The organism is Streptosporangium canum (genome assembly GCF_900113865.1).
Lineage (GTDB): Bacteria > Actinomycetota > Actinomycetes > Streptosporangiales > Streptosporangiaceae > Streptosporangium > Streptosporangium canum.
The window spans coordinates 1-88,653 of sequence record NZ_FOQY01000035.1 but is presented as its reverse complement, the minus strand read 5'-3'; the positions used below and the strand labels follow the sequence as shown (position 1 = coordinate 88,653).

The following is an 88,653-nucleotide window of genomic DNA, read 5'->3' as shown; positions in this document are numbered from 1 at the left end:
AAACTATCATTCGGTCCATGTCACCGTGATGGGAACCGAACCCCGATATCCGCAGAGGCCGGACCGTCGTCCACAGCCTTCACGCCCACGTGGTCTTCACGCCTATCTGCGGGGCGGGCACTTTTGGTCCCCGCCCTCCTTCGCCCTGCTTCGCCGCTTCATGCGGCGGCGCCCCGCCGCCGATCATCGAGGAGTACCTCGAGAACCAGAAACGGCCGGGCTGAGCAGCTCACGTGAACCAACTGTCACGGCACCGCTCGGGCCTGGAGGCCCTCCCGCGCTGTCGTTTCCTCCCGGGCGTAAACGCCCGGGGTTCCACGCCAGATCACGCTGAAAGGCGGGTCCGCCCCGGAGTCGCCGCGGCGGCGGGACCGGGCTCTCGACGGGACGGACCATGTGACCACCCGTCTCGCTCTCCGGTTCCGGGCGCTGGCGCGCCACCCGGCCGGCGGCATCCGGCCGCCCAGTTGATCGATGGGCGACCCGACAGATGATCTCACCCTTAATCAGGAAGGCAAAAAACCCCTCCCGGTGATAAAGACGCCAAATCGGACATTATTGGATGCTTCGCCCTTAATGATTTTTTTCGGACATCCAGCAGGCGCCGGCCCCCGGCGCCCGCCTCCGCTGGAGACGCGCCACGACCACATAGGCTGATGTGATGGACAAGGTGGTCAAGAGCGACGCCGAATGGCGCGTCCAGCTCTCTCCCGAGGAGTTTCACGTTCTCCGCCAGGCGGGCACCGAGCGCCCCTTCACTGGAGAATACGTCGACACCAAGACCGAAGGCGTCTACAGCTGCCGGGCCTGCGGGGCCGAGCTGTTCCGGTCGGACACCAAGTTCGAGAGCCACTGCGGCTGGCCGAGCTTCTACGAGCCGTCGGAGTCGGAGGCGGTGACCCTGATCGAGGACCGCTCGCTCGGCATGGCCCGCGTCGAGGTCCGCTGCGCGGCCTGCGACTCCCATCTCGGCCACGTCTTCCACGGCGAGGGCTACGCGACGCCCACCGACGACCGCTACTGCATCAACTCCGTCTCACTCAGGCTGGAGCCCACCGACTGACCACCGGCCCCGCCGGGCCCGCGGCGAGGGCCCGGCGGAGCCGGACATCCCTTCCGCGCCCACCGGCCCGGACATGCCACATTTGGCATCCCGGACGGTGCGGGCGGGCAAAGGCGGGGTAGAGCGAAATCACGCAGAGTATGCGGACACCTCCGTAACGTGATCTTCCTCGAGGAGCCGCCGTGCACATCCGGCACAAGTGGGAGGTCATAGAGATCATCGGCCGGGTGGTCACCCAGCGCTGCAAGGTCTGCGGCAAGACCCGGGTCCGGGTGACCTGATCGGGCGGAACGCCCCGCCGCCCCGCTATCCGCCGGGCTCGGGATGGGTGACGCGGCAGTCGGAGTCGTCGGGCCCGAGGATGTTGGCGAGCACGGGATTGCCGTTCTCCCCGAACTTCGCCTGGACGAAGACCACCGGGCTGGACACACCGAGCTCTCCGACGAGATAGTTCACGCCCGTCTCACACAGCTTCAGTGCCTGCTTCGAGTTGTCCGCCGACTCTGGAAGATCCGTATATATCCGTAGATAGCCGCCGACTATGCGGATGTCCTTGACGCGCTTGGTCGCCTTGTGGCTCTCGAAGTAGGCGAACGCCTTCTTGTCGCTGTGCTTGGACAGCCCGGCGGCCTCGGTCTCGTCCGCCGCCCGCTTCTTCGCGTCGGGCCGGGCTGCCATCACCGGGCCTCCACCGGCGGCGGCCTCCAGCGGCGCCGCCGGGGCCACCCCCGCCGCCGCCTGCGACTGCGCCTGGGACTGCGGGGCCGGCCGCAGCAGGGACCCGCCCAGCGCCAGCACCGCGACCGCCAGCGCGGTCACCCCCACCGAGACCTCAAGAATCCGTGAGCGGATCTTCCTCCTGCGGCGCGCGTCCGCGCGCCCGGTGGACCGTGCCAGGTCTTCGCCTCTTTTCACCCTTGGCCTCACATAGACAGGTGATTTTCCCTGAGTATGGCAAACCACGGGATGATATCGGACGTTTCGCGGAATTCATCTGGCCGTCGTCGCCCCCGGAGCACCACACGTCCCGGGGACACCAGGCGTACCCGGGACGACGGCGCGCCAACCGGCTCCGGGGCACCCGGCCCGCGGCGACGGGCCGGGACCGTGCGGCCTCCGCGCCCGGGCTACGGCAGGGCGGCGATCAGCTCGCTGACCGGCTTGCGGATCCCCGTGAAGAAGGGGGTCTCCTCCCGGGTGTGCCTGCGGGCCTCGGCGGCGCGCAGGGTGCGCATCAGGTCGACGATGCGGTGCAGTTCGTCGGCCTCGAAGGCCAGCATCCACTCGTAGTCGTTCAGGGAGAAGCAGGCGACGGTGTTGGCCCGGACGTCAGGGTAGTCGCGGGCCATCTTGCCGTGCTCGGCGAGCATCCGGCGGCGGTCGGCGTCGTCCAGGAGGTACCACTCCAGGGAGCGGACGAACGGGTAGACGCTGACGTAACGGCGCGCCTCCTCATCTGCCAGGAAGGCCGGGATGTGCGACTTGTTGAACTCGGCCGGGCGGTGCAGCGCCATCGCCGACCAGACCGGCTCGGTCAGCAGCCCGAGGTCGGTGCGGCGGAAACGGGCGTAGGTCTCCTGAAGGTCCTCGGCGGTCGGCGCGTGCCACCAGAACATGAAGTCGGCGTCGGCCCGGAACCCGGTCACGTCGTAGAGGCCGCGGGTGACCACGTCCTTCTCCGCCATCTGGGCCAGCAGGTCCTCGACCTCGTCGGCCACGCCCTCACGGTTGCCCGGGCAGCGCTCGGTCAGCCTGAAGACCGACCACATCGTGTAGCGGATCACCTGGTTCAGGTCGCGCGCCTTGGGCCGCGGGTTCCCGTCCGTCGTCCTCACCTCTTCGTCAGTTCCGTCGACGCCGTCAGCTCGTCAGCGAGTCGGCTCTCTTCTGCCATTCTCCCGTGGGGTCCAGGTGGTCCAGAATCCGGGCCGCCGCGGTGCGGGCGGTGGAGACGCAGGCCGGGATGCCGACGCCGTCGTAGGCCGCGCCGCACAGGGCCAGGCCCGGCTGGGCCGCGACGGCGGCGCGGATGCGGGCGACCCGGTCGAGGTGACCCACGTCGTACTGCGGCAGGGAGCCGCCCCAGCGGGTCACCCGGGAGTCGCGCGGCAGCCCGCGCACTCCCATGACCTCGACCATCTCGGCCATCGCCAGCGCGACCAGCTCGGCGTCGTCGCGCTGGAGCACCGCCTCCTCCCCGAGGCGGCCGATCGAGCACCGCAGCAGGATCAGGTTGGGGTCGGCCTCGGCCAGGTGCGGCCATTTGACCGAGCTGAACGTGGCGGCCTTGATCGGCCGCCCGTCGACGGGCGGCACCAGGTAGCCGCTGCCGGTCGGCGGCTGGGGGAACGCCTCTCGCGGGTAGGCGAGGGTGACGATGGCCATGCTGGCGTAGTCGATCCTGGCCAGCTCGGCGGCGGCCAGCGGCGCCTCACCGGCGAGCAGGCGGCTCGCCGACGGCCCCGGGGTGGCGACGATCACCGCGTCGGCCTCGATGACCTCGGGCTCGGGCACCGGTCCGGCCACCAGCTGCCAGCCGCTCCCGGTCCGGCGCATCTCCCGGACCATGACGCCGGTCCTGATCTCCGCACCGGAGGCCGCGGCCACGGCCTCGGGCAGGCTGCCCATCCCCCGCCGCAGGGTGGTGAAGACGGGCCCGGCGTCCTTGGGCGCCTCGGCGGCGATCGCCCGGGTGGCGGCGAGCAGCGACCGCTCGGACCGGGCCGCGATGGCGATCCTCGGCATCGTCGCGTCCAGCGAGAGCCTGTCGGCCTGGCCGGCGTAGACGCCGCCGAGCAGCGGCTCGATCAGGCGCTCGACCACCTCGCTGCCCATCCGGGCGCGGATGTAGGCGGCCACCGACACGTCGGTGCCGACGAGCGTGGCGGGCAGGATCTGGTCCAGGGGCACGCGGGCGAGGCCGCCGGGGCTGAGAACGCCGGATCTGGCCAGCGAGGTCAGGTCGGACGGGACGCCCATGACATGCCCCTTGGGCATGGGCCGCAGCGCCCCCCGGGACAGGATGGCCGCCTGGGTGGCGCCGGGATGCCGTAACTCCTCGCCCAGACCGACCATCCGGGCCAGGTCCTTGCCCTCGGGCCGCCGCGCGAGCATCGCCTCGGCCCCGGCGTCCGCCGAGACCCCCGCGACCTCGGTGGCCAGAAGCTTGCCACCGACCCGCCGGGCGCCGTCCAGCACGGTCACCCGGACATCTTCGCCGCCCTGTCGCAGGTACCACGCGGCGGCCAGCCCCGCGATCCCGCCGCCGACGACCACCACATGGCACCGGTTGCCTTCCATGACTCCTGACCGTACCGTCCCCCATGGGCGCCCGTGCGACCCGCCACCCTGTGTCCCGCGGGCCCGGGGAACGTGACGTCATCGTGACTCCCCCCGCCAAACCCCACCGGCGGACAGCCCGTCAATAAAGGCATGAGCAGATTCCGGTACGGCCGGCGCCTCGCGGTCCCGCTGGCGGGTTTGGCGTTGTTGGTGTCCGCCTGCGGAGGCACGGGCGGATTCGCGACCTCCGATTCCGCCCCCGCTCCGGCGGCCGACATGCGGACGAAGAGCCAGGCAGGGGGGGCCGACGCGGGCGAGAGCGCCGCGCGGCCCGAGAAGCCGCGGGCGCGGACCGAACAGGTGAAGGTGGTCCCGCAGGACCGGGCGATCATCTACACGGCGGAGATGACGGTCCGGGCCAAGGACGTCACCGGGGCGGCCGACCGGGCACGGCAGATCGTCACCGCCGCCGGCGGCCATCTGGCCATGGAGAAGTCGGACGCCTACTCCGGTGGCGAGGGCTCCGCGATGCTGGTCTTCAAGATCCCGCCCGGGGGCTATCCCGGCGTGCTGGAGCGCCTGGGCAAGGAACTCGGCACGCGCGAGTCGCTCCAGCAGAACACCGAGGACGTCACCGAGCAGGTGGCCGACGTGGAGAGCCGGCTGAGGTCGGCGAAGTCGGCGCTCGACTCGCTGCGCGCGCTGCTGAAGAAGGCCGACACGATCGGCGAGGTGCTGGACGTCGAGCGGGAGATCTCCGGCCGCGAGTCCGATCTGGAGGCGCTGCAGGCCAGGCAGAAGTCGCTCGCCTCGCAGACGAGCCTGGCGACGCTGACGCTGAACCTGGTGGGCCCGGCGACGGTGATCCCCGAGGAGGAGGACGAGCCGTCCGGTTTCCTCGGTGGCCTGCGATCGGGCTGGGAGAGCTTCGTCACGGCCCTCAAGATCGGGCTGACGGTCCTGGGCGTCCTGCTCCCCTGGCTGATCGTGATCGTCCCGCTCTGGCTGCTGGTGGCCTTCCTGCTCCGCCGGAGCAGGAGGAACGGCGCCCGGAGGGCGCCGTCGCAGCCGCTCGCGGCCGCTCCCGGCGGACCGGCGGGGAGCCCCGGCGGCCAGGGATCCCCGTGGGTCTTCGACGGCCCCGAGCGGGATCAGACTCCCGGCCGGGCACGACCTTCCGAGCAGGGACGGGCTCCCGAGGAACCCGGGCCGGCACAGCCTTCCGAACGGGATCAGACTCCCGACGGACCCGGCCGGGCACGACCTTCCGAGCAGGGACGGGCGCCCGAGGGACCCGGCCGGGGGACGGGCCCGGATCCGGCCGAGGGGCCGTAGGGCCGCCGCGTTCCCGGCGCGGGACGTCAGCGGGCCGAGGTCCTGTGCACGAAGTCCGTGAGGCGGGCGAGCTGGTCGGGGTCGGCGCCGGGCGGCACGCCGTGGCCGAGGTTGAAGATGTGCCCTTCGGCCTTGGCCCCGCGGGCGAGGATGTCACCCGCGCGGCGCTCGACGACCTCCCAGGGGGCGAACAGCGTCGCCGGGTCCAGGTTGCCCTGCAGCGCCTTGCCCGGCCCGACCCGCCGGGCGGCCTCGTCGAGCGGGACCCGCCAGTCGACGCCGACCACGTCGGCCCCGGCCTCGCCGAGCAGGGCGAGCAGCTCTCCGGTGCCGACGCCGAAATGGATGCGGGGGACGTCCAGGTCGGCCAGGCCGGCGAAGATGCGGCTGGTGTGGGGGAGGACGAACTCGCGGTAGTCCTCGGGGGCGACGGCGCCGACCCAGGAGTCGAAGAGCTGGACGGCCGAGGCTCCGGCGGCGATCTGGATGCGCAGGAATTCGAGGGTGATCGCGGTCAGCCGCTCCATCATGGCGTGCCACAGGCGCGGCTCGCCGTACATCATGGCCTTGGTGTGGTCGTGGTTCTTGGAGGGGCCGCCCTCGATGAGATACGAGGCCAGGGTGAACGGCGCGCCCGCGAAGCCGATGAGCGGGGTCGGGCCCAGCTCGCCGGTCAGCGCGCGCACGGCCTCGGTGACGTAGGAGACGTCGCCGGGCTCGAGCGGGCGCAGCGTCTCGATCGCGGCGGCGTCCCTGATCGGCTCGGCCACCACCGGGCCGACGCCGGGCTTGATGTCCAGGTCGATCCCGATCGCCTTGAGCGGCACCACGATGTCGCTGAAGAAGATGGCCGCGTCGACGCCGTAGCGGCGGACCGGCTGCATCGTGATCTCCACGATGAGCTCGGGGGTGGCGCACGCGGTGAGCATCGGCACCTCTCCGCGCACGGCCCGGTATTCGGGCAGCGAGCGACCGGCCTGGCGCATGAACCACACGGGCGTGCGGGAGACGGGCAGGCGGCGGCAGGCGCGCAGGAACGGAGAGTCGGCAAGCTCGGGAGTCACCCTCCCAGGGTGCCATGCCAGGGGCGCGGTCCGCTCACCAAGGCCATTAGCTGGGGTTCTCGGTACGAAATCACCGGTTATTCAATGAGATCACTGCCAACAACGCCCAGACAGTTTCAAGTCATGATGACGATCGGGTTCTGCCGGTTTCGAGTGCTTCGTCCGCCAGAAACCGATGTAGGTAGGCATCCGATGCCGTGGGGCGGCGCGGAGCGATCATGTTTCCGGGTACAGTTCCTCCCATTGATGAACCTGGCGCAGCCCCCGGCTGGTCCAAATGTTCGTCAAGTCACCGCGCGGCATCGATTCCGGCACCACTTTCGGGACACGCCGAGCACGTTGCGCGGAATTGTCGGCGCGACGTGCCAACGTCGGACCACGACCCGACGAAAGGCCCGTGCGATGTCCACGATGTGGAGTTCACCCGAACGCCGCGGTGAGCACTGTGCTTCCTGTGCCACCGAGCGGGTTTTCGAGCAGCCCCCCTGTTCCGACGGCCACGGGCCGGGCCTGTGCCCGGAGTGGGCCTGCGCCGAGTGCGGTCACGCGCTGTTCCTCGGGGTCCCCGACGGCGAGGGCGCGCCCGCCCTCCGCCGGTCGATGGCAGTGGCTTGATTGGCTCCAATGGCTCCTACACACACCCCAGTGGTCCCAATGCGCTCAGTTCCGACCTACTCTTCCGATATGACCCTCGGTGACGCACCGCCCGCTCCCGCCGCTTTCCGGCGGGCGGCGGCCACTCTGCGCCCTGCCGAGGTCAGACCGGAGATCGAGCTGGAGGACATCCCGGCGCCCCAGCGCCTGGCCCCCTACTCGGCGGCCATCGGCGCGTCGGTCTATCGCGACGACGACGAGCTGGCGGTCGGCCGCCTCATCATGCTCTTCGACCCGGACGGCCAGCGCGGCTGGGACGGGCCGTTCCGTCTGGTCGCCTACGTCCGGGCGGACATGGAGCCGGAGATCACCGAGGATCCGCTGCTCGGTCCCGTCGCGTGGAGCTGGCTCACCGAGTCGCTCGACGCGCACGGCGCCGGTTACGCCGCCGCCGGGGGGACCGTCACCCGGGCGGTCTCCGAGGGCTTCGGCAACAAGGCCGAGGACCCGGTGACCACGGAGCTGGAGCTGCGCGCCTCCTGGTCTCCGCTGGAGGAGGATCTTTCCGGCCATGTCGCCGCCTGGTGCGATCTGATGTGCCTTGCGGCGGGTATACCACCCCTGCCACCCGACGTGGCGACCCTGCCGCCACGACGTCGCGAAGATCCGGAGCCCTTCCGAACGTGACCGACGAGACAACCATCGTTCCGCTGCTGGAGCCGCGAGAGGGAATCCCGCCCGTCATCGAGGATCCCGCGGGCCTCGCACGTGTCGTGCGCGCCTTCGCCGAGGGCACCGGCCCGGTCGCCGTGGACGCCGAGCGGGCCTCCGGTTACCGCTACAGCGGCCGCGCCTACCTGGTGCAGCTGCGCCGCGCGGGGGCGGGAAGCGCGCTGATCGACCCGACCTACTGCCCGGACCTGTCGGAGCTCGACACGGCGCTGGCCGACGCGGAGGTCGTGCTGCACGCGGCCTCCCAGGACCTTCCGTGCCTGGCGGAGCTGGGCTTCCGTCCCCGGGAGCTGTTCGACACCGAGCTGGCCGGGAGGCTGCTCGGCTACGAGCGGGTCGGGCTCGGCCTGATGGTGGAGAACGTCCTCGGGCTGAAGCTGGAGAAGGGCCACTCCGCCGCCGACTGGTCCACCCGCCCGCTGCCGGAAGACTGGCTGCGCTACGCGGCGCTCGACGTCGAGGTCCTGGTCGAGCTGCGGGACATCCTCCACGAGGAGTTGAAGACCAGCGGGAAGCTGGCCTGGGCGCAGGAGGAGTTCGCCTCGGTGCTGGCGTACAAGTCACCCGCGCCGCGCTCGGATCCGTGGCGGCGCACCTCCGGGATCCACAAGGTCCGCTCGCTGCGCGGGCTGGCCGTGGTCCGGGAGCTGTGGACGCTCCGCGACGAGTTCGCCCGCGAGTCGGACCTCGCCCCCGGCCGAGTCCTGCCCGACTCGGCGATCGTCACCGCCGCCCTGGAGCTTCCCCGCACCACCAAGGCGCTCACCGAGATCCCCCCGTTCACCGGCCGCAGCGCCCGCCGGCACCTGCGTGACTGGCTGGCCGCGATCGGCAGGGGCCGCGCGCTGCCGGACTCGGAGCTGCCGCAGCCCAGCACCCCGGGTGACGGGCCGCCGCCCGCCAACCGGTGGATGGATCGCGACCCGGTCGCCGCCCGGCGGCTGGCCGCCGCCAGAGCCGTGGTGGCCGCGCTCGCCGACGAGCACCACATGCCGACGGAGAACCTGGTCCAGCCCGACGCCGTGCGCCGCCTGACCTGGGAGCCGCCCTCGGTGATCGACGAGGAGAGCGTCTCGGCCCGGCTGCGCGAGCTGGGCGCCCGGGAGTGGCAGATCGGCCTGACCGCCCATCCGATGGCCAAGGCGCTGATCCGGCTGGAGACCAAGGGCGAGATTTAATACATCTGCCCGAAAAGTCGCTTTACCTGCAATCTGTCCCTTAAGTTCTCACGGCGGACATCCCGGGCGAGCCGCGGTCCATCCGTCTCCACGCTGAGACGGCGATCCGGATCGCCCCGAATGGGCGGCGCCCGCGTGCCGCCGCGCCTTTCCGCGCCGCACTTCCAGCACCAATTCCCCCAATTTTCACACCTTTCATGCTTTATGTACGGCATGCAGGCTTATGTCCATTTTCGACGGGCGATCATCTGACCCCGAATGACTTTCCCGGCCTCCGCCCGCACCCGGACGCGGCACCCCGGCGCCCTTGCGGTCTCCCGCCGGCCAGTTCGCCCCGGCAAGGTGATCGCGCCTCATGGTCGGCCGTCTCGCCGGCACCGTTACCCGACTCCTCACGGCCGGGCCGCCCGGACCGCTTCCGGTAAGCGCTTGCCGAGGATGCGGCGGCTGCCGTACGGTTGTCTGGAAAGCGCTTTCCCTAGGAGGCTCGAGAAGATGTCCCCGCGAAGCATCGGCGTCGTGATGAACGGTGTCACCGGCCGTATGGGCTACCGCCAGCACCTGGTCCGATCGGTCCTGGCGATCAACGAGCAGGGCGGCGTGACGCTGTCCGACGGCAGCCGGGTCACGCTCAAGCCGGTGCTGGTGGGCCGGAGCCCGGAGAAACTCGCCAGGCTCGCCGCCGAGCACGGCATCGCCGACTGGACCACCGACCTGGACGCCGCCCTGGCCGACGACGGCAACCTCGTCTACTTCGACGCCCAGGTCACCCAGGCCCGGGTGAAGTCCGTGCTGAAGGCGATCGACGCGGGCAAGCACATCTACGCCGAGAAGCCGACCGCGGAGACCTACGAGGAGGCGCTGGCGCTGGCCGAGGCCGCGACCGCCAGAGGCGTGAAGAACGGCGTCGTGCAGGACAAGCTCTTCCTGCCGGGACTGCTCAAGCTCAAGCGCCTGATCGACGGCGGCTTCTTCGGCCGGATCCTGTCGGTGCGCGGCGAGTTCGGCTACTGGGTCTTCGAGGGGGACTGGCAGGCCGCGCAGCGCCCGTCGTGGAACTACCGCGCCGAGGACGGCGGCGGCATCGTGCTGGACATGTTCCCGCACTGGGCCTACGTGCTGGAGAACCTGTTCGGCCGGGTCCGGTCGGTCTACGCCCAGGCCGTCACCCACATCCCCGAGCGGGTGGACGAGGAGGGCAGGACCTACCCGGCCACCGCCGACGACGCCGCCTACGGCGTGTTCGAGCTTGAGAACGGCATCGTGGCCCAGATCAACTCCTCCTGGAGCGTCAGGGTGAACCGGGACGAACTGGTGGAGTTCCAGGTGGACGGCACGCACGGCAGCGCGGTCGCGGGCCTGCGCGACTGCCGCGTCCAGCACCGCGCCACCACCCCCAAGCCGGTCTGGAACCCCGACCTCCCCGTCACCGCGCGCTTCCGCGACGGCTGGCAGGAGGTGCCCGACAACGCCGACTTCGACAACGGCTTCAAGATCCAGTGGGAGATGTTCGTCCGCCACGTGATCGAGGACGCGCCGTTCCCGCACGACTTCGCCTCCGGCGCGCGCGGCGTCCGCCTCGCCGAGCTGGGTCTGCGCTCCTCCGCCGAGGGCCGCCGCCTGCCGGTGGAGCCCTGATGCGGATCGCACTGCCCGGCGGGGAGCACACCCTGCGCGAGCCGGTCACCTGGGCCAAGCCCCCGGGTCCCGCGAAGAGCCGCACCGTCTACGCCGCCGCCCACGTCGTCGCCGACCCGCTCGGCGACAACACCCCCGGCTCCCCCGCCGCCGTCGACTGGGACGCCACACTGCGCTTCCGCCGCCACCTGTGGTCCCACGGCCTGCGGGTCGCCGACGCCATGGACACCGCGCAGCGCAACATGGGCCTGGACTGGGCGGCCACCCGCGAGCTCATCGGGCGCAGCGCCGCCGAGGCGGCGGCCTTCGGCGACCCGGCCGCGCTGGTGGCCTGCGGCGCGGGCACCGACCACGCGCCGCGGGCCGGGACGCTGGACGAGATCGTGGCCGCCTACACCGAGCAGATCGAGACCGTGCGGAACGCCGGCGCCGGCGTCATCGTCATGGCCAGCCGCCGGCTCGCCGGGATCGCGCGCGGCCCCGAGGACTACCACACGGTCTACGGCAAGCTGCTCTCCCAGGTCGACCGGCCGGTGATCCTGCACTGGCTCGGCGAGATGTTCGACCCGCATCTCGCGGGCTACTGGGGCTCGGCGGACGTGGCCGAGGCCACCGCGTCGTTCCTGGCGCTGGTCGGCGAGCACGCGCCGATGGTGGACGGGGTCAAGGTCTCGCTGCTGGACGCCGAGCACGAGATCGGGCTGCGCGCGGCGCTGCCCGAGGGCGTCAGGCTGTACACCGGCGACGACTTCAACTACCCCTCACTGATCAAGTCGGGCAGCCACGCGCTGCTGGGCATCTTCGACGCGATCGCCCCGGCGGCGGCCGCGGCCCTGCACGCGCTCGACGCGGGCGACCTCGAAGGCTACGACGAGATCATGGAACCGACGGCCGTCCTCTCCCGGAAGATCTTCGAGACGCCGACCTACCACTACAAGACCGGCATCGTCTTCCTGGCCTGGCTCAACGGCCACCAGGACGCCTTCTGCATGGTCAACGGCGCCCAGGCGGCCCGCTCGCTCCCCCACCTGAGCGAGGTGTTCCGCCTGGCCGACCGGGCCGGGCTGCTGGCCGACCCCGAGCTGGCGGTCTCCCGGATGAGGTCCCTGCTGGCGGTGCACGGCCTGTGAGCGGGCAGACCGGAGGCGGACGGGCCGTGCCCCGTTTCGCGCTGAACCAGTGGACGACCAGGCGATGGTCGGTGGCCGAGGCCGTCGACGGATGCGTACGGCACGGCGTCGAGGCCATCGGCCTGTGGCGGCAGAACGTCGCCGAGCAGGGGCTGGAGGAGACCGTCAAACTGGTCGGGGACGCCGGGCTGCGGGTGTCGTCCCTGTGCCGGGGCGGCTTCCTGACCTCGGGGGACGCGCTCGACGACAACCGCAGGGCGATCGACGAGGCCGCCGCCCTGCAGGCCGCCTGCCTGGTCATGGTGGTCGGCGGCCTGCCGGGCGTGGTCCCCGGCGAGCCCCTGGGCGCGATCTCGCGGGATCTGGCGGGCGCCCGGGAGCGGGTCGCCGAGGCGCTGGCCGCCCTCGCCCCGTACGCCGGTGAGCGCGGGGTCAGGCTGGCCCTGGAGCCGCTCCACCCGATGTACTGCGCCGACCGGGCGGTGCTGTCCACCCTCGGCCAGGCCCTGGACCTCGCGGAGCCGTACCCGGTGGAGCAGGTCGGCGTCGTCGTCGACACCTTCCACGTCTGGTGGGACCCGCAGGTCCTCCGGCAGATCGCCAGGGCCGGGGAGCGGATCGCGAGCTACCAGGTGTGCGACTTCCTGTCCCCTCTCCCGGCCGACGTGCTGCTCGGCCGGGGGGTGATGGGCGACGGCGTGATCGACTTCGCCCCCCTGACCACGGCCGTGGCCGAGGCGGGCTACACCGGGGACATCGAGGTGGAGATCTTCAACGCCGACGTGTGGGCCGCCGATCCCGACGAGGTGCTGCCCAGGATCATGGCCAGGTTCGGCGAGCTCGTCGGAGGCTGACACGCGGGGCCGGACCTGCGGCGGAAGGCCCGTTCCGCCGCGGGACGGAGGTGTCCATCCGGTCCCGATGACGGCTTCACGCCGGAGCGGTGGGCGGGTAACCGTACGGTGGGGGTATGACGACCGCAGAGAGCGAAGCGAGTCCCGCCATACAGCGGCCGCCGGAGCATGTGACGGCTGTGTTCGAAGCGATAAGGGAGTGGGAGGCCGCCAATCCGGAGTCGGCCCCCTCAGGGCAGGGAGAGGCCATTCTGTGGGCTCTCGGCAAGCGTGACCAGGCGCCGATCAGCGGTCGCCCGGCGTCGGGAGCCTTGCCCACTCTCGCCGAAGCACGTGCGGAGATCGATGCCGCCGAACGGGTTCCGCGCGAGGGCCGGGTCGTTCCGGCCGACGGGGTCATCAGTGCCCTGAACTGGTTGATCGGCGCGAAGGACGGAGTGCCGATGCCCGGCCGCCGTTCCTCCACGGGCTGGGGACATCTGGTCGGCGGCCGCGGGGTGATCCTCCGCACCGACGCCGAGATCGACCGGGTCGCCGAGCTCGCCCGGGCGGGCCTGCGGAGCATGCCGGGCGAGCGGGAGAAGGCATGGTGCTCCGGAACGGTCGCCGTGTGTGAATGGCTGCTCGGTCACCGCTCGAAGTCCCCCGTCCGGAACACCCCCCGTCCCATTCACGGGCCGACCGGACTCAACCTCGGAATGGAGGAGAGCGCCGCCGAGGACGTGTCCCGGCAGCTCGGCCGGGGGCGCCAGCATCCTCCCGCCTACGGCGACGGGGTCATCTGGACGATCCGCTGGCTACGCGGGCAGATCACCGTCCCGCCCATGAACGAGCAGGGACAGCCGACGCTCAGCAACCGCTGACCGCCTCCTACGACGCGAACGGCCCGGACACCCGCGGGGTGGCCGGGCCGTTCGTCGCGCCGGGGGACGGCCTCAGGCGGGCCCGCGCGTGCTCTCCCGCAGGACCACCTCACCGGCCACGGACTCGGCCCGGATCTCCTCGGCGGCGTCGAGGGCCAGCTCCAGCGCGCGGGCGCCCATGTCGGCGAGCGGCAGCCGTACCGTGGAGAGGGCCGGGACCAGGTCCCGCAGGGTGACGATGTCGTCGAAGCCCGCCACGGAGATGTCGTGCGGCACCCGGATCCCCCGGTCCCTGAAGGCCGCCAGCGCGCCCACCGCCATCACGTCGTTGACCGCGAACACGCACGTGGCGCCGGAGACCTCGGCCGCCGCCGCGTAGCCGCCGTCCCGGTCGAAGGAGCCGTGCACGATCTGCGGGGCGGGCAGGCCGAGCCCGGCGAGCACCCCGGCGAACCCCGTCGCCCTGTCGCGGGCCGTGATCAGCCCGGCGGGACCGGCCAGCACCGCGAAGCGGCGGTGCCCCAGTCCGGTGAGGGCCCGGGCCAGCGCGGCGGCGCCCTCGCGGTTGCCCGGCACCACCGTGTCGGCCCCGAGCAGGTCCTGGCCGACGCAGGCCACCCGGCCGCCGGTCTCCCGGTAGCGGTCGAGCTCCTCCCGGAGCCTGCGGGTCACGTGGGGGTCGGCGATCCGGGATCCGGCGAGCAGCACGGCGCGGACCCGCTGCGCGTTCAGGGCCGAGACGTAGGAGATCTCCCGCTCGGGGTCGCGGCGCGTGGTGCCGACCATGACCACGAGTCCCTTGCTGTCCGCCACCCGCATGGCCCCGTCGGCGAGCGCGGCGAAGTAGGGGTCGGTGAGGTCGTGGACCACCAGCCCGATCACGTTGCCGGCCCCGCGGGCCAGCGTCTGGGCGGCCACGTTGGTGCGGTAGCCGAGCTGGGCCGCGGCCAGCTCCACCTTGGCGCGCAGGGACGCCCCCACCTGCCGGGTGCTTCCGTTGAGCACCCTCGACGCCGTGGCGAGCGAGACGCCCGCCTGCCGCGCGACATCCTCAAGCGTGACCATCGGCGACCTCCAGGAAAGCGTTTTCAAGTCTGCCAGAGACGCCCTCCTCCCGCATCCCGGCCGCACGGGCCCCCTGATCGCACGAGGTGTTGTTACCGACCAGTAGCATAGGGGGGAAGCTACCCAGCAACGAGGAGCGAACCCCGTGCCTTCCTCTCGTGACGTCGTATTCGTCGACGGCGTGCGCACGCCGTTCGGCAGGTCGGGCCCCAAGGGGCTGTATGCCGAGACGCGCGCCGACGACCTGGTGATCCGCGTCATCCGCGAGCTGATCCGGCGTAATCCCAACCTGCCGCCGGAGCGCGTCGACGAGGTGGCCATCGCGGCCACCACGCAGATCGGCGACCAGGGCCTGACCATCGGCCGCTCCGCCGCGGTGCTGGCCGGGCTGCCCAAGAGCGTCCCCGGCTACTCGATCGACCGCATGTGCGCCGGCGCCATGACCGCGGTGACCTCGGTCGCCGGAGGCATCGCCTTCGGCGCCTACGACGTCGCCATCGCCGGCGGCGTCGAGCACATGGGCCGCCACCCGATGGGTGAGGGCGTGGACCCCAACCCCCGGTTCCTGGCCGAGCAGCTCGTGGACGGCTCCGCCCTGGTCATGGGCATGACCGCGGAGAACCTGCACGACCGCTACCCGTCCATCACCAAGGAGCGCGCGGACGCCTTCGCCCTAGCCTCCCAGGAGAAGGTCGCCAAGGCCTACGCCGACGGCCGGATCCAGCCCGACCTGGTCCCGATGGCCACCCGGTCGGCGGAGAAGGGCTGGGGCCTGGCCACCGCCGACGAGGGGCCCCGCCCCGCGACCACCCTTGAGGGGCTCGCCACGCTGAAGACCCCCTTCCGCCCGCACGGCCGGGTCACCGCGGGCAACGCCTCCGGGATCAACGACGGCGCGACCGGCTGCATCGTGGCCGCCTCCGACGTCGCCGAGGAGCTCGGCCTCACGCCGAAGATGCGCCTGGTCTCCTACGCCTTCGCGGGCGTGGACCCCGAGGTCATGGGCGTCGGCCCGATCCCGTCCACCGAGCGGGCGCTCCGCCTGGCCGGGCTCTCGATCTCCGACATCGGCCTGTTCGAGATCAACGAGGCCTTCGCCGTACAGGTGCTGGCGTTCCTGGAGCACTTCGGCATCGCCGACGACGACGCGCGCGTCAACCCCTACGGCGGCGCGATCGCCTTCGGTCACCCGCTGGCCTCCTCCGGCGTGCGGCTGATGACCCAGCTCGCGCGCGAGTTCGGCGAGCGCCCCGACGTCCGGTACGGCGTGACCACGATGTGCGTCGGCATGGGCATGGGCGGAACGGTCATCTGGGAGAACCTGGGCTGGGAAGGTAAGAAGTGACGGACATCAAGGAACTCTTCGCCGACGAGGTCGTCACCAGGGCGATCGTCCGCGACGTGGAGCTGCCGTACGGCGCGGGCACGATGGCCCTGATCACGCTGGACAACGGCTTCGACCACACCAAGCCGTCCACGTTCGGCCCCGGAGGCCTCACCTCGCTGAACGAGGCCCTGGACTCGGTGGCCGGCCGCGGCGACCTGGCGGCCGTGGGCGTCATCGGCAAGCCGTTCGTCTTCGCGGTGGGCGCCGACCTCAAGGGCGCCGCGACGGTCTCCGAGCGGGACCAGGCGCTGCGGATCGGCAGGCTGGGCCACGAGGTTTTCCGCCGCCTCGGCGAGCTGGAGGTGCCGTCGTTCGCGTTCGTGAACGGCGCGGCGATGGGCGGCGGCCTGGAGGTCGCCCTCCACTGCACCTACCGGACCATCTCCTCCGGCGTGCCCGCGGTGGCCCTGCCCGAGTGTTTCCTGGGCCTGGTGCCCGGCTGGGGCGGCACCCAGCTGCTGCCCCGCCTGATCGGCCCGGCCGCGGCCATCAAGCTGATCATCGAGAACCCGCTCTCGCAGAACCGCATGATCAAGGGCCGCGACGCCTTCGCGGCCGGCGTCGCCGACGCGATGTTCGAGCCCGCCGACTTCCTGGAGGAGTCGCTGCGCTGGGCGGCCCGGGTGCTGCGCGGCGAGGTGACCGTCTCCCGGACCGACCATACCGCCGAGGACTGGTCCAAGACCGTCGCCGACGCCCGCTTCCTGGTCGACATGAAGCTGCACGGCGCCTCCCCCGCCCCCTACCGGGCGCTGGACCTGATCGAGCTGGCCCGCACCGCCTCGCGCGACGAGGGCTTCGACGCCGAGGACCAGGCCCTGGCCGACCTCCTCATGGGCGACGAGCTCCGCGCCGGCCTCTACTCCTTCGACCTGGTGCAGCGCCGGGCCAAGAAGCCCGCCGGCGCCCCCGACAAGGCCCTGGCCCGCAAGGTCACCAAGGTCGGCGTCGTCGGCGCGGGCCTGATGGCCTCCCAGATGGCGCTGCTGTTCGCGCGCCGCCTGGAGGTCCCGGTCGTGCTGACCGACCTGGACCAGGCCCGGCTGGACAAGGGCGTCGGCTACGTCCACGCCGAGATCGACAAGCTCCTCGGCAAGGGCCGCGTCTCCGGCGACCAGGCCAACCGGCTCAAGGCCCTGGTGACCGGTTCGCTGACCAAGGACGCGTTCGCCGACGCCGACTTCGTCATCGAGGCGGTCTTCGAGGACCTGAAGGTCAAGCAGAAGGTGTTCGCCGAGGTGGAGGAGGTCGTCTCCGCCGAGTGCGTGCTGGCCACCAACACCTCCTCGCTGCCGCTCACCGAGATGGCCTCCTCGCTGCGGCACCCCGAGCGGGTCGTGGGCTTCCACTTCTTCAACCCGGTGGCCGTGATGCCGCTGCTGGAGATCATCCGGGGCGCCGGGACCGACGACGCGACGCTGGCCACGGCCTTCTCGGTCGGCCGGTCGCTGAAGAAGTCGTCCGTGCTGGTCAAGGACGCGCCCGCGTTCGTGGTCAACCGGATCCTGACCCGGTTCATGGGCGAGGTCATCGGCGCCGTCGACGAGGGCACTCCCCTGGAGGTCGCCGACCACGCGCTGGACGGGCTCGGCCTGCCGATGACCCCGTTCACCCTGCTCCAGCTCGTCGGCCCGGCCGTCGCGCTGCACGTCGCCGAGACCATGCACGCCGCCTTCCCGGCCCGCTACGGCGTCTCGGACAACCTCGCCAGGCTGGTCGCGGCGGGCAAGCCCGGCGTCTACGCCCCGGACTTCTCACTGGACGCCGAGGCGGTGGCCCTCTTCTCCGGCGGGACCTCCCCGTCGACCGCCGAGGAGGTACGGCTGCGCGCGCTGCGGGCGCTCGCGGAGGAGATCCGCCTCATGCTCGACGAGGGCGTGGTCGCGGCCGCCCAGGACATCGACCTGTGCATGATCCTCGGCGCGGGCTGGCCGTTCCACCTGGGCGGCATCGCCCCGTACCTGGACCGGACCGGGATCGCCGAGCCGCGCTTCCTGCCGCCGGGCGCGGCCTCCGTCCCCGCCTAGCGTCGCCTCCCGTCCCGGCCTTCCCTGACGGCCGTCCCCGCCCCGCGCGCGCTCCGGCCCGCGGGCCGACGGGGCGCGGGGGCGCGGGGCGGGGAACCGGGCGCATCTTCCCCGCGCCCGGCTCCCCGCCCCGGCCGGTCGCGCCGGCCCGCCGCAGGGGATGCCGGGCCGGAGACCGGGCGGATTCTTTTACCGGAAGAGGACCTGGGCATTACCCGGCCGGGGAATCACCCCTCATGTGAGAACCGTCAAGATCGTCTCCGCGGCGGCGGTGTTCGCCCTCGCGACCGCGCTGCCCCCCGCCGCCTCGCCCGCCTCGGACCGGTCGCCCGTCCCCGGGGGCGGCTCGGCCCTGACACTCACCCTCTCCGTGGCCGACGGCACGAACTCCGGCGTCTTCCTCACATGCGACCGGGAGGGCGGCAGCCATCCCGACCCCTTCACGGCCTGCGGCCTGATCCGCAGGGTCGGCGGCGACCTGTCGAAGCTCGCCTACGACATCGACATGATCTGCCCCGAGGAGTATCTCCCGCACACCGTGCGGGCCCTCGGCACCTGGGAGGGCAGGCCTGTCTGGTTCGGCAGGACCTACGACAACCGCTGCGAGATGACCGCCCTCACCGGCCCTCTCTTCCACATCTGAGCCTCCGGCCGCGCGGCCCTGGTCCGGGATCTGAGCCCTCCGCCCGCGCGGGCCCGACCTGGGGGCCACCCGTGGCCTGAACGGCCGCTACCGGCTGTCCAGGGGCCGCCGTGACACCCGGCTGTGGCGGTAGCCGTAGGTGACGTAGACGACGACGCCGACGATCATCCACACGACGAACCTGACCCAGGTCTCCACCGGCAGGTTGAGCATCAGGTAGAGGCAGGCCAGCACCGACAGGATCGGCACCAGCGGGACCAGCGGGGTGCGGAAGGAGCGCGGGAGGTCGGGGCGGGTGCGCCGGAGGATGACCACCGCGATCGAGACGATCACGAACGCGAAGAGCGTGCCGATGTTGACCAGCTCGGCGATCGTCGACAGCGGCACCAGTCCCGCCAGGATCGCGACGATGACACCCACCATGATGGTGATCCGGTACGGCGTGCCGAACTTCGGGTGGACCTTGGCCAGACCGGCCGGCAGCAGGTGGTCCCGGGACATCGCGAACATCACCCGCGACTGGCCCATCATGAGGATCATCACGACGGTGGTGAGACCGGCCAGCGCGCCGATGCTGATGAGCGTCGCCGCCCAGGTCTGGCCGACCGCCTTGAACGCGTCCGCCAGCGGCGCGGCCTCGCTGAGCTGCGAGTAGGGCTGCATGCCGACGACGACCAGGGAGACCGCGACGTAGAGGATGGTGCAGATGACCAGCGAGGCGATGATGCCGATCGGCAGATCACGACGTGGGTTGCGGGTCTCCTCGGCCGCGGTGGCGACCACGTCGAAGCCGATGTAGGCGAAGAACACGATCGCGGCGGCGCTGAAGATGCCCAGCACGCCGAAGGCGACGGGGCTGATCCCGAACAGCACCTGGATCAGTGGCGCCGCGAGGCCCTCCACCGCGGGGGTGGGCTTGGACGGCGGGATGAACGGGCTGTAGTTGACCGCATTGATGAAGAACAGCCCTGCCACGATGACGAGCAGGACGACCGCGAGCTTGACGGTGACGATGACCAGGTTGAACCGGGAGGAGAGCTTGACCCCGGAGACCAGGATGACGGTGAGCAACAGCACGATCAGTGCCGCGGGCAGGTTGAAGGTCGCTCCCTCGCCGGCGATCGCGGCGGGCAGGGTGATCCCCATGGAGGACAGCAGCGAGGTGAGGTAGCCCGACCAGCCGACCGCGACCACCGCGGCGGCGAGCATCAACTCGAGTGTCAGGTCCCAGCCGATGATCCAGGCGGGGAACTCGCCGAGCGTGGCGAAGGCGAAGGTGTAGGCCGATCCGGCCACCGGCACGGTGGAGGCGAACTCGGCGTAGCAGAGCGCGGCCAGCGCGCAGACGATCCCGGCGGCCACGAACGACAGCGCGACCGCGGGCCCCGCCAGATCCCTGGCGACCCGGCCGGTGAGCACGAAGATACCGGTACCGATGATGACGCCGATGCCGAAGACGGTCAGGTCAAGGGCGGAGAGGTCCTTGCGCAGCCGGTGCTCGGGCTCCTCGGTGTCCTGGATCGACTGCTCTATCGATTTGACGCGGAAAACCTCCACGGAACCCCTCCTGACTTTCCGAAGTCGCTATCCCCCACAGGTCAGGTCATGCCCACCTGATCAACGGCTGAACGGCGAACTAGGGGTTCTTTAGGGGAAAGTCCCGATGTCTTCCGCTCTCCCCCGCGACACCATCGAGTCATGCTCTTGGACATGCTGGGCCAGTTGGACCCATATCTGATCGGCGCGGCGCTGCTGGCGGTGCTCGCGCTGGACGGTTCCCTGCTGATCGGGGCCGTGCTCCCCGGGGACGCGGCGATCGTCGTGGCGGGGACCGCGCTGACAGGCCCCGCCGAGATCGCGGTGGCGGCGGTCGCCGGGGTGATCGGGTGCTGTCTGGGTGCCACCGGCGGCTGGCTGATCGGCCGCCGGTACGGCTCGCGCGTCCGCCACAGCAGGGCCGGCAAGTGGATCGGCGAGCACCGCTGGGCCCGGGCCGAGCGGTTGACCACCGGCGAGGGCGGCGGCCCCGCCCTCGCCGCCTCCTTCTTCCTCCCGGTGGTCAACGCGCTGACCCCGGTCCTCGCCGGAACCCTCGGCGTGCCGTACAGCCGGTTCATCCGCTGGACGCTGGCCGGCAGCATGGCATGGGTGAGCACCTATCTGGTGCTCGGCTCGCTCGCGGGGGAGTTCGTCCGGCAGAACGAGCACCTGATGGTGCCGGTCGCCGGATGCGTCGCCCTCCTGGCCGCGGGCCTCGCCGTGATCGGCCGGCGGGCCCGCGCGGACAGGAGGGCACGGGTCAGCGAGCCGGGTGGCTCTCCAGCGCCGCAGACCGTTTCGCCACCGCTTCAGTGATCTCACGGGCGATGTCCTGCGAGGTCAGGCCGATCTCGCTGAGGATCTTCGCCCGCTTCGCGTGGTCCAGGAAGCGCTGCGGGATGCCGTAGGTGCGGACCGGGACGTCCACGTCGGCGTCGCGCAGCATCCGGGCGACCGCGTCGCCGACACCGCCCACCCGGCCGCTGTCCTCGACCACCACGACCAGCTTGTGCGCGCCGGCGGCCGGCACCAGGGCCTCGTCCAGCGGCTTGACCCAGCGCGGGTCCACCACGGTGGTCGAGATCCCCTGGGCGTCGAGCAGGGCGGCGGCCTCCAGGCACATCTCGGCCATCGGGCCGACGGACACGATCAGCACGTCGGGGTCGCCCGCGTCGGGGTCGCCCGCCCGCAGCACGTCCATCCCGCCGAGCTGCCCGACCGCCTCGATCTCGGCGGTCACCGGCCCCTTGGGGTAGCGGATCACGGTGGGGCCGTCGTCGACCCGCACGGCCTCCGCCAGCAACTCGCGCAGGCGCGGCTCGTCGCGCGGGACGGCGATGGACAGGCCCGGGACGACCTGGAGGATCGACAGGTCCCACATGCCGTTGTGGCTGGCGCCGTCGTCGCCGGTGACGCCCGCCCGGTCGAGCACGACCGTGACCGGCAGCCTGTGCAGGGCGACGTCCATGAGGAGCTGGTCGAAGGCCCGGTTGAGGAAGGTGGAGTAGAGGGCGACCACCGGGTGGAGCCCGCCGAGGGCCAGGCCCGCGGCGCTGGTCAGGGCGTGCTGCTCGGCGATGCCGACGTCGTAGAGACGGTCGGGGTAGGCCTCGGAGAAGGGGATCAGGCCGGTCGGGCCGAGCATCGCGGCGGTGATCGCCACGATGTCCTGCCGCTCGGCGCCGAGCCGTACGATCTCCTGGCTGAAGACGTTGGTCCAGCCGTGCGGCTTGGGCTTCTCCTCGCCGGTCAGCGGGTCGAAGGGGGTGGGCGAGTGGAAGCAGTCCTCGTCGTGGTTCTCCGCGAAGGAGTAGCCGAAGCCCTTCTTGGTGAGCACGTGCACGATGACCGGGCGGCGGAAGCCGCGGGCCTTGCGCAGCGCGGCCTCCACGGCCTGCTCGTCGTGGCCGTCGACCAGCCCGATGTATTTCAGGCCGAGGTCCTCGAACATGACCTGCGGGGCCAGGACGTCCTTGATGCCCTTCTTCACACCGTGCAGCGCGTCGTAGACCGGGGGGCCGACCACGGGGACCTTCGCCAGGTTGTCCTTGACGAACTCCAGCACGTCCTCGTAGCGCTGGGTGGCGCGCAGCGAGGCCAGGTGCGAGGCGAGGCCGCCGATGGTCGGCGAGTAGGAGCGGCCGTTGTCGTTGACGACCATGATCAGCGGCAGGTCCCGGTGCGCGGCGATGTTGTTGAGCGCCTCCCAGGCCATGCCGCCGGTGAGCGCTCCGTCGCCGATCACCGCGACGACCGTCCGGTCGCTCTCGCGGCGCACCTTGTAGGCCTTGGCCAGGCCGTCGGCGTATGACAGCGCGGTGGAGGCGTGGGAGTTCTCGACGATGTCGTGCTCGGACTCGGTCTGGCTCGGGTAGCCCGACAGGCCGCCCTCCTGGCGGAGCGTGTCGAACAGCCCCGCGCGGCCGGTGAGCATCTTGTGGACGTAGGCCTGGTGGCCGGTGTCCCAGAGGATGCGGTCGCGCGGCGAGTCGAAGACCCGGTGCAGCGCGATCGTCAGCTCGACCACGCCGAGGTTGGGTCCCAGATGGCCGCCGGTGCGGGCGGTGGCGCTGACCAGCAGGTCCCGGATCTCGGCGGCGAGCCGCGGCAGCTCGGCCGCTCCGAGCAGTTTCAGATCCCGTGGCCCCTTGACCGACTCCAGAAGACTGCCAGGCCGTCCGGTCCGCTCACTCACGGAATCATCTCCTCTGTCCAGTCAGCATCAGACCGAGTCTAGTTCGCGTGACGGGCACTGCCTCCAAGGAAGGGGATTCTGCACGTTTTATTCACACTTGCAATAGCCTTTGCCTCACCATGAGCACTCTCCCCTTTAGGCAACTATCGTCACTCATCGTCGCTTCCTTGGCTTTCTCCCTGGTCACGGGCGTCGGTGCCGCGAACGCCGCCACTCCCTCGACCGCCAAGGCCTCCGTCGCGGAGACCGCCAAGGCCTCCGTCACGAAGGAGCAGGCTCCCCCGCGCGGCCGCACCGCCGCCACGGCCAACCCCCTCTACCGGACGGGCACGCTGCCCGACCTGCGGTGCACGACCGGACAGATCCGCGCGGGGAGCGCGGCTTCCTACAAGATCTTCATGACCCGCGTCAACCGCTGCCTGAACCTGATGTGGAAGACCCAGTTCAGGAAGGCGAAGCTGCCCTTCGCCCAGCCCAAGCTCCGCTTCGTCACCTCCAAGGTGAGCAGCCCCTGTGGCCGCTGGCCCAGCGGCGCGGGCGGCTACTACTGCTCCAGCAACCGCACCATGTACATCGGAGTCACCCGCGCGGTGCTGAAGAACCCGTACGGGCCGAACCACGCCCAGTTCATGGCCCATGAGTACGCGCACCACGTGCAGCAGCTCGCCGGCATCATGAACTACTACGGCCAGAGCGTCTGGCGGGCCAGGTCCTCCACCAAGCTCGCCTTCTCCCGCCGTCTCGAACTGCAGGCCGACTGCCTGGGCTCCGCCTTCCTGCGGCAGGTCGCCGACGATCTGCCGGTCGACCAGGAGCAGTGGGACGCGATGGTCCGGTGGGTGGACGAGAACGGTCACAAGAGCTGGCCGACCAACGACCACGGCAAGGGCCGCAGCCAGGCCTACTGGATGGAGCGCGGTTTCAACGCGGGCTCCCCGTCCGCGTGCAACACCTGGACCGCGTCCCCCCGTAGCGTCGCCTGACCCTCCCGCAGCGACCCCCGACCCCTTCCAGCCGAGAATGCGGCCGTGCCTTCCGCACGGCCGCATTCCGCTTTACCCTCAGTTTCCCCTCTACTAGGGTTCGGGATCATGCGTACCCCCCTTATCGCCGTGCTTTCCGGCGTGCTCGCGAGCCTGCTGTTCGCCGGCACCGCCGGCGCAGGCGTCGCGGAGCAGGCCGGGCCGGCGCCCACGGGCAAGACGGCCCTGACCGGCAACCCGATCTACAAGAGCGGGAAGCTCGACCTCAAGAAGTGCGAGGAGCAGCCCGTCCGCCCCGACGACCTCGACTCCTCGCGGGTCTACCTCGAATTCCTGATGGACTGCCTCAACGAGAGCTGGGAGTACCAGCTCACCAAGGCGAAGCTGCCGTTCTCCAGGCCCAGGCTCGAAACGATCTCCCGGATCGGCCGCCCCACCGGCTGCGGCGACTTCCCCGAGGGGGCCCAGGCCGTCTACTGCCCGATCAACAAGAAGATCACCTTCTTCCTCAGCCCGTCGATCCTCTCCCAGCCGACCGAGCTGTTCCTGTTCCAGGTGATGGCCCACGAGTACGGCCACCACGTGCAGCAGCTCTCCGGGATCATGGGCGCGGTCGACAGCCGGACGTACAAGAGCGACAAGGACTTCCTGCCCGTGCTCCGCCAGGTCGAGCTCCAGGCCGAGTGCCTCAGCGGCGCCTTCATCGGCAGCGTCTGGCAGTCCCTGGGCCGCCGCCAGTCCGACTTCACCTACGTCCTGCGCGCCGCCTACGACACCGCCAGCCACGGCAAGGCCGTCAACATCGCCTACTGGCTGAAGCGCGGCTTCGACCAGGAGGGCCCCGGCGCCTGCAACACCTTCTCCGCTCCCAAGTCCAAGGTCGCCTGACCACTCCCCCTCTCCACGACCACCCGTCGCCGTCCCACAGCCGCGCGACGGGTGGTCGTCTCTTTCCACCCGGAGGGTGAGTTCTTCACTCCCGGGAAGAGAACGCCGGCCGTTCCGGGCCGGACACGAGTGGCGACAGGGACTTGACTCTGCGTAATGTGGTGACACGACCTGTGTGCCCTCCGCGCCGTAACACCAGGTCCGGTCCCCCCATTGCCCGACGGCGAGGAGAAGAACGCGTTGGACACGACAGACGTGCGCATCCAGGTCCTGGAGACCGATGTGGCCGTGCTCAACATACGCACCGAGGAGAACAGGGCAATGACTTCGGCGATGTTCGAAGCGCTCAACGACCTGCGCACGGTGACGGCCGACCTCCGGACGGAGGTCACCGGCCTCCGGACGGAGGTCACCGGCCTCCGGACGGAGGTCACCGGCCTCCGGACGGTCACCGACGGACTGCGCAAGGGGCAGGACGAGCTCCAGTCGAGCGTCGCCGAGCTCCGCCAGGGGCAGGACGAGCTCCGGTCGGGCGTCGCCGAGCTACGCCAGGGGCAGGACGAGCTCCGGTCGAGTGTCGCCGAGCTCCGTATGACCACCGTGGCCCTCCGGATCGGACAGGACGAGCTCCGCGGGGACGTGGCCTCGGTCAAGCGCTCCGCCGGAAACCTCGAGTCGTCCATGAAACGGGCCGAGGGTGATGTTGCCGACCTCAAGGCCGGTCACATCGAGCTTCGCCACCTGGTGGCCGGTCTGATCAAGTGACGCGCGACGGCCGTCGGCACTCCTCGGGTGAGGGGTGTCGGCGGTCGTCCGTATCCGGCGTCGCGCACCGGAGCCGCACGAGAGGTCAGGAACCCGCCCGGGCGAGGACTTCGAGAGGGTCGGCGAGGACCTGGGCGAAGGCGAGCTCGGCGGCGCCGACGAGGGTGGCGTCATCGCCGAGGGCCGACGTACGCAGGCGGAGGCTGTCGCGCGAGGGGGGCAGGGCGTCGACGGCCAGACGGCTGCGGACCTGCGCGGCGGAGCCGAGGTAGACCTCCCGGAGCATGCCGCCGAAGACGACCATCTCGGGGTTGAAGACGTTGACGAGGTTGGCGACGCCCAGGCCCAGCCAGTCGCCGACACGGCTCAGCGCCGCCTGCGCGACGATGTCGCCGCGGTCGGCGGCGTCGACCACGGCACGGACGGCGTCCCTGCCCATCTGGGCGCCGAACCTGCCGGCGGCCTCCAGCACGGCCCGCTCCCCCACCTCCGCCTCCAGGCAGCCGAGCGAGCCGCAGCCGCAGGGGCGGCCCTTGGGATTGACGATCATGTGCCCGATCTCGCCGCCGAAGCCCTCGTGACCGCCGAGGAGCTGGCCGTTGACGATCACTCCGCCGCCGATGCCCACGTCCCCGTGGAGGTAGACGAGGTCGCGGCAGCCGACGCCGACCCCCCGGGTGTGCTCGGCGAGAGCGGCGAGGTTGGCGTCGTTGCCCACCGTCACCGGCAGGCCGAAGGCCAGCCTGCGGGCCATCTCCTCGGCGAACGGCACGTCCACCGAGCCCATGTTCGGCCCGAACCTGATGACCCCGTCGCTGCGGCTCACCCCGCCGGCGAAGGCGGCCGCCACCCCGACGCACACCGTGTCCGGCCTGGTCTTGCGGTGCATCTGCCGGGCGAACCCGGCGAGCGGCCCGACGATCTCGTCCAGCGAGAACGGGCCGCGCCGCCGTACCGCCTCGCGCCGGTCCAGGATCGTGCCGCCGAGGCCGACCCGGGCGGCGACCAGCCGGTCGACGCCCACGTCGAGGGCGAACACGTAGACCCGCGCCGACTCCGGGCGGACCACGAGGGACGGGCGTCCGGCGCGGCCGGTCTCCCTGGGCAACTCCTCCCGGACCAGGCCCGCGGCGGTCAGGTCGGCGGTGAGGGCCATGATGGTGCTGCGGTTGAGTCCCATCCGGCTGGTGAGTTCCGCGCGTGAGGTGGGGCCGCCGAGGTGCACATGGCGGAGGAGGGCGCCGAGGTTGTGGCGCCGGATCTCCTCCTGGGAGGGGCCAGCCCGCATCGCGTGGGTTTCCTTCGGGGGGTCGGGGTCGCTGATCACCTTAGACCAGTGGCGGCCGCCCGCTTGCGGGACAGTGCGTCCACCCCTGCGGCCAGCAGCAGCACCGATCCGGTGACCATGAACTTCACACCGGAGCTGTAGCCCATCAGGCCCATGCCGTTCTCGATGACCGCGACCACGGTACCGCCGAGGATCGCGTCCAGCACCCGGCCCTTGCCGCCGAACAGGCTGGTCCCGCCGATGACGGCGGCGCCCACCGCGTACAGCAGCACGTTGCTGCCGCCGGTGTTGGGGTCGACCGAGCTGGCCCGGGATGCCGCGATGATGCCGCCGACGGCGGCCATGGAGGAGCAGATCACGAATGCGCTGATCTTCATCCGGTCGACGTTGATGCCCGCCCGCCGCGCGGCCTCGGCGTTGCCGCCGACCGCGTAGAGGTGGCGTCCGAACGCGGTACGGCGGAGCACGAACGTCCAGATCAGCAGGAGTACCACGATGACCGGCACCACGATCGGCACGCCCGCGAGCGAGACGACCGCCGCGTTGCGGCTGCGCTCCACGTTGAGGAAGTAGACCGCGAGCCCGCCGAGCAGGGCCAGGGCCCCCACCCGGACCGCGATCAGCGAGATCGGGTCGGACGCCAGGCCCCGGACGGCCCGCTTGCGTGCCCGCAGCAGCTGCAGCCCCGCGTAGGCGACGACGCCGGCCACCAGCAGCCCCCAGCCCAGCGCGGGCGGGAGGTTCTTGTTGGCGACGGCGAGGATCGTCTCGTCGCGGATGGCGATGATGGTGCCACCCTTGATCAGCAGGAGGACGAGCCCCTGGAAGGCCAGGAAGGCGGCGAGCGTCACCACGAAGGAGGGGATGCCGAGTTTGGTGACGATGGAGCCGAGCGTGGCGCCGATCACCACACCGGCCAGGATGGCCGCGCCCACCGCCACGTACCAGGGCAGGCCCTGGTTGGTGAGCAGGATCGCGAGGATCGAGGCGCAGACACCGCTGGCGAAGCCCGCCGACAGGTCGATCTCCCCCAGGAGCAGCACGAAGACCAGGCCCATGGCGATCACGGTGACCGCGGCGCCCTGGGTGAGCAGGTTGGCGAAGTTGCCCGCGGTGAGGAAGGAGGGGCGCAGGACGGCGAAGACCGTGCAGAGCACGACGAGGCCGAACACGGCGGGCAGCGCGCCCATGTCGCCACCGCGGACCCGCTCGGCGTAGCCGCGGACGTTGGCGCTGATCGAGGGCGCCTCGGCCTTGCGTGCGGGGGAAATCGTGGCGCTCATACCGTGACTCCGTTGGTGAGGCCGAGGTCCCCGCTCCGGCCAGAGGTGATCAGTTCGACGACCTGCGCGTGGGTGACCTCGGCGGTCTTCACCTGGGCCGCCATCCGGCCGAGGTAGAGGGCTGCGATCCGGTCGGACACGGCGAACACGTCGTTCATGTTGTGTGAGATCAGCACGACGGCCAGGCCCTGGTCGGCGAGGCGGCGGACCAGCTCCAGCACCTGTGCCGTCTGGGCCACGCCGAGCGCGGCGGTGGGCTCGTCGAGGATGACGACCTTGCTGTTCCAGAGCACGGCCTTGGCGATGGCCACGGTCTGCCGCTGGCCGCCGGAGAGGCTGGCGACGTGCTGGCGGATGGACTTGACGGTCCTGACCGACAGGCTCTCCAGGGTCCTGGCCGCCATCTCCTCCATCGTGTCCTCGTCGAGGACGATGCCGCGCCTGTGCTCGCGGCCGAGGAACATGTTCTGGACGATGTCGAGGTTGTCGCAGAGCGCGAGGTCCTGGTAGACGATCTCGATGCCCAGGTCCGCGGCGTCACGCGGGCTGTGGATCTGGACGGGCTTGCCGTCGAAGAGATACTCGCCCGAGTCGATCGGGTGGATGCCGCCGACGCACTTGACGAGGGTGGACTTGCCCGCGCCGTTGTCGCCGACCAGCGCGGTCACCTCCCCGGGGTAGACGGAGAAGGCGACGTCGTGGAGAACCTGCACGGGACCGAAGCTCTTGTCGATCCCGCGGAGTTCCAGAACGGGGGTCATGTGGGGCTCCTCGGGTACGGGGGCACGGCCGGCGGGATCCGCCGGCCGTGCCCCCGGCGCGTTACTGGATTCCGGCCTCGGCGCACTTGGCGGCGAACTCGCCGATGCACAGCTCGTCCTTGGTCACGAACCCGTCGGCCACGACGTCCTTGACGCTGTCGAAGAAGATGGCCTGCGGGTCGAGCAGGACCGCCGGCACGTCCGCGCCGCTCTCGGTGTCCTTCACCGAGCCGGAGGCCGCGGGCTTCTCACCCTTGGCCAGGGCGATGGCGAGCGCGGCCCCCGCGTCGGCCTCCTTCTTGATCGCCTTGTAGACCGTCATGCACTGGTCGCCGGCGAGGATGTTCTGCAGACCCTGCACGGTGGCGTCCTGGCCGGTGACCGGGACCTTGCCGTTGAGGCTGTTCTTCTTCAGCACGGCGATGGCGGCGTTGCCCAGGCCGTCGTTGGCGGCCAGCACACCGGCGATCTTCGGCTGCTCGGTGAGCATCTGCTCGAAGATCGTGCCCGCCTGCGCGTTGTCCCAGTCCGGCACGGACTGGTCCGGCCCCTTGACGTACTCCTTGGCGTCGTACTTGAGCTTGAGCACGCCGTCGTAGCCGTTCTTGAACAGCGTGGCGTTGTTGTCGGTGGGCGAGCCGTTGAGCTCGGCCACGATCGGCTTGTCGGCCTTCTTGTCGGTCAGGCACTTCACCAGGCCCTCACCCTGCAGGGTGCCGACCTTGGTGTTGTCGAAGCTGACGTAGTAGGAGGCGCCGCCGTTGAGGGTGAGGCGGTCGTAGTCGATGGTGGCCACCCCCTGGGCCTTGGCCTTGTCGAGCACGGCCTTGCCGGTGCCGCTGTCCAGGTTGACGATCATCAGCACGGTCGCGCCATTGGTGATCATCTGGTCGGCGATGGTCTGGAACTGGGTCTTGTCACCCTGGGCGTTCTGGATGTCGTAGGCGACGCCCGCGGCCTTGAACGCCTCCTCCAGGTACTTGCGGTCGGCGGTCTCCCAGCGGGCGGAGGACTTGCTGTCGGGAAGGATGACGCCGACCTTGCCGGCGACCTTGCTCTCAGCGGGAGTGGCGCCGCTCTGGGCGGTGCTGGTGTCGCCGCTCTCGCCCCCGCAGGCGGTGAGACCGAGGGTCATCGCCGCAGCGGCGGCGGTCAGGCTGAGGATCCCCTTGCGCATGATGCACGGGTCCTTTCTTCGAAAAGTGGGGGGTCTGAGGGTTGGAGCATGGCGAATTCGCGGGCACGGCTTGCCGGGTCTCGGTGTGCCGTTCCGTTGAATGTTGTTTGCGGCAACGTATTCCGCGCTGGCCAGGAACGCCAGACCCTCCACCGCTAAAGTTTGTTGTGGCCGGTAACAATCCAGAAACGCGGACTTAACCGGCGGCGCTCTGCACGTGCAACTCGCCGAGATGGCTGTCACTTGACCGCGGTTGCCGTCACCGATCCGGGCCCCCCGCTCGGGCCGCCGCCACCACCGGCAAAGTAACCCTGTGCGACTGGCGTGACGCTACGTGGTTCGCAGAAATACTCAGTTCCGACAGACCATGCCACGCCGCCGGGCCGGCATCCGTCCGTAGCCGGCGCCTACCGGATTCTCGCCGGCGGCGATCCAGTTCAGGCTGCGGATTGAGCACCTCGTGAGCTCTCACCGGTTGACCGGTGCCGACGGTTCCAGGTGCAGCCGGACGCCCCTCTGCCGCGAGACCCTGTTGGTCAGGGTGTGCAGCGCGGAGGCGAACGCTCTGCCGTGCGGGGTTCTGAAGAAAAGGTAATTATTCTAGGCACCTGCTAATGTTCATTGGCATGTACTGGAGGTTGAGGTGAGTGATCCCGCGCCGACGGGAGACGATCTGGTGCGGGTGCTGGCCACCTTGTCCAGCCCGCACCGGCTGCGCGTCATCGCGGCCCTCGCAGGCGGCCGGAATTACGTGAGCCGACTGGCGCGTGAGCTCGGCATCAGCAGGGCGCTGCTCCAGGTCCACCTGAAGAAGCTGGAGGCCGCCGGTCTGGTTTCCTCGCAGCTGGAGCTGTCGGAAGAAGGAAAGGCAATGAAGTACTACGAGCTACGCAGGTTCTCGGTCCATCTGACGCCGGAGCTCATCCTGGACGCCGTACGGACGCTGACCACCGAGAAGGGCTCGGAGCGATGAACGAGCACGAGTGGCAGGAGGTCATCGGCACCATCGGCATGTTCGCCCTGATCACCGCCGTAATCGTCACGATCATCTGGCAATTCGCCATCTCCTGGCGGGCCAAGGCTCAGCTGGCACGCGAGGCGGAGTACAAGAAGATCGCCGAGACCGCCGCCGCCTCCCAGCAGGACATCGGACGGCAGCTCGCCGAGATCAATGACCGGCTCTCGGCGCTGCGCGACCGTACCGACGCCATTGAGCTGGTGCTCAAGGACGTGGAGTAGCCCCCGAGACACGGTTCCGGGCCGCCGAGCTGCAACTCGACGGCCCGGGAGCGGGGAGACGAACCACCTCGCCGGCAGGCGAGCTCCACAGGAACACTCCACCAAGAACGAGGAGAGCAGTTCATGCTGCCCGAAAGCAAATCGACCCCTCGCGCCGGCATGCCGCCCGGCCCCCCGATGGCCAGGACCGGGGTGATCGCGGCCGTCGCGGGCTGGTCGGTCCGGCACCGCACCCTGGCCATCGCCGGCTGGGTCGCGTTGGTCCTGGCCGCCGTGCTGTCCAGCGCGCTGGTCTCCGGTGACAACGCGCGGGCCGTCGACCCCGGCGAGGCAGGCCGCGCCCAGCAGATGGTGAACGCCCAGCGCAGCGACGACTCGGTGCGGGAGAACGTGCTGATCCAGTCGCGTGATGGCACAGGCCGCTTCTCCGACGACCCGAAGCTGCGCGCCGCCGCGAAAGACCTGGTGACCCTGCTGCGCCGGACACCGGAGGCGGTCCGGGACATCGGCTCGCCGCTGGCGGCGCACGGCGAGCGCTGGGTGTCGCGCGACAGTCGTTCCGGGCTGGTCACCTTCGAGGTGGCCGGTCCAGACGAACGGTTCGACGACAACTACGCCGCTGCCATCGCAGCCGTGGAGCAGGCCCAGCGGCGCCATCCCGGGGTGCGCTTCAGCCAAGCAGGCGACCGCAGCCTGTCCGGTGCGGTCGACGAGGGCATCAAGAACGACCTCGGGCGCGCCGAGACGACGTCCCTGCCACTGACCATCGTGATCCTGCTGGCCGTGTTCGGCTCGCTGATCGCCGCCGGGATCCCGCTACTGCTATCGGCGACCGTCGTGGCGGCCACGTTCGGACTGCTGGGGTTCATCGGGCAGTGGGTGCCGTTCAACGGCGCCGCCTCGGCCATCGTGCTGCTGATCGGCATGGCCGTCGGCATCGACTACTCGCTGTTCTATCTGCGCCGGGTCCGGGAGGAACGCGCCGCGGGCCATGACGTGCGCGAGGCGCTGCGGCGTACCGTCGAGACATCGGGGCACGCGATCGTGGCCTCCGGATTGACCGTGATGCTCTGCCTGGTCGGGCTGCTGTTCACCGGCGTGGACGTCTTCAAGGGCCTGACCGCCGGCACGGTCCTGGTCGTCGGCCTGGCCGTGCTCGGCTCGCTGACGGTGCTGCCCGCGCTGCTGGCCGTTCTGGGGCACCGGGTGGACTGGGTCCGCATCCCCTGGCTGGGCCGGCGCAGGATCGCGGCCGGCGAGTCCCGCATCTGGGGGCAGGTGGCCCGCGCCGTGGTCGCCAGGCCGGTGCTGAGCGGGGCCGCCATGAGCATGGTGCTGCTGGTGCTGGCGCTGCCCGTGCTCGGCATCCGGCTCCAGGACGCGGCCGTGACTGCCAGCTTGCCGCCCGGCATCTCCCCGGCGGTGGACGCCGCGACCGCGATGCAGCGCGAATTTCCCGGCGCGGCGACGGCTGCCCGCGTGGTCCTCGCACGCGGGGACGGCGGCTCGGCCGACACTCAGCAGGTGCGCGCCGCGATCGAAGGGCTGCACCGGCAGGCAGCCTTCAGCGGCGGTCTGCTGCTCGAACCGATCACCGCCGTCCCGGTCGGCCACGCGATGGTGGTGCGAGTACCGCTGGCCGGGGCCGTCACCGACCCGGTGGCCGATCGGGCGCTGGCCATGCTGCGCGGGCGGGCGCTGCCCGCGACGTTCGGGCAGGTGACCGGCGTCTCCTACGCCGTGACGGGCAAGACCGCCACGCCCCATGACTTCGCCGTGCAGGTGAACGATCGGACCCCGATCGTGGTCGCCTTCGTCCTCGCCCTGGCGTTCGTGCTCCTCGCCGTGACGTTTCGGTCGTGGACGATCCCGCTGATGTCGATCCTGCTCAACCTGCTGTCCGTCGGCGCCTCGTGCGGGGTATTGGTCTGGGTCTTCCAGGACGGCCATCTGGAGTCGCTGCTGGGATTCGGTTCCTATGGCGGGGTGGTGAGCTGGCTGCCGCTGTTCATGTTCGTCATCCTGTTCGGGCTGAGCATGGACTACCACATCTTCATCCTCAGCCGCATCAAGGAACGCCGACTCGGCGGAGCCTCCGCGCGCGAGGCGATCGTCGGCGGCATCGCTGCCAGTGCCGGGGTCGTCAGCGGCGCGGCGTTCATCATGATCGGCGTCTTCACGGTCTTCGTGACGCTGTCCGCCATCGAGTACAAGATGCTGGGACTGGGCATGGCGGTTGCCATCCTCATCGACGCGACCGTGGTCCGCGGCGTGCTGCTGCCGGCCGCGATGGCACTGCTCGGGGAGCGGGTCTGGATGCGGAACCGCCCGGCGGGATGATGTCCCGCCGGGCGGCTCTTGTCCGGGGTGTTCCCCCTTTTTGCGGGCGAGGCTCGCGTGCGGCCCCGCCCCCCTGCCTCAGCTCTTGGCGAGCAGGGAGCGCAGGACGTACTGCATGATGCCGCCGTGGCGGTAGTAGTCCGCCTCTCCGGGGGTGTCGATGCGCACGACCGCCTGGAACTCCTTGCCGTCGGCCCTGACCGTCACGGTCTGCGGGACGCCGCCCTTGTTGAGCTCCTCGACCCCGACGAAGTCGAAGGTCTCCTCGCCGGTCAGGCCCAGCGACTCGGCCGTCTCGCCCTCGGGGAACTGCAGCGGCAGCACGCCCATGCCGATCAGGTTCGAGCGGTGGATGCGCTCGTAGGACTCGGCGATCACGGCGCGGACGCCGAGCAGCGCGGTGCCCTTGGCGGCCCAGTCACGAGAGGAGCCGGAGCCGTACTCCTTGCCCGCCAGGACGACGAGCGGGATACCCGCCGCCTGGTAGTTGGCGGAGGCGTCGTAGATGAAGGACTGCGGGCCGCCCTCAAGGGTGAAGTCACGGGTGTAGCCGCCCTCCACGCCGTTGAGCAGCAGGTTCTTCAACCGGATGTTGGCGAAGGTGCCGCGGATCATCACCTCGTGGTTGCCCCGGCGGGAGCCGTAGGAGTTGAAGTCCTTGACCGCGACGCCGTTCTCGCGCAGGTACTCCGCCGCCGGGGTGCCGGGCTTGATGGAGCCGGCCGGGGAGATGTGGTCGGTGGTGACCGAGTCGCCCAGCTTGGCGAGCACCCGGGCGCCGGAGATGTCGGTCACCGGCTCCGGGGAGGCGGGCATGCCGTCGAAGTAGGGGGCCTTGCGGACGTAGGTCGAGGCCGGGTCCCACTCGAAGGTGTCGCCGGTCGGGATCGGCAGCGAGCGCCAGGTCTCGTCGCCCTTGAACACGTCGGCGTAGTCGTGCAGGAACATGTCCTGGTCGATGGAGGAGGCGACGGCCGCCGAGATGTCCTCCGCCGAGGGCCAGATGTCGGCGAGGAACACCGGCTCGCCGTCGGTGCCGGTGCCCAGCGGCTCGGTGTTCAGGTCGAGGTCCATGGTGCCCGCGAGGGCGTAGGCGACGACCAGCGGCGGCGAGGCCAGGTAGTTCATCTTGACGTCGGGGTTGATCCGGCCCTCGAAGTTGCGGTTGCCGGACAGCACCGCGGTGACCGCGAGGTCGTTGGCCTGGATGGCGGCGGAGATCTCCTCCTGCAGCGGGCCGGAGTTGCCGATGCAGGTGGTGCAGCCGTAGCCGACCAGGTTGAAACCGAGCTTGTCGAGGTACGGCTGGAGGCCGGAGCGCTCGAAGTAGCCGGTGACGACCTGCGAGCCCGGGGCGAGGGAGGTCTTGACCCACGGCTTGCGGGTCAGGCCCTTGTCGACCGCGTTCTTGGCGAGCAGCGCGGCGCCCATCATGACGAACGGGTTGGAGGTGTTGGTGCAGCTGGTGATGGCCGCGATGGTCACCACGCCGTGGTCGATCTCGAAGCTCGTGCCGTCGGACAGCGTGACCTGGACCGGCCTGCGCGGGCGGTCGCCGTTGAGGCCGGGGGCGTGCGGCTTGTCGCCGTTGCCCTCGTGGGAGACCGCGGGCGAGTCGGAGGCGGGGAACGACTCGTCGGACGCCTCGTCGACCGGGCCCTGGACGCTCGGGGCGTAGTCCTTGACGGCCGCGCGCCAGGCGCTCTTGGCGTCCGACAGCGCGATGCGGTCCTGCGGGCGCTTGGGGCCGGCGATGGACGGGACGACCGTGGCCAGGTCCAGCTCGATGTATTCGGAGAAGACCGGCTCCTCGGCCTCCGGGTCCAGCCACAGGCCCTGGGCCTTGGCGTAGGCCTCGACCAGCGCGACCTGCTCGGCAGAGCGGCCGGTCAGCGTGAGGTAGTCGATCGTCTGGCCGTCGATCGGGAAGATCGCGCAGGTGGAGCCGAACTCGGGGCTCATGTTGCCGATCGTGGCGCGGTTGGCCAGCGGCACGCTGGAGACGCCCTCGCCGTAGAACTCCACGAACTTGCCGACGACGCCGTGCTTGCGCAGCATCTCGGTGATCGTGAGGACCAGGTCGGTGGCGGTGGCCCCGGCGGGGAGCTTGCCGGTCAGCTTGAAGCCGACCACGCGCGGGATCAGCATGGAGATCGGCTGGCCGAGCATCGCGGCCTCGGCCTCGATGCCGCCGACACCCCAGCCGAGAACGCCGATGCCGTTCTCCATGGTGGTGTGGGAGTCGGTGCCGACGCAGGTGTCGGGGTAGGCCTTGCCGTCACGGATCATCACCACGCGGGCCAGGTGCTCGATGTTCACCTGGTGCACGATGCCGGTGCCCGGCGGGACGACCTTGAACTCGTCGAAGGCGGTCTGGCCCCAGCGCAGGAACTGGTAGCGCTCGCGGTTGCGCTCGTACTCCCTGTCGACGTTGCGCTGGAAGGAGTCCGGCCCGCCGAAGAAGTCGACGATGACGGAGTGGTCGATGACCATCTCGGCCGGGGCGAGCGGGTTGATCCTGGCGGGGTCGCCGCCGAGGTCGCGGACGGCCTCACGCATCGTGGCCAGGTCCACCACGCACGGGACGCCGGTGAAGTCCTGCATGATCACGCGGGCCGGGGTGAACTGGATCTCCACACTCGGCGCGGCGCTGGGGTCCCACTGGCCCAGTGCCCGGATGTGGTCGGCGGTGATGTTCGCGCCGTCCTCGGTACGGAGCAGGTTCTCCAGAAGGATCTTCAGGCTGTACGGGAGGCGTCCCGACCCCTCGACGGCGTCCAGCCGGTAGATCTCGTATCCCGCGTCACCGACGCGGAGCGTGTCACGGCTGCCGAAGCTGTTCGCGGACACGGTTCGCCTCCCTCATCACCCAGTTGTCCGGCGCGCCAACCAAAAAAGGCGCAATTGAATCCTGCCGCACCGCCGGAGTGCCCAAGTCAGTTAGGTATGCCTAACCCGGAACCCGTCGGCTGCAGCGGATGTCTCGACATCAAGATATCGTCATAGATATCTCGACATCAAGTTACCCGCCAGTATGCTCAGAGTGGGGCGAGGCGGAAGTAGAGCAGCCCGAGAACGACGACGGAAAGCACCGGGGCCAGAAACTTCTGCTCGAAGGCGCGGCCGGTCTTGATCCCGATCTTCCACGGCAGCAGCCATCGCTGCCGCATCGGCCACAGCACCGGGCAGCCCTTCTCCGTGCAGCAGTCCCCGATGACGTGGGTCAGGCACCCGACCGCGACCGCCAGCCCCAGCCAGGCGTAACCCACGTTGTCGCTGCGGAACACCGCGAACAGCCCGACCGTCAGGCCGATGTTGACCATCGCCGAGGCGAACTTCTTGCCCGGGATGCCGATCCCGATCGACCGCAGCGCCAGGCCGATGAGCAGCACGACCAGGATGTCACGGCCGATCGGATAGGTACTGGCCAGGTAGTGGGCGCCGAATCCGGCGCCCACGGCGAACAGCAGCGAGTGGGTGGCGTTGCGGTGACCGCCGCTCAGCCACGCGACGGCCTTGCTCAGCCCCCAGGTGACCGGGCCGAAGGTCTGGGCGATCGTCGCGCTGGGATGGTCGAGGTCGGGAAGCATCGCGGCCCCGGAACAGATCAGCGCCCCGGCGACGAACTCGGCCGGGGTGAGCGCGTTCACCATGACGCCGGTCTCCATGAACCGGGTGGACTCGGTGAGCAGCGGCAGGGCCGCCAGCGTCGGCGCCACCCCCAGCCAGGCGATCGCTCCCGTCAGCGCGTGTGTATGCCCCATCATCGGCCGAACACCCCTATCAAGATCACGCTAAGCGACTCTACGGCAAAGCCCGCCCCAAGAAGAGGACCGTGCCATTTTGCGTCATCGGCGCGTCGAGCCAGTGAGACCAATCCGATACATGAGTGCTGTTCACCTTTTTTGGATTTTGAGGTTACCTGAGCGTAACAAGCGCTTGTCTCGATGTCCCCATCCCTTCGCGAGAGGTAACCCCCCATGCCCCTCCGCCTGCCCGGACTCGTCATGGCCGCGCTCGTCGCGGTCACCGGAGCCGTCCTCGCCGCCCCGGCGGCGCATGCCGTACAGAACGACGCCAGGCCGCTCCCCGCAGCACTGGAGAGCGTCCGCAGGGCCGAGGCCGTCAAGCTCTACGGCGACGAGGCCATCCGGCCCATGGATCAGCGCAAGACCGGGCTCGTCTCGCTGGGCGACAGCGAGATCTCCGGTGAGGGCGCCTTCGACCGTTCTCTCTACGAGCAGGGAACGGACGGCCCCGACAACTGGTGCCACCGGTCGAAGAAGGCCGCGATCCACGTCACCGGGATCCCTGCCGACGCGACCTTCAACCTCGCCTGCTCCGGCGGGCAGACCAACGACATCACCATCGGCGGGACCCACCAGTACAACGAGCTCAACCAGGGCGACAACCTGGCGATCAAGGCCCGCAACACGCGCATCAAGATGATCACGGTGGTGGTCGGGGCCAACGACACCGGAGGTCCGGAGTTCGGGCCGACCATGACCGGGTGCGTGGAGGACCGGGTCCTGTTCAGGGGAAACTGCTGGCCCAGGCACTCGGCCGGCTGGGCGGGCCGGATCGACTTCATCGTGCCCCGGGTGGAGAAGGCCCTGCGCGACATCCGGCAGATCATGACGGAGGCGGGCTACGCCACCGCGGACTACCAGCTCGTCGCCATGAGCTATCCCGGCCCCGCCAGCCCGGACGTGGAGGACAACCCGAACTTCCCCGGCTGGTACAACGGCGGCTGCCTCGGCTACCTCTCCGACCTGGCCTTCGCCCGCAACAAGGCGGTGCCGATCTTCGAGCAGGGCATCCGCAGGGCGGCGGGCCTGGCCGGCGCGCGCTACCTGGACGCCAGCAGGCTCTTCCACGGCCGCGAGGTCTGCATGGACGGCCCCTGGGTGACCGGGCTGCACGCGGTGAACGGCGACCTGTTCAACCCCCGGGCGACCCAGCAGTCCTTCCACCCCAACTCCGCCGGGCACGCCGCCTTCGGCGCCTGCCTGGGGCGCTTCTACGCGGCGGACACCACCCAGGCCACCTGCATGCTCCCCGCCGGCACCCTCACCCCGGCGCTCTACCCCGGCCTGCCCGAGTTCAGGCAGCTCAGGAACGGCGCGACCGGCGACTGCCTGGACGTGGACGGCAACTCCACCCGCAACGGCCGCAAGCTGCTCGGCTGGGCCTGCGAGGGCACGCGCAACCAGGCCTTCTGGTACGACCCGGCGCGCAAGTCCCTGCACACCGAGCTCTCCCACGACCGCTGCGCGGACATCGACGGCGGCCGGCTCACCGCGGGCACCGCGATCCAGGTGTGGGACTGCAACGGCAGCGCCGCCCAGCGCTGGACCCATGACGGCGCGCGCCTGCACGCCGCCGACGCCCCCGCGCTGTGCGCCACGCTCGCCGGCGGCGCCCCCGGCGCCAGGCTGACGCTCGCCGCCTGCGACTCCGGCGACTCCCGGCAGGTCCTCACCTGGGAGGCGAAGAAGGCGCTGACCTACACCGAGCTCAGGTCCGGCGGCAAGTGCCTGGACGTGCCCGGCAACTCCCCGGCGAGCGGGGCGAACCTGGTGCTCTACGCCTGCGACGGCAACGCCGACCAGTTCTGGGCGCACAACCCGGTCTCCGGGCAGCTGCACAACCTGGCCGCCCCCGGCTTCTGCGTGGACCTGGAGGGGGGCACGGTCGCGGCCGGCCAGCCGATCCAGGTGGCGAACTGCTCCTCGGCGGTCGGGCAGTACTCGGCGTCGATGCGGTGGAACCTGACCGGCGGGACGTTCCTGTCGCGCAAGGACACCGGATGGGCGATCGCCCCGTCCGGGACCTCGGACGGCTCGGCGATCGTGCTCCAGCGGGCCGCGGGACAGAAGTGGAGCGCCGGCGCGGGCCGCGCGCCCGACCCGTGGAAGTTCCTCACGGCCGACGTCTACTGAGAGACAGGCGATCCGCCGGAGATTCTCCGGCGGATCGCCCGCACATCCCGGAAACGACAGACGGGACCGTTCCGCACCGAAAGCACCCCCCAGCCCTTCCGGCACGGAACGAATCCCGTCTATGTCCTTTGTAACGTGCAGGTCTCAATGGTTGTTCCGAAATCAGCCGAGAATTTCGTGATCTAGCTCACTTCTCCGCTGGGCGCCCTCGATATCACCGTGAGTGACGGTCATCAGGAACGGCACGACGGGCAGGGCGGCGACCACCGCGAAGATCGCGAAAGCCCCGGTCAGACCCACGATCTCGGCCAGCAGCCCGGCCAGACCGGCCCCGATCGGGAGCATCCCCCAGCTCAGCAGGCGGGCGGCGGAGCCGTAGCGGCCGAGCAGCCGGTGCGGGACGATCATCTGGGCCAGGGTGCGGCTGTTCACCGTCCAGAGCGTGCCGCCCATGCCGCCGACGAAGGCGGCCGCGCCGACCGCCCAGACGTCGGGGAACACCGCTGGGACGATCATCATGACGACCGTGCCGACCAGGTCGGCGAAGAGCGCCCAGCGCACGCCCAGCAGGCGGTTGACCGTGGTGACGAGCACGGCGCCGAGCAGCCCTCCCAGGCCGATCGAGCTGAGCAGCAGGCCGTACCCCGCCGGGTCGAGGTCGAGCAGCCGGAGGGCGTAGGAGGGCAGCAGGGCCAGCCACGCGCTCCAGCAGGCCACCAGCGCCGAGATGGTCAGCGACATCGTGCGGAGCAGGCGGTGACGCCAGAGGAAGGCCAGCCCCTCGACCATCTCCGCCCGGACGCTCCCCGGCCGGCGGGCCCGCCCGGAGTCCCGCTCCTCGGCGGCGCTCACCCGGAACCGGCCGGCCAGCAGCGCGAGCAGCACCGCCCCGAGGGCGAAGGCGGCGGCCGAGGAGCCCAGGGCCAGCGCGGCGCCGAAGCCGACCAGCAGGCCCCCGATGGCCGGGCCGGCGAACTCGTTGGCGACGGTCTCGGCGCCGGCGATCCAGGCGTTGACCCGGCCGAGCCGCTCCCTCGGCACGGCCGCCGGGACCAGGGCGCCGACCGCGGAGTCCGCCACCACCTCGGCCAGGCCGATGGCGGCGCCCGCGAGATAGAGCAGCGGCAGCGACAGGGCGTCGCCGGCGAGGGCCGCCAGCAGGCCCAGCGCGACCACGAGCCTGATCAGGTTGGCCGCGGCCGCCAGCCGCCTGCGGTCGTTGCGGTCGACGAACACCCCGACGTGGAGCGAGGCCAGCAGCCACGGCAGCGTCAGGGTGAGCCCCACCCCGGCGACCAGGCCCGGGGAGTCGGTGAGCCCGACCGCGAGCAGCGGAAGGACGATCTTGGCCACCCCGTCGGCGAGGTTGGTCGCCACGGTGAAACCGATGAGCGCCCTCTCGTTCCGCCGCACCGTTCCGCCCACCCGCTCCGCCTGGACCGTCATACGTAACCACCTAACACGTTTAGGGGGTCACACTGTATCCGCTGGGACGACCAGACGGAAGAGGCGGACGGCTCATCAGGGCTCGGACCAGCCAAAACCCCCATATCACCTCATAGACTTGTCGTTAGAATGTTCTCGATATATCTTTGAAGCATCGAGAGCGGTCGAAAGACGATCGCGATACGAGGAGGAATCATGACTTCCGCACATACGATGGGCGGCGACTGGGGCCGGGCCGTCCCGCACGAGCTCCGGCGCGAGATGAAGCGCGCCGCAAGGGAGGCCTGGCGGACCATGGCCGCCGGCTGGCAGCAGGGCGAGTCCCACCACGGCGGGCCCGGCCCGCACGGCTGGGCCCCCCATGAGCACCGGCACCGGGGGCACCGCGGCGGCCCGTTCGGCGGCGGCGCCTTCCCTTGGGACTTCGGCAGGGGCGGTCCAGGACGCGGCGGCCCGTTCGGCGGGCGTCCGCCGTTCGGCCGGGGGCGCAAGGCGAAGCGGGGTGACGTCCGCGCGGCGATCCTCGCGCTGCTTACCGAGGAGCCGCGCAACGGCTACCAGATCATCCAGGAGATCGACCGGCGCAGCGAGGGCGGCTGGAAGCCCAGCCCGGGCGCGGTCTACCCGGCACTGCAGCAGCTCACCGACGAGGGCCTGGTCCTGTCGGAGGAGAACGACGGCCGCAAGTCCTTCCGCCTCACCGAGGCGGGCCGGGCCTACGTGGCCGAGCACGCCGACGAGGTGCGCGCCCCCTGGGAGGAGATGACGCCCGACGTCGACGACAGCACCTGGGAGATGATGAACCTGGCCCGCCAGTCGGGGTTCGCCATGCTCCAGATCCTGCAGACCGGCAGCGACGCGCAGATCCGCCAGGCCAGGCAGATTTTGACCGAGACGCGCCGCAAGCTGTACCAGATCCTGGCCGACGGCGACTCCGGCGAGGAGTGAGCGGCCCGATGACGTCCCGGGACGACCTCCGTATCGGAGACGCCGAACGCGACGCGGCGGTGACGGCCCTGCGTGAGCACTACGCGCAGGGCCGCCTGACCCACGAGGAGCTCGACGAGCGCATCGAGCTGACCCTGTCCGCGCGCACCGGCCGCGAGCTGGCGCTGACCTCGGCCGATCTGCCCGACCTGGACGGCCCCCGCCCCGAGGACCGCGACGGCCCCGCGCTCGGATGGGAGCACCGCGACCACGGCTGGGCCGGAGCGTGGCACGGGCATCACGGCCGCGGCCCGCGCCGGGGCGGCCACCACCCCGCCGCCTGGCACCGGCACCGGGCGGGCCGCCGGGGTGGGCCGCCGGTCGCCCCGTTCCTGATCCTGATGCTGGTCATCGGGGTGGCGACCACGGGGTTCTGGGTGCTCAAGTTCGTCTTCCTCGCCTGGCTGGCGATGGCCGTGGCGGGCATGCTCCACCGCAGGCGGTGGCAGCGCGTCCGGGCCGGAGGCGGCCCCCGCCACTGAGCACCGGCCCGGCCGGCACGGGGACCCGCGCCGGGCACGGACCCGGCCGGCGGCACGGCCCTGACACGTGGCCCGTCCGGGGGCGCGGGGGAGGCACGGAACCCGCCGGGGACTCCGCCGGGTTCACAGGGTTCACGGGAGGCACCGGCACGGTCCTAGCCCATCTCCTCCAGCCTGCGCCCCTTGGTCTCCCTCACCTTGAACAGCACGAAGACGAAGGACAGCACGGCGAAGAAGGCGTAGCCCACGTAGGCCCCGGACAGGCTCCACGCCGCCAGGGACGGGAACGAGACGGTGATCAGCCAGTTGGCCACCCACTGGGCCGCGGCGGCCACCGACAGCGCGGCGGCCCTGATCCTGTTGGGGAACATCTCGCCGAGCAGCACCCAGACGACGACCCCCCACGACAGCGCGAAGAACAGCACGAAGACGTGTGCGGCGACCAGGGCGACGGTGCCCTGCGACCCCGGCAGCCGGACGGTGTCGCCGGTGTGGACTCCCGCGCTGAAGGCCCACGCGGCCGTGGCGAGCGCGACCGCCATGCCCGCGGAACCGATCAGCAGCAGCGGCTTGCGGCCGATCCGGTCGACCAGCGCGATGGCGATGAAGGTGCCGACGATGTTGATGATCGAGGTGGAGAAGCTGATCAGCAGCGAGTCGCTCTGGTTGATGCCGACCGACTGCCACAGCGACGCGGAGTAGTAGAAGATGACGTTGATGCCGACGAACTGCTGGAAGACCGAGAGCAGGATGCCGATCCAGACGATCGGCAGCAGCCCCAGCGCCGGGCCGCGCAGGTCCCGCATCCGGGGCGGGCGCTCGCTGCGCAGCAGGTTGTAGATCTCCGTCACCCGCGCGTCCAGGTCGACCTTGTCGCCTTCGACCTCCCTGAGCACCTGGCGCGCCAGGTCCGTCTTCCCCACCGCGATGAGGAAGCGCGGCGACTCGGGAATGATCGTCGAGAAGAGCAGGTACAGCAGGGCGGGGATCAGGCAGGCGCCGAGCATCCACTGCCAGGCCTGCAGCCCGAACAGCACGTTGTTGACGTTGCCTCCGGCCGTCTGCGCGATCGCGTAGTTGACGAGCTGGGAGACCGCGATGCCCAGCACGATCGCGAGCTGCTGGAAGGATCCCAGGCGTCCCCGGTAGGCCGGCGGGGCGACCTCGGCGATGTAGGCGGGCCCGATCACCGAGGCCATGCCGATCCCGACGCCGGCGAGCACCCGCCAGAAGGCCAGGTCCCAGATCGCGAACGGCAGCGCCTGACCGATGGAGCTGACCGCGAACAGGAGCGCGGCCACCTGCATGGTCCTGGTGCGCCCCCAGCGGTCGGCTATGCTTCCGGCGATCCACGCGCCGACCGCCGAGCCCAGCAGCGCGATGGCCACCACGATGCCGATCTGGACAGGGCCGACGCCGAAGTGCTTCTGGATTCCGGTGACGGCGCCGTTGATGACCGCGCTGTCGTAGCCGAAGAGGAACCCGCCCAGTGCCGCCGCGGCGGTGATGAAGACGACATGCCCGAGATGCTCACTGGAAGTGCCCGAAGAGGCGGTACCGACCATGACCGTCCTTTCCCCCGAAGAACGTAGGTATCCCTGGATCGGCACAGGAGATCGCACCCGATCCGGTTCGGGGGGCTGTTCATGTCATGAGCTGCGAAAACATAATTCGACTTAATGAAGAGTGTCTCACAGCGTCTCGCTGTGGATCAGCGCGGCTCTCGTCACAGGCCCCGCGTCCGGGCGTCACGCGCCGCGCGTGATCGCCAGGCGCCGCGCGCGGCCGTCGCGGGCTCCCGGGCGCGACAGGCGGCCCGGGACGGCGAGACGCCCGGCACCTCGGGAAGAGCCGGGAAGCCCCTGGGAAGAGGTGCGGGCATCCGCCCGGCGGACTCGTGTCTCCTACCAGCGCAGGACCGCGGCGACCCCGTCGAAGTCGGTGAGGGCCTCGGAGGCCTTCTGGTCCAGGACGACCACCTCGGCGTCGATGTCCAGAGCGCGCTCGATCATGCGCTCCCCCATCCTGGACTCCTGCACGAGCGACTGCGCCGTCTCCCCCTGCGGCACCTGGCCGGGCGGGCAGAGCCACCCGCCGGCGGTACGGCTGCCGCTCCACTCACGGGATTCGGCCAGCAGGAGCTGAGCCACCCGGCTCTCGTTGAGCCCGGTGAGCGTCTCCTCCAGGCCGAGTGACCCGCGCCCGCCGGACAGGGCGGCGTCCTTGACCCGCTCCGCCAGCTCGACGCCGCGCCGGGTCCGGGCGGCCAGCAGCTGGGGTTCCGCATACTCGGCGATCTTCGCCGGGGGCAGCGAGTCCACCACCGCGTCGATCTGGATGACGTCGCCGTTCAGCTCCGCCGCCACGACCTCGGTCAGCTGGACGTCGCCGATCAGCACGACCGTGGTCCAGCCCCGGCTCTCGGCCTGCTCGGCGATGTCCGGCACGGTGGCACGCAGCAGCCTGGTGAGGTTGTCCTCGACCCGGCGCTCGAACCTGTCCCGGTGCGCCGCGCCCTGCCGGGCGAGCTCTGAGGCGGCGGGGCCGCGCATCTGCCGCCAGTCCTCGGCGCTGACGTCGAAGTACGTCCTGTCGGCGTCCTCGGCCATGCCGTACCGGTAGTCGATCATGCGTAGTCCGTCCCGGGAGACGAGCGCGATCCCGGCCGGCGGCGCGGTCTCGACCGTGTTGACCAGCGGGCGGACGTAGGCGGTCGACTCCAGCACGATCTGGTCGGCGACCGGCAGCTGGAAGGAGAAGGTCCACACCTCGTCACTGCCGATCGGGGCGTACAGCACCCGCCCCAGCCCGGACTCGGTCGGGTTGAGCAGCAGCCCGAGATCCTGGTCGAGCCCTTCCAGCCTTTTGAGGACGGCCGTCCGCCGCGCCCGGTCCTCGTCGGCCATGACCTGTTCCCGCAGCTCGGTGAGCTGGTTGCCGAACCGGATCCGCCAGGCGGGCCGGACCGCCGCCTCCTCCCGGGGGTCGGCGGTCACGTAGAACGACAGAACCCCCTGGTCGTCGTGGATGGCGACGACTTCCCGCAGAGCCGCACGATCGAATCTCACGACGTTCCCCCCTGATGGTCCGGCCTCCAACGATATGGACCTGTATGGGGGGAGCGATCGTCCCAATCGGGAAAATGCCTTCCTGCTTCACCTGTCTTTACCCGGAGGTCACAGACGCGGGTCCACCGGCTCGGATTCCAGTGCGAGAACGGCGAAGACCGCCTCGTGCACCCGCCACAGCGGCTCGCCGTCGGCCAGCCTGGACAGCGCCTCCAGCCCGAGGGCATGCTCCCGCAGGGCGAGGGAGCGCTTGCGGCCCAGGAACCGGTGGCGCAGGACCTCCAGGCTCTCGGTGTAGTCGGGGCCGTAGATGATCCGCAGGTACTCCCGCCCGCGCACCTTGATCCCCGGCTGTACCCGGCCCTCGGGCACGGCCGCGCCCGGTCCGCCGCCCCGCCCGTCCGCTCCCTCGCGGCCCGGCCACTCCAGCGGCTTGACCACCATGCCCTCCCCGCCCTCGGCGGTCAGCGCCGACCACCAGGCGGTCGCGGCGTCCCTGGACTCCTGCGAGGCCAGGTCGACGGACACGTGCCGGGTGGGCGCGATCAGCGGATCGGCGAGCCGGGAGAGCACGTCCAGGTGCCAGGAGTGCGGCTCCCGCGCGGCGGTCGCCCGGCCCTCGCAGGCGAGGACCTGGAACGGCGCCAGCCGTACGCCGTCCAGGCCGGAGACCGGCCAGCAGTAACGCGCGTACGCGTCCCGGAACCGGGCAGCGTTGGTCAGGCGGCGGCGGGTGCGGTCCAGCAGATCGCCCACATCCAGCCCGCGCCCCGCCGCCGCCTCCAGGACGGCGACCGCCTCCGGCAGCGCGGTGCGGGCCGCGGCCCCGACCGACGCGTACTGGCTGCGGATCAGCCCCTCCGCCTTGGCCGACCAGGGCAGCAGCTCGCAGTCGAGTGCGAGCCAGTCCGACCCCAGCTCGTCCATGAGAGGGGCGCAGGCCCGCCTGAGCCGGTCCACCAGCTCGGTGGTGTCGGCGAAGAACGGCCTGCCCGTGCGGGTGTAGACCGCTCCGGCGGTGCCGTCGGCGACCCCGAACCGCTCCGCCGCCACCTGCGGGCTCCTGGCCAGTACGGCCACCGCCCGCGAGCCCATGTGCTTCTCCTCGCACACGACCCGGGTGATCCCGGCGGCCGCGAACTCCTCGAACGCCTCAGCCGGGTGCTCCAGGTAGCCGTCGAGCCTGGAGGTCTCCGGCGGCGCCATCGTCGGGGGAAGGTAGACCAGCCAGCGCGGATCGACCGCGAACCGGCTCATGATCTCCAGCGCCGCGGCCGAGTTCTCCTCCCGGACCTTGATCCGGCCGCCGCCGTGGCGTACCTCGATGTGCTGGGTGCCCCGGACGTCCTCGATGGAGAGCACACCGGGGTCGCGGTGGCCCGGGGCGGCGAACGGCCTGACCGACTCGTACCAGACCTTCTCGGCGGGCACCGAGACGATCTCCTTGGCCGGGTAGCGCAGCGCGGTCAGCCGCCCGCCGAACACGACCCCGGTGTCCAGGCAGATCGTGTTGTTGATCCACTCGGTCTCGGGGACGGGGGTGTGACCGTAGACGACCATGGCCCGGCCCCGGTACTCCCGCGCCCAGGGGTAGCGCACCGGCAGGCCGTACTCGTCGGTCTCACCGGTGGTGTCGCCGTACAGCGCGAAGGAGCGCACCCGGCCCGAGGCGCGGCCGTGGTAGGCCTCCTTCAGCCCGGCGTGCGCGACGACGAGCCTGCCGCCGTCGAGCTGGTAGTGGCTGATCAGCCCGTCCATGAAGGCCAGGGCGGCCGTCCGGAACTCCTCGGGCTCGGCGGCGAGCTGGTCCAGCGACTCCTGCAGCCCGTGGGCGACCCTGACCTTGCGGCCGTTGAGCGCGCGGGCCAGCTTCTGCTCGTGGTTGCCCGACACGCACAGCGCGGTCCCGGCCGCGACCATGCCCATGACCAGCCGGAGCACGCCCGGCGAGTCCGGGCCCCGGTCCACCAGGTCGCCGACGAACACCGCCGTCCTGCCCTCGGGGTGGGTCGCGCCCGTGGCGCCGGGTTCGATCTCCCAGCCCAGGGTGCGCAGCAGCGTCTCCAGCTCGGCGCGGCATCCGTGCACGTCGCCGATGATGTCGAACGGCCCGGTCAGCTCACGCCTGTCGGACCACGCCTTCTCCCGGACGACCGTGGCGGCCTCGATCTCGTCGGTCCCCCGCAGCACGTGGACCCGGCGGAAGCCGTCCCGGGAGATCTTCGCCATGGACCGCCGCAGGTCCTTGCGCTGCCGCCGGATCACATGGGGCCCGAAGTCCCGGTCGGGCCTGGCCTCGTTCCGCTCGATCGCCACCTCCTCCGGCACGTCCATGACGATCGCGTCGACCAGCACGTTGTGGGACTTGGCGAGCTCGATCAGCTTCTTGCGCGCGTCCCACTGGACGTTGGTGGCGTCCACGACCGTGAGCAGGCCCCGCCGCAGCCGGGTGCCGACGATGTAGTCGAGCACGTCGAAGGCGTCGGGGGTGGCGGCCTGGTCGTTCTCGTCGTCGGCCACCAGGCCCCGGCAGAAGTCCGAGGAGACCACCTGGGTCGGTGTGAAGTGCTTGCGGGCGAAGGTCGACTTGCCGCTCCCCGACACTCCGACGAGCACGACCAGCGACATCTCCGGCACAGCGATCTCAGTCATCTCCGCCTCCCGCGTTCGCGGCGCTTCCCCTGCCGAACAGGGCCATCTGGGTGGGCGGCCCCAGCTCGGGGTCGTCGTCGCCGACCGGCCGGAAGGCGACGTGGTAGCCGTACTCGCGGCAGACCCCCGCCGCCCACGCCTGGAACTGCGCCCGCGTCCACTCGAAGCGGTGGTCGGGGTGGCGCATGCCCTCCAGGAAGTCGTAGCGCACGTTGTACTCGGCGTTGGGGGTCGTCACGATCACGTGCCCCGGCCGGGCGGCGCCGAAGACGACCCGCTCCAGCGCGTTCAGCCGCGGCGGGTCGACGTGCTCGACGACCTCCATGAGAACGGCGGCGTCGTATCCGGCGAACCGGTCGTCGGTGTAGGTCAGCGCCCCCTGGAACAGCCGCAGCCGTTCCCGCCGGCGGTCGGGCATCCGGTCGAGCCTCAACCGCCTGGCGGCGATCGCCAGCGCCTGCGCCGACACGTCCACCCCGGCCACCTTGGTGAACTCCGGCCTGTCCAGCAGCGCCCCGACCAGCTGCCCGGACCCGCACCCCAGGTCGATGACGCTGTGCGCCCCGGACTCCGCCAGCGCCCCGAGCACCGCCTCCCGGCGCAGGACGTTCAGAGGCCGCTTGGGCGCGGCGTCCCGCTCCCCCGGCGCCTCCCCCGCGGACACCGCCGGAAGCTCGCCTGCGGGCACCGCCGGAAGCTCACCCGCCGGCTCCGATGAGGGAGCGTCCGCCGTCGGCCCGGGGTCGGCCGCGGGATCCTCCTCGACGGGAGGTTCGAGGTCCTCCTCCACGTCGTCCCCGAGCTCGGCCAGACGGGCGAAGGCGGTGCGGGCGAGGGCCCGGCGGCGGCCGAGGTAGCGGCGGGTGATCAGGCTCCTGTCGGGGTGGGCGGCCAGCCAGGACTCACCCGCCCGGATCAGCTTGTCCACCTCGTCGGAGGCGATCCAGTAGTGCTTGGCGTCGTCGAGCACCGGCAGCAGCACGTAGAGGTGGTTGAGCGCGTCGGCCAGCCGTACCTCGCCGCGCAGCGACAGCCGTACGTAACGGGAGTCGCCCCACTCGGGGAACCCCTCGTCCAGCGGTACGGCCTGGGCCTCGACCGTCCAGCCCAGCGGTTCGAAGAACCGGTGGGCCATCTCGGGACCGCCCCGGCAGGGCAGCACGGGCAGCGTGATCTCCAGCGGGATGGGGCCGGCGGCCAGTTCCGGACGGCTGTCGCAGCGGCCGGTGCGGGCCGTGCGGAACACGTCCGCCAGCGCCACGGCCAGCAGCGACGACGCGGCGTAGGGCCGGTCGTTGACGTACTGCCCCAGCGCGTAGTCGGGGGTGGACCGGCCGCGCGAGCGCACCAGGCGGACCGGGTCGACGTCGAGCATCAGCGCCGCCGTGCAGCGCTCCTCGCCCGCCTCCGGGTAGAAGACGCGGGCCGTGCCGTACGACTGGCCGAACTCCTGAACCCGGTCCGGGTGTTTGTGCAGCAGGAATCCGAGGTCGGTGGCGGGCCGTACGGTCGTGGAGATCGTGAGCAACACCCGGCTCAGTCTGCCCGATATCCGATCATGTGCGCCATCGGTTAGACGACGCCGGGAGCCTGCCGGCTCCGGCGTCGTCGACGTGGGCGTCCACGGCCTACACGTGGGGCAGGACCTCGGCGGCGATGAGCTCCAGGTGGTCCAGGTCCGACAGGTCCATCACCTGGAGGTAGATCCGTTCGGCGCCCAGCTCGGCGAACCGGCCGATCTTGTCGACCACCTCGGCGGGGGTGCCCGCCAGGCCGCTCGCGCGGAGCGCGGCGAGGTCCTGTCCGGCCGCCTCGGCCCGGCGCGCGATCTCGGCGTCATCGGCGCCGACGGCGACGCTCTGGGCCGCCGAGAGCACGATCCGCGAACGTCCCTCCGCCTCGCACGCCTGCCGGATCCGGCCGTAGGCCAGCCCGGTGTCGTCCAGGGTGTGGAAGGGCAGGTTGTACTCGTCGGCGAACCGCGCGGCCAGCCGGGGGGTGCGCTTGGCCCCGAACCCGCCGACGATGATCGGCGGCCTGGGGCTCTGCACGGGCTTGGGCAGGGCGGGCGAGTCCGCCAGCCGGTAGTGGGCGCCCTCGAACGAGAACGTCTCGCCCGCAGGCGTGGCCCAGAGGCCGGTGAGGATCTCCAGCTGCTCCTCGAACCGGCCGAACCGCTCGCCCACGGGCGGGAACGGGATCCCGTACGCGGTGTGCTCGGCGTCGAACCAGCCGGTGCCCAGGCCCAGCTCGACCCGGCCCCCGCTCATCTGGTCCACCTGGGCCACGCTGATCGCCAGCGACCCCGGCAACCGGAAGGTGACCGGGGTGACCAGGGTGCCGAGCCTGATCGTGGAGGTCTCCCTGGCCAGAGCCGCGAGGGTCACCCAGGCGTCGGTGGGGCCGGGACCGGGGTCGCCCGGCCCGATCCGCATGTAGTGGTCGGAACGGAAGAAGGCGTCGAAACCCAGACGCTCGGCGGCCTGCGCGACCGCCAGCAGCTCGTCGTAGGTGGCACCCTGCTGCGGTTCGGTGAAGATCCTCAACTTCATGAATCCCATTATCCGGGCACTCCGGACGGCATCCACAGAAAGCCCGCGCGGTGTCGCGACCGCTTGCTAACGTTCAGACTTTCGGTCGGCTCGGTAACGGACCGAACACTCCCCGCGACCACTCGATGTCGTCCGGAAGGTGAATCCCATGTCGGTGGCGACAGACCGCTCCGCCGCCCGCCGGACCCGCGAGCCGGGCACCCCGCCCCGATCCCTGGTCGCGCTCGCGTCGGTCGCGCTCGTCGCCGGCACCGGCCTCGCCATCTGGGTGCTGCCCGCCGAGACCGGCGGCTGGGCGCGGGCCGGCCAGGCGCCCCACGTCAGGGTCGGCCCTCCCCGTCTGGCCACCCGGCCCGCGGCCGACCAGGCGCCCGGACCGGCGCCGCCCTCCCCCGCCGGCGTCCGCCCGTCGGGTTTCGTGACGTTCGTGGACACCGTCCGCGATCCGCTCTACAACCTGACCAGGGCCGCCCGGCGGAGCAACGTCCGCTGGTTCACCCTCGGGCACCTCACCGCCGGGCAGCACGACTGCACGCCCGGGTGGGGCGGCGGGCAGGAGCAGGACGGCAATCCGGTCGCCGACCGCCTGGGGCGCCTGCGCGCGGCCGGCGGCGACGCCGGTCTCGCCTTCGGCGGTCCGGTCGGCCGTGAGCTGGCCGCCGCCTGCACCGACCTCGGCCGCCTCACCGCCGCCTACCGCCGGACGGTCGGTGCCTTCGGCGCCACCTACATCGACTTCGAGGTCCAGGATCCGGGTGACGACGGGGCCGTCCTGCGCCGCGCCGGCGCGATCACGGCCCTCCAGCGTGAGGCCGCCGCGCGGGGCCGTCCGCTCACCGTGAGCTTCACCCTGCCCGCGACCGGGACCGGCCTGGCCCCCGGCGACGAGGCGATGCTCCGCTCCACCCGGCAGGCGGGCGCCGAGATCACCGCCGTCAACCTCCTCACCCCGATCCGGCGCGCCCCCTCCGGCCGGGCGGACCTGCGGCCCGTCGCCTCGGCCGTCCGCGCCGCCCACGTCCAGGTCGCCCGCTCCCTGGGCGTGCCCACCGCCTGGCACCGGATCGCCCTCACCCCCGTCCTGGCCGGCTCCGGGGACCTCACCGCGTCCGACGCCCGCAAGCTCGTCGCCTTCACCACCCGCAACGGGCTGGCCTGGCTGTCCACCCGGGGCGCCGCCCCCACCTCCGACGTCGCCCGGCTGCTGGCGGCCATTGCCCGCTAGACAGGCGCCTCAAGCGGGGTTATAACTGGGCTATAACCCTTCACTAACCCCATTGGGGGCCCAATGCCGAAGATCAACGTCTATCTGCCCGACGAACTGGCCGAAGCGGTCAAGGAGGCGGGCGTGCCGGTCTCGGCCGTCTGCCAGCGCGCCCTGGAGCAGGCCGTACGGCGGGTCACCGCCATCCGGGAGACGGCGCTGGGCTCCCCCGACCTCGACGACCCGACGGCCCGCTTGACGCATTTCACCGATCGGACCCGCACCGCGGTCAAGCTCGCGGTGGAGCAGGCACGCGCCGAGGGGGCCGCCGAGGTCGGCACCGAGCACCTGCTGAGCGGCATGCTGGCCGAAGGCGGCAACCTGGCCCTGCACATCCTGCGCGCCATGGAGATCGACCCCGAGCAGGTACGGCGTGAGCTGGACCGGCTGGCCCCCGCGGAGCCGCCCGCCGGGCCGGACGGCTCCCCGCTCCGGTTCGGCGGACCCGCGGCGGGAGCCCTGGAGCTGGCCGTCACCGACGCGACCGGCATGGGGCACAACTACATCGGCTGCGAGCATCTCCTTCTCGGGCTGATCGGCGAACCCGACGGAGCCGCCGGTCAGCTCCTGCGGGGTCTCGGCGCCGAGCCGCGGCTGACCCGCCGCGCCGTCACGGCCGCCCTGGCCGGCTACGTCCACCTCCGGGCGCAGGGCCAGGCCGGAGCCGCCGCGGCGGCTCCGGCCACCCCGGCCGCCGCCCTGTCCACCGCCATCCGCCAGGAGCTGCAGCCGATCCTCCAGCGGCTGGAACGGCTGGAGGAACGGCTCGGCGGCGACGAGGGGTAGCACCGGCCGGAGGCCGGGTCGGCTACCTGGTCAGCAGGGCCACGCACTCCACGTGGTGGGTCATCGGGAAGGCGTCGAAGGCGCGCAGGTCGGCGAGGCTGTAGCCGTGCTCGGCGAGCCAGGCGATGTCACGGGCGAGGGTGGCCGGGTCGCAGGAGACGTAGACGATGCGGCCGGCCTGGAGGGCGGCGACGCGGTCGACGACGTCGCGTCCCAGACCCGCCCGGGGCGGGTCGACGACGACCAGGTCGGCGCGCTCGATGCCGAAGCGGTCGAGGGCGTTCTCGACACGGCCCCGGGCGAAGCGGGCCTGGGGCAGGTCGCGGAGGTTGCGTTCGGCGTCGCGCACGGCCACGGCCTCGGACTCGACGCCGAACACGGCGCCCTCGGGACCGACGGCCTCCGCCAGGCCCGCGGCGAACAGGCCGACACCGCAGTAGAGGTCCAGGGCCCACTCCCCCGGCTGCGGGGCGGCGAACTCCAGGACCGTGGCGACCAGCGTGGCCGCGGCGCCCGGGTGGACCTGCCAGAAACCGCTCCCGGTGACCTGGAAGTCCCGGTCGCCGACGCGCTCGGTGAGATGGTTGCGGCCGTGGACCACGCGGGTGCGGCCCTTGCCCTCGTCGACGAAGACGGCCACGCTCGTGTCGAGGTCGGGCACGGCCACCGTACGGCGGGGCCGGGGGGCGACCACGACGGCCTGCTCCCCGGTGCTGGAGGCGATGACCTCGACCGAGGAGGCGTTGCGCCAGTTCATGACCTCGGCGCCGACGTTCTCCACCTCCGGATGGGCGATCAGGCAGGCGTCCACCGGCTCGATGTCGTGGGAGCGGTGACGGCGCAGGCCGAGGACGCCCTCACGGTCGACGGCGAACTGCACGCGGGTGCGCCAGCCGAGGCCGTCGGGGGCGCCGGGCACCTCCTCGACGACGCCCTTCCACTCGATCCCGGCCAGCCGCCTGAGCTGCTCGGCGACCACGTCGGTCTTCAACAGGCGCTGGGCGTCGAGGGAGGCGTGCTGCCAGTCGCAGCCTCCGCAGCGGCCGGGCCCGGCGAACGGGCACGGCGGGGTCACCCGGTCGGCGGAGGGCTCCAGGATCTCGACGGCGTCGGCCCGCAGGAAGCGGCTGGTCTCCTCGGTGATCTCCGCGAGGACGCGCTCGCCGGGGAGCGCGTGCCGTACGAAGACCACCCGGCCGTCGTGGCGGGCGACACACCAGCCGCCGTGCGCGACCGGTCCCACCGTCAGTTCAACCGCCATGCCATGCCCCCACAGTCCGTCGTCGTCGAGCCTCCCTGTCGTCAGGAGTACATACGAAAGGTTATGCCTTGCCGTCCTCGCCCCGGGCCATCTCGTCACGGGCCACCGCGTCGCGGGCGGACTCCTCCACGGCGGCCTCCTCCTCCCGGAGCGCCTCGTCGTGGCGCGCCTCCTCCGCGGGCGCCTCACGCTGCCGGCGGCGGACGGCGTTGGGGGCGTAGCGCTCGGGGCGGCCCTTGAGACGGTCGGAGGAGTGGAGCTGCCAGGGCACGCTGGTGACCATCACTCCGGGCTGGAAGAGCAGCCGGCCCTTGAGCCGCAGCGCGCTCTGGTTGTGCAGCAGGTGCTCCCACCAGTGGCCGACGACGTACTCGGGGATGTAGACGGTCACCACGTCGCGGGGCGAGCGGCGGCGCAGCGACTTGACGTACTCCAGGATCGGCCGGGTGATCTCGCGGTAGGGCGAGTCGAGCATCTTCAGCGGCACCGGGATGCCCCGCCGCTCCCACTCCTCCTGCAGGGCGCGGGCCTCCTCGCCCTCCACGCCCACGGTGAGCGCCTCCAGGGTCGAGGGCCGGGTGGCGCGGGCGTAGGCGAGGGCGCGCAGGGTCGGCTTGTGGATCTTGGAGACCAGGACGACGGCGTGGTTGCGGGCCGGCAGCATCGACTCGTCGATCTGGGAGTCCTCGGAGACGGCGAGCTCGCGGGCCACCTTCTCGTAGTGGCGGTGGATTGCCTTCATCATCAGGAAAAGCAGCGGCATGGCCACGCAGACGATCCACGCGCCGTGGGTGAACTTGGTGAGCAGCACGACCACCAGCACCACGCCGGTCATGACGCCGCCGAAGAAGTTGATGACCCGCGAACGTCTCATCTGCTGGCGGACCGAGGAGTCGGTCTCGGTCTTCAGATGCCGGGTCCAGTGCCGGACCATGCCGATCTGGCTCAGCGTGAACGACACGAAGACGCCCACGATGTAGAGGTTGAGCAGGCGGCTGACGTCGGCGTCGAAGCCCCACAGCAGCAGGCAGGCGGCGGCGGCCAGGAAGATGATGCCGTTGGAGAAGGCCAGCCGGTCACCCCGGGTGTGCAGCTGGCGGGGGAGGAAGCGGTCCTGGGCCAGGATGGAGCCGAGCACCGGGAAACCGTTGAAGGCGGTGTTGGCCGCGAGGAACAGGATCAGCGCGGTGACCGCGGCGATGGCGAAGAAGAACAGCGAGCCGGAGCCGAAGACCGCCTCGGCGACCTGGGCGATGATCGGCTGCTGGTAGTAGCCGGGTCCCGCGGGCCTGCCGTCGATGAGCACGTCGTAGGCGGCCCTGGCGGGGTCGGCGAGCTTGACGCCGGAGGCCAGGCCGAGCGAGATGATGCCGACGAACATGACGACCGAGACCAGGCCCATCATCAGCAGCGTGGTCGCGGCGTTCTTGCTCTTGGGCTTGCGGAAGGCGGGCACGCCGTTGCTGATCGCCTCCACGCCGGTGAGCGCGGCGCAGCCGGAGGAGAACGCCCGCAGGATGAGGAAGGCCGCCGCGAAGGACGTCATGTTGGCCTGCTCGGCGAGGATCTCGTAGCCGGCGGTGGGGGCGCGCAGCTCGTCGCCGAGCACGAGCAGCCGGAAGCCGCCCCACACGATCAGGCCGATGACCGCGAACATGAAGGCGTAGGTGGGGATCGCGAAGGCCCCGCCGGACTCGCGGATGCCGCGGAGGTTGACCAGCGTCAGCAGGACGACGATGGCGATCGCGACCAGTGGCTTGTGCTCGGCGACGTAGGGGATCGTGGCGCCGACGTAGTCGACGCCGTTGGCCACCGACACCGCGACGGTGAGGACGTAGTCGACCATCAGGGCACTGGCGACGGTGAGGCCGGCGTTCTGGCCGAGGTTGACGGTGGCCACCTCGTAGTCGCCGCCGCCGCTGGGATAGGCGTGCACGTTCTGCCGGTAGGACGCCACGACCGTGAGCATCACGACGACGACGGCGATGGCGACCCACGGGGCGAAGCTGTAGAACGAGAGCCCGGCGATGGAGAGGATGACGAGGATCTCCTGCGGGGCGTAGGCCACCGAGGAGAGCGCGTCGCTCGCGAAAACCGGCAGGGCGATGCGCTTGGGGAGCAGTTGCTCATGCAACTGCGTGCTGCGCAGCGCCCGCCCGATGAACAGGCGCTTGACGAGGTCCGTCACCTTTGACACGTCTGCCGATGCTAGTCCCCATCCGTCCGCCCCGCTGACACGGCACTCCCTGAGCGGGCCATACTGACTAAGTACATCGGGAACAAGATCCGCCTCAACGCGACCGGCGGGGGAGCATGCATATCGTGATCATGGGATGTGGCCGAGTGGGTTCGACCCTGGCGCACATCCTTGAGGACAGCGGCCACTCGGTCGCGATCATCGACCGGGATCCGCAGGCCTTTCGCCGCCTGCGGGCCGGTTTCCGCGGTCGCCGGGTCACCGGGATCGGCTTCGACCGGGACGTCCTGGAAGAGGCCGGGATCGAGTCGGCGGGCGCCTACGTGGCGGTGAGCAGCGGCGACAACTCCAACATCATCTCCGCCCGGGTCGCACGCGAGACGTTCGGCGTGGACAACGTGGTTGCCCGCATCTACGACTCCCGGCGTGCCGAGGTCTACCAGCGGCTGGGCATCCCCACCGTCGCCACGGTCCGCTGGACCGCCGACCAGATCCTGCGCAGGGTGCTGCCCGAGGGGGCCGAGCCGCTGTGGCGCGACCCGACCGGGTCCGTCGTGCTGGCCGAGGTGGCCTACCACCCCGGCTGGATCGGCACCAGGAGCAAGGACCTGGAGGAGGCCGCGGGCACGCGCATGGCGTTCGTCAACCGGATGGGCGAGACCCTGCTGCCCAAGAGCGACTCCGTGGTGCAGGAAGGCGACATCCTGCACGTCATGGCGGTCGAAAGTGACATGGACCGCATCAACAAGGTGCTGTCCGGTGCGCCGGAGGAGGGCCACTGATGCGCGTCACCATCGCGGGTGCCGGAGCCGTCGGCAGGTCGATCGCCGCCGAGCTCCTGGAGAACGGCCACGAGGTCCTGCTCATCGACATCGACCCCAAGGCCATCAAGATCGACACCGTGCCGCGCGCGGAGTGGCTGCTCGCCGACGCCTGCGAGATCTCCTCCCTGGACGAGGCGGCCCTGGCCGACTGCCACGTGGTCGTCGCCGCCAGCGGCGACGACAAGGTCAACCTCGTCGTGTCGCTGCTGGCCAAGACGGAGTACGGCGTGCCGCGCGTGGTCGCCAGGATCAACCACCCCAAGAACGAGTGGCTGTTCAACGAGTCGTGGGGCGTGGACGTGGCCGTCTCGACCCCCCGCCTGCTGAGCGCGCTGGTCGAGGAGGCGGTGAGCGTCGGCGACCTGGTCCGGCTGATGACCTTCCGTCAGGGGCAGGCCAACCTGGTGGAGCTCACCCTGCCCGAGGACGCGCCGGTCGTCGGGCAGCGCGCCGGTTCGGTGCCGTGGCCGACCGACACCGCCCTGGTCGCGATCCTCCGCGAGGGGCGGGTGCTGGTGCCCACCGCCGACGACCCGCTGGAGGCCGGAGACGAGCTGATGTTCGTGGCCAGCCAGGAGGTCGAGGAGGAGCTGGCCCAGCTCCTGTCCGCGCACCGGTCCATCCACTGAGACGGGCGCCGGTCCCGTACGGCATGCCGTACGGGACCGGCGCCCGTCCCGGATCCGGCGTCCGCTTCAGGATCCAGCGTCCGTTTCAGGGAATGGCGGGCGGCCGGACCGGGGTCCGGCCTCTGGTCAGCAGCCACACCATGGCGGCGAGGCCCGCGACCTGGAGCGGCCAGCCCATCACGATCTTCAGGATGCCCAGCTCGGCGACCGCGTCGTTCCCGCCGATCAGATAGACGGGCAACTGCACGGCCACCCGGATCACGCACGGGACCATCAGCATCCAGGTGAGCCTGGAGCAGAGCCGCACGACGGCCGGGTCCTTGCGCCAGCCCGTCGGGTCGCCGGTGACGGATCCGATCAGGAAGCCCACCAGGGGCCACCGGGTGACGATCGACAGCAGCATCACCACCGAGTAGCCGGCGTTGTAGAGGATGCCGGGCAGGTAGACGTCACGGGCGTCGCCGGTGCGAGAGGCGAAGAACGCGCCGATGCCGATGCCGATCAGACTGTTGATCACGAACTGCGGCGACGAGCGCTGCAGCAGCCGCACCACCAGCAGCACCACCGCCGCCGAGATGCTGACGACCAGGGACATCCTCAGGTCGGAGGTGCCGATCCACATCCCGGTGAAGGTGATCGTGGGCACGGCTGCCTCGATGATGCCGCGCACTCCTCCGAAGGCCTTGGCGAGCTGAACGCGCATCGCCGCCTCCACCGTGTCGTGCGCGACGGTCTCATCGGTGGTGGTCATGTTCTCGCTCACCGTTCTGTGGTCGTCAATGGCTCACGCACCGCCCGCCGGACGTAGCTCGTATCGAGGATTGAACATCACCTTGCGCCCATCCTGCACACTGACGAGCCCTTCGGCCAGCACCATCCTGCCCGGTTCGATTCCGGCGATCCTCCGACGGCCCAGCCAGATCAGGTCGATCACATCCGAACCGTCATAGAGCTCCGCCTCAAGCGCGGGCGCGCCCCCACGAGGCCGCAAGGTCACGGTCCGTAGCGTACCGGTAACGCAGAATCGGCGGCGCCCGCCGCACGAGACGATGGGGGTGGCGCCATGACGATCGAGGTCCTGCTGGAGTTCGCTGGCCTCCAACTCGGCCTGACTCGTCGTCAGCCGACGGAAAAAGCCCCGAAATCCGCCCTGTTTATGCGGTTCCTGAGAACCCACGACCTCTCCTTCACATACGTGTTGAATCAGCGTACGCGATCCCCCACGTCAGCGAAGCTCGGCTATCTCCGGACCGCGCTTGAAGGGGTTGAGGTCGGGCACGTCGCCTCCGGCGGCCTGCTGCTCCATGGCCTGCCTGGCCTCCGGCGGCAGCCGCAGCTCGATCGCCTCCTTGGGGGCCATCGGCTCGTCGCCGCGGACCACCACGATGTCGCGGATCACGCCCTCCAGCGTCGCGGCCGCCTCGGCGTCCAGCGCGGCACGCCCGCTGATCACCGCCCGGAGGAACCAGCGCGGGCCGTCGACACCGATGTAGCGGACCGGCTGGGCGACCCCGTCCGCCGGGACCTGGGCCGCCAGCTCGACGCCGAACGGCCCCTCCCGCTCCTCGGCGGTGCCGCCGGCGCCCTTGACGCCCTCGGCGAGCTCGTCCCGCACCTCGTCCCAGATGCCGTTGCGCTTGGGCGCCGCGAACGCGTGCACCTGGAGGGCGCTCTCACCGACCATGATGACCGCACCGACGATGTGGTCACCGGCCAGGTTGAGCTGCACCTCGAAACCGGGGTCGACCGGCAGGCGCATACCGCCCAGATCGACCCGCTCCCGCTCAGAACAGGGCTCACCCGAGTCCCACGGACCGGACTCACGGGCCTGCACCTGCTCGACCTTCTCGACCTCCTCGGCCACGGCCGGGGACTCCTCGCGACGGCGACGTCCGAACACTTTCCTCACGCTCCTTGAAGATTCGCTGGTCGCTCACCACTCCTCGCTCACTTCGCGGCCGGCTCGTCCCTCTCCGTCCGCTCCGCTCGCTCCGTCGGGTTCGCTCCCTGTCATCGGCCGGTGGAGCCGAACCCGCCGGCGCCTCGCGCCGATCCGGGCAGCCGGTCCACCTCGTGGAACACCGCATTCTCCACCCGCTGGATCACGAGCTGCGCGATGCGATCCCCCCTGCGCAGCCGTAGCGCGTCCTTGATGTCGGTGTTGAGCAGCGTCACTTTGATCTCGCCCCGGTAGCCCGCGTCCACGGTGCCGGGCGCGTTCACGAGCGTCACACCGTGCTTGGCGGCCAGGCCGGAACGCGGGTGGACGAACGCGGCATAGCCATCGGGCAGGGCGATCGCCACCCCGGTGCCCACCGTGACCCGCTCGCCGGGGAGCAGTTCGACGTCCTCGGCGGCGTGGAGATCCGCGCCCGCGTCGCCCGGATGGGCGTAGGAGGGCAACGGCAGCTCGGCGTCGAGCCGGTGGATCAGCACCTCGACGTTGTCGGTCACGGATTCACCTCGTACTCGTGATGTTCGTCGATGATGGCCTGGGCATCACCGTGCTTGGCGAAGTGTTCCATGCCGACCTCGACGAAGAGCGCGGCGGCGCGCACGGCGACCGGGCCGTCCGGGGAGCCGATCCGCCCCTCAGCCTCAAGGTACGCCTTCCGGCCGGACATCCCGGTGCACCAGGCGCGCAGATGCAGGGTGGTGCCGACCGGGACCGGCGCCAGATAGTCGGTCTCCAGCCGCCCGGTGACGTAGGGGCGCTGGAAGAGCCAGATGGACATGCCGATGACCTCGTCCATCGCCGCGGCCAGCACGCCGCCGTGAGCCAGGCCCGGCGCACCCTGGTGCGCCTCCCCCACGGTGAACTCGGCGACCACCGTGGTCCCGTCAGGCGAGGTGGCCGTCAGGTGCAGGCCGGTCGGATGCTGGTCGCCGCAGCCGAAGCAGCGGCTGTAGTGCGGGCCGAGCGGGGTGCCGGGCGCGGGCGCGCCGGGGAGCGCCTGGGGCCGGGCCGCTCCCGGGGGAGGGGTTGTCACGGTGGAACGGGTCACGGAGCAGAACGTTACCCCTTGGGCTGCGGTGATCCCTCATTCACGGGCACGAAGGGCTCGGCGACCCCGGCAGGCCGGCCCCGCCCCTGCGACTCGTCCCGCCCCGGCGACCGGCCCGGCTCCGACGGCTGGTCCGGCTCCGGCGACCCGTCCCGCTCCGACGACCCGTCCCGCTCCGGCGAGTGGCCCTGATCCGATGACCGGCCCGGCTCCGGCGTCGGGTCGGGCTCCGACGACCCGTCCCGCTCCGACGACCCGTCCCGCTCCGGCGAGTGGCCCTGATCCGATGACCGGCCCGGCTCCGGCGACCCGTCCCGCTCCGACGACCCGTCCCGCTCCGGCGGCTCAGGCGGTTCGGGCGGCTCGGGTACGGCGGGCAGCGCCCTCGGCGGATCGCTGCTGAGCTCGGGCAGAGCCCGGTAGATCACGGCGGCGACGGGCACCGCCACCGCGGCCCCGGCGATGCCCGCCAGGATGCCGCCCACGGCCAGCACCAGGATGATGGCCAGCGGGTGGAAGCTCAGCGCCCGGCCGACGATCAGCGGCTGGAGCACGTGGTTCTCCAGCTGCTGCTCCACCACCAGGATGCCCAGGAAGATCAGGGCGTAGATCGGGCCCTTGGCGCCGAGGGTGACCAGGGTCGCGACCGCGCCGGCGAAGAAGATGCCGACGATGGGGATGAAGCTGGCCAGGAAGATCAGCACCGCCAGCGGCGCCCAGAGCGGCACGCCCATCCCGGCGAGCACGATGCCCATGATCACGCCGTGCACGCCGGCCACCGCCACCGTGCCCTGGACGTAGTGCGAGAGCGTCACCCAGGCGGCCCGCCCGGCCCGGTCCACGCGGGGCGCGGTCCCCCCGAAGGCCCGCAGGAACCACGCCCAGATCCGGTCGCCGTCCTTGAGCAGGAAGAACGTGACGAACAGCAGCAGCACGATGGAGGCCAGCACCTCCAGCGCCACGGTGGCGCCGGTGAGCACCGTCTGGGTGATCTGGTTGCGCTGCGTGGTGACCTGAACGGCGATCTCGTCGATCCACGTGCTGAGCTGGCTGGGCTTCAGGTGCAGCGGCCCGGTGTAGAGCCAGTCCTCCACGGTCTTGGAGGTCGCCCGGACCTGGTCGACGAGTCCGGGGAACTCGTCGTTGGCCCGCACCCCGATGAACCAGCCGATGCCGCCCAGCACCGCGAGCGCGATGAGCAGGGTGACCCACGTGGCGTAGATCGGCCGCATGCCCATCGCCCGGAGCCTGCGGGTGACCGGGAACAGCAGCGCGGTGAGTAACAGCGCGATGGCCACGGGCAGGACCACGATGCGCAGCATCGCGATGAACTGCGCGAAGTAGAAGACGGCCCAGCCGATGATGATCAGGCACAGGCTCCACGCGGCCAGGCGGAGCAGCGTGCGCGGCACCAACTGCGTCAGACGTTCCCGATCGGAGATCACGCTTTCCAGACTGTCACGCCGCGGCCGACAGTGCGCGGGGTTATCGGCCGGATACGAAAAGGAGGGGCCGGGATGACCGGCCCCTCCCCGCGTCGTGCGGTCCGGATCAGCGCTCCTGCGGCGGCCGGGAGATCACCCTGTCGTCGAGGTAGCAGTCACAGTTACCGCAGCCTGGAGTCATGCCCTGTCCTCCCCTCACCTGTCGTGCTCCGACCGTACGGCAGGACCACCCGACCGGGAGGACAGACTTGTGTGGGATCAGGCCAGGGCGACCTCCACCAGCAGGTCGCCCTCGCCGGGCCGGAGCACGAACTCCTCGATGACGCCCGCGCCGCACAGGTCGTCCTGCGCCTGCCGTACGAGATCGGCCTGGGCGCCGGTGACGGTCAGCCGGGAGACCTCGCCGCGCATCGACAGTTTGGCGTCGGACTTGGCCTTGCGCACCCGGCCGAGGACCGTGGCCACCACCGGGAGCAGCTCCGCCTCCCCGCCCCGCTCGGAGGGCGTGGGCCAGGACGCCCGGTGCACCGATCCCTCGCGCCACCAGGACCAGACCTCCTCGGTGACGAACGGCAGGAAGGGGGCGAACAGCCGGAGCATGACGTCCAGCGCCTCGCGCAGCGCCGCGTGGGCCGAGCGAGCCGCCGCGCCGCCGTCGTAGGCCCTGGCCTTGACCAGCTCCAGGTAGTCGTCGCAGAACTCCCAGAAGAACCGCTCGGTCCGCTCCAGCGCGCGGGTGTAGTCGTAGGCCTCGAACGCCTCGGTGGCCTCGCCGACCACCTGCGACAGCCGGGCCAGCATCGACAGGTCGATCGGCTCGGTGACCTCGCCGCCGTCCTCCCCCAGGCTCAGGACGAACCTGGAGGCGTTCAGGATCTTGATCGCCAGACGGCGGCCGATCTTGATCTGGCCGGTGTCGAAGGCGGTGTCGGTGCCCGGACGGCCGTGGGCCGCCCAGTAGCGGACCGCGTCCGAGCCGTACTGCTCCAGCAGGCCGAGCGGGGTGACGACGTTCCCCACGGACTTGGACATCTTCTTGCGGTCCGGGTCGAGGATCCATCCGGAGATGGCGGCGTTGCGCCAGGGCAGGGTGCCCCGCTCCAGGTGCGCCCGGACCACCGTCGAGAACAGCCAGGTCCGGATGATCTCGTGGGCCTGCGGGCGCAGGTCCATGGGGAAGACCCGCTCGAACAGGTCCTCGTCCCGCTCCCAGCCGCCCGCGATCTGCGGGCTCAGCGAGGAGGTGGCCCAGGTGTCCATGACGTCCGGGTCACCGGCGAAGCCTCCCGGCTTGCCCCGCTGGTCCTCGGTGTAGCCGGGCGGCACGTCGCTGGAGGGGTCGATGGGCAGCGTGGACTCCTCCGGCACGATCGGCGAGGAGCGGTCGGGCTCGCCCGCGCCGTCCAGCGGGTACCACACCGGGATGGGCACGCCGAAGAACCGCTGCCGGGAGATCAGCCAGTCGCCCGCCAGGCCCTCCACCCAGTTGTCGTAGCGGACCTTCATGTGGGGCGGATGCCAGGACAGCTCCTCGCCGCGCGCCAGGAGCGCGTCCCTGAGCCCGTGGTCGCGCCCGCCGTTGCGGACGTACCACTGGCGGGTGGTGACGATCTCCAGGGGCCGGTCGCCCTTCTCGTAGAACTTCACCGCGCGCTTGACCGGCCGCGGCTCGCCCTCCATGTCGCCGGATCCGCGCAGCAGCTCCACGATCCGCTCGCGGGCGCCGTGCAGGGTCCTGCCCGCCAGCTCGGCGTACGGCTCCGCCGGGACGCCCTCGGGCGCCTCGGGGAGCATCCGGCCGTCCCAGCCGACGACCGCGCGGGTGGGCAGGTTCAGCTCACGCCACCAGGTGACGTCGGTGATGTCGCCGAAGGTGCAGATCATCGCTATGCCGGAGCCCTTGTCGGGCTCCGCCAGGTGATGGGCCAGCACCGGCACCTCGACGCCGAACAGCGGCGTGCGCACCGTGGTGCCGAACAGCGGCCGGTAGCGCTCGTCGTCGGGGTGGGCCACCAGCGCCACGCAGGCGGGCATCAGCTCGGGACGGGTCGTCTCGATCCAGACGCGGTCGCCGAACCCCCTGGCCCGCTGCTCCTCGGAGAGGGTGAAACCGAGCCGGTGGAAGGCGCCGGGCCACTCCCGGTCCTCCAGCTCGGCCTGGGCGACGGCCGTACGGAAGGTGACGTCCCACAGCGTGGGGGCCTCCGCCACGTAGGCCTCGCCGCGGGCCAGGTTGCGCAGGAACGCGCGCTGGGAGGCGGCCCGCGCGCCGCCGTCGATGGTGGCGTAGGTCAGCGACCAGTCCACCGACAGGCCCAGCCGGCGCCAGAGCTCCTCGAACGCCTTCTCGTCCTCGATCGTGAGCCGCTCGCACAGCTCGATGAAGTTACGGCGCGAGACGGGGATCTGCCGTTTGGCGTCGGGCCTGGCCGGTGGCTCGAACCGCGGGTCGTAGGGGATGGAGGGGTCGCAGCGCACGCCGAAGTGGTTCTGCACCCGGCGCTCGGTGGGCAGGCCGTTGTCGTCCCAGCCCATGGGGTAGAAGACCTCGCGACCGCGCATGCGCTGGAAGCGGGCGATCGTGTCGGTGTGGGTGTAGGAGAAGACGTGGCCGACGTGCAGGGACCCGGAGACGGTCGGCGGCGGGGTGTCGATCGAGTAGATCTCGTCCCGCGTGCGCGACCTGTCGAAACGGTAGGTGCCCTCGGTCTCCCAGCGGGCTGCGCATACGGCTTCCAGCCCGTCGAGAGTCGGTTTCTCGGGCATGGGCGCATGGCGCGGTCGCTGTTGTGTCATGCCTCCCTATGGTATTGCTTCACGCGGTGCGACGCTGTTGGAGACTAGTGTTCCTGTGCGGAGCGAAAAAAAGGGGAGGACCCATATGGCCGACAAGACCGAGAAGCAGGACATGGCATGGCGGGCCATCGGCGGCCTGGTGGGCCTGGCCACCGCCTGGGGCGCCAGGAAGGTCATCGGGTTCGCCTGGGAGAAGACGACCGGCAGGAAGCCGCCGGCGGACAACGAGTCGCTGGACATCAGCCTCGGCGAGGCGATCGGCTACGCCGTGGTGATGGGCGTGGGCATGCAGGTCGCCCAGATCGTGGTGGCCCGCACCGCCAAGAAGCGCTACAACGCCTGGAAGGCCGTGAAGAACACGGCCAAGGAGGTCGCCTCCTGACGGCGGGCAGTGCGAGGGAGCCCCGGGGTCTCAGGACTCCAGGGCCGCGAGAAACTCCTTCGCCCAGCGGTCCACGTCGTAGGTCGCCACCCGTCTGCGCAGCGAGCGCATCCGGCGGGACAGATCGTGCGGCGTGGCCCGCATCGCGGTCAGCATCATCCGCTTGAGCCCGTCGATGTCGTAGGGGTTCACCATGAACGCCTGCCGCAGTTCGTCGGCCGCCCCGGCGAACTCGCTGAGCACCAGCGCGCCACGCAGGTCGTTGTGGCAGGCGATGTACTCCTTGGCGACCAGGTTCATCCCGTCGCGCAGCGGCGTCACCACCATCACGTCCGCCGCCAGGTAGAGCGACGCCAGCTCGTCGCGGCCGTAGGACTGGTGCATGTACTGCACCGGTTGCAGGCCGAGCTCGCCCTGCTCGCCGTTGATCCGGCCGACCTGCAGCTCGATGGAGTCGCGCAGCCGCATGTATTCCTCGACCCGTTCCCGGCTCGGCGTGGCGATCTGCACGAACGCCGCCTCCCCGGCCTTGATCGAGCCCTCGCAGAGCAGCTCCTCGAACGCCTTCAGCCGCTGGCCGATGCCCTTGGTGTAGTCGAGCCGGTCCACGCCGAGCAGCATGCACTCGGGGTCGCCCAGCTCCGCGCGGATCTCCTTGGCCCGCTCGATGATGTGCGGCTCGCGGACCAGGGAGTCCAGCTCGCCGAAGTCCACCGAGATGGGGAAGGCCCCGGCGCGCACGACCCGGTCCTCCACGTAGATCTCGTGCTTGTGGTGCTGGAAGCCGAGCAGGCGGCGGCAGAGCCTGATGAAGTTGGAGGCGCCTCCGGGGCGCTGGAACCCGACGAGGTCGGCGCCGAGCAGGCCCTCGACGATCTCCCGCCGCCACGGGAGCTGCGAGAACAGCTCGACCGGCGGGAAGGGGATGTGCAGGAAGAAGCCGATGCGCAGGTCGGGGCGGAGCTTGCGCAGCATGGCCGGGACCAGCTGGAGCTGGTAGTCCTGGATCCACACGACGGCGTTCTCCGCGGCCGCCTCTGCGGCGGCCCGGGCGAAGCGCTCGTTGACCACCCGGTAGGCCTCCCAGGTGACGCGCGAGTAGACCGGCGGGGCGACCACGTCGTGGTAGAGCGGCCAGAGCGTGGTGTTGGAGAAGCCCTCGTAGTAGAGCTCCACCTCCGACTCCGACAGCGGCACGGGGATGAGGTGCATGCCGTCGTGGTCAAAGGGTTCGAGCCGCTCGTCGGGGGCCCCGTGCCAGCCGATCCAGGCGCCCTCCCGGCGCTGGAGGACGGGGGCGATCGCGGTGACGAGGCCGCCGGGGCTGCGCCGCCACATGTCCTCGCCCATCCGGTCGACGGGAAGGCGGTTAGCCACGATCAGAAATGAACTGCGGCCCTGCACAGATTCCTCCAGATAGTCGTCTTACCCATAACGACTACCCAATTCGGGCGTTTCTATGACTTTCCACTTGAATTCCCCGATGAGCCCGCAGATCCGCCCGGACGATGTCGGCGAGCTTCCTGGTGGCGGCGCGGTTGAGCACCCCTCCGGCCACGGCGCCGGTGAGGAAGGGGCCCAGCGTGGTCAGATGGCGGCCGAGGGTGCGCATCAGCCGGTTGCGCAGGGCGGTCTTGGTGGCCGCGCCCAGGGCGACGGTGACCGAGCCGGGGGACATGGGATCGACCCCGCGCTGCCTGGACCAGGCGGTCACGTAGACCACCGCCCGCTGGGAGCCGGTGCCGGGCACCGCTATGCCGTAGACCTCGTGGAGCTCGGCGATGAGCTTGACCTCGATCGCGGCGACCACGAGGGTCTCCGCCACGAGCTGGGCGGGGGCCGACAGCAGCAGGGGCGGGGCGGCGAACTCGGCGGCGGCCAGGGCTCCCCCGATGGCGCCGACCGTCATGGTGGCCTTGGACGCGGTCCGCGCGAGGTCGTCGGCCAGCGGCTCGGCGGTGAGCCCGTGGTGGTGCTCGGAGAGGGTGGCGAGGTCGCGGATGGGGATGCGGGGCGCCACGGCCATGAACACGTCGGCCAGCCAGCGGCCCCGGCCCGTCCCGGAGGCCTTGGCCTTCCTGGCGCCGTCGGCCAGAGTGGTGGTCAGGCGGCCGAGCAGCCGTCGCCGCTCGGCGCCCTCCATGTCGCCAGGCTCTGCGAGCCTGCCGACGATCTCGGCCACTTCGTTCTCCGGTGTGCCGGCCGACTCCTCGGCCGTGGAGTCGTCCGGCTCGGCACCGGTCTGTTTGTTCTCTGACGGCATGTCTCGGAACCTCCTCAAGGCTTGTCCTTGGGCCCTACCCTTCCATCGGAGGGCACACATCGGACAGGCCATCGGAACGATCGTCAGGCCGCGCACTCCCGGCAGATCTGCTGGCCGTTCCTTTCGACGGCGAGCTGGCTGCGGTGATGCACCAAGAAGCAGCGCGCGCAGGTGAACTCGTCGGCCTGACGAGGAATCACCCGGAGCGAAAGCTCCTCGTTGGACAAGTCGGCACCCGGCAGTTCGAGCGACTCGGCGAGATCCGTCTCGTCGATGTCGATACTGCCCGAGGACTTGTCGGTACGGCGTGCCTGCAGTTCCTGAAGACTGTCCTCGTTGAGGTCGTCATCGGTCTTGCGTGGGCTGTCGTAATCGGTAGCCATCGGTCTGCTCCATCCCCCTCATCTATCTGTCTGCGCCGGCTCGCGCGTGTGTAACGTCCGAGAGGCCCAAGTTGTGCCCAATCCGACAGAGAGATTCCTGCTCGGTACCCCGCCGGAATGGTCGCTGAACCTCCCCACACGTGAGGGACCTCCCGCCAATGGGCATGGTTAGCCAAATATGGCGTAAACCACAGCATTGGCGACATGAACCACCGTGTTCGACGGCACATCCAACCACATGTACGGCGTGAACGAGACGCCCCCCGCCGGATCAACGTGATCGGAGTCTCACGGTCACCACGAGACCTCCTCCGTCCCTGGGGACGGCGGTCACGTTGCCTCCGTGAGCGCGCACGACCGCACGGACGATGGACAGCCCGAGCCCCGCTCCCCTGGCCGATTCGACCCGGTCGGCGTTGAGCCGCCGAAACGGCTCGAACAAGCTGTTCACCTCGTACGCGGGCACGTGCGGCCCGGTGTTGGCCACCTGAACAACCAGGGCCCCCTCCACCATTCCCGTACGCACCCAGAGACGTCCGGCTTCGGGGAGGTTGTGTTTTATCGCGTTCTCCACCAGGTTCGCCACGCAGCGCTCCAGCAGGACCGGATCGCCTTCCGTCTGGGCGCTGCGGAGCTCGGCGGTCATGGTGACCCCGGCCTCCTCGGCACGCGAGGTCAGCTGCTCCACGGCGGTCTCGGCGACGTCCTTCACATCCACCGGCTTGCGCACGCTCAGCTCGCGCTCGCTGCGGGCCAGCAGCAGCAGACCCTCGATCAGGTGCTCGTTGCGGGCGTTGACCTCCAGGAGCGTACGGCCCAGCGCCTTGAGATCCCCCGACGCCTCGGGGTCCCCCAGCGCGATCTCCAGGACCGTCCGGTTGATCGTCAACGGGGTGCGCAGCTCGTGCGAGGCGTTGGCCACGAACCTCCGCTGTGTGTCGAACGCCACATTGAGCCTGGTCAGCATGGCGTCGAAGGTGTCGGCCAGCTCCTTGAGCTCGTCGTTGGGCCCCTTGAGGCCGATCCGCTCGTGGGCGAGCGTGGTGCCGGAGAGCTTGCGGGCCGTCGTGGTCATCTGCTGGATCGGCTTGAGCGCCCGGTCGGCGACGAGGTAGCCGATGATGACCGCCAGGATGCCCACGCCCGCCAAGGCCAGCAGCGAGCGCCTGAGCAGGGCTTTACGCGCCTCGTCGATCGCGAGATGCCGGAACCCGGTCCATTCCTGCTGGAACTTCTGCTGGTAGGCGAACGGCGCGTCCGGCAGGCTGATGGGCGGCCAGGCATCGTTGATGGACCAGCCCACCAGCATGTAGATCACGAACAGCAGGAGCATCCCGGCCACGAAGAACAGCAGGCCGTAGGTGATGGTGAGCCGCCACCGGATGCTGACCCGGTCCATGAGCGCTCGCACCCGGTCCAGGACCGAGGGCTGTTGCGGGGAGGCGCCTTTCGGGGGCGGCCCGTCCCACACCGGCGGGCCGGTCGGCGGCGGCGGCTGGGGCCGCGCCGGAGCGGCGAAGGCAGGCTGGGCGCCCTTCCTCGCCTCCCTCTCGGAGTGCGGGCTGATCATCGGATGGGTGGGCACCGACTCGCGCGGCCCGTCCGCCGGAGCGGACACGGGCCGTTCCTCTCCCCCGCCTGCTGGAAAACTCACAACTTGTATCCGACTCCGGGCACCGTCTCGATCACCTGAGGCTCGCCCAGCTTCTTCCTCAGGGTCATCATGGTGACCCGCACCACGTTGGTGAACGGGTCGATGTTCTCGTCCCACGCCTTGTCCAGCAGGTCCTCCTGGCTGACGACGGCGCCCTCGGCGCGCATCAGCTCCTCAAGGACCGCGAACTCCTTCTTGGTGAGCGCGATCTCCTCGCCGTCCCTGCTGACCAGCCGCTTGCCCGGATCCAGCCGGACCCCGGACCGCTCCAGCACCGGCGGCAGCGCCGGAGCGGAACGGCGGCCGAGCGCCCGCACCCGCGCCACGAGCTCGATGAACACGAAGGGTTTGGCCAGGTAGTCGTCGGCGCCCAGGCCCAGCCCCTCCACCTTGTCGTCCACGTCACCCGAGGCGGTCAGCATCAGGATCCGCGACGCGGTCCGCTCGGCCACCAGGCGGCGGCAGACCTCGTCCCCGTGGACCACGGGCAGGTCCCGGTCCAGAACGATCACGTCGTAGTCGATGTAACCGGTCCGTTCCAGCGCGCCGCCGCCGTCGTAGGCCACATCCACGGCCATGGCCTCACGCCGAAGCCCCGTCGCGATCGCGTCGGCGAGCACCCGCTCGTCCTCAACCACAAGCACCCGCACGGCCTCTGGTACCTCCCGTGAAATATGGAAAGAGCCGCTGGAACGGCTACCCATTGTCGCCACACCCTCCGTAAGCCGGCGGTAAGGCCACTGCCACGATAGACACCGTCCGTGATGTGTGACACATCCAGGTTTAGCCGATGCCGATTGCTGGGTACAGCCCGAAGCCAGTCCTCCCAGCCCTACCCTTCATCCCCCGTTGAGAAAGAAGGTGAAATGGGCGAGTTCACGACCACGATCGGACACCGCCTCGACCAGGCCTACAAGAATCTGCAGGAGGCCAGGTCCGCCGGCGACGACTACCTCGCCGACACCTTCACCGCCGAGATCGAGGACCTCCGTCGTCTGGCCACAGACAACGGCATCTCCCTCTAGCGCTGACGCGAGGAGGCCCCGGCGTCACGCCGGGGCCTCCTCGCGTCAGGTGTCCCTGACATTCTCCCATCGGGCGTCCCCGGCGTCCGGGAGGCCCGCTCCGGGCCTCCCGGCTCGGGGACGCGCTTTCAGGCGTCGCGCTCGGGGTCCAGGGGCGCCAGCAGGTCGTGCAGCTCCTCGAACAGGCCCGGTGCCGCGCACAGCGTGAGCTCCGGACTGGCCGGCCTGCCGTTCAGCCCGCCCAGCCTGGCCCCTGCCTCGGTGGCGACGAGGCCGCCGGCCGCGTAGTCCCAGACCTGAGGGCCCCGCTCGTAGTAGCCGTCCACCCGGCCGGCCGCCACCGAGCACAGGTCCGCGGCGGCCGAGCCGGCCCGGCGGATGTCGCGCACGCGCGGCACCACGTGGGTGAGCACCTCCGCCTGCACCCTCCGCCGTCCCGTCTCGTAGCCGAACCCGGTGGCGATCAGGGCCCGGTTCAGCGGCACGCCGGTGTTGCAGCGCAGCCGCTCCCCCGACAGCCACGCGCCCTCGCCCCTGGCCGCGGTGAAGACCTCGCCGCGGGGCACGACGTTGACCACCCCGGCGATGACCTCGCCGTCGACCTCGACCGCGATGCTGACCGCCCAGTCCGGCAGGCCGTACAGGAAGTTGACCGTGCCGTCGATCGGGTCCACGATCCAGCGGACGCGGCCGTCGCCGGTCGATCCGCCCTCCTCGCCGAGGATCGCGTCATCCGGCCTGACCGCCTTGATCCTGGCGCGGATCAGCTCCTCGGAGGCCTTGTCCAGCGCGGTCACCACGTCGGTGGGGCTGGACTTGGTGGCCAGCACCTCGGGCCGGGCCGGGCGTTTGGCCAGGAGCATCTCCCCGGCCTCCCGGGCGATCTCCTCGGCCAGGTGGGCGAAGGTGCCTAGGGTCTCCATCGTCCCGCCCTCCTCGTTGTCCCACGCTCCGCCGGGCTCACGAGAGCGACTCCGGCCGCTTCCACTCCCGGCCGAGAACGTGCTGGTCCAGGAAGGCGAGGACGGTCTCGTACCAGACCACGGCGTTGCCGGGCTTGAGCACCCAGTGGTTCTCGTCGGGGAAGTACAGGAACTTCGACTCCACGCCCGAGCGCTGCAGGTCCCACCACAGGCGCAGGCCCTCGCCGATCGGCACCCGGTAGTCCTTGTCGCCGTGGATGACCAGCATCGGCGTGGAGATCTCCGCCAGGGACAGGTGCGGGGAGAGGCCGGCGTACAGCTCGCCGCCCGGGGTGCCGAACTCGCGCTGCCAGTACATGGGCGCGTCGGTGGTGCCGGCGAACTGGTCCAGGTGCCAGAGCGAGGCGTGGGTGACGATCGCCTTGAACCGGTCGGTGTGCCCGGCGACCCAGTTGGCCATGTAGCCGCCGAACGAGCCGCCCATGGCCGCGGTCCTGGTGGCGTCGACCTCCGGCAGCTCCAGCGCGGCGTCGGTGATCGACATCAGGTCGGCGTGGGTGCGCGGGCCCCAGTTGGCCCAGCCGCGCCGGATCATCTCCGAGCCGTAGCCGGTGGACAGGCACGGGTCGGGCAGCAGTACGGCGTAGCCGTGCTGTGCCATGATCCACGGGTTCCACCGCCAGGACCAGTCGTTCCAGCTCGACAGCGGGCCACCGTGGATCCACAGCAGGAACGGCGCCGGGTTCTCCGCGGAGGCCCCCTCGGGCAGCACCAGCCAGCCCCGGACCGTCGCGCCGTCGTCGGCGGTCGCGGTCACCTCGGTCAGGGTTCCGGGCAGCTCCAGCTCGGGGGCCGGGGAGGCCAGCTCCTCGACCGTGCCGCCGGCGGTGACGCGGACCGGTCCCGCGGCGCGGTCCACGGCGCTGCGCAGCGCGTAGACGGCGCCGTCGGGCGCGACGTTGAGCGACAGGTAGGCGGCGTCGTCCCCGGTGAGCCGTACCGGCTCGGAGCCGTCGGCCGGGACCTGGAAGATCGGGCGGCGGCCCTGGTGGTCGGCGGCCACGTACAGGGAGCGCGAGTCGGGGGCCCAGGCGATGTCCGACGGCCACAGCCCGCCGCCCGCGGCGTGCCCCTCGCCGGTGGCCAGGTCCACGATCCACAAGGTGGTCTCGGGGATCCGCGAGGTGTCGGCCTGGACACTGCGCACGCACGCGACCAGGCGGCCGTCGGGAGAGACCTTGACGGGGCCGTCGAAGTCGTAGCCGTCCTGCTCGGCCAGGATCCGCTGGGCTCCGGCGTCGGCCGTCGCGATCGCCACCAGCCGGGAGCGGATCTCGCCCGCCGGCAGCGGCACCACCCAGCTCGTCACGACCGTCCCGCCGTCGGGGGTCACGTCGTAGGAGGCGTTGGTCAGCGCCTTGCCCGGCTGCGGGGTGAGGTCCCTGACCTCGGTCAGCCGGTCGTCGCCGAGGATCCCGGCGAACAGCCTGGGCTCGCCGGGGCCGAGGTCGTGATCCCAGTAGCGCACCAGGGAGCTCTCGTGCAGGATCGCGCTGATCCCGGTCTCCTTGCGGGCCTTGCGCCGCTCGTCCTCGGTGGCCTCGTCACCGGGCAGGACGTCGGAGCCGAAGACCACGCTCCGGCCGCCGGCGGCGAATCCGGCCACGCCGCCGGGCCTGGAGGCGATCTGCCTGGCCTCGCCGCCGGCCGCGGGCAGCAGCCAGAGCGCCGGGGTCTCCTCGTCGGCGTCCTTGACGGTCGGGTCGGGACGGCGCGAGCCGAAGAGCAGGTCGCCGTCCGCGGTGAACTCCGCTCCGGCCTCGCCCTTGACGGATCTGGTCAGCCGGTACGGCCTGCGCCCGTCGAGGGGGATCTCCCACAGCGAGGTCCCGTAGGACTTGCCGTCGGGGTTCAGTGCCTGCACCACGCTGACCAGGCGGGTTCCATCGGGGGAGAGCCGCAGGGATGCCACCCGCGGTACGCCGACATAATCGCGAATGTCATTGAAAGGGGTCACCATCCGAACCTACCCCGGACATCGTCCCCCATCGCGCATCCTGACAGACACCTCTGTCCGGGCAGCAGGGGGTGACCATGCGAGAGAATGCCCCGGCATGCGGTTTGATGAATGCCATGGGGACTTACGACGCGTTGCTCGTCGTCTCGTTCGGGGGGCCGGAGAAGCCTGACGACGTGATGCCGTTTCTGGAGAACGTGGTGCGGGGCCGGGGGATCCCGCGTGAGCGGCTGCTGGAGGTCGAGGCGCACTACCAGCGTTTCGGCGGGATGAGCCCGATCAACCAGCAGTGCCGCGACCTGATCGCCGCGGTCGAGCCGACCATCGACCTGCCGGTCTACTGGGGGAACCGCAACTGGCACCCCTACCTGGAGGACACGCTCCGCCGGATGGCCGCCGACGGCGTCCGCCGGGCGGCGGCCTTCGTCACCGCCGCCTACAGCTCGTACTCGGCCTGCCGTCAGTACATCGACGACATCTCCCTGGCCAGAGCCGCGGTCGAGGGCGCGCCGGAGATCGTCAAGCTCCGGCACTACTTCGACCATCCCGGCTTCGTCGCGGCCATGGTGGACCACACCCGCGCGGCCCTGGAGGAGCTGCCGGCCGAGCACAGGGCCGCCGCGCGCCTGGTCTTCACCGCGCACAGCATCCCCGTCTCGATGGCGGAGACGTCCGGGCCGGGCGGCGGGGCGTACGAGGCGCAGCTACGCCGGACGGCCTCGCTGATCGCCGCCGAGCTGGGCGGCGACCGGCCGTGGGACCTGGTCTGGCAGAGCCGCAGCGGCGCCCCGCACATCCCGTGGCTGGAGCCCGACGTCTGCGACCATCTGGCCGGGATCGACGCCCCCGCGGTGGTGCTGGTGCCGATCGGGTTCGTCTCCGACCACATGGAGGTCGTCTACGACCTCGACGTGGAGGCCGCGGAGCTGGCCGGGCAGATGGGCCTGCCGCTGGCCAGGGCCGCCACCGCGGGCACCCACCCCCGGTTCGTCGCGATGATCGGCGAGCTGCTGGCCGAGCCGGAGCCGGCCGCCTGCGCGGCCACCTGCTGCCCCGCCCCGGCCCGCCGTACCGCCCAGGCGCCGGGGGCGGGCCGTCACGGGTAGGCGCGCGCGTAGCCCTGGGAGATGGACATGACCTTGCTGACATACGACCAGGAGTGGTTGTAGAACCAGATGGCCTTCTCCAGCTTCTTGCCGCCCTGCCCGGCGCCGTTGGCGCACAGGTAGTTGGCCGCCGAGGGGACGGCGTCGTACGGGCTCCAGATGTCGGCGACGCCGTCGCCGTCGCCGTCGACGCCGTAGGCCTTCCAGGTGGCGGGCATGAACTGCATGGGGCCCTGCGCGCCCGCCGAGGACGGCCCGTTGTTGCGCCCGTGCGAGCTCTCCACCTGGCCGATCGCGGCCAGCACCGTCCATGACAGGCCCGGGCAGACGGCGGCCGACCTGCGGTACAGATCCAGGTAGCTGCCGGGCCGTCCGACCGCCACCCGCCGGGCCGCCCGCGGCTGCTTGGCCTTGGCCGTGGCCTTGGCGGTGGTCTTGGCGGTGGTCTTGGCGGTGGTCTTGGCGGTGGCGCTCTTGTTCCCGGCGGCCCGCGCCGTACGGCCGCCGCCCACCGTGACCACCTGCGCGCCCGAGCCGAGCAGCCTGCGCACCCCGGCGTTCAGGGCGGTCGCCGCCTTCTCCGGGCCGTGCACCAGCAGTGCCACGCCCGGCAGCAGCCCGAGCCGCCGACCGGTCTCCATGCCGACCAGGCCGTCCACGCCGGGCAGGCCGAACGAGGCGGACGCCGCGACCCGGAGGCGGGGGCCGCCGTCCACCTGGTACTCCGATCCGAGGACCAGCCCGAAGCGGCGCACCGCCGAGCTGTCGGCGACGAGCTCCCCCTGGGTCAGCGCGCTCCACACCCTGGGCTGTTCGGCCACGGCCTTCGGCGCCCAGGCCCGGAAGCGCGCCGGGTCGACCGCGAGCAGGTTGAGCCCGGCCCCGGAGATCCTGATCGCTCCGCCGTCGAAGGAGTCGATCTTCTCGACGTGCTTGAGCTGGGAGATGTCCTCCTTGGTCTGCTGGGGCAGGCCCGCCTGGGAGATCACCAGCAGCCGGGGCGGGGTCAGGGTGATCCCGGGACCGCCGGTGGCCGAGGTCACCGGGGCCGCGGAGGGCGCGGGGGTCGGTCCGACCGTCGGAGGGCCGGCCAGCGGGACGAGCCCGGCCAGGTCGGGGAGGTCGGACTCGGCGGCGGTGGCCGTGAGGGAGCCCGCGGGACGGGTGGCGAGGAACACCGCGCCGACGACGACCGCGAGCGCGGCCACGATGGCCAGCATCGTGACGAACGCCCACAACCGGGGAAGATGCGACACCGCGCTCACGTTAGCTCCAAGAAGCCATGATGTGTGCCATCGCGCGGAAAATGGCTTGCCGAGCAGAGGTTCGACCCGAAATCGTCGGTACGATCTACGCTTGAAACGCGCGAGGGGGAGTTGTCAGTGGTCGGGCCGTACCGGGGACTGTTCAGCGCGCCCGGCGTCAAAGGTTTCGTGATCGCCGGATTCGTCGGGCGGATGCCGATGTCGATGCTCGGCCTCGGCATCATCCTGCTCATCGAGGCCCTCACCGACTCCTTCGCCATGGCGGGCGCGGTCGCGGCCACCGTCAACGTCTCCTACGCCGTCGCCGCGCCCCTGACCGGACGTCTGGTGGACAGGTTCGGCCAGGCCAGGGTAATCGTCCCGCTCACCATGGCACACGGCACCGCGCTGACGGGCCTGATGCTCTGCGCGCAGTTCGGGGCGCCCGCGTGGAGCCTGTTCGCCGCCGGCGTCGTGGCCGGCGCGAGCGTGGTGTCGCTCGGCTCGCTCGTGCGGGCCCGCTGGTCCCACCTGCTCGCGGGGTCGGCCAGGCTGCACGCGGCGTTCTCCTTCGAGTCGGTCGCCGACGAGGTCGTCTTCGTCGCCGGGCCGGCGCTGGTCACCGCCCTGGCTACCATGATCAACCCCTACGCCGGCCTGATCGTCGCCCTGACCTGCACGATCGCGGGCACCCTCGCCTTCGCGATGCAGCGCGGCACCGAGCCGCCGGTCAACCGGGGCGAGAGGCACTCCGGCAGCCCGATCACCATCCCCGGGGTAGCCCTGCTGTCGTGCGTCTTCCTCGCGATGGGCGCGGTCTTCGGCTCGGTCGACCTGATCACGGTGGCCTTCGCCGAGGAGCACGGGGCCAAGGCCGCCGCGGGACTGCTGCTGGCCTCGTTCGCGGGCGGCAGCCTGGTCTCCGGGCTCTGGTACGGCGCGCGGCAGTGGAAGCTCTCGCTGCGCGGCCGGTTCGTCCGCGCTCTCGGGGTGTTCGCGGTCGGCCTGACCCCGATCGCCCTGATCGGCGACGTCAGGGTCATGGCTCCGGCGCTGTTCCTCGCCGGGCTGGCCATCTCCCCCACGATCATCACCGGCTACACGCTGATCGAGCGGCTGGTCCCGGCCCGCCTGCTCACCGAGGGCATGTCGTGGGTGTCCACCTCGGTCGGCTTCGGCGTGGCGCTCGGGGCCTGGGCGGGCGGCCGCCTCACCGACGCGTTCGGCGCCTCCGACGCCTACGGTTTCTCCTTCGCCTGCGCCATACTCGCTGTGATCATCGGCATCGGCGGCTCCGCCTGGCTGCGGACCCCTGTTCCGCAACAGCAATCATGAGTATTGTTCACATTCGCGGGAGAAGCGAGGGTGGACCGGTAGCCACCGCATGACCATGCGTGCTTCTTGACGCCGACAGGCAAGGAGCATGCATGAGCGAGGTCTTCCGCAACTGGGCCGGCAACCAGTCCGTCACTCCGGCGGAGGTCCGTACCCCCTCGTCGGCGGAGGAGGTGGCGCGGGCCGTACGGGAGGCCGCCGCGTCGGGGCGCCGGGTGCGCATGGTCGGCACCGGGCACTCCTTCACCGGGGTCGCGCTGACCGACGGCCTGCTGCTGCGGCCGCACGCGCTGACCGGCATCCGGGAGACCGGCGACGGCTGGGTGACGGCGGCGGCCGGGACGCCCCTGCGCGTGCTGAACGAGGAGCTCCACCGGATGGGCCTGGCCCTGGCGAACATGGGCGACATCACCGCCCAGACCCTGGCCGGAGCCATCCAGACCGGCACCCACGGCACCGGCCGGGACGTCGGCGGGCTGGCCGACCAGGTGACGGGGCTGGAGCTGGTGCTCGCCGACGGCGAGGTCGTCACGGTCTCCCGCGGCGGCACGGGGAAGATCCGTGACGGGGTGAGCGAGCAGGACCTGTTCGACGCGGCCCGGGTCGGCCTGGGCGCGCTCGGCGTGTTGACCGCGGTGACCTTCCGGGTGGAGCCGTCGTTCCTGCTGCGCAGCAGCCGGCAGCCGATGCCGCTGACCGAGATCCTCGACTCGCTCGACGCGATCACCTCGGACAACGAGCACCTGGACTTCTTCTGGCTGCCGCACACCGACACCTGCCTGACCAAGCGGAACAACCGCAGCCCGGGACCGGCCGACCCGCCGAGCGCGTTCAGGCACTGGCTGGACAACACGTTCCTGGAGAACACCCTGTTCGGCGCCTTGTGCGGGGTCGGCGGGCGCTTCCCCGGCGCGATCCCCCGGCTCAACGCGATCTCGGCGGCGGCGCTGTCGGCCTCGACCCACACCGACACCTCGTACAAGATCTTCACAAGCGTGCGGGACGTGCGTTTCCTGGAGATGGAGTACGCCGTCCCGCGCGAGCTCCTGGGCCAGGCCCTCCGCGAGACCCGCGACCTCGTGGAACGGCGGGACTGGAAGATCACCTTCCCGATCGAGGTGCGGGTCACCCCGGCCAGTGACGCCTGGCTGTCCACCGCCTACGGCCGGGAGACGGCCTACGTCGCCTGCCACATCTACCGGCCCACACCGAACCCGGCCTACTTCGAGGGCGTCGAGGAGATCATGACCAGGCTGGGCGGCCGTCCCCACTGGGGCAAACTCCACACCCGCGACGCGGGCTACCTGGCCACGGTCTATCCCCGGTTCGGCGACTTCCGGGCCCTGCGGGACCGGCTGGACCCGGACCGCGTGTTCGCCAACGACTACCTGGACACCGTCCTGGGCTGATCCCGCCGCGCCTCACTGGCCGTCGTCAGGGCCCTGCTGGTCGGGCACGTCACTCGGGAGACCGCCCTGCTCGGGGGCGACCGTCTCGCTCGGGGGCGACGGGACGCCCGGCTTCTCACCGGGCCCCGACGACGGGTCGACCGGGGTGGGACCGGACGTCGGGGCCGAGGTCGGGTCCTGGGTGGGCGTCGGAGGAGGGGTGGACTCCGAGGTGGGCTCCGTCGTCGGCTGCCGCGTCGGCCCGGAGTCCGCGGTCGAGGCCGGTCCGGGAGTCCTCTCCGCCGTCGTCGAGGGGGCCGGACTGGCCGGCCTGGACGTCTTGACCCGCTCGGGGCCCTTCCTCCGCTCCCCCGCGCCCGGGTTGAGGCTGGTGCCCGAGCTCTTCTCACCCTTGAGCGTGCTCGACACGGGCTGCCCGGTGAGCCCCTCGAACCCCAGGATGACCCCCATGCTCACCACGAACGTCACCGCCGCCGTCACCGCCAGCATCCAGACCTTGACGCGGGGGCCGCGGGTGATGATCCTGGGCATCTCGGCGGTGGCCGGGTTCACGTCCACCACGACGAGGTCGTCGAGGCTGTTGACACTCTCCGCCGGGGTGCCGCCGACGGCCGGGAACACCGAGGTCGGAGCGTCCGGGTCCACCGGGGCGGGCCCGCCGGCCTTTCCTGCCGGGACCTCCTCCCGTACGGTGGCCTGCACGGCCGTCGCCAGCTCTCCCTTGCCCTCCACCTTCTTGGGCGGATCGTCGTCGGTCTCGTTCGTCACCAGGAGGGTGAGCTGGCTGCCGGTGCGCTTGAGGTAGTGGGTGTAGACGGCCCCGCCGACCGTGCTGCCCACGCTCATCACGGCCGCACCGATCACCGTCCCGGCGACCCCCAGGTACGAAGCGGCCACCGCGGCCGTCATCGTGGCCAGAGCGCCTCCCACGATCTGCGGCACGCTCAGATCGAACCTCTGCTGGCCGCCCATTCCCCGAATCAGTCCCTTCTCACAAGCTTTCGGTAAAGGGGTGCGTAAAGGCTCCCTCCGAAGAATGACGCATCCGCGTGTCCTGTTGTTCCTGTGACCTGTGCGACAGGCAGATTCGCAGACGCCCCGCGCCGCCCAACCCCGAGGGAGTACGCCGGAGATGACATTCTCCCGCCGTTCGCACCAATCACCGCTCCACGCCACACCGGCCGCCGTGACCGCCGGCCGCGGTGACGGCACGGACCCCGCCGGCTCGCCTCCGCGCGCCTGCGGGGTCCCGGCCCGCCGCCCGGAGACCGGCGGGCAGGCCTCGACGTCATCTCCCGGCTCTTGCCCCAAGTCCACGACGGCACCGGGAGTTATTCGGGAGAATCCGTCGAGGACCCTGAACGTGCTGCTCCACACCGGTACCCGTAAGTAGATGAATGGAGCAAATGTGACCGGCGTCACATCGCTGCGAGCCCCATCCAGGAAGGCGATGTTCGGACATGCCGGGTACGGTGCTGGCAGGCAACCGGCACACGCGAGAGACTCAAGGGTCCGGGGGAAGATTGAGCACGACGACGAAGGGACTCGCATGCAGGAGCTCCGACTCGTCGCGGTGAGTGAGGACGGGACCTATCTCGTGCTGGCGACAGCCGGCCGGGGCACCCGGTTCACGCTGCCCGTCGACGACCGGCTCCGTGCTGCCGTCCGCGGCAACTTCTCCCGTCTCGGCCAGTACGAGATCGAAGTGGAGAGTCCGTTGCGCCCCAAGGAGATCCAGGCCCGGATCCGTGCCGGCGAGACCGCGGAGGAGATCGCCGCCACGGCGGGCATCCCGGTCGAGCGCGTGCGTTGGTTCGAGGGCCCCGTGCTCCAGGAACGTGAGTACATGGCTCAGCAGGCGCAGCGCTGCGCCGTGCGGCTGCCGGGCGACTCCGCTCCCGGTCCCACCCTCGGCGACCTGGTCGCCGAGCGGCTGACCCGTCGCGGCGTGCCCGCCGACGAGATCGACTGGGACTCCGCCAAGCGCGACGACAACCTGTGGCGGATCAAGCTCGGTTTCGTTTGGAACGGTCACAGCCGCAACGCGGAATGGATCTTCGATCCGCGCCGGCGCCACATCACACCGCACGACGACGAGGCCATGCGCCTGTCCGCCGGGGAGTACGTCGAACCGGTGGAGGATTCCATCGTCACGCCGTTCGTGCCGCGCGTGGCCAAGCTCGCTCCGGTGCCGCCGCTGGCGCCCGAGCCGCTGAACCAGCCGCCGGTGTCGTTCCCCTCGGTGGTGCGCAACGAGCCGCCGGCCCCGGCCAGGCCCGCCTACCCCCAGCCCGAGCCCCCGGCCGCCTACGAGCAGCCGCCGATGCCGCCCATCCCGCCCGGATACGAGGCGCCCAGGCCCTCGGTGCCGCCGCTGCGCGCTCCGGACCCGGTCGGCTACACACCGGCCAGGGCCCCCGAGCCCGCCATGCGTGAGCAGGTCAAGGCCCCCGAGCCCGCCGCGCGTGAGCAGGTCAAGGCCCCCGAGCCGGTCATGCCCGTCGCACCGGCCGACGCGCCGGAGCAGGAGAGGGCGTCCGAGCCGGCACCGGCCGTGCCCGAGCCCGCCGCGCGCGAGCAGTTCCGTTCCCCCGAGCCCGAGCCCGTCACGCCGGTGGCGGCCGCCGAGCCCGAGCCGGTCGTCGTGAAGGTTCCCGAGATCGTCCCCGCCGAGGCCGGCCCTGAGCCTGCCGAGCCCCTCCGGGAGCGGCCCGCTCCCGGACCGGAGCCCGAGCCCGAGAGGGCCGAGGCGCAGGAGCCCCCGGCTCCCGAGCCCGTGGCCGAGAAGGACCCGGTCCAGGAGCCCTCGATAGCCGTCCCGGCGGCGCGCGTCAGCGTCGACGAGCGGCCCGCCCAGGCCGAGCCGGTCAAGGAAGGGCCGCGGCAGGCCGACAGGGCGGGGGCGCAGGAGAGCGAGGCGGGCAAGCCCGCGGCGGAGAAGCCCTCGGAGCCCTCGAAGCCCGTCGAGCCGCCGAAACCCGCGGAGCCGCCGAAGCCCGCACCGGCGCCCGCCCGGCCCGCGAAGAAGGCCCGTGGGCGGCGCGCGTCCGTGCCGACCTGGGACGAGATCATGTTCGGCGCCCGCCGCCAGGACTGACCGCACCGCTGAGAGCGGGGGCGACCGGACAACCGGTCGCCCCCGCTTCGCCGTACGGGAAGGTCAGGGCCGTTCGGCGGTCTCGGTCGCGACGAACGGGGCGAGCCAGCCGGGTGTGACCTCGGCGGCGAAGGCCACGCCCGCGGCCTCGCCGACGTCGATCGCCTCGTAGCCTCCGGTGCCCGCGCCCACCCCGGCGACCACGGTCAGCAGGCCGGCACGCCGCTGGAACCACGTCTGCCGCAGGGTCCAGCCGACCACGGCCCGCTCCTCCACCACGGCCTGGGAGCGGCGCAGCGACCCCGACCGGACCGACAGGCGGGCCCCGTCGTAGGTGTGGCCGAGGGACCGGTAGCGGTCCAGGCCGAGCGGGACGCCCAGCAGCGCGAGGACGAGAGCGGGCGCCGCGAGCCCCCACCAGATCGGGGACCACGCCACGGCGAGCACCGCCGCGCAGGCGGCGACCACCAGCCACGGGAAGATCGCCCGGAACAGCCGGCGCCGGCGCGCCGCCACCGGATGGGCCCGCAGGCCGGTGGCGATCGGGCCGATCGCCTCACCCACCACGTCCAGCACGATGGCGCGCGGCGCCACGGGCATCAGCTGGCCCCGGGTCTCGGAGTCGCCGAGACCGGTCACGATCGCCCAGGCGCGCGCGAACCCCGCCCAGCGTTCGGCCGGCCCCTCCACCAGCTCGAACCCGCGCACCCTGCGCCGCTCCAGCGACACGCTCCGGCGAGTGAGGAGGCCCCGCTCGGCGACGAGGTATCCCTCCCTGGCACGCAGGGTGAAGTCCCAGTTGAACACGGCGTACATGACCGTGCCGACGACCGGCATGGCGAGCACCAGCAGCACCAGCGCGCCGACCAGGAGAGCGGGGTGCCTCCAGAGCCACTCCCCCGCGCCCACCACGGTCCGCCCGTCGATCCTGAACTCCGAGCCCCACTGGAACGCCAGGCCCACGGCACCGGCCACCAGCGCGAACGGCGTCAGCAGGTAGGCCCCCGACAGAGGACCGTAGGCGAGCCACTTGCGCGGCACCACGAAGAACACCCGCTCGGGGGTCGTCTCACCGACCTCGTGCCGGGCCTCGCGGGGAGCCGCGGCCCCCGGCGGCCCGGCGGACGGGCCGGCCGCCGGCGCCGCCGCGAGGTCCGGCCCGGCGGACGCCCGCGCCGTCTCCTGCGCCTGGGCGCGCCGCGCCATCCGGGCACGGGCGTGCCACAGGAGCACGGCCTTGAGCCGCTCGGCCTCCTCGACGGTCACCCCGTCGAGCTCGCCCTCCTGCTTCTCGTCGCCGCTCGCCCCGGTGTCGACCCTCAGCACGGCGATGCCGAGCAGCCGGTGCAGGGGCGGATTGCTGACGTCGACACCCCTGATCCGCTCCAGCGGGATCGTCCGCACCGACCTGCTGATCAGGGCCCGGGTGAGCTCCAGCCGGTCGCCGGCGATCCGGTAGGTGAAGGTCACCCAGCGGACGGCGGCGAAGACGACCGAGCCGACGACGCCGAAAGCCGCCCACCCGAACGAGCCCGGCGAGAACCCGCCGATGAACAGGACACCGGCCAGCGGCAGGAAGAGCGAGGGCAGCATCCGGATCGGATCCGTCAGCAGCACTTTGGGACTGAGTCGCAGCGCCGGTCCGGTCGGCGGCGGGCCGTATCCCTGGCCGGCCACCGGCGGCCCACCCTCCGGTACGGCCTGCGGGCCTGGCGGGAAGCCTCCGGGGGCCGCCGCGAGACGGGGGTCCCCCTGGACGTCCGGCTGTCCGGGAGGGCTCTGGTGCTCGTGAGAGCTCTGGTGCTCGTGAGGGCTTCGGCGCTCCGAAGGGCCCGGATACTCGGGAGGGCTCCAGTGCTCCGGAGAGCTCCGGGGCTCCGGGGGGCTCTGATACTCGGGAGGCTCGGTCACGTGGCGTCGTCCCTCAGCTCTTCGGCCCGCCGGGCGAGCTCCTCGGCCAGGACGGCGGCGACCTCGTAGTCGAGACCCTTGATCGTCGACGATCCCGCGTGGGAGGCGGTGCGGATCTCGACCGTGGCCAGCCCCAGCGTCCGCTCCAGCGTGCCCTGCGTCTTGTCCACCGTCTGGATCCGGCTGACCGGGACGAACGCCCACTCCCTGCTGATCCATCCGGAACGGGCGTAGACCACGTCCCCGCTGAACTCCCACCGGTGCACGGCGTAGCGCCAGAACGGCTCGACGATCGCGCCCGGCACGACGAGCACCGCCACCACGACCGGCAGCCACCAGATGCCGTCCACCAGCCAGAGCGGCAGCCAGGACCACCGGTCGGCGTCGATCCACCGGGCCAGGAAGAACGATCCGCCGACCAGGACGACGGACCAGAAGACCTGTTCCAGCAGCCACAGCGTGACGGCCTTGCGGGCGACCCGGTTGGCGGGGGCGCGCAACGGGACACGACCGCCGCCGGGGGGACGCCCGCCGCCCGCCCGGTCCGCCGCCGCGGCGCCGCTCGTGGCATCCCTGTACTCATCGGCTCGGTCGCTCACGCTGTCAAGCCTAAAGGGTCGTGTCCGGGCGGGCGGACCGCCGTGTCAGCGATCTGTCAGCGGGCTCCGGGCCGAGGCGGCCGGGGATCAGAGAAGTGTCAGTGGGACGGTGCACCCTGGGGACCGATCACTAGGGAGAGGTGCCGATCATGCGATATGCCATTCAGGCCGAGGGCCTGGTGAAGCGCTACGGGGAGACCCGCGCGCTGGACGGGGTCGATCTTCTCGTGCCCCAGGGACGTCTGCTCGGCGTCCTGGGGCCGAACGGGGCGGGCAAGACCACCGCCGTACGGATCCTGGCCACGCTGCTCCGGCCCGACGGGGGCACGGCCTCCGTCGGCGGGTTCGACGTGGCGAGGCAGGCCCACCAGGTACGGTCGCTGATCGGACTCACGGGCCAGTACGCCGGGGTCGACGAGACGCTCACCGGGGTGGAGAACCTGGTGATGATCGGCCGCCTGCTCGAACTGTCGCGGGCCGACGCCAGAGCCAGGGCGGCCGAGCTGCTGGAGCGGTTCGAGCTGACCCATGCCGGGGGCCGGGCGGCGAAGACCTATTCGGGGGGCATGCGCCGCCGTCTCGACCTGGCCGCCAGCCTGGTCGGGCGGCCCCAGGTGCTGTTCCTCGACGAGCCGACCACCGGTCTCGACCCGCGCAGCCGTACCGAGCTGTGGAGCGTGGTGCGCGACCTCATGGCCGACGGGGTGACGGTGCTGCTCACCACCCAGTATCTGGAGGAGGCCGACCAGCTCGCCGACGACATCGTGGTGTTCGACCACGGCAGGGTGATCGCGTCGGGCACCTCCGACGAGCTGAAGGCGACCACCGGGGCCCAGGTCCTGGAGGTCCGGCCGCTCCGGCCGGACCATCTCGACCTGGTCGTCCAGGTCGTCGCCGACGTCATCGCCGAGGTCCCCACCGTGACCGGTGGGAAGGCCGTGGCCTCGGTGCGCGACCCCGCGGTGGTGCCGGCGATCGTGAGGCGGCTGGACGACCTCGGGGTCGTCGCCTCCGAGCTCTCGCTGCGCAAGTCCAGCCTCGACGAGGTTTTCCTGGCCCTGACCGGCCATCCCGCCGAGGACAGGCAGGCCGACGCCAAGGAAGAGGTGTTCGCGTGACCACGATGACCGTACCGGCCCCGGCTCCGGCCAAGCGGGTCGGCCTGTCGGCGGGGTTCCGCCAGACGATGACGCTCACCTGGCGCAGCCTGGTGCAGATCAAGCACAACCCCATGGAGCTGCTCGACCTGAGCGTGCAGCCGGTGATGTTCCTGCTGCTGTTCACCTACGTGTTCGGCGGCGCCATCGCCGGCAGCACCGAGGACTACCTGCAGTTCGCGCTGCCCGGCCTGGTCGTGCAGAACGCGCTGTTCGCCACATTGACCACGGCGATCGGCCTCAACACCGACATCACCAAGGGCGTCTTCGACCGGCTGCGCAGCCTGCCGATCGCCCGCACCGCGCCACTGGCGGGCCGGATCATCGCCGACACCGCCAAGCAGCTCTGGGCGCTGTTCCTGTTCCTCGGGATCGGCACGATCCTGGGCTTCCGGATCCAGACCGGGGTGGCCGGCGTGCTGGGCGCGGTGGCCCTGCTGCTGGCCTTCGCACTGGCGATGTCCTGGATGTCGGTGCTCATCGGCCTCAAGGCGAAGGACCCGGAGAAGGTGCAGATCTTCGCGTTCTCCCTGATGATGCCGCTGACGTTCACCAGCAACGCGTTCGTGCCGACCGACACGATGCCCGGCTGGCTGCAGGTCTGGGTGGACGTCAACCCGGTGACGCAACTCGCCGACGCCGTCCGCGGGCTGCTGATCGGCGGCGAGGTGGCCGGGCCGGCGATCAGCTCGCTGCTCTGGGCCGCCGCGCTGGCGGTGGTCTTCGCCCCGCTGGCGATCCGCGCATTCCGCAGCCGGACCTAGTCTGTCGGGAACGCGGAGACCGCGGCCGGCGGACGGGCCGTGGCGGGAACGCGCCGTTGAGAACCGAGGTGGTCGAGTGCTGGTGGTCCATGGTGCCTGGGTGGACGGGCGGCTGGGGGTCTGGGCGGAGGACACCGCCCGGGCCCCCGCGCCGGCCTCCCGTGCCGCGCTCCGCCCCCATCCTTTCGCCGCCCCCGCGGCCGTCCTGGCCGCGGCCCTCGGCGTGGCCGTCCCCGGCGGAGCCCCGGCGAAGGCGGCTCCCCGGCGGGGCTCCGCGGAGACCGGGGAGGGCGAGCTGACCATCCTGCTCCCCGGCTCGACCGGCGGCCCGCTGCCCTCGCCCGAGTCCGGGCTGGCGAGCTCGGCGCGGAGCCCGAAGATCTCCGCCTGGCGCGTCCCCGCGCTGCTGCTCCGCCCGGTCGACGCCCTCTCCCTGCTCGCCTCCCTGTCCGCCCCGGACGCGGGAGCGGGCCCGTCCGGGCTCGACTCCGATGACGTGCCCGGGAGTGCGGCGGAGCTCGGGTGGGGTCCCGCCCTCTCCCTCCGCTACTTCGCCGTGGTCGCCGAGCACGCGCGCGGCCTGGTGCGGCGCGGCCGGATCCTGCCCCGGCTCGTCGTGGAGGGCGACGGCCACGCGGCCCGCTGGCGGCCCGTGCTCACCGGCGCCGACGCGACGGTGCTGCGCGACCTCGCCGCCGCGATGCCGCCGGTCTGCAGGGCGGTGGCCGAGGAGCGCCCGTCGGCGGACGTGCTGCGCGCGGCGCTGGACGGTCTGGTGGACGGCGTGGCGCGCCTGTCGCTGCCCGACCGCCTCATCCTCGGCAACCGGCCGAGGACCAAGGCGCCCCTGCCCGACCGCTGGCTGTACGCGCTGACCGGCGAGGACGCCGCGCTTCCCGCCGCCAGGCCCGACGAGGCGGCGGCGCTGTCCGGCGCACTCGACGGGTGGTCCGCCTCGGCGCACGAGCTGGACGGGCCGGTCCGTGCCTGCTTCCGGCTCATCGAGCCCGCCGGGGAGGGCGCCTCCTGGAAGGTGGAGTTCGGTCTCGTCCCCCGCGTCTCCCCGACCGGCTCCGGGGAGGCGGACGGGGAGGGCGCCTACCTGTCCGCCGACCGGATCAGAGCCGGTGAGAGGGCTCCCTGGCTGCCCGAGCGGCCCGAGGAGGTCCTCCGTGCCGACCTGAGGCGGGCCGTCCGCCTCCACCCCGACCTCTACAGCGCGCTGCGCGACCCCGAGCCGTCCGGCCTGACCGTGGAGACGGCCTGGGCCTTCTCCTTCCTCCGCAACGGCGCGCCCATGCTGAGAGCCGCCGGTTACGGCGTGCGGCTGCCGGCCTGGGCGGGCCGCCAGGGCCTGGGGCTGAAGCTGACCACGCGCGCGGTCTCCGGGGATGAGGGGTTCGGCCTGGACCGGCGGGTGAGCTTCCGGCTGGACGTGGCCATCGGCGACCACACGATCACCGGGGAGGAGCTGGCCGGACTGGCCGCGCTGAGGATCCCCCTGGTCCAGGTCAAGGGGCAGTGGATCGAGCTGGACGACCAGCAGCTCAAGGCGGCTCTGAAGGTCGTCGAGCAGCGGGGCGGCGGCGAGCGGACCGTGAGCGAGGTGATCCGCGAGGTCGTCGACGGCGGCGACGAGGAGCTGCCGCTGGTCGCGGTGGACGCCGACGGCCTGCTCGGCGACCTCCTCTCCGGCGAGGCCGAGCGCCGGCTCACCCCGGTCGGCGTGCCACGGACCCTGGAGGGGACGCTCCGCCCCTACCAGGAGCGCGGCCTGTCGTGGCTGAGCTTCCTGTCGGATCTGGGGCTGGGCGGCATCCTCGCCGACGACATGGGGCTCGGGAAGACCGTTTCCACCCTTTCCCTGCTCCTGTCCGAGCGTGAGAGCGGCGCCCACCCGCCGACACTGCTGGTCTGCCCGATGTCGCTGGTCGGCAACTGGCAGAAGGAGGCGGCCAGGTTCGCCCCCTCGCTGCGGGTCTACGTCCACCACGGCGGCACGCGCAAGCGGGACGACGAGCTGGCCGGGGCCGTACGGGAGGCCGACCTGGTCGTCACCACGTACGGCACGGCGCTGCGGGACCTGGGGGCGCTGGCGGCCCTGGAGTGGGGCAGGGTGGTCTGCGACGAGGCGCAGGCGATCAAGAACAGCGCGGCGCAGCAGTCGCGGGCGGTGCGGTCGATTCCCGCCCGCACCCGGCTGGCGCTGACCGGCACCCCGGTGGAGAACCACCT

The 88,653-nt window shown here is 71.3% G+C and carries 73 protein-coding genes; 34 read left to right on the top strand and 39 right to left on the bottom strand.

Going from position 1 to position 88,653, the window contains the following annotated elements; all coding sequences use genetic code 11:
* The first annotated feature begins 661 nt into the window (after positions 1–661).
* Positions 662–1,063, top strand: coding sequence for a peptide-methionine (R)-S-oxide reductase MsrB (gene msrB, locus BM085_RS35050; protein ID WP_031159535.1), 402 nt, complete (start codon positions 662–664; stop codon positions 1,061–1,063).
* 306 nt (positions 1,064–1,369) lie between these two features.
* Here msrB and BM085_RS35045 read toward each other — a convergent pair whose 3' ends face one another.
* The 3 genes from BM085_RS35045 to hemG form a co-directional block, all read right to left on the bottom strand.
* The gene (locus tag BM085_RS35045) at positions 1,370–1,978 is read right to left on the bottom strand and encodes a hypothetical protein (RefSeq protein WP_143121193.1); all 609 of its coding nucleotides are present in this window, start codon (positions 1,976–1,978) and stop codon (positions 1,370–1,372) included.
* A gap of 212 nt (positions 1,979–2,190) precedes the next feature.
* Positions 2,191–2,898 carry a hydrogen peroxide-dependent heme synthase gene (gene hemQ / locus BM085_RS35040; protein WP_093891090.1) on the bottom strand — a complete coding sequence of 236 codons (708 nt, stop codon included), beginning with the start codon at positions 2,896–2,898 and terminating at the stop codon, positions 2,191–2,193.
* Positions 2,899–2,923: 25 nt separating this feature from the next.
* Positions 2,924–4,363 (bottom strand): protoporphyrinogen oxidase, encoded by a 1,440-nt coding sequence (hemG, locus tag BM085_RS35035; protein WP_093891089.1) that lies wholly within the window; start codon positions 4,361–4,363, stop codon positions 2,924–2,926.
* A gap of 132 nt (positions 4,364–4,495) precedes the next feature.
* On the opposite strand from hemG, the gene BM085_RS35030 reads away from it, so the two are divergent.
* Complete coding sequence (locus BM085_RS35030; protein ID WP_093891088.1) at positions 4,496–5,680, top strand: DUF4349 domain-containing protein; 1,185 nt, start codon at positions 4,496–4,498, stop codon at positions 5,678–5,680.
* Positions 5,681–5,706: 26 nt separating this feature from the next.
* Here the strand turns inward: BM085_RS35030 and hemE are convergent, their stop codons facing one another.
* Positions 5,707–6,744 carry a uroporphyrinogen decarboxylase gene (hemE, locus tag BM085_RS35025; protein ID WP_093891087.1) on the bottom strand — a complete coding sequence of 346 codons (1,038 nt, stop codon included), beginning with the start codon at positions 6,742–6,744 and terminating at the stop codon, positions 5,707–5,709.
* A gap of 684 nt (positions 6,745–7,428) precedes the next feature.
* Between hemE and BM085_RS35020 the strand changes: the two genes are divergently transcribed.
* The 6 genes from BM085_RS35020 (at position 7,429) to BM085_RS34995 (ending at position 13,733) form a co-directional block, all read left to right on the top strand.
* Entirely contained in the window at positions 7,429–8,025 is a 597-nt protein-coding gene (locus BM085_RS35020; RefSeq protein ID WP_012893162.1) for a DUF3000 domain-containing protein, read from the top strand.
* On the top strand, positions 8,022–9,248 hold the full coding sequence (locus BM085_RS35015) for a ribonuclease D (RefSeq protein ID WP_093891086.1): 1,227 nt from the start codon (positions 8,022–8,024) through the stop codon (positions 9,246–9,248). Before BM085_RS35020 ends, BM085_RS35015 begins: the two co-directional genes overlap by 4 nt.
* A 495-nt stretch (positions 9,249–9,743) precedes the next feature.
* A complete protein-coding gene (locus tag BM085_RS35010; protein WP_093891085.1) occupies positions 9,744–10,886 on the top strand; it encodes a Gfo/Idh/MocA family protein in 1,143 nt (380 codons plus the stop codon).
* Positions 10,886–12,016: a dihydrodipicolinate synthase family protein gene (locus BM085_RS35005; protein ID WP_093891084.1), complete on the top strand. Its 1,131-nt coding sequence runs from the start codon at positions 10,886–10,888 to the stop codon at positions 12,014–12,016. The genes BM085_RS35010 and BM085_RS35005 overlap by 1 nt, the downstream gene beginning before the upstream one ends.
* A 26-nt stretch (positions 12,017–12,042) precedes the next feature.
* Complete coding sequence (locus tag BM085_RS35000; RefSeq protein ID WP_342742924.1) at positions 12,043–12,870, top strand: sugar phosphate isomerase/epimerase family protein; 828 nt, start codon at positions 12,043–12,045, stop codon at positions 12,868–12,870.
* Positions 12,871–12,986: 116 nt separating this feature from the next.
* Positions 12,987–13,733, top strand: coding sequence for a hypothetical protein (locus tag BM085_RS34995; RefSeq protein WP_143121192.1), 747 nt, complete (start codon positions 12,987–12,989; stop codon positions 13,731–13,733).
* A gap of 72 nt (positions 13,734–13,805) precedes the next feature.
* Here the strand turns inward: BM085_RS34995 and BM085_RS34990 are convergent, their stop codons facing one another.
* Complete coding sequence (locus BM085_RS34990; RefSeq protein WP_093891081.1) at positions 13,806–14,798, bottom strand: LacI family DNA-binding transcriptional regulator; 993 nt, start codon at positions 14,796–14,798, stop codon at positions 13,806–13,808.
* A gap of 145 nt (positions 14,799–14,943) precedes the next feature.
* Between BM085_RS34990 and BM085_RS34985 the strand changes: the two genes are divergently transcribed.
* The 3 genes from BM085_RS34985 to BM085_RS34975 all read left to right on the top strand — a co-directional run bounded on the left by BM085_RS34985 (position 14,944) and on the right by BM085_RS34975 (position 18,855).
* Positions 14,944–16,143 carry a thiolase family protein gene (locus tag BM085_RS34985; RefSeq protein WP_093891080.1) on the top strand — a complete coding sequence of 400 codons (1,200 nt, stop codon included), beginning with the start codon at positions 14,944–14,946 and terminating at the stop codon, positions 16,141–16,143.
* The gene (locus tag BM085_RS34980) at positions 16,140–18,212 is read left to right on the top strand and encodes a 3-hydroxyacyl-CoA dehydrogenase NAD-binding domain-containing protein (RefSeq protein ID WP_093891079.1); all 2,073 of its coding nucleotides are present in this window, start codon (positions 16,140–16,142) and stop codon (positions 18,210–18,212) included. The genes BM085_RS34985 and BM085_RS34980 overlap by 4 nt, the downstream gene beginning before the upstream one ends.
* A gap of 238 nt (positions 18,213–18,450) precedes the next feature.
* Positions 18,451–18,855, top strand: a complete 405-nt coding sequence (locus tag BM085_RS34975) for an SSI family serine proteinase inhibitor (protein WP_177245429.1) — start codon at positions 18,451–18,453, stop codon at positions 18,853–18,855.
* Between the two features lie 87 nt (positions 18,856–18,942).
* Here BM085_RS34975 and BM085_RS34970 read toward each other — a convergent pair whose 3' ends face one another.
* On the bottom strand, positions 18,943–20,412 hold the full coding sequence (locus tag BM085_RS34970; protein ID WP_093891077.1) for an amino acid permease: 1,470 nt from the start codon (positions 20,410–20,412) through the stop codon (positions 18,943–18,945).
* Between the two features lie 141 nt (positions 20,413–20,553).
* Here BM085_RS34970 and BM085_RS34965 point away from each other — a divergent pair, with 141 nt between their 5' ends.
* Positions 20,554–21,210 (top strand): DedA family protein, encoded by a 657-nt coding sequence (locus tag BM085_RS34965; RefSeq protein ID WP_093891076.1) that lies wholly within the window; start codon positions 20,554–20,556, stop codon positions 21,208–21,210.
* Here BM085_RS34965 and dxs read toward each other — a convergent pair.
* On the bottom strand, positions 21,155–23,089 hold the full coding sequence (gene dxs / locus BM085_RS34960) for a 1-deoxy-D-xylulose-5-phosphate synthase (RefSeq protein ID WP_093891075.1): 1,935 nt from the start codon (positions 23,087–23,089) through the stop codon (positions 21,155–21,157). The two genes, BM085_RS34965 and dxs, sit on opposite strands and share 56 nt — an antisense overlap.
* 167 nt (positions 23,090–23,256) lie before the next feature.
* Between dxs and BM085_RS34955 the strand changes: the two genes are divergently transcribed.
* The 3 genes from BM085_RS34955 to BM085_RS34945 all read left to right on the top strand — a co-directional run bounded on the left by BM085_RS34955 (position 23,257) and on the right by BM085_RS34945 (position 25,725).
* A complete protein-coding gene (locus BM085_RS34955; RefSeq protein ID WP_143121191.1) occupies positions 23,257–24,072 on the top strand; it encodes a neutral zinc metallopeptidase in 816 nt (271 codons plus the stop codon).
* 108 nt (positions 24,073–24,180) lie between these two features.
* Positions 24,181–24,960 (top strand): neutral zinc metallopeptidase, encoded by a 780-nt coding sequence (locus tag BM085_RS34950; RefSeq protein ID WP_143121190.1) that lies wholly within the window; start codon positions 24,181–24,183, stop codon positions 24,958–24,960.
* Between the two features lie 240 nt (positions 24,961–25,200).
* Entirely contained in the window at positions 25,201–25,725 is a 525-nt protein-coding gene (locus BM085_RS34945) for a coiled-coil domain-containing protein (RefSeq protein ID WP_143121189.1), read from the top strand.
* An 85-nt stretch (positions 25,726–25,810) separates the two neighbouring features.
* On the opposite strand, the gene BM085_RS34940 is transcribed toward BM085_RS34945, so the two are convergent.
* From BM085_RS34940 to BM085_RS34925, 4 genes are all read right to left on the bottom strand, one after another.
* Positions 25,811–27,013: an ROK family transcriptional regulator gene (locus tag BM085_RS34940; RefSeq protein ID WP_093891071.1), complete on the bottom strand. Its 1,203-nt coding sequence runs from the start codon at positions 27,011–27,013 to the stop codon at positions 25,811–25,813.
* Positions 27,014–27,048: 35 nt separating this feature from the next.
* Positions 27,049–28,296 carry a sugar ABC transporter permease gene (locus BM085_RS34935; RefSeq protein ID WP_093891070.1) on the bottom strand — a complete coding sequence of 416 codons (1,248 nt, stop codon included), beginning with the start codon at positions 28,294–28,296 and terminating at the stop codon, positions 27,049–27,051.
* Entirely contained in the window at positions 28,293–29,057 is a 765-nt protein-coding gene (locus tag BM085_RS34930; protein WP_093891069.1) for an ATP-binding cassette domain-containing protein, read from the bottom strand. Before BM085_RS34930 ends, BM085_RS34935 begins: the two co-directional genes overlap by 4 nt.
* A gap of 61 nt (positions 29,058–29,118) precedes the next feature.
* Positions 29,119–30,234 (bottom strand): sugar ABC transporter substrate-binding protein, encoded by a 1,116-nt coding sequence (locus tag BM085_RS34925; RefSeq protein WP_093891068.1) that lies wholly within the window; start codon positions 30,232–30,234, stop codon positions 29,119–29,121.
* A 643-nt stretch (positions 30,235–30,877) separates the two neighbouring features.
* On the opposite strand from BM085_RS34925, the gene BM085_RS34920 reads away from it, so the two are divergent.
* The 3 genes from BM085_RS34920 (at position 30,878) to BM085_RS34910 (ending at position 33,813) form a co-directional block, all read left to right on the top strand.
* A complete protein-coding gene (locus tag BM085_RS34920) occupies positions 30,878–31,207 on the top strand; it encodes an ArsR/SmtB family transcription factor (RefSeq protein ID WP_093891067.1) in 330 nt (109 codons plus the stop codon).
* On the top strand, positions 31,204–31,473 hold the full coding sequence (locus BM085_RS34915) for a hypothetical protein (RefSeq protein WP_093891066.1): 270 nt from the start codon (positions 31,204–31,206) through the stop codon (positions 31,471–31,473). Before BM085_RS34920 ends, BM085_RS34915 begins: the two co-directional genes overlap by 4 nt.
* 123 nt (positions 31,474–31,596) lie before the next feature.
* Positions 31,597–33,813: an MMPL family transporter gene (locus BM085_RS34910; protein WP_093891065.1), complete on the top strand. Its 2,217-nt coding sequence runs from the start codon at positions 31,597–31,599 to the stop codon at positions 33,811–33,813.
* 78 nt (positions 33,814–33,891) lie between these two features.
* Here the strand turns inward: BM085_RS34910 and acnA are convergent, their stop codons facing one another.
* A complete protein-coding gene (acnA, locus tag BM085_RS34905; protein ID WP_093891064.1) occupies positions 33,892–36,663 on the bottom strand; it encodes an aconitate hydratase AcnA in 2,772 nt (923 codons plus the stop codon).
* Positions 36,664–36,851: 188 nt separating this feature from the next.
* Positions 36,852–37,580 carry a metal-dependent hydrolase gene (locus BM085_RS34900; RefSeq protein WP_093891063.1) on the bottom strand — a complete coding sequence of 243 codons (729 nt, stop codon included), beginning with the start codon at positions 37,578–37,580 and terminating at the stop codon, positions 36,852–36,854.
* Between the two features lie 213 nt (positions 37,581–37,793).
* Between BM085_RS34900 and BM085_RS34895 the strand changes: the two genes are divergently transcribed.
* Entirely contained in the window at positions 37,794–39,755 is a 1,962-nt protein-coding gene (locus BM085_RS34895; RefSeq protein ID WP_093891062.1) for a ricin-type beta-trefoil lectin domain protein, read from the top strand.
* 162 nt (positions 39,756–39,917) lie between these two features.
* Here BM085_RS34895 and BM085_RS34890 read toward each other — a convergent pair whose 3' ends face one another.
* Positions 39,918–41,201 (bottom strand): MFS transporter, encoded by a 1,284-nt coding sequence (locus tag BM085_RS34890; protein WP_093891061.1) that lies wholly within the window; start codon positions 41,199–41,201, stop codon positions 39,918–39,920.
* A 195-nt stretch (positions 41,202–41,396) separates the two neighbouring features.
* Between BM085_RS34890 and BM085_RS34885 the strand changes: the two genes are divergently transcribed.
* Positions 41,397–42,149 carry a PadR family transcriptional regulator gene (locus tag BM085_RS34885; protein ID WP_093891060.1) on the top strand — a complete coding sequence of 251 codons (753 nt, stop codon included), beginning with the start codon at positions 41,397–41,399 and terminating at the stop codon, positions 42,147–42,149.
* A gap of 8 nt (positions 42,150–42,157) precedes the next feature.
* Positions 42,158–42,670: a DUF1707 SHOCT-like domain-containing protein gene (locus tag BM085_RS45500; RefSeq protein WP_093891059.1), complete on the top strand. Its 513-nt coding sequence runs from the start codon at positions 42,158–42,160 to the stop codon at positions 42,668–42,670.
* A 155-nt stretch (positions 42,671–42,825) separates the two neighbouring features.
* Here BM085_RS45500 and BM085_RS34875 read toward each other — a convergent pair whose 3' ends face one another.
* The 5 genes from BM085_RS34875 to BM085_RS34855 form a co-directional block, all read right to left on the bottom strand.
* On the bottom strand, positions 42,826–44,235 hold the full coding sequence (locus BM085_RS34875; protein ID WP_093891058.1) for a sugar porter family MFS transporter: 1,410 nt from the start codon (positions 44,233–44,235) through the stop codon (positions 42,826–42,828).
* A 339-nt stretch (positions 44,236–44,574) separates the two neighbouring features.
* Positions 44,575–45,738, bottom strand: a complete 1,164-nt coding sequence (locus BM085_RS34870) for a VLRF1 family aeRF1-type release factor (protein WP_093891057.1) — start codon at positions 45,736–45,738, stop codon at positions 44,575–44,577.
* Positions 45,739–45,846: 108 nt separating this feature from the next.
* A complete protein-coding gene (locus tag BM085_RS34865; protein WP_093891056.1) occupies positions 45,847–48,390 on the bottom strand; it encodes a polynucleotide kinase-phosphatase in 2,544 nt (847 codons plus the stop codon).
* Positions 48,383–49,921, bottom strand: a complete 1,539-nt coding sequence (locus BM085_RS34860) for a 3' terminal RNA ribose 2'-O-methyltransferase Hen1 (RefSeq protein WP_177245428.1) — start codon at positions 49,919–49,921, stop codon at positions 48,383–48,385. The genes BM085_RS34865 and BM085_RS34860 overlap by 8 nt, the downstream gene beginning before the upstream one ends.
* 97 nt (positions 49,922–50,018) lie before the next feature.
* Positions 50,019–50,942 (bottom strand): LLM class F420-dependent oxidoreductase, encoded by a 924-nt coding sequence (locus BM085_RS34855; protein WP_093891094.1) that lies wholly within the window; start codon positions 50,940–50,942, stop codon positions 50,019–50,021.
* A 148-nt stretch (positions 50,943–51,090) separates the two neighbouring features.
* On the opposite strand from BM085_RS34855, the gene BM085_RS34850 reads away from it, so the two are divergent.
* Together BM085_RS34850 and BM085_RS34845 are read left to right on the top strand one after the other, a co-directional pair.
* Positions 51,091–52,167 (top strand): glycoside hydrolase family 18 protein, encoded by a 1,077-nt coding sequence (locus BM085_RS34850; protein WP_093891054.1) that lies wholly within the window; start codon positions 51,091–51,093, stop codon positions 52,165–52,167.
* Between the two features lie 63 nt (positions 52,168–52,230).
* Complete coding sequence (locus BM085_RS34845; protein ID WP_093891053.1) at positions 52,231–52,992, top strand: Clp protease N-terminal domain-containing protein; 762 nt, start codon at positions 52,231–52,233, stop codon at positions 52,990–52,992.
* A 22-nt stretch (positions 52,993–53,014) separates the two neighbouring features.
* Here the strand turns inward: BM085_RS34845 and BM085_RS34840 are convergent, their stop codons facing one another.
* Positions 53,015–54,253, bottom strand: coding sequence for a class I SAM-dependent RNA methyltransferase (locus tag BM085_RS34840; protein ID WP_093891052.1), 1,239 nt, complete (start codon positions 54,251–54,253; stop codon positions 53,015–53,017).
* Between the two features lie 61 nt (positions 54,254–54,314).
* Entirely contained in the window at positions 54,315–56,450 is a 2,136-nt protein-coding gene (locus BM085_RS34835) for an APC family permease (RefSeq protein ID WP_093891051.1), read from the bottom strand.
* Between the two features lie 116 nt (positions 56,451–56,566).
* On the opposite strand from BM085_RS34835, the gene BM085_RS34830 reads away from it, so the two are divergent.
* Both BM085_RS34830 and BM085_RS34825 read left to right on the top strand, forming a co-directional pair.
* Entirely contained in the window at positions 56,567–57,232 is a 666-nt protein-coding gene (locus BM085_RS34830; protein ID WP_093891050.1) for a potassium channel family protein, read from the top strand.
* Positions 57,232–57,903 (top strand): potassium channel family protein, encoded by a 672-nt coding sequence (locus BM085_RS34825; protein WP_093891049.1) that lies wholly within the window; start codon positions 57,232–57,234, stop codon positions 57,901–57,903. Before BM085_RS34830 ends, BM085_RS34825 begins: the two co-directional genes overlap by 1 nt.
* A gap of 85 nt (positions 57,904–57,988) precedes the next feature.
* Here the strand turns inward: BM085_RS34825 and BM085_RS34820 are convergent, their stop codons facing one another.
* From BM085_RS34820 to valS, 7 genes are all read right to left on the bottom strand, one after another.
* Positions 57,989–58,654, bottom strand: a complete 666-nt coding sequence (locus tag BM085_RS34820) for a DUF3159 domain-containing protein (protein WP_093891048.1) — start codon at positions 58,652–58,654, stop codon at positions 57,989–57,991.
* A gap of 33 nt (positions 58,655–58,687) precedes the next feature.
* Entirely contained in the window at positions 58,688–59,080 is a 393-nt protein-coding gene (locus BM085_RS34815; RefSeq protein WP_031159633.1) for an OB-fold nucleic acid binding domain-containing protein, read from the bottom strand.
* A gap of 48 nt (positions 59,081–59,128) precedes the next feature.
* Complete coding sequence (locus BM085_RS34810; protein WP_093891047.1) at positions 59,129–59,803, bottom strand: DUF3710 domain-containing protein; 675 nt, start codon at positions 59,801–59,803, stop codon at positions 59,129–59,131.
* Positions 59,804–59,913: 110 nt separating this feature from the next.
* Positions 59,914–60,357 (bottom strand): dUTP diphosphatase, encoded by a 444-nt coding sequence (gene dut / locus BM085_RS34805; RefSeq protein WP_093891046.1) that lies wholly within the window; start codon positions 60,355–60,357, stop codon positions 59,914–59,916.
* Positions 60,354–60,908: a PaaI family thioesterase gene (locus BM085_RS34800; protein ID WP_093891045.1), complete on the bottom strand. Its 555-nt coding sequence runs from the start codon at positions 60,906–60,908 to the stop codon at positions 60,354–60,356. The genes dut and BM085_RS34800 overlap by 4 nt, the downstream gene beginning before the upstream one ends.
* Positions 60,909–60,919: 11 nt before the next feature.
* On the bottom strand, positions 60,920–62,353 hold the full coding sequence (locus BM085_RS34795; protein ID WP_093891044.1) for an AI-2E family transporter: 1,434 nt from the start codon (positions 62,351–62,353) through the stop codon (positions 60,920–60,922).
* 258 nt (positions 62,354–62,611) lie between these two features.
* The gene (valS, locus tag BM085_RS34790) at positions 62,612–65,119 is read right to left on the bottom strand and encodes a valine--tRNA ligase (RefSeq protein WP_245789874.1); all 2,508 of its coding nucleotides are present in this window, start codon (positions 65,117–65,119) and stop codon (positions 62,612–62,614) included.
* A 115-nt stretch (positions 65,120–65,234) separates the two neighbouring features.
* Here valS and BM085_RS34785 point away from each other — a divergent pair, with 115 nt between their 5' ends.
* The gene (locus tag BM085_RS34785) at positions 65,235–65,531 is read left to right on the top strand and encodes a DUF4235 domain-containing protein (RefSeq protein ID WP_093891042.1); all 297 of its coding nucleotides are present in this window, start codon (positions 65,235–65,237) and stop codon (positions 65,529–65,531) included.
* A 30-nt stretch (positions 65,532–65,561) separates the two neighbouring features.
* Here BM085_RS34785 and BM085_RS34780 read toward each other — a convergent pair whose 3' ends face one another.
* The 5 genes from BM085_RS34780 to BM085_RS34760 form a co-directional block, all read right to left on the bottom strand.
* On the bottom strand, positions 65,562–66,935 hold the full coding sequence (locus BM085_RS34780) for an alpha,alpha-trehalose-phosphate synthase (UDP-forming) (RefSeq protein WP_093891041.1): 1,374 nt from the start codon (positions 66,933–66,935) through the stop codon (positions 65,562–65,564).
* 34 nt (positions 66,936–66,969) lie between these two features.
* Positions 66,970–67,794 carry a hypothetical protein gene (locus tag BM085_RS34775; protein WP_093891040.1) on the bottom strand — a complete coding sequence of 275 codons (825 nt, stop codon included), beginning with the start codon at positions 67,792–67,794 and terminating at the stop codon, positions 66,970–66,972.
* A gap of 83 nt (positions 67,795–67,877) precedes the next feature.
* Positions 67,878–68,177 carry a DUF4193 domain-containing protein gene (locus BM085_RS34770; protein ID WP_012893211.1) on the bottom strand — a complete coding sequence of 100 codons (300 nt, stop codon included), beginning with the start codon at positions 68,175–68,177 and terminating at the stop codon, positions 67,878–67,880.
* Positions 68,178–68,448: 271 nt separating this feature from the next.
* Entirely contained in the window at positions 68,449–69,795 is a 1,347-nt protein-coding gene (locus BM085_RS34765; protein ID WP_093891039.1) for a sensor histidine kinase, read from the bottom strand.
* Between the two features lie 32 nt (positions 69,796–69,827).
* Positions 69,828–70,481: a response regulator transcription factor gene (locus BM085_RS34760; protein WP_093891038.1), complete on the bottom strand. Its 654-nt coding sequence runs from the start codon at positions 70,479–70,481 to the stop codon at positions 69,828–69,830.
* Between the two features lie 216 nt (positions 70,482–70,697).
* On the opposite strand from BM085_RS34760, the gene BM085_RS44875 reads away from it, so the two are divergent.
* On the top strand, positions 70,698–70,856 hold the full coding sequence (locus tag BM085_RS44875; protein WP_177245427.1) for a hypothetical protein: 159 nt from the start codon (positions 70,698–70,700) through the stop codon (positions 70,854–70,856).
* 128 nt (positions 70,857–70,984) lie between these two features.
* Here BM085_RS44875 and BM085_RS34755 read toward each other — a convergent pair whose 3' ends face one another.
* Both BM085_RS34755 and BM085_RS34750 read right to left on the bottom strand, forming a co-directional pair.
* Positions 70,985–71,779 (bottom strand): inositol monophosphatase family protein, encoded by a 795-nt coding sequence (locus BM085_RS34755; protein WP_093891037.1) that lies wholly within the window; start codon positions 71,777–71,779, stop codon positions 70,985–70,987.
* Positions 71,780–71,816: 37 nt separating this feature from the next.
* Entirely contained in the window at positions 71,817–73,799 is a 1,983-nt protein-coding gene (locus tag BM085_RS34750; RefSeq protein ID WP_093891036.1) for a S9 family peptidase, read from the bottom strand.
* 113 nt (positions 73,800–73,912) lie between these two features.
* Here BM085_RS34750 and BM085_RS34745 point away from each other — a divergent pair, with 113 nt between their 5' ends.
* The gene (locus BM085_RS34745; RefSeq protein ID WP_245789873.1) at positions 73,913–74,902 is read left to right on the top strand and encodes a ferrochelatase; all 990 of its coding nucleotides are present in this window, start codon (positions 73,913–73,915) and stop codon (positions 74,900–74,902) included.
* Here BM085_RS34745 and BM085_RS47050 read toward each other — a convergent pair.
* Positions 74,893–76,167, bottom strand: a complete 1,275-nt coding sequence (locus tag BM085_RS47050; protein ID WP_093891034.1) for a lytic transglycosylase domain-containing protein — start codon at positions 76,165–76,167, stop codon at positions 74,893–74,895. The two genes, BM085_RS34745 and BM085_RS47050, sit on opposite strands and share 10 nt — an antisense overlap.
* Positions 76,168–76,284: 117 nt before the next feature.
* Between BM085_RS47050 and BM085_RS34735 the strand changes: the two genes are divergently transcribed.
* Both BM085_RS34735 and BM085_RS34730 read left to right on the top strand, forming a co-directional pair.
* Positions 76,285–77,481 (top strand): MFS transporter, encoded by a 1,197-nt coding sequence (locus BM085_RS34735; protein ID WP_093891033.1) that lies wholly within the window; start codon positions 76,285–76,287, stop codon positions 77,479–77,481.
* Positions 77,482–77,573: 92 nt separating this feature from the next.
* A complete protein-coding gene (locus BM085_RS34730) occupies positions 77,574–78,890 on the top strand; it encodes a D-arabinono-1,4-lactone oxidase (RefSeq protein ID WP_093891032.1) in 1,317 nt (438 codons plus the stop codon).
* A 12-nt stretch (positions 78,891–78,902) separates the two neighbouring features.
* Here BM085_RS34730 and BM085_RS34725 read toward each other — a convergent pair whose 3' ends face one another.
* The gene (locus BM085_RS34725; RefSeq protein WP_093891031.1) at positions 78,903–79,862 is read right to left on the bottom strand and encodes a hypothetical protein; all 960 of its coding nucleotides are present in this window, start codon (positions 79,860–79,862) and stop codon (positions 78,903–78,905) included.
* Positions 79,863–80,439: 577 nt separating this feature from the next.
* Between BM085_RS34725 and sepH the strand changes: the two genes are divergently transcribed.
* Positions 80,440–81,987, top strand: a complete 1,548-nt coding sequence (gene sepH / locus BM085_RS34720; protein ID WP_093891030.1) for a septation protein SepH — start codon at positions 80,440–80,442, stop codon at positions 81,985–81,987.
* Between the two features lie 63 nt (positions 81,988–82,050).
* On the opposite strand, the gene BM085_RS34715 is transcribed toward sepH, so the two are convergent.
* Both BM085_RS34715 and BM085_RS34710 read right to left on the bottom strand, forming a co-directional pair.
* A complete protein-coding gene (locus BM085_RS34715; RefSeq protein ID WP_177245426.1) occupies positions 82,051–83,604 on the bottom strand; it encodes a PH domain-containing protein in 1,554 nt (517 codons plus the stop codon).
* 290 nt (positions 83,605–83,894) lie between these two features.
* Positions 83,895–84,497 (bottom strand): PH domain-containing protein, encoded by a 603-nt coding sequence (locus BM085_RS34710; RefSeq protein WP_342742923.1) that lies wholly within the window; start codon positions 84,495–84,497, stop codon positions 83,895–83,897.
* Positions 84,498–84,646: 149 nt separating this feature from the next.
* On the opposite strand from BM085_RS34710, the gene BM085_RS34705 reads away from it, so the two are divergent.
* From BM085_RS34705 to BM085_RS34695, 3 genes are all read left to right on the top strand, one after another.
* Positions 84,647–85,615 (top strand): ATP-binding cassette domain-containing protein, encoded by a 969-nt coding sequence (locus tag BM085_RS34705; RefSeq protein ID WP_093891092.1) that lies wholly within the window; start codon positions 84,647–84,649, stop codon positions 85,613–85,615.
* Positions 85,616–85,620: 5 nt separating this feature from the next.
* Positions 85,621–86,418, top strand: coding sequence for an ABC transporter permease (locus BM085_RS34700; RefSeq protein WP_245789875.1), 798 nt, complete (start codon positions 85,621–85,623; stop codon positions 86,416–86,418).
* A 76-nt stretch (positions 86,419–86,494) separates the two neighbouring features.
* On the top strand, positions 86,495–88,653 hold a 2,159-nt coding region (locus BM085_RS34695; RefSeq protein ID WP_093891027.1), incomplete at its 3' end, for a DEAD/DEAH box helicase.

Excerpts from the sequence above, each read along its gene's own strand:
- msrB (WP_031159535.1), top strand. The coding sequence starts at position 662 with ATGGACAAGGTGGTCAAGAGCGACGCCGAATGGCGCGTCCAGCTCTCT.
- hemG (WP_093891089.1), bottom strand. The coding sequence starts at position 4,363 with ATGGAAGGCAACCGGTGCCATGTGGTGGTCGTCGGCGGCGGGATCGCG.
- BM085_RS35030 (WP_093891088.1), top strand. The coding sequence starts at position 4,496 with ATGAGCAGATTCCGGTACGGCCGGCGCCTCGCGGTCCCGCTGGCGGGT.
- BM085_RS35020 (WP_012893162.1), top strand. The coding sequence starts at position 7,429 with ATGACCCTCGGTGACGCACCGCCCGCTCCCGCCGCTTTCCGGCGGGCG.
- BM085_RS35010 (WP_093891085.1), top strand. The coding sequence starts at position 9,744 with ATGTCCCCGCGAAGCATCGGCGTCGTGATGAACGGTGTCACCGGCCGT.
- BM085_RS35005 (WP_093891084.1), top strand. The coding sequence starts at position 10,886 with ATGCGGATCGCACTGCCCGGCGGGGAGCACACCCTGCGCGAGCCGGTC.
- BM085_RS34995 (WP_143121192.1), top strand. The coding sequence starts at position 12,987 with ATGACGACCGCAGAGAGCGAAGCGAGTCCCGCCATACAGCGGCCGCCG.
- BM085_RS34990 (WP_093891081.1), bottom strand. The coding sequence starts at position 14,798 with ATGGTCACGCTTGAGGATGTCGCGCGGCAGGCGGGCGTCTCGCTCGCC.
- BM085_RS34965 (WP_093891076.1), top strand. The coding sequence starts at position 20,554 with ATGCTCTTGGACATGCTGGGCCAGTTGGACCCATATCTGATCGGCGCG.
- BM085_RS34950 (WP_143121190.1), top strand. The coding sequence starts at position 24,181 with ATGCGTACCCCCCTTATCGCCGTGCTTTCCGGCGTGCTCGCGAGCCTG.
- BM085_RS34940 (WP_093891071.1), bottom strand. The coding sequence starts at position 27,013 with ATGCGGGCTGGCCCCTCCCAGGAGGAGATCCGGCGCCACAACCTCGGC.
- BM085_RS34935 (WP_093891070.1), bottom strand. The coding sequence starts at position 28,296 with ATGAGCGCCACGATTTCCCCCGCACGCAAGGCCGAGGCGCCCTCGATC.
- BM085_RS34930 (WP_093891069.1), bottom strand. The coding sequence starts at position 29,057 with ATGACCCCCGTTCTGGAACTCCGCGGGATCGACAAGAGCTTCGGTCCC.
- BM085_RS34925 (WP_093891068.1), bottom strand. The coding sequence starts at position 30,234 with ATGCGCAAGGGGATCCTCAGCCTGACCGCCGCCGCTGCGGCGATGACC.
- BM085_RS34915 (WP_093891066.1), top strand. The coding sequence starts at position 31,204 with ATGAACGAGCACGAGTGGCAGGAGGTCATCGGCACCATCGGCATGTTC.
- BM085_RS34910 (WP_093891065.1), top strand. The coding sequence starts at position 31,597 with ATGCTGCCCGAAAGCAAATCGACCCCTCGCGCCGGCATGCCGCCCGGC.
- BM085_RS34900 (WP_093891063.1), bottom strand. The coding sequence starts at position 37,580 with ATGATGGGGCATACACACGCGCTGACGGGAGCGATCGCCTGGCTGGGG.
- BM085_RS34895 (WP_093891062.1), top strand. The coding sequence starts at position 37,794 with ATGCCCCTCCGCCTGCCCGGACTCGTCATGGCCGCGCTCGTCGCGGTC.
- BM085_RS34890 (WP_093891061.1), bottom strand. The coding sequence starts at position 41,201 with ATGACGGTCCAGGCGGAGCGGGTGGGCGGAACGGTGCGGCGGAACGAG.
- BM085_RS34885 (WP_093891060.1), top strand. The coding sequence starts at position 41,397 with ATGACTTCCGCACATACGATGGGCGGCGACTGGGGCCGGGCCGTCCCG.
- BM085_RS45500 (WP_093891059.1), top strand. The coding sequence starts at position 42,158 with ATGACGTCCCGGGACGACCTCCGTATCGGAGACGCCGAACGCGACGCG.
- BM085_RS34875 (WP_093891058.1), bottom strand. The coding sequence starts at position 44,235 with ATGGTCGGTACCGCCTCTTCGGGCACTTCCAGTGAGCATCTCGGGCAT.
- BM085_RS34865 (WP_093891056.1), bottom strand. The coding sequence starts at position 48,390 with ATGACTGAGATCGCTGTGCCGGAGATGTCGCTGGTCGTGCTCGTCGGA.
- BM085_RS34855 (WP_093891094.1), bottom strand. The coding sequence starts at position 50,942 with ATGAAGTTGAGGATCTTCACCGAACCGCAGCAGGGTGCCACCTACGAC.
- BM085_RS34850 (WP_093891054.1), top strand. The coding sequence starts at position 51,091 with ATGTCGGTGGCGACAGACCGCTCCGCCGCCCGCCGGACCCGCGAGCCG.
- BM085_RS34845 (WP_093891053.1), top strand. The coding sequence starts at position 52,231 with ATGCCGAAGATCAACGTCTATCTGCCCGACGAACTGGCCGAAGCGGTC.
- BM085_RS34840 (WP_093891052.1), bottom strand. The coding sequence starts at position 54,253 with ATGGCGGTTGAACTGACGGTGGGACCGGTCGCGCACGGCGGCTGGTGT.
- BM085_RS34830 (WP_093891050.1), top strand. The coding sequence starts at position 56,567 with ATGCATATCGTGATCATGGGATGTGGCCGAGTGGGTTCGACCCTGGCG.
- BM085_RS34825 (WP_093891049.1), top strand. The coding sequence starts at position 57,232 with ATGCGCGTCACCATCGCGGGTGCCGGAGCCGTCGGCAGGTCGATCGCC.
- BM085_RS34820 (WP_093891048.1), bottom strand. The coding sequence starts at position 58,654 with ATGACCACCACCGATGAGACCGTCGCGCACGACACGGTGGAGGCGGCG.
- valS (WP_245789874.1), bottom strand. The coding sequence starts at position 65,119 with ATGCCCGAGAAACCGACTCTCGACGGGCTGGAAGCCGTATGCGCAGCC.
- BM085_RS34785 (WP_093891042.1), top strand. The coding sequence starts at position 65,235 with ATGGCCGACAAGACCGAGAAGCAGGACATGGCATGGCGGGCCATCGGC.
- BM085_RS34775 (WP_093891040.1), bottom strand. The coding sequence starts at position 67,794 with ATGCCGTCAGAGAACAAACAGACCGGTGCCGAGCCGGACGACTCCACG.
- BM085_RS34770 (WP_012893211.1), bottom strand. The coding sequence starts at position 68,177 with ATGGCTACCGATTACGACAGCCCACGCAAGACCGATGACGACCTCAAC.
- BM085_RS44875 (WP_177245427.1), top strand. The coding sequence starts at position 70,698 with ATGGGCGAGTTCACGACCACGATCGGACACCGCCTCGACCAGGCCTAC.
- BM085_RS34755 (WP_093891037.1), bottom strand. The coding sequence starts at position 71,779 with ATGGAGACCCTAGGCACCTTCGCCCACCTGGCCGAGGAGATCGCCCGG.
- BM085_RS34750 (WP_093891036.1), bottom strand. The coding sequence starts at position 73,799 with ATGGTGACCCCTTTCAATGACATTCGCGATTATGTCGGCGTACCGCGG.
- BM085_RS34745 (WP_245789873.1), top strand. The coding sequence starts at position 73,913 with ATGGGGACTTACGACGCGTTGCTCGTCGTCTCGTTCGGGGGGCCGGAG.
- BM085_RS34730 (WP_093891032.1), top strand. The coding sequence starts at position 77,574 with ATGAGCGAGGTCTTCCGCAACTGGGCCGGCAACCAGTCCGTCACTCCG.
- BM085_RS34725 (WP_093891031.1), bottom strand. The coding sequence starts at position 79,862 with ATGGGCGGCCAGCAGAGGTTCGATCTGAGCGTGCCGCAGATCGTGGGA.
- sepH (WP_093891030.1), top strand. The coding sequence starts at position 80,440 with ATGCAGGAGCTCCGACTCGTCGCGGTGAGTGAGGACGGGACCTATCTC.
- BM085_RS34705 (WP_093891092.1), top strand. The coding sequence starts at position 84,647 with ATGCGATATGCCATTCAGGCCGAGGGCCTGGTGAAGCGCTACGGGGAG.
- BM085_RS34700 (WP_245789875.1), top strand. The coding sequence starts at position 85,621 with ATGACCGTACCGGCCCCGGCTCCGGCCAAGCGGGTCGGCCTGTCGGCG.